This is a genomic window from Mycobacterium sp. NPDC003323 (assembly GCF_053589535.1).
Genome location: NZ_JBSFSB010000002.1, coordinates 403,924 through 516,248 on the forward strand (window position 1 = coordinate 403,924; position 112,325 = coordinate 516,248).

The following is a 112,325-nucleotide window of genomic DNA, read 5'->3' on the forward strand; positions in this document are numbered from 1 at the left end:
CCACCGACGATCTGGGTGCCGGCCTTGAGCATCAGCTTGGTGTGCTTGGTGCCCTCGCCACCGGTGATGCCCTGGACGATGACCTTGGAGTCCTTGTTCAGAAAAATCGACATGTCAAGTGCTCCTTACTTGTTGGCCAGCTCGGCGGCCTTGTCGGCGCCGGAGTCCATGGTTTCGGCCTGTACGACCAGCGGATGGTTGGCCTCGGCCAGGATGCGGCGGCCCTCTTCGACGTTGTTGCCGTCCAGGCGGACGACCAGCGGCTTGTTGGCCTCGTCGCCGAGGATCTCCAGCGCCTTGACGATGCCGTTGGCCACAGCGTCACACGAGGTGATGCCACCGAAGACGTTGACGAACACGCTCTTGACCTGGCTGTCGCCCAGGATGACGTCCAGACCGTTGGCCATCACCTCGGCCGACGCACCACCGCCGATGTCGAGGAAGTTGGCGGGCTTCACGCCGCCGTGCTTCTCACCGGCGTAGGCGACCACGTCCAGGGTCGACATGACCAGGCCGGCGCCGTTGCCGATGATGCCGACCTCACCGTCGAGCTTGACGTAGTTGAGGTCGTTCTCCTTGGCCTTGAGCTCCAGCGGGTCGGTGGCGTCCTTGTCCTCGAACTCGGCGTGGCCGGGCTGACGGAAGTCGGCGTTGGCGTCCAGGGTGACCTTGCCGTCGAGTGCCAGGATCTGGTCATCGGGAGTACGCACCAGCGGGTTGACCTCCACCAGGGTGGCGTCCTCGCCGATGAACACCTCCCACAGCTTCTGGATGGTCACTGCGGCGGCGTCGAGCACCTCGGCGGGCAGGTGACCCTTCTCGGCGATCTCGCGGGCGAACGCCAGGTCGACACCCTTGACGGCGTCGACGGGCACCTTGGCCAGCCGGTCCGGCTTGGTGGCGGCGACCTCTTCGATCTCCATGCCGCCCTCGACCGAGCACATGGCCAGGTAGGTGCGGTTGGAGCGGTCGAGCAGGAAGGAGATGTAGTACTCCTCGGCGATGTCACTGGCCTCGGCAACCAGCAACTTCTTGACGATGTGGCCCTTGATGTCCAGGCCCAGGATGTTCTGGGAATGGGTGAAGGCGTCCTCGGCGGTGGCCGCGTACTTCACGCCGCCGGCCTTGCCGCGGCCGCCGACCTTCACCTGAGCCTTCACCATGACCGGCTTGCCGATCTCCTCGGCGATGGCCTTCGCGTCCTCGGCGGACTCGGTGACCCGGCCCGGCGTGGTCGGCACGTTGTGCTTGGCGAAGAGTTCCTTCGCCTGGTACTCGAACAGATCCATGAGTTTCCTAAAGGGTGTCTGTCTAGGTGACGTTTCGAACTGACTTCACAGGTGTGGGCCGGACTGACCGATGGCCGTGACTGGCTCGCTGGCACTGTATCCACACCCGTGGCGACCGCCCGCACCGCCTGCCGTTCATGTGGTACATCTCACCGGCACCGTCTGGTGATACAGGTCACATTCGGCATGGGAATGGGTTCATAAGTTGCCACCAACATTGGGATTTGGTTAACGTGCCTACTGGTCTTGGTAACGGTCAGGTCACGGCACTAAGGAATTTTCAGGTTGGCTGAGCACAGTTCGTCCAAATCCCCCCGGGGAGCAGCGACGAAAGGGCACGCCACCGCGAACCCTGCCGAGGTCACCGACATCATCCCGTTCAACGAGTTCGGCGATCTGTGCGAGCTGGATTTCCGGGACAGTTCCGCGTTCGACAAGGAGCAGCGCGTCATCGCCGCGCCCGAACTCGACGACATGCACGACACCGATGACCTGGTCCCGCTGCGCCTGGCCATCCCCAGTGAGTTCGCCTCCACGGCCGAACCCTCGGCACACGCCTACCGCGACAGCCACACCGACCTGAGCGACGGCACCGCCCTGACCGACGTCATCGACATGCGTGCGCACCGCAGCGGCGGCGCACACCGCAAGCAGACCGTCGGCGCCGTCAAGAGCCGCCTGATGATCGCGGCCATGGCCGCCGGGGCCACCGCCTCGGGCGCCTACTCGCTGTCGAACACCACCGAAGCCACTCCATCCTCGGACACCGTGCTGGCCGCCGATGGCGCCCTGGTCGAGGGCGCCTCGATCACCGGCTCGTCCGACGGCGTGCAGATCGTCGCGGTGCAGCCGGTCGCCAGTTCGGCCGTGCACGCCGAGGAGATCACCAAGGCCGCCGCCTTCGCCGCCGAACGCGCCGACCGCGAGGCGCGGCTGACCCGCCCGATGTTCGCGATGCCGACCAAGGGCGTGTGGACGTCCGGCTTCGGCTACCGCTGGGGTGTGCTGCACGGCGGGATCGACATCGCCGGTCCGATCGGCACCCCGATCCTGGCGGCCAGCGACGGCGTCGTCGTCGAGGTCGGCCCGACCGCGGGTTACGGCGCGCTGGTCAAGCTCCGGCACTCCGACGGCACCGTCACGCTGTACGGCCACATCAACACCTGGCTGGTCAGCAAGGGCCAGCGCGTCATGGCCGGCGACCAGATCGCCACCATGGGTAACCGCGGCAACTCGACCGGCCCGCATCTGCACTTCGAGGTGCTGATGAACGGTTCGAACCGGATAGACCCGGTGCCGTGGCTGGCGCAACGCGGACTCTCCCCCGGCAGTTACGTCGGGTAACTACCGTGGTGATGTGAACCCCGAGCCATCACCCGATTCACCGCGCATCATCCGTCGGCACCCGACTGGCTCCTTTCCCGCGCTCACACCCGCCTCCGATCCCAGGCTTCCCGAGACCGAATCCGGGCAAACCACCTATATCCCGCGGCCCGTCCCGGTCGCGGTTCCGCGCCGGCCTCCGGTCGGCCCGGCCACGGCCATCGCGGCCGCCACCATGAGCATCCTGAGCGGGTGGGCGACCGCAGTCATCGCCACCGATCTGATCGCCGGCTGGTGGAGCACGGATCTGTTGTTCTGCGTCGCCATCGGGTTCCTCACCGCGATCTCGGCGGCCGCCGGTATCGGTGGGCTCATCGCGCTGTTGCTGCAACGCCGGATGGGGCGCCTGCTCATCATCGTCGGCGCCGCCATCGGGCTGCTCATCTTCGGCAGCCTGTTCCTGGCCGGGGCCAAGCTGCATCCGGTGGTGTATGCCATGCCGGTGCTGCCGGTCTCGGCCACGGTGCTCACCCTGCTGCCCGCGACCCGCAGATGGGCCCGCGGGTGACCGCCACCCCTGACCGCCGGCTGCTGCGGGCGGCCACGGTGTTCGCGCGGCTTGCGCTGGCATCGGCGTTCCTGTCGGCGGTGGCCGACCGGTTCGGACTGTGGGGCCCGGCGGGCACCCCGCATGTTGCGTGGGGGCATTTCGACGCGTTCGTCGACACCGTGGCGGTGTTTGCGCCCTATCTGCCCGACCCGCTGGTTCCTGCCGCCGCGTGGGCGGCGACCATCGTGGAGGTCTTGCTGGCCGTGGCCCTGCTGCTGGGCGTCGCTCTGCGCTGGACCGCCGCGGCGAGCGCGGCGACGCTGATGGTGTTCGGCCTGTCGATGTTGTTCTTCTGGGGCGCCGAAACCCCGTTCAGCGCATCGGTTTTCACCGCTGCGGCAGCGGCCGCACTGCTGGCGGTGGCCCCGGATGACAGCCACGCCCTGCGGCTGGGGCGCTGATCTAGAGTTTGTGCACCGGCGCGTGATTGTGCATCAGCTTGACCCGCCCGGCGCTGCCGAAGTCGATCAGCGACATCGCCGACTCACCCATCCCCGAGACTTCCTCGACGCGGCCCAGCCCGTACTTGTCGTGGGTGACCCGGTCACCGGGTTCCAGCGTGATGACCGCACGGTTGCGCGGCTTGCCGGGTGCCGGGCGCGCATTGGCCGCGAACCGGCCCACGCTGACCGGCGCGCTCATGGCTGACGGGGGCGCCTCGACGCGGCGCCAGTCGATCAGGTCCTCGGGGATCTCGCGCAGGAACCGCGATTCCGGGTTGAGCATCGGTTGGCCCCACGACGAGCGCACCTTGGCCCGGCTCAGGTACAGCCGCTGGCGCGCGCGGGTGATGCCGACATAGGCAAGCCGCCGTTCCTCGCTGAGCTCGGTCGGATCGCCGAGGGCGCGCATGTGCGGGAACATGCCGTCCTCCCAGCCGGTGACGAACACCACCGGGAACTCCAAGCCCTTGGCGGTGTGCAGCGTCATCATGGTGACCACACCGGTGCCGTGTTCGGGGATCTCATCGGCGTCGGCGACCAGCGAGACGCGTTCCAGGAACTGGGCCAGCACCCCGGTGTCGGGCACGTCCTCGTCCTGCTCTTCCTCTTCGGCCAGCGCCCGCCGGTTGGCCAGGTCGATGCTGAATTCGTGTGCGACGCTGACGAGTTCGTTCAGGTTGTCCAGCCGGGCCAGATCCTGCGGATCGCTGGAGGATTCCAGTTCCCGCCGGTACCCGGTGCGCTCCAGCACGGCCTCGACCAGATCACCCAGTTCCCCGTCGAGTTGGCCGCGCAGTTCGTCGAGCATCTGCACGAAAGACGCGATGGCCTTCTCCGAGCGGGTGTTGAGCATCGGCACCCGACCCTCGGCGGCGGCCTGCAGGGCATCGTTGAAGCTGCCGCCGGTGTTCTCCGCGTACACCGCGACACAGGCTTCGGCGCGGTCACCGATACCGCGGCGCGGGGTGTTCAGGATGCGGCGCATGCTGACCGAGTCCCCCGGGTTGTCCAGCACCCGCAGGTAGGCGACGATATCGCGGATCTCCTTGCGCTCGTAGAAGCGCACACCACCGACGACCTTGTAGGGGATCCCGGACCGGATGAAGACCTCCTCCAGGGCGCGCGAGGAGTTGTTGGTGCGGTAGAACACCGCGACGTCGGAATAGTTGATCTCGCCACGGTCAGCCAGTGCGTCGATCTCACCGGCGACGAATCGCGCCTCGTCGTGCTCGTTGTCGGCGACGTAGCCGACGATCAGCTCACCCTCACCCGAATCGGTCCACAGCCGCTTTTCCCGACGGCCGGTGTTGCGTGAGATGACGGCGTTGGCGGCGTTCAGGATGGTCTGCGTGGAGCGGTAATTCTGTTCCAGCAGAATGGTTGTCGCGTTCGGATAGTCGCGCTCGAAATCCTCGATGTTGCGGATGGTGGCGCCGCGGAAGGCGTAGATGGACTGGTCGGCGTCACCCACCACGCACAGCTCGGCGGGCGTCACACCATCCGCTGTGGTCTCGACGCCCACCAGTTCGCGCACCAGTACGTACTGCGCGTGGTTGGTGTCCTGATACTCGTCGACCAGGATGTGCCGGAAGCGGCGCCGGTAGTACTGCGCGATCTGCGGGAAGGCCTGCAGCACGGCGACCGTCTCACCGATCAGGTCATCGAAGTCCAGGGCGTTGGCCGCACGCAACCGGCGCTGATACTCCCCGAACACCGAGGCGACGGTCTTGGACATGTCATCGGAGCTGTCGGTGAGATCGGCGAGCGCCTGATCCGGGTCGATCAGCTCGTTCTTCAGGTTCGAGATTCCGTTGGCCAGCAACCGCGGGGTGTACCGCTTGGTGTCCAGGCCCATGTCCTTGGCGATCATCATCAGCAGCCGCCGCGAGTCGTCGGCGTCGTAGATGGAGAAGTTGGAGTTCAGCCCGGGCAGCAGCGAGGCCTGGTTGCGCAGGATGCGCACACAGGTGGAGTGGAACGTGGACACCCACATGTTGCGGGCGCGCGGACCGATCAGCCCGACGACACGTTCCCGCATCTCGGCGGCGGCCTTGTTGGTGAAGGTGATGGCCAGCACCTGGCCGACGCCGACCTCGCGGGCCGCCAGCAGATAGGCGATGCGCCGGGTCAGCACGGCCGTCTTGCCCGAACCGGCGCCCGCCACGATGAGCAGCGGGGAACCCTCGTGCAGGACAGCCTGACGCTGCTGGGGGTTGAGCCCGTCGAGCAGCTGTTCGGTATCGGACCCCTGTGTCGGCGCGTCGAAGAGAGATGTCATTTCGGTATCGAATCTACCGCCGATCGGTGACATCTCCGGTCGCGGCCCGCGCTGGGAACGGGGACCTTTGCATCGGGTCGACCGGTGGTGGCACACTCGATTCGTGCTCCATCAGCAGCGACGATTTTTTTACGGGTACCGATCCGCGGTGCCCGTGGTCTAGCTGCTTCCCGAGAGCCCCGCGGTCCGCATCCGGATCCGGGGCTCGTCTGTTGCGTGCGGCCCGAACCGGATGAACCAAGATCCCACCAACAGCGAGGAGAACCTCATGAGTGCCGAGACCGAGACGCCCACCGACATCGACGAGTTGCGTCTGGAGATCGACCGCCTGGACGCCGAGATCCTGGCCGCCGTGAAGCGCCGCGCCGAGGTGTCCCGCATCATCGGCAAGACCCGGATGGCCTCCGGCGGCACCCGGCTGGTGCACAGCCGCGAGATGAAGGTCATCGAGCGTTACAGCGAGCTCGGCCCCGAGGGCAAGGACCTGGCCATGCTGCTGCTGCGCCTGGGCAGGGGCCGGCTGGGGCACTGATCCCCCGCGATTTCGGTGAGGAAACGGGCGCTGACCGCGCGTTTCCTCACCGAAATCACTAGGGGGTGAAGGCGATGTACTTGGTCTCCAGGTACTCCTCGATGCCTTCGGAACCGCCCTCGCGGCCGAAGCCGGATTCCTTGATCCCGCCGAACGGGGCGGCCGCATCCGAGATGACACCGCGGTTGACGCCCACCATGCCCGCCTCGACGGACTCGGCGACCCGCAACGCCCGGTCCAGTGACCGGGTGTAGATGTAGGACGCCAGCCCGTAGTCGGTGTCGTTGGCCGCGGCGATGCCCTCCTCCTCGGTGTCGAACCCGGTGATCGGGGCGACGGGACCGAACACCTCCTCCTTGAGGATGCGGGCGTCACCGGGCACATCGGCCAGCACCGTGGCCGGGTAGAAGTGCCCCGGCCCACCGGGCGCCACGCCGCCGACGGCCACCTCGGCACCGCGCGCGACGGCGTCGGAGACCAGGTCGGCGACGATGCCCAGCTGCTTGGCCGAGATCAGCGGGCCCAGCGTCGAGGACTCCTCCAGGCCGTTGCCGAGGGTGTACTCGCTCATCCGCTTGACCAGCTTGTCGGTGAACTCCTCGCGCACGGCATTGGCGACGTGGAACCGGTTGGCCGCGGTGCACGCCTCGCCGCCGTTGCGCATCTTGGCCAGCAGTGCGCCCTCCACGGCCGCGTCGATATCGGCATCGTCGAAGACCACGAACGGGGCGTTGCCGCCGAGCTCCATCGAGGTGCGCAGCAGCTTGTCCGACGACTGCTTCACCAGCGCCTTGCCCACCCCGGTGGACCCGGTGAAGGTCAGTTTGCGCAGGCGGCCGTCGTCGATCAGGGCACCGGTCAGATCGCCGGGTTTGGTGGTCGGCAGCACCGACAGCACACCCTTGGGCAGGCCGGCATCGTCGATCAGCTTGGCCAGCAGCAGCATGGTCAGCGGCGTCTCCTGCGCCGGTTTGACGATCATGGTGCAACCGGCGGCCAGCGCCGGACCGATCTTGCGGGTGCCCATGGCCAGCGGGAAGTTCCACGGGGTGATGGCGTAGCAGGGGCCCACCGGCATCTTGGTCACCAGGATGCGCCCGGTGCCGGCCGGGCTGTGGGTGTAGCGGCCGTCGATGCGCACGGCCTCCTCGGCGAACCAGCGGAAGAACTCGGCGCCGTACTTGACCTCACCGCGGCTCTCGGCGAGCACCTTGCCCATCTCCAGGGTCATCAGGGTGGCGAGGTCTTCACTTCGCGCGGTGAGGGTTTCGAACACCGAGCGCAGCATCTCCCCGCGCTCGCGGGCCGGGGTGGCGGCCCAGTCGGCCTGCACCGCCGCGGCGGCGTCCAGCGCGGCGATACCGTCGGCGGCGGTCGCGTCGGCCACCGAGGTGATCACCTCGTCGGTGGCGGGGTTGAGCACGTCGAACGTGGACGATGCGGCGCGTTCCTCACCACCGATCCACAGCCCGGTGGGGACGGATGAAATCAACTCTTCAATGCGCATACATCCATCATGTACACCTTCGATCGAAGCGCCGCACTAAGGTCAGAAGAATGAGTGCTGACATCACCGCTTCCCCCGCATGGCATTCGCTGCAACGTCATCATGAGGCGGTTGCGCCGAAGAATCTTCGGGAGCTGTTCGCCGAGGATCCGGCCCGCGGCACCGAGCTCACCGTGACCGTCGGCGACCTCTACATCGACTACAGCAAGCACCGGATCACGCGCGAAACCCTGGCTCTGCTCGTGGATCTGGCCTCAGCCGCCGACCTCGAGGGCCGTCGGGACGCCATGTACTCGGGTGCGCACATCAACACCTCCGAGGACCGCGCGGTGCTGCACACCGCGCTGCGGCTGCCCCGTGATGCCGCCCTGACCGTCGACGGCCAGGATGTCGTGGCCGACGTGCACGAGGTGCTCGACGCGATGGGTGCGTTCACCGACCGGTTGCGTTCGGGCGAATGGACCGGCGCGACCGGACAGCGGATCACCTGCGTGGTCAACATCGGCATCGGCGGCTCGGACCTGGGCCCGGTCATGGTCTACGACGCGCTGCGTCACTACGCCGACGCCGGCATCTCCGCCCGCTTCGTGTCCAATGTGGATCCGGCCGATCTGGTCGCGAAGTTGGACGGACTTGACCCGGCCACAACGCTTTTCATCGTGGCGTCCAAGACGTTCTCGACGCTGGAGACGCTGACCAACGCCACCGCGGCGCGGCGGTGGCTGACCGACGCACTCGGTGATGACGCGGTGTCGAAGCATTTCGTCGCGGTGTCGACCAACAGCAAGCTGGTCGATGAGTTCGGCATCGACACCGCCAACATGTTCGGCTTCTGGGACTGGGTCGGCGGGCGCTACTCGGTGGACAGCGCCATCGGCCTGAGCGTCATGGCGGTGATCGGCAAGGAGCGGTTCGCGGAGTTTTTGGCCGGTTTCCATCTGGTCGACGAGCATTTCCGCACCGCACCGCTGGCGCAGAACGCGCCGGCGCTGCTCGGTCTGATCGGCCTCTGGTACAACAACTTCTTCGGTGCGCAGTCGCGCGCGGTGCTGCCCTACTCCAACGATCTGTCCCGGTTCGCGGCGTATCTGCAGCAGTTGACCATGGAATCGAACGGCAAGTCGGTGCAGGCCGATGGGTCCCCCGTGACCACCAGTACCGGTGAGATCTATTGGGGTGAACCGGGAACCAACGGCCAGCACGCGTTCTACCAGTTGCTGCACCAGGGCACCCGGCTGATCCCGGCCGATTTCATCGGGTTCAGCCAGCCCACCGACGACCTGCCGACGGCCGATGGTTCGGGCAGCATGCACGACCTGTTGATGAGCAACTTCTTCGCCCAGACCCAGGTGTTGGCCTTCGGCAAGACCGCCGAGGAGATCGCGGCCGAAGGTACGCCCGCCGACGTGGTGCCGCACAAGGTGATGCCGGGCAACCGGCCCACCACCTCGATCCTGGCTACCAAGCTGACGCCCTCGGTGGTGGGTCAGCTGATCGCGCTGTATGAGCATCAGGTCTTCACCGAGGGTGTGATCTGGGGTATCGACTCGTTCGACCAGTGGGGTGTGGAACTGGGTAAGACGCAGGCCAAGGCGCTGCTGCCGGTGCTGACCGATGACGCGTCACCGGCCGCGCAGTCCGACACCTCGACCGATGCCCTGGTGCGGCGCTACCGAGCGGAGCGAGGTCGACCGGCCTGAGCCGAGCGGAGCGAGGTCGACCGGCCTGACCTCACGCCGAAAAACGCGTACCCGTTGCCAACGTGCGGGATTTGGCAACGGGTACGCGTGTTTCGCGTAGTTATCGATTACGGGGCTGGAATCGAGGCGCACCCGACACCCGGGATGCAACCGCTGGCTCCACCGGGTCCGGCACTACCGCTGATGCCACCCGGGGACACCGATCCGCTGGCTCCACCGGGTCCGGCGGTGCCTGCCGGGCCACCCGGTATCGCGCCGGTGGCGCCGTCGGGGCCTGCCGCGCCGCCCGGACCACCGGGGATCACGCCGCTGGCGCCACCCGGACCGGCTTCACCGCCGGGCCCACCGGGAATCGCGCCGCTGGCGCCACCGGGTCCAGCGGTTCCGACACTGGCGCACGGGGTGCCATCGGGGTTCCAGCACGGCGGCGGAGCGGGCTCTGCTCCGGCGAGGGGCGAGAACGCGATGGCCGCACCGGCGGCGCCTGCGAACAAGAGGGGCGTCATCTTCGTCAGTTTCACCATCATGGACACAGAGTTCCACTGACCAAGCCGGGCTAAACATCACCCGAATCGCAATCACATCGAGATCAAGCGAAGCGCTTGGTGTACTTCGGCGGCAACAGCCGCATGATCTGGGTCAGCGGCGCCCACGGCCAGCGGGGTACGACGGCGCGGCCCTTCTCCTTCTCGATCGCCTCGACCATTGCCCGGACCCCGGTCTCGTTGTCGACCATCAGCAGGGTGTTGGCGGCCTGGGCCGTCATCTCCGACTCGATATAACCGGGTTCGATGACGGTGACCCGGATGGGGCCCTTGTCGTACTCGGCCCGCAGCGATTCGCCGAGTGAGGTCATGCCCGCCTTCGACGCGGCGTAGGCGGCCTTGGTACCGGGCACGCCGGTATTGCCCAGCACCGAGGAGATCAGCACCAGGTGCCCACTGCCCGCCTTCTTGAACATCTGCAGCGCGTACTCGATCTGCACCAGGCCCGAGATCAGGTTGGTGTTCAGGGTCGCGGAATTGTGCCACGGCTTTCCCGCGCCGATCAGATAACCCTTGCCGATGCCGGCATTCACGATCACTCGGTCGATACCGCCGAGTTCTTCGGAAAGCTCCCCGAAAACCCGCGGAATCGCCTCGTGGTCGTCGACGTCGAGCGCGGCGATCGCGATCTTGGCGTAGGGGTGCTTGTCCAGGATCTCGGCGCGCAGCTCTTCCAGCCGCTCCACCCGTCGGGCGCACAGCGCCAGGTCCCGGCCCTTGGCGGCGAACGCGCGGGCCATGCCGGCCCCGAGGCCCGAGCTGGCACCGGTGATGAGGATCTTCTGGCGGGTCATGCGCAGAAGAATAACCGAGTTAGACAGCTGTCAAGAAATGGTGTCTCAGTCCGCGAAATCCAGATCGCTGTCCCGGTGCGGCACCAGATTCCAGATGGCGAAGCCGGTGGTGAACCCCAACGCGATCGACATCATCGACACCAGCATCACCACAATGGCCGTCGCACCTTGGCCGGAGGCCAGTTCGGCGACCCCGATCATGCCGACCGAGCTGGGCACCAGCAGCCAGAAACCCGGCGCCAGCACCACCTGCGCCACCGGCGTCATCGACAACCGGCCGATCGCCAGCGCGCACACCATGAGGATCAGGCCGCCACCGAAGCCGCTGGCATATCCCCCGAACAGCGACGCGGTGACCAACTGGGCGCCGTAGGCGATAAAGAGCACCACCGTCAGCCACGGCATGAATCCCGTCGGTGGGCCCAGGTGCAGCATGATGCCGACGGCGTAGACGGCCACCCCCAACCACGGCGCCCACGCCCCAAGCGTGTTCGTCGGCGTGTCGGCCAGCTCGGACCAGGACAGCCCCAGCAGTTGCACCGCGATCAGGATGCCCAGCGCGAGCTGGGCCAGTCGCATGAAGCCGGCCATCAGCCGCGCCGATCCGGACACCACCTCGCCGGTGAAGGACTCGATTACCGCCAGCGTGATGGCCACCCCGGGTAGGAACAGCGTCAACGGGGCGATCAGCACCCGCAGGCTGTCATGTCCCATGTGCAACATCCGGCCGAGGCTGAAGGCCACATAGGTGACCAGGAAGGCGCACAGCGCGGGCAGCAGGTGCGACAGTCCGGAGTTGCGCCGGGCGAACAGTTCCAGGACGCCGACCAGCAGCCCGAACCCGGTCGCCGCGACCAGTGACACCACGGTGGGTTGCAGGATCAGCGCATACGCCGCGCTCTGCAACCCGTAGCCGATGACACCCACCCATCCCGGGTACCGACGCCCCAGACCGTGGATGCGGTCGAGTTCGGCCAGTCCGTCGGCGGGGTCGAGCCGGCCGCGCTCGGCGCGGTTGACCAGTTCGCCCAGCGGGAAGGTCTGGTCGTAGCGCAGCGGACTGTCGCGGCGCACCACCCGGGTCAGGTGGCGGTCACCGGCCTGCACGAAGTTGGGCAGGACCAGCACGGGACAGTCGATGCCCTGTTGCTGCGCGACGCGTTCCAACGCCCCGCGCACGACGTTGACCGAGTAGTCCGCGCCGAGCATCGCCGTGCCGAGCCGCGCGATGAACTCGACGGCGGCTGCGTCGGCGGTATCGGATCCGGTGCTGTCGTCAGCCACGGGCGGCCTGCGCTCTCGCCGGGGACGGAACCAGGATCAGGGCCACCACGATCGCGACGATCGGCACCGCCATCAGCACCCAGCCGAGGGTGTGGATGGCCTCGAGCATGCTGGCCTGCACGCCGTCGACCACTGTGCGGGCCTGCTGGGGGTCCAGCACATTGGCGCCCGCGGTGGAACCGGCGCCGCCGTGCGCGGTGCGCAGCGCCGCACGCGCCTGATCCTCGCTGATCCCGCTGCCGGCCAGTGTGTCGCGCGCCGAATGCAGGAACAGCGTGGTGCCGATCAGCGCGAACAGCGCCGGGCCCATCGAGTAGGCGGCTTGTCCGACAGCACTTTTCACGGCGGCGACGGTACCGCTGAGCTCCACCGGCGCGGTCCGCAGCATGATGGTGGCCTCGATGGTCTCGACGACCGCGGCGCCGACGGCGTTGAAGGCGACCGCCGCGAACAGCACCCACAGCGAGCTGTGCTCACCGAGTCGGGTGACGGCCAGCAGGCCGACCACCAGCAGCGCCAATCCGCCGACCAGCACCGCGCGTTGCCCGAGCCGAACGGCGGCCCGGCCGGCCAGCGTCGCGGCGACCGCCGACAGCAGCGCCGCAGGCGCCATGAGAAGTCCCAGCGCCGTTGGGGATTCGCCCCGGACGGCGACCAGGTAGAAGGCCAGCAGCACCGTCACGCCGCCGGACAGGAAGTTGAACGCGATCCCGGCCAGCACGGCCGCATCGAACGCGCCCGAGCCGAAGATGCGCAGATCCAGCGCGGGGCTGGGGGTGCGCGACTCGAAGACCACGAAGGCGGTCGCGGCGAGCGCTCCCACGGCCAGCGCACCGAGCGCCACCGCTGTGACACCGTTCTGCAGCCGTGACAACCCGAACACCGTGCCCAGCAGCGCGACGGCCACCAGCAGCAGACCGACAGTGTCGAGGCGGCGATCGGTGCGCGCGGTCTCCGGCACGAACCTCCGGACCAGCACCAGCGCGATCAGGGCCAACACCGGTGCGACGAGAAAACATGTGCGCCAACCGATGTGTTCGACGAGCAGGGTGCCGATCGCCGGCATCGGTACGGCCACGGCAAAGCTGGCACCGAGATGCAGGGAGATGGCCGACGCGCGGCGTTCCGGCGGGAAGACCACGTTGACGATGGCCAGCGACAGTCCGAGTTGCAGCGCGAACGCCAAGCCGAGGCCGGCGCGGGCGATGATGAGCACGCCGGCATCGGGTGCCAGCGCGGCCATCACACCGAAGGCCATGGTGCCCAGCAGCCCGATCGTGTACATGCGCTTCATGCCGTACTTGTCGCCGAGGGCACCGGCGCCGAGCACCCCGGCGGCCAATGCCAGCGTCGCGATGCCCGCCACGAAGCTGGCCGTCCCGGAGGACATCTGCAGCCCGTCGCGCACCGCGGAGATGTTCGCCGACAGGATCACCGGGTCCGACGCGGTGATGCTGGCACCCAATCCGGTCGCGATGATGGTCATCGTGGCGGCGGTACCCGACACCCACTGTGGTTGCGCCACAGCAGCAAACTAACAGCAAACTACTTCAGCAGGCGCGACATTCTGCGGTCGGCGAGCTTCTTGCCTCCGGTCTGACACGTCGGGCAGTACTGGAACGACTTGTCGGCGAAGGACACCTCGGCCACGGTGTCCCCGCAGATCGGGCACGGCAGCCCAGTCCGGGCGTGCACCCGCAACCCGGAGCGTTTCTCCCCCTTGAGGGTGGCGGCCTGCTGCCCCACCGACCGCGTCACCGCATCGGTGAGCACCGAGGTCATCGCATCGTGCAGATCGGCCAACTGGGCGGCAGTCAGTTTCGACGCCGTCGCGAACGGTGACAGCTTGGCGACATGCAGGATCTCGTCGCTGTAGGCGTTGCCGATCCCGGCCATCACCTTCTGGTCGGTGATCACCGTCTTGATCCGGCCGCCCTGAGCGGACAGCACCTGCGCGAGGTCGTCGGGTCCCAATGACAGGGCATCGGGACCCAGCGCGGCGATCTGTGGCACGTCCATCGGGTCACGCACGATCCACACCGCCAGGCGCTTCTGGGTGCCGGCCTCGGTCAGGTCGAAACCCTGGGATTGCCCCAGATGCACCCGCAGCGCGATCGGGCCCTTGCCCGGTTTCAGCGGTGTCGGGGACAGCTTGTCCGACCAGCGCAGCCAACCCGCGCGCGACAGATGGGTGATCAGGTGCATGTCGGCGACCTGCAGACCCAGGTATTTGCCCCAGCGGGCGGCACCGGTGACCTCGTTGCCGTGCAGCGCGGTCACCGGCGGATCGAAGGTCTTGAGCACCGACAGTGCGGAGATGTCGACCCGCTCGACGATCCGGCCGACGGCATGGCGACGCAGGTGATCGGCGAGCGCCTCCACTTCGGGCAGTTCGGGCATGCCCCCAGTGTGTCAGCACCGCACCGATATCGTCTCGCATGTGCCCTCCGTGATCCGCCGCTACCTGGTGATCAACCCCGCGCCGGGCCGGTGGAAGTTCGCGATGCGGGCCGGGATCTGCATGGCGGTGCCGGTGCTGGTGGGCTGGCTGCTCGGTGACACCGGCGCCGGGTTGATCGCGATCATCGGCGGGTTCACCTCGCTGTACGGCAGTGGGCGGCCCTATCGGAACCGGGCCGGTTACCTGGCCGGGGTCGCGGTGTGTTTCAGCGTGGCTGTCGCGCTGGGTGATTGGGCGGCGGCCATTCCGTGGCTGGGTCTGGTGACCATCACCGCGATCGCGATGGTCGCGGTGCTGGTCTGTCATGCGCTCGCCGTCGGCCCGCCCGGCGCGTTCATGTTCGTGCTCGGTTGCGCGGCGGGCACCGCGACGGTGTCGGCGCATCTTCCGCCGTGGCATATCGGTCTGCTGGTGCTGGCCGGCGGTGCGTTCTCCTGGCTGGTGCACATGGTCGGGGCGCTGTGGGACCGACGGGGACCGGAGGCGCGGGCGGTCGCGGCCGCCCGCGCGGCAGTGGAGCGCTATCTGCAGACCCGCGACAACGCCGACCGCCATCAGTCCGCCCGCGCGCTGCATCAGGCGTGGACGACGCTGGTCAACTTTCAGCCCGCGCGCCCCGATCCCTACACCCGCCTCGATCGGCTGCGGGCCCAGACCCTGCACCTGCACCGGGTTTTCGGTGCCGCCGTCGCCGGGCGCGCGGACCTCGACGCCGCCGACGCGCCCGATCCGGCACCGGGCTTGCGGTTGCCGCTGGGCCGGCCGTCCAACACGACGCTGTTGCGGCATGCGCTGAGCCCGGGTTCGGATTCGATGCGGTTGGCGCTACGGGTCGGTGTCGCGGTGGCGCTGTCGGGGGTGGCGGCGCTGGTGTTCGTCGGTGACCACTCCTACTGGGCGATGGCCGCCGCCGTGCTGGTGCTGTATCAGGGTTTCGATTGGGCGCGCACCGTGCAGCGCGGGGCCGAGCGCATGGTCGGCACGTTGATCGGGCTGGGGTTGGCGGCGGCCATCCTGACCTGGCAGCCGCAGGGCTGGTGGTTGGTGGCGGTGATCGCCGCGCTGCAGTTCGTCATCGAGATCTTCGTGGTGCGCAACTACACGATCGCGGTCATCTTCATCACCCCGCTGGCACTGACCATCGCCACCGGCGGGCACCGGGTCGCCGACCTCGGCCACTTCCTGTTCGCCCGCGGCCTGGACAATGTGATCGGTTGCGTGGTGGCCCTTTTCGTCTATTGGGTAGTGCTGCGCAGGCACGGTCACGCACCGCTGAGCGCCGCGCTGCGGGCAACGCAGTCCGCGATCGAGGTCACCGATGTGCATCTGCGCGCCCAGGCGGTGACCAGCGCACCGGCCCGGGCGGCGCGCCGCGACCTACAGCTGCGTGCGATGGCCCTGCTGGATGCCTACCACGCGGCGATCGGAGGCTCGGCCGCCCAGCGCGCCGAGGCCGAACGGGCGTGGCCGACGATCGCGACCACCGAGGATCACGCCTACCGGACGCTGGCCGCGTGCTGGGCGTTCGAGCGCCGCTGAAGCCTTAGCGGGCAGCCTTTTTCAGGTCGCCGGTGATCAGTGACAGCACCCAGCTGACGATGGACAACACGATGGCGGCCCAGATCGCCGTCCACCAGAAGTCGTCGATCTGCAGTCCCCAGTGCGTGGTGTTCTCGGTGATCCACGAGGTGATCCACAGCATCCAGGCGTTGATGACGATGTGAATGAGACCGAGGGTCAAGATGTAGAGCGGGATCGAGATGAACTGCACGATCGGCTTGATCACCGCGTTGACCAGACCGAACACCACGGCGACGACGAAGATGATGCCCGCCCGCTCCAGGGTGCTGTCGCCGCCGACGATGCTGATACCGGACACCAGCAGCGTCACCACCCACAGGGCGACTCCGGTCAGCGCGGCCCGCAGCAGGAAGTTCATGCGGTTGCCTCGCCGGCTCGGCCACCGGGTGTCGTCCGTCTATTCGCTCCGCACGCTGCGCTCATGGGCTCAGTCTGCCGCCCGCAGCAGGTAGATGTCCATGATCCAGCCGTGACGTTCCCTTGCTGCGGCGCGCATTTCGGCAATCTGGTCACCGACCTCACCCAGCGCTCCGGCGACCAGCAGTTCATCGGGCGTGCCGAGGTAGGCGCCCCACCAGATCCGGGTGTCCGGTGCGCAGCCCCGGAATGAGCATTCGCCGTCGAGCATCACCACGGCGGCGCCGCTCAGCCCGTCGGCGCGCAGCCGGCGACCCGTCGTGATGAGCACGGGTTCACCGATGTCGTTGAGCGGGATGCGGTGCCGCGCGGTCAGCGCCTGGATGGCGGTGATGCCGGGGATGACGTCGAACTCGAAATCCACGTGCTCGCCGACGCGATCCAGGATGCGCAGCGTGCTGTCGTAGAGCGACGGGTCCCCCCAGGCCAGAAATGCGCCGACGCCGTCGGGTCCGAGTTCGTTCTCGATGGCCCGGGCCCACAGCCGGGCGCGGGCGGCGTGCCAGTCCGAGACGGCCTGCTCGTAGGGCACATCGGCGGCGCGCTTGGGATCGGGCAGTTCCACGAACCGGTAGCCCGGTTCGCTGATGAACCGCTCGCAGATCAGCCTGCGCAGCGCGACCAGGTCATCCTTGGCGTCGCCCTTGTCCATCGCGAAGAAGACGTCGGTGGCGTTGAGCGCCGAGATGGCCTGCGCCGTCACATAGTCCGGGTCCCCCGCACCGATACCGATCACGTGGATTGTGCGCACCCGCAAAGACTAGTCGATGCAATTACCCGGTACCGCAGGTATTGACTACCGCCGGTATCGGACGTAGCTTCGAGGTCCCGACCCTGAAGAGGAAGTCAACGATGACAGCTTCGGTCAAAGGCCACACCACGCGCGCCGAGTTCGCCGAGCGCCTGCTCAAGGGATCGGTGCGCAAGTCGTACGCGCCGATCGTGGATATCGACTGGGACGCACCGCTGGACCCGGACAAGTTCTATCTGCCACCGAAGGTGGTGTCGCTGTACGGCACCCCCATCTGGGACGCGATGACCCGCGCCGAGCAGATCGAACTGTCCCGCCAGGAATTGGTGAACACCCTTTCGGCAGGTATCTGGTTCGAGAACATCCTCAACCAGTCCCTGCTGCGCAAGATGATGCACCAGGATCCGACCGCGGCCACGACCCATTACGAACTCACCGAACTGGGCGACGAGACCCGGCACATGGTGATGTTCGGCAAGGCCATCGCCAAGGTCGGCGCCAAACCGGTGCAGCCCAAGCTGTACCAGCGGTTGATCATCAACAGCTTGCCGTTCGCCTTCCGCGGGTCGGTGCTCTGGGTGGCGGCGCTGATCGGCGAGGAGATCTTCGACTCGCTGCAACGCCAGATGATGGATGACGACGACCTGCAGCCCATGGTGCAGCGACTGATGCGCATCCACGTCACCGAGGAGGCCCGCCACATCCAGTTCGCCCGCGACGGGCTGCGCAAGCGCACCCCGTCGATGTCGCGCACCAAGCGGTTCTGGGTGGGCAACCTCAACGGTCTGGGCGGTCCGTTCTTCCGCTTCCTGTTCACCAACAAGGTGCAGTACGCACGGGTCGGTCTCGACGCCCGCGCCGCGCGCCGCATGGCGCGCCGGTCGCCGCACCGGGTCGAGGTCCAGATCGCCGGCTTCGCCCCGCTGGCCGCCTTCCTGGAAGAGGTGGGCCTGATGGGCCCGATCGCCCGGCGGATGTGGCGGCGCAGCGGATTTCTGCCCGGCGGTGCGATCCGACCGGCCGGACGATTCGAGATCACCGAGGACGACGACCTCTACGTCGGCGCGGCCACCGTCGACGGCCGCGAGGTCCAGGTACGCCTTGCCGGACACCTGGACCCCATCGACGGTCGGTACCACTGGCGCGGAACGGTTCTGGAGCCGCTGCCCGAGGATGCGCGCAACCCGGTGTCGATCACGATCGGCGAGCAGACCGCGCACGCGCGGTTCACCGAACGCAGCCAGCAGGGTGGCTACGCGATCGCCGGCGTCGGGACCCCGCCCTACCCCCGCTGACCGTTTCGGCCCGCGAAACTAGAACGTGTTCTAGTATCGCTTCATGCGGTTCACCTATGCGGAAGCCATGACCGACCCCAAGTACTACATCCCGTTGGCCAAAGCCGCCGACGAGGCCGGATACCACGCGATGACCATCCCGGACAGCATCGCCTATCCGGAGGTGTCGGACTCCAAATATCCCTACACCGAGGACGGTAACCGGGAGTTCCTCGACGGCAAATCGTTCATCGAGTCGTTCGCGTTGATCGGCGCGCTGTCGGCCGTCACCACCCGGCTGCACTTCAACATCTTCGTGTTGAAGCTGCCGATCCGGCCGCCGGCGCTGGTGGCCAAGCAGGCCGGCTCGCTGGCCGCGATGTTCGACAACCGACTCGGGCTCGGCGTCGGCACCAGCCCGTGGCCCGAGGACTACGAGATCATGGGAGTGCCGTTCGCCCGGCGCGGCAAGCGCATGGACGAGTGCATCGACGTCATCCGCGGCCTGACCTCCGGTGACTATTTCGAGTATCACGGCGAGTTCTACGACATCCCGAGCACCAAGATGACCCCGGCGCCCACCAAGCCGGTGCCCATCCTGGTCGGCGGGCATGCCGATGCCGCGCTGCGCCGCGCCGCCCGCAATGACGGCTGGATGCACGGCGGTGGCGACCCCGCCGAACTCGACCCGTTGCTGGCCAAGCTCGCGAAGTTCCGCGAGGAAGAGGAGCGCATCGGCAAGGCCGAGGAGTTCGAGATCCACGTCATCTCGATCGACGGTTTCACCCTCGACGGCATCAAGCGCCTGGAGGACAAGGGCGTCACCGATGTCATCGTCGGCTTCCGGATCCCCTACATCATGGGCCAGGACACCGAGCCGCTCGACGACAAGATCCGCAACCTGGAGTGGTTCGCCGAGAACGTCATCGCCAAGGCGAACGGCTGACGCCACGCCCGGTGCGCATCTAGCCGAGCATCCGGTCGACGGCGGGGGCGCCGAGGATCTCCTCGAGCACGATGGTGGCGCTGCCGACGGTGGCCGACCGGTCACCGTGGGCGGCGGCGACGACCTCGAGCTCGCGGGTGGCCACCGCGGTGGCATTGCCGTACAAGGCTTCTCGCAGTCCGGCCACGTAGATCTCATAGGCACCGGCCATATCGCCGGCGACCACCAGCACCGCCGGGTTGAGCAGATTGACCGCCGGCGCAATGCCCTCACCGACATGACGTCCGCTGTCGCGAATCATCCGGCGCGCCTCCGGATCACCGTCGTTGGCAAGTTCGGCGACATCGCGCAGGTGCCGCACCGAGCGGCCCTGCTGCTGCAACGCCTGCACTATCGCCCAGCCGCCCGCGACGGTCTCCAGACAACCGGTGTCCCCGCACCGGCACGGCTTACCCGCTGCGACGGCAATCTTGTTGTGGCCGAACTCGCCGGCCGCCTGTGCGGCGCCGCGCTGCAACACCCCGCCGGCGATGATTCCGGCACCGAGGCCACTGGAGGCCTTGAGCACCAGGACGTCGTCGCGGCCGCCGCGTTCGGCCAGCGCGATCGCGTTGGCGTCGTTGTCGAGCACCACCGGGATGTCCGCCACGGCGGGCAGCGCCTCGAAATACGGGCGCAACTCGACACCGTCCCAGCCTCGCAGGATCGGCGAACCACAGCTGCAGCCGCGCACCGGGTCCACGGTGCCGGGCAGGCTGAGCCCGATCCCGTAGACGGTGACGCCGGGAAACTGCTCGTGCAGCACATCGAGACCCTTGACCACATCGGGCACCAGATCGTCGGGGCCGAGTGCGACCTCGGAGTCGATATCGGCCGACGCCAGGATCTCGCCGGCCAGGTCACACACCGCCAACCGGGTGCGGCTGATGCCGATCGCGGCCGACAGCACCACCCCGGCGTCGGTGTTGAAGCTCAGCTGCGTCGCGGGGCGCCCACCGGTGGAGGCGGCCTGCTCGCATTCGCGCACCAGGCCCGAGCCCAACAGCGCGGCCAGCCGCGCGCCGACCGCGGTGCGTGACAGCCCGGTCAACGCCGCGATCTCGGTGCGGGTGATCTCACCGCGCTCCCTGATCAGGGTGAACACCTCGCCGACACTGGCCACCCCTCGATTTCATCACGAAGTACGTAAGCTCCGCCACTTTGGCCTGAAAAATACAAAACTGAGTTGAGGTACAGACGTAAGCCTCCTACGCTTGACCCGTGACCCCAAGCGTCGAACGTCCCACCCGCCCGCAGTCCGTCGTGGCCACCGACCCGACGGTGCGTGCGCTGGCCGTTTTCGCGCTCGCCCTCGGCGGTTTCGGGATCGGCACCACCGAGTTCGTGGCCATGGGCCTGCTGCCCGATATCGCCGCGAGCTTCGGTATCACCGAGCCCACCGCCGGCCACGTCATCTCGGCCTACGCCCTGGGCGTGGTGGTCGGTGCCCCGACCATCGCCGCGCTCACCGCACGCGTACCGCGACGGGCGCTGCTGCTGGGCCTGATGGCGGTTTTCACGCTGGGCAACCTCGCCAGCATGATCGCGCCGTCCTACGCCACCCTGGTCATCGCCCGCTTCGTCGCCGGACTCCCGCACGGCGCCTTCTTCGGTATCGCCGCGCTCGCGGCGGCACACCTGATGGGGCCGCGCAACCGGGCCAAGGCCGTGGCGTACGTGCTGTCCGGCCTGACCGTGGCGACCGTGCTGGGCGTACCGGTGGCCTCCTGGCTGGGTCAGGCGCTGGGCTGGCGCAGCGCCTTCGGACTCGTTGTCGCCATCGGCCTGGTCACCCTCACGGCCCTGTGGTTCTGGCTGCCCGCACAACTGCGCACCATGCACGTGTCGAGTCCGCTGACCGAACTGGGCGCACTGCGCCGGCCGCAGGTATGGCTGGCCGTCATGGTCGGCATGATCGGCTTCGGCGGCATGTTCGCCGTGTACACCTACATCAGCACCACCATGACCGATGTCGCCGGATTGCCGCGGAACCTGGTTCCGTTGGCGCTCATGGTGTTCGGCCTCGGCATGGTCGTCGGCAACCTGGTCGGCGGCCGGCTGGCCGACGCCTCGGTGGTGCGGGCGCTGTACCTGTCGATGGGCACCCTCGGGGTGGTGCTGCTGGTCTTCGTGGCCGCCGCGCACAACCCGTGGACGGCACTGCTGGTGCTGTTCGGCATCGGCGCGGCCGGTTCGGCGGTCGGCCCCGCACTGCAGACCCGGCTGATGGATGTGGCCCAGGACGCGCAGACGCTGGCCGCGGCTCTGAACCATTCCGCGCTGAACATCGGCAACGCGGCCGGCGCCTGGGTCGGCGGGCTGGTCATCGCCGCCGGGTACGGCTACACCGCACCCGCGGCGGCCGGTGCCGGGCTGGCCGTCGGCGGACTCGCGGTGCTGACCGTGTCGGTGCTGCTGAGCCGCGCTACTCGTCGATGACGTGGACGGCGGCCTCCTCGGCGGAGGCCGCCCCACCGTCGATGCCGACATCGCGGCCCAGCAGATCCTTCTCGGTGTCCGCACCGAAACCGGCATCCGGCGCCACCAGACGACCGGCGCGACGGTCGCCCACCTCGTCATCTTCGGCCTGCTCGTCGGGCCGGTAGTTCTCGTCGAACGCCGGGTCGGGCTGCTCGTCGGCCAACCGCTCGTCGAGGGTCTCGTGTTCGCGCGGCTCCTGCCACCGTTCCGGCGGCGAATAGCCTTCGTCCAGCAGGTCGTCGACGCCGCGGTCGAGCAGGCTGTCCTCGGCGGACAGCTGATCCTCTTCCTCCGGGCTGTATCCCTGGCGATCTTCCGGCATCTCTGAAGTCATGCCCTCACGCTACCCACCACAACGATTGAGCGCGTTGGCAATCGCGGGTCGCCGACGGCATCGCAGCCGGGCCTGGTTGCGCCAACCGGTCGCCGAACCGCACACCCGTCAGTAACGTGATGTCATGGCCGAGGGATCGCAATCCCAATCCGATGTCCAGCATCGGCAGCACATGGCCGTGAACCGGGTTGCCGGGCTGTCCGATCCACACCGAAAATCACGTCGGCCGGCACTGCATGAATTCGCCGAAAATGGGTACATCCCCCAGCGATGGCTTCAGACATGCAGGCTGTGACTCGCGCGCGCAGCGATCCCCCACCGTCGTGGCTGGCGTCGTTGCGCGCCCAGGTGCTGGCCGCGGTGTCCGATTTCCTGGACACCCACTGCGCCGGGTCGCTGCACGGCAGCCATGTCGACATCGCCGAGGATGTGCTGCGCGGCATGCTCGCCGAGGGCAAATGCGTGCGCTCCACTTATCTCTATCTGGGATGGCGCTGCGGGGCACCGGCCGATACGGCTGCGGTGCGGGCGGCGGGCAGCCTGGAATTCCTGCACGCCTTCGCGCTCGTCCAGGACGACGTGATGGACGAGTCCCCGATGCGGCGCGGCCGCCCCAGCGCGCACCGGGCGTTCGAGGACTGGCACCGCGAGCGGGGACTGCCCGGCTCATCAGCCCGGTTCGGTGAGTCCGCCGCGGTGCTGCTGGGTGACCTGTGCCTGGTATGGGCCGAACAGATGCTGCGCGAAAGCGGTGTCGACGGACAGGCACTGACCCGCGCCTGGCCCCGCTACGACGGTATGCGCACCGAACTCGCGATCGGACAGTTCGCCGACCTGGTCAACGACAGCGCCGGATTCCCCACCCTCGACGGGGTTCTCGACGTCGCCCGGCGCAAGTCCGGCAACTACACGGTGCGCAGGCCACTGGAGATCGGCGCCGCGCTGGCCGGGTGTGACGACGGCGTGCTGCAGGTGCTCAGCCGCTACGGCGAGAACATCGGCGAGGCCTTCCAGTTGCGCGACGACCTACTGGGGGTGTTCGGCGTCCCGGAGACGACGGGCAAACCGACCGGCACCGATCTGCTGGCCCGCAAGGCGACGACCGTCGTGGTGGCCGCCTACGAACTGGCCACCGGTGCCCAACAACGTCAGTTCAAGGAATTCATGACCGCCGAGCGGCTGGACTCCGCAGACATCACCCGTTGGCAGAACCTGATCTCGGAGGTGGGAACCGTGCAGTGGATAGAAGACCTGATTCACCGCAGATTCACCGCGGCGGTTGCGGCACTGGACAGTCTGGCCGGCGGCCGACTGGACGGTGAGGTGCGCGCGGCACTCGTGGCCACCGCATCGGCGTGCACCGAGCGGACCGCCTGATGCGCACGGTGCCGGGTAAGACCGACCATGTCGTCGTGGTGGGAGCCGGCCTGTCCGGGTTGTCGGCGGCCCTGCACCTGGCCGGGCGTGGGCGCCGGGTCACCGTCGTCGAGCGCGGATCGCATCCGGGTGGCCGGGTCGGGCGCGCCGATCTGTCCGGGTACCGTATCGACACCGGCCCGACGGTGCTCACCATGCCCGACATCATCGACGAAACCTTCGCCGCCGTCGGTGAATCCACCGCCGACCGCGTCGAGTTGCACGCGGTCGATCCCGCCTACCGCGGCTCGTTCGCCGACGGCAGCAGCCTGGACGTGCACAGCGACGCCACCGCGATGGCCGCCGAGATCGAGCGGTTCGCCGGCCGCGCCGAGGCCGACGGTTATCTGCGGCTGCGCGACTGGTTGACCCGGCTCTACGAGTTGGAATTCCAGGGCTTCATCAACTCCAACTTCGATTCGCCGCTGTCCCTGCTGACACCGCAACTGGCCAAGCTGACCGCGATCGGCGGCTTCCGCGGCTGGGAAACCATGGTGCGGCGGTTCATCACCGACGAACGACTGTTGCGGCTGTTCACCTTCCAGGCGCTGTACGTCGGGGTGCCGCCGAGGCGGGCGCTGGCCGCCTACGCCGTCATCGCCTACATGGACACGGTGTCGGGCGTCTACTTTCCGCGCGGAGGGATGCGCGCCCTGCCCGACGGCCTGGCCGCCGCCGCGGCCGATGCCGGGGTCGAATTCCACTACGATGCCGTGGTTTCGGAGCTGGAGCGCTCCGGCGACCGGGTGACCGCGGTCCGCACCGCCGATGGTCGACGCTTCGCCGCCGACGCGGTCATCCTGACCACCGAGCTCCCCGACACCTATCGGATGCTGGGCCGCACGCCGCGCCGATTGGCCAAACTGAGGCCGGCCCCGTCGGCGGTGGTGGCCCATATCGGTTGCCGCGCTGTCGATCCCGGCGCAGACGCCCCGCACCACACCATCGTCTTCGGCAACGAGTGGGACCGCACCTTCGAGGAGATCATCGACCAGGGTGTCCCGATGGTCGATCCGTCGCTGTTGGTCACCCGGCCCACCGCCGGTGATCCCGGCCTGGCGCCGGACGGGCGCGACCTGCTCTACGTGCTGGCCCCCACACCCAATCTGGATGTCGGACAGCGGGACTGGGACGGCCAGCGGGACGGCTACACCGCGCAGATGCTGGACGCCGTCACCGCCAGGTTGCCCTACCTGGGCGCTGATCCCGAGATCCTGCAGGTTGTGACCCCGCAGGACTGGGCCCGCCAGGGCATGATCGCGGGGACGCCGTTTGCGCTCGCGCACACATTCGGCCAGACCGGACCCTTCCGGCCCGGCAACACGGTTCGGGGTATCGACAACGCTGTACTGGCCGGTTCGTCCACCGTGCCCGGTGTCGGCATCCCGACCGCCATCGTGTCGGGCCGGTTGGCCGCGGACCGGGTCACCGGCGTCGCGTCCGCGGTCCGCCCCCGGACGGTGACCCGATGAGGAGGGCCAGATGATGCTCGGTTCGGAGCTGGATGCAGCGGGTGTGCAGGGCCGGGAACTACGCCAGGCCTATCAACGCTGCCGGGCGCTCAACGCCGCCCACGGCAAGACGTTCTTCCTGGCGACGCGATTGCTCTCGCCCGGTCAGCGTCCGGCCGTGCACGCGTTGTACGGGTTCGCCCGGCGCGCCGACGATGTGCTCGACGGGTTCGATGCCCGCACGACGGCCGAGCGCGCCGATGAGCTGCAGGGGCTGTCCGACGCGCTCTACAGCCGATTGGTCGAGAACCGGCTGGCCGGTGACGATCCGGTGCTCGACGCCGTCGTGGACACCGCCCGGCACTACGGGCTGCCGTGGCAGCTGTTCGACGACTTCCTGGCCTCGATGCGGATGGACCTGACCGTCGCCGACTATCCCGACCGGGCGGCACTGGACCGCTACATGTACGGATCGGCAGAGGTGATCGGGCTGCAGCTGCTGCCGGTGCTCGGTACCGTGGTGCCCGCCGCCGAGGCCGCTCCGCATGCCGCCGCGCTGGGTAAGGCGTTCCAGCTCACCAACTTCCTGCGGGATATCGACGAGGATCTCACCCGGGGTCGGGTGTACCTGCCCGCCGACGAACTGGCCGCACACGGTGTCGACCGTGATCTGCTGTTGTGGTGCCAGCGCAACAAGCGCACCGATGCCAAGCTGCGGGCGGCGCTGGTCGAGCAGCATGCGGCCACCCGGCGTATCTACCAGCACGCCGAGCTCGGCATCCCGATGCTGGCGCCGCAATCGCGGCCGTGCATCCAGGCCGCGTTGACGCTGTACTCGGAGATCCTGGACTGCATCGAGACGATGGACTTCGAGGTCTTCCAACAGCGCGCAACGGTGTCGAACGGACGGCGGCTCCAGGTCGCCGCACGCGGATTGACCCGCGCCTGGCGAGCCCGGCTCCGGCAGGCGGCGTGAGCACCTACGACGTCCCCGAAGCCTTCGACGCGGGCGCATCGGCCTATGACGGTCTGGTCGGCGCCAATCCCGGCTACCACGACCATCTGCGGTTGTCGGCCCGGCGGATGCAGCTGCCCGACGGCGGACGCGGGTTACGGCTGCTCGACATCGGATGCGGCACAGGACTGTCCACCGCAGCACTGTTGAGCGCGGCGCCGCATGCCGAGATCATCGGGGTGGACGGGTCGGCGGGCATGCTCGAATGCGCGCGCGCCAAGTCGTGGCCGGCCACGGTGACGTTCGTGCACAGCCGCGCCGAGGATCTCGCACAGGCCGGGGTCACCGGTCCGTTCGACGGCATCCTGGCCGCGTATCTGGTGCGCAACCTGCCCGACCCGGATCCGGTGCTGCGCACCCTCCTGGGCATGCTGAACCCGGGCGGTGTGTTCGCCGCCCACGAGTACTCGGTGCGTGACTCCGCGGCGGCCACCGCGCTGTGGAATCTGGTGTGCGCGACGATCATCATCCCGGTCGGCCGGTTCCGCAGCGGTGACGCCGAGCTGTACAAGTATCTGCGGCGCAGCGTCAACAACTTCGACGGTGCCGCACGCTTTCGGGAACGTCTGCAGCGCAATGGGTTCGTCGATGTCCGTAGTGAGACGGTGCCCGGTTGGCAGCGCGGTATCGTGCACACCTTCCTGGGCAGGGCGGACTCGTGACCGATTCCCGGCGGGTGCGCCACCCGGGTGCGCCGGGACTGCCACATGCGGCCTATCTGCCCGCACGTCCCACGGTCGTCGTCATCGGTGGCGGTATCGCCGGCCTGAGCGCCGCGACCGCCCTGGCCGAGCGCGGGGTGCAGGTCCATCTGCTCGAACGCGAAGATCATCTGGGCGGGCGAGTCGGCGGCTGGACCGACACCATGGCCGACGGCACGCCGGTGGCGATGAACCGCGGCTTCCACGCGTTCTTCCGCCAGTATTACAACCTGCGCAATCTGCTGCGCCGCATCAACCCCGACCTGTCGATGTTCACCGCGCTGGACGACTATCCGCTGGTCGACGCCGAGGGTCACCGCGACACGTTCCGCGGCTTGCCGCGCACCCCGCCGCTGAACGCCATGGCCTTCGCGTTGCGCAGCCCGACGTTCCGGTTACGCGACCTGATCAGGGTGGACGCCAAGGCGGCCGCACCGCTGGCCGCGGTGTCGGTGCCGGAAACCTATTGGCGGCTCGATGATCTGGACGCCGAGACATTCCTGCGCGATATCAACTTCCCGACCGCCGCACAACATCTGGCGTTCGAGGTGTTCTCGCGCAGCTTCTTCACCCGACCGGAGGCCCTGTCGGCCGCCGAACTCGCGACGATGTTCCACATCTACTTCCTCGGTTCCAGTGAGGGCCTGGTCTTCGATGTGGCGTCCGCCAATTTCGATGTAGCGCTGTGGAATCCGTTGGCACGCCACCTCGTGCGCCACGGTGCGACGGTGCGGACCGGCGTCGCGGCGCGCAGTGTGGCGGTCGCCGATGACGGGACGTTCACGGTCACCGACGGCTCCGGTGCCACCATCGACTGTGCCGGCGTGGTGCTGGCCGCGGAGGTCCCCGCACTACAGTGCATCATCGCCGATTCCCCTGAACTCGGGGATGCCGAATGGCGCTACCGGGTGGGCGAACTGGGAACCGCCCCACCGTTCCTGGTGCGCCGACTGTGGTTGGACCGTCCCGTGCAGGCCGACCGCCCCGCGTTTCTGGGCACCGGCGGGTTGCCACCGCTGGACAACATCAGCGTTCTGCAACGCTATGAGAGCGAGGCCGCGGCCTGGGCGCGACAACACGACGGATCCGTGGTGGAACTGCACGCGTACTCGATCACCGAGGACACGCCCGAGGTGCGGAGAGCACTGGACGAACGGTTGCACGAACTGTTCCCGGAGACCGCGACGGCGCGCGTGGTGCACGAGATCACGCTGTGCCGCGGCGACTGCCCGCGACTGGCTCCCGGTGATTTCGCGCACCGACCCGGTGTGGTGACACCGCAGCCTGGTCTGGTGCTGGCCGGGGACGGTATCCGCATCGATCTTCCGGTGGCGTTGATGGAACGCGCGGCGACGACCGGACTGGCGGCGGCCAACGCCCTGCTTGATCGGATGGGCGTGCGGGGCCACGATATGTACACGGTGCCGGTGCGCGGGCGGTCGGCCGTGCTGCGGCGCCTCGCCGACCGCGCGGAAGGGCGGGTGTGGACATGAAGGCCTGGCCGTTCCAACTGCTGCCGCGGACCCGGTGGAGTGGGCAGAAGCCGACCCACCGCCAGGCCGATCCCGCGGTGATCGCCGCCGCGCTGGCGCGGTCTCAGCGCCGGCCCAGCGGTAACTGGTATGTGGTGGGCGCGAGCACCGACGTCACCTCGAAACCGTTCGGCGCCAACGTCGGCGGTGCCGAAATCGTGTGCTGGCGCGGCAGCGACGGCGAGGTGCTGGCCGGGTCCGCGCGCTGCCCACACCTTGGCGCCGATCTGTGCACCGGGGTGGTCGAGCGCGGCAATCTGATCTGCCCGTGGCACGGGTTGCAGTTCACCGGCCGCGCGCGGCCCGACTGGCCTGCGGTGCCCGCATTCGACGACGGTGTGCTGGTGTGGGTGCGGCTGGACCTGCTCGGGGGTGAGAAACCCACCGATGCGCCGGTGCTGCCGGCGCGTCCGGGTACACCGCGGATCTCGGCGGTGACCAGCCTGACGGGCGTCTGCCAACCGGAGGACATCATCGCCAACCGGATGGACCCGTGGCACGGTGCATGGTTTCACCCCTATTCGTTCACCCGGCTGGAGGTGTTGAGCGCTCCCCCGCAGGATCCCGATCTACCCGAAGAGGAGGACCGCTTCCTGGTGGACGTGACATTCCGGTTGGGCCGCCTCGGCATTCCGGTGATCGCGGAGTTCACCAGCCCCGAACCGCGCACGCTGACGATGCGCATCATCGAGGGTGAGGGCAGCGGCAGTGTGGTGGAGACGCATGCCACGCCCTTGGGCCCCGGGCCCGACGGCCGGCCGCGCAGCACCGTGATCGAGGCCGTGATCGCGCACTCGGACCGGCCGCGGTTTTCGTGGGGATTACGGGTCCAGTCGGCCATCACGCCGTTGATGCGGCAGGCCGCGCACCGGCTTTGGCGTGATGACCTGGAGTATGCCGAGCGCCTGCAGGAGGTCCGACGCCAGGACGCCGAAGGTAGCGCGAAGTTGCTCACGCCGCCCGACGTCGAGCCCAGGGCGGCAGATCGGCAGCCTCCAGCAGCGGCACCTGAGTCTGCGCCCATGGGCTGAGTGCCCAGTCGAACTCGGCGGCGCGGCGGACCTCGCTCCAGTCGACCCAGGCCACGTCCATCACCTCGGCCGGGGACACCTCGAGCGGGCCGTCGATCAGTGCGCAGAAGACGGGGCACACCTCGTTCTCGACGGTGCCGTCGGCCGCTCGGGCGTGGTAACGGAACTCGGGCAGGATGCAGTGCACATCGTGCAGGGCGGCGCCCAACTCCTGAAAACCGCGGCGGTGCACGGCATCGACGATCGCCTCACCGGGTGCGGGGTGCCCGCAGAAGGAATTGGTCCACACGCCGGGCCAGGTTCGCTTGCCCAGTGCGCGCCGGGTCAACAGCACGCGGCCGGCGTCGTCGAACAGGTAGCACGAGAAACCGAGATGCAGCGGCGTCTGCGCGTGGTGGACGGTGGCCTTCGCGGCACTGCCGACGGGACTGCCTGCGTCGTCGAGCAGTACGACCCGTTCTTCTTCTGTCACAACGACTCTTCCGTCACAACGAAAGTGATTACCCGTGGGCGGTCCGGCCAAACGTGTCGGTCACCGCAGCTGGTCGGTACAGGTCGAGGTCAGCCCGGAGAAGTGCACGGCGGGTGCACCGTCGACCATCACGAAATCGGTGCCGGGATACCACTCGCTGCCCGGCTGAATCCACGGCGGCACGGTCTCGGGGTAGGCGATGGTCATATCGGTGTAGAACCGGGCGTGGGCCGGGCAGTCCGCGCTCGACGATGGCTGCGGGTTCCAGGCGTGCACCACAACGGGATTGGACAGGCGGGCACCCTCGGCACAGTTCGGTTGGCATTCCACCGAGATGTCGGTGCCGGATCCGCGGGCGCCCTGGGCGTCCCAGCTGGACCACACCATGTCGTGCAGCACGCCGGTGTCATCGCAGTTGTAGTCGAACACCGCGGGTCGCTGCGGCAGCGGGTTGGCGGGATCGAAGCACATGCCGATGGCGTAGACCGCGTCGTGCGGTGCCGGTTGCGCGCCGGCGACGGCGGGAATGAGTGCGGCCGCGACGAGCGGGACGGCGGCCGGGGCCGCGAGCAGGCGGATCACCCCGGCAGACTAACAATCCGATCTGTCCAGGGCATGGCCGAACGGAAAGGGCCCGCGGTGGGTGGCCGGGACCCGCTACCTTGCGTCCACAGTGATATGCGTCGCCTCCGGCCATTATGGCTATGCAGCCGAGTGCCACCGGTGTCACGCTCTAAAGGATGTTCGCGCACGAGGACGACAGCGACCGGGCCCGGCCGGTGACCGGCACCACACGGTTTGCTGCGCGCCTCTGCTGGTATGTGCGTGCCCTGGGCTTCCACCCGCTGATCCGCACCGTCGACCGACTCGAGTCCTTCGCGGTGCTCGGCGTGCTCGTGATCGCGTTGGTGGCGGTGCCCGCGGCTTCCTCGGCCGCCGGCCTCGTCCACGATTCCGGGCTGCAGACCGCACAGGAGCAGACCCGCACCCGCCATTCGGTGCAGGCGACCGTGGTGGCAGGTGTCGGTCTGCCGACCGATATGAACACGCCCGCCTACGTGCGCGCGCAATGGCGCGAGGGCACCCATCTGCGCACCGAATCGGTGGTCAGTCACGCGGCGACCAAGCCGGGCGATCCCATGACGGTCTGGCTGGACACCGACGGCAAGGTGGTCACCGCGCCGATGCAGCCCGCCGACGCCGAGTTACAGGCGCTCGTCGCCGGCCTCGCGGTCTGGACGTTCATCAGCATGGGCGGCGCCCTGCTGGCATGGCTGGTTCGGCTCTTCGCCGACCGGGCGCGCTACCGCGCCTGGGATCGCGAACTACGGCTGCTGGTCTACAACGATGACGGCTGGGCGGACCGCCACAGCTAAACCGACGCGGCGTGGCGATGCCGATTGCCCCCGGCGCGTTTCGCCGCGTACATCGCCGTGTCGGCGGCGCCGACGAGTTTGTCGACGCTGGACCGCACGTGCGCCGGCGTGCGGCCCAGGTGCCGGACCGGCACGCATGCGGTCCCGACGCTGGCGGTGATGGACATCGGCAGATCGGCGATGCCCTCGCACACCCGACGCGCCAATGGAGCCGGGTCATCCGTGGCGTATGCGGCGGCGACGACGAACTCCTCACCACCGCTGCGTGCGATCACGGAGACGGTGTCGGCGACCGCCTGTGCGAGGGCACGGCCGACGGCCACCAGGGCATCGTCGCCCGCCTGATGCCCACGCGTGTCGTTGAGCCGCTTGAAATCGTCGAGATCCACCATCGCCACCACCAGGTGGGAGTCGGGATGGATGTCGATCTCGTCGAGCATCTTGGCGGTGTAGCGCTGAAACGAGCGCCGATTCAGCAGGCCGGTCAGCGGATCTCGGCCCGCGCGTTCCAGATCGACGCCCAACGATCTGATGAGCAGGTGGATCGCCACGGGCATGACGATGTTGATCTGGGTGACCAGGAACAGGTCGACCGCCGCCAGCGCCAGGTGACCCGTTTGCGCGACCCGGATGGCGACGATCACCGCCACCACCGCGGCTACCGCGAAGTTGTAGATCACCAGCGCCGTGGAATGGAAGAAGCCGATATAGGCGGCGGTCGTGGCGAAGGCGATACAACCGAACAGCGCGCCCTGCGGGTTCGGATAGGACAGGCAGGCCAACGCCACCGAGGCGTTCGACACCAGTGCGAAGGCCAGTGACTGCCATCGGGTCGGCCAACGGCATGCCCACAGGACCGTGCCTGCGACACCGCCGGCAAAGGCGGTCCACATCATCGCCGACGGCAGGCCGGGCAGTGGGGCGTCGACGCTGAGCAGCAGCACCAACAGGCAGGTCGCCAGCGACGCGGCGATCGTCGCCATCAAAGCCCGGACCGCTTTGGTGGCACCACGCGCGGTCAGGTAATCGGTGATCCACTCGTAGTGGTTGGTCCTTGCCAACCACCTGCCCGATTGAGCGGCCGCCACCGTATCGCCCCGTTCTCGCGGTCAGCAAATCGATTCGAGGCTACCAACATTGTGACGCCGCCGTCAGGCTAGTGGCACACAAGGCATCGTCGTGCCGACGCCGCCATTTCCAGCAAACCGATCCCCCAGATGGTCAGGGACATCGGTCGGCATGGATGATTCCGGACGTGGGGATCACCATCGACGAGATCGAGGTCGCCGACCCGGTGACCGCCTGGGCGCAGGCAGGGTTCAACGTGGACGCCGACGGCGTCTGCCGTGTCGGCCGGGTACGCATCCGCCTGGCGGGTCGCGACCGAGGCTCCGGCATCATCGGCTGGTCGCTGCGCCATACCGATGCCACCGATATCGACGGCATCCCGACCCGTACCTCGACCACCGACCTCGCGAGCCCGGCCGAGCACCCCAACGGCGTCATCGAGATCGACCACCTCGTGCTGATGTCGGCACACCTGCGACGCACCGTCGACGTGCTCAGCGATGCCGGTCTGGCGCCCCGGCGGGAACGGGACACCGAACTCGGCGGCCGGGCGATCCGTCAGGTCTTCTACCGACTCGGCGAGGTCATCCTGGAGGTCGTCGGTGAACCGGACGGCACCGCCGACGCTCCCTCCAGCCTGTGGGGCATCACCTTCACCGTGGCCGATATCGACGCCACCGCCGGGCTTTTCGGGGATCGGACGTCGCGCGTCAAGGATGCTGTGCAGCCGGGGCGGCGGATCAGCACACTGCGACACCAGGCGTTCGGCATGTCGGTGCGGACAGCGGTCATCTCGGGCGCATAGGCTTCGATGATGAGCGACGCCCCCGTCATCATCCACACCGACGGCGGTTGCCGACCCAACCCCGGACCCGGCGGTTGGGGTGCCGTGTTGCGCCACCGCGAACATGTCCGCGAGATGTGCGGCGGCGAACCCGGCCCGACGAGCAACAATCGGATGGAGTTGACCGCGCCGATCATGGCGTTGGAGGCGTTGACACGGCCGGTCACCGTGCATCTGTACACCGACAGCACCTACGTCCGCAACGGCATCACCAAGTGGGTGCGCGGTTGGGAGCGCAACGGCTGGAAGACTGCGGCCAGGGAGCCGGTCAAGAACGTCGATCTGTGGCAGCGCCTGCAGGCGGCCTGCGCGCGACATGAGGTGGAGTGGTTCTGGGTGAAGGGGCATTCCGGCGTCGCCGACAACGAACTCGCCGACATGCTGGCGACCCGCGGCCTGCAGGAGGCCATCACCGCCGCGGTCGGCTAGCGCTCCAACCGTTCGGCGCAGGACCGAAGCCATTGCGCGAGTTGGGTTTGCGCACCCTCCGGCAGATCCTCGACCATCGCCACGTCGACGGCGAGTACCGCGCGGTGCCCGGCCGCGAGCCGCCGACGCCCCACGGCGGTGAGTTCCAGCGCCACGGCCCGCCCGCCACCCTGTTCGGCGGCGTCGCGCACCAACCCGTCGGCCCGCAGCCCGGCCAGAACGTCCTGCAGTGACTGCCGGGTCACGAAGCACAGTCGGGCCAACTGCGCCGCCGACGCCGATGGATGGTCGGCCAGTGCTCGCAGCACGGCGTACTGCGCCATCGACAGTCCGGTCGGCCGAAGCGCCGCATCACAATTGCGACGCAGCGCCTGCTGCACGCGCTTGACCAGATAGCCCACCGTGAGTTCGGTGCGATCCTCCGCCATGACAGGAACCTTACACACTGGTAGCGTCGACTGAGTAAGGAACCTGACATCGAGGAGGATTTTCCAGATGACCACCATCGCCGCAGCCGCCGGCCACGCGACGCTGATCAACGTCTTCACCGTCACACCGGAACGGGCCGAGGCTCTTGTCCGGGTACTGACCGAGGCCTCCGATCAGGTCATGCGTCACCTGCCCGGCTTCATCTCGGCGAATATCCACCTCAGCGAGGACCGCACCCGCGTGATCAACTACGCACAGTGGGAGTCGACCGCCGCCTACGCCGCCATCTTCGAAGATGCCACGGCCACCGGGCACATGAGCCGCGCCGCGGCGATCGCCGACGGCTTCGAACCCAAGCTCTACACCGTGGAGTCGATCACCGCACAGGAAGCCTGATCAGCCCCTCCTGGGCAATCTGTGCCACCAGCGCGCCGTCGCGGTCGAACAGCCGGCCCCGGGCATAGCCGCGACCGTCACCCGCCCAGGGCGAATCGACATCACACAGCCACCATTCGTCGGCACGCGCCCATCGGTGGAACCAGACGGCATGGTCGATCGTCGCGGGCAACACATCCTCGGCCGCCATGGACCGCGCGCTCGGTCGGGTCACGGGGTCGAGCACCGTCATATCGCTGGCGTACACGATCAGGGCGGTGTGCAGGACGGCGTCATCGCCGATCTCACCGTCGGCGCGCATCCACATCAGCGAGCGGTCGGTCGTCTCCCCGAGGTCGCGTGCGACGCGTGAATGATGACCCACCGAACGCACGTCGAACGGAGCCGGCCTGGTCAGCGAGGGCACCACGTCCGGCAGCGTTCGCAGCACCTGCCAGTCCGGGGTCAGCTCCTCGGGGTCGGGTACCTGCGGCATCGATACCTGATGGCGCAACCCGGGTTCCGGTTCGGCGAAGGAACATGCCATCTCCATGATCGCGCGCCCGTGCTGCATCGCGCTGACCCGGCGGTGGCTGAAAGAGCGCCCGTCACGGGTGATCTCGACACGCAGCTCGATGGGCCTCGTGGGATCACCCGGCCGCAGGAAGTACGCGTGCAGCGAGTGCATCGGTCGGGTCGTCGGCACGGTTCGGCACGCCGCCACCGTCGACTGTGCCGCCACCATGCCGCCGAACACGTGCCCGGTCTCGGCGGCGGCCTTCGTGTGCCGGGCGACGAATTCGGTCTCCCCCACCGCGTCGATGTCGAGCAACTCCACAATCTCGTCGAGCGGGCGGTCTCCGGCAATGGTCACGTCGAACACTTAAGCACGCGGTGTCCTCAGCCCGCCGTGAGCATCGCGATCGCTCACTCCCACACCACCTCATCCGGCGACTTGTCCGGCCGCAGGCCGCGCCAACTCGGTTGGCGCAGGCGGTTGTCCGTGGTGCGCTCGCTGTAGCGCACCTCCCCCACCAGTTCGGGTCGCACATAGGTGACCCCCTTGGCGTCCGGACCGGTCAGCCGCGCGCTGAACGGCGACCCGTCGGTCTCCAACGGTTTGAGGGTGGCGCGCAGGTCCTTGAGCATCTTCTCGGTGAAACCGGTGCCCACCCGGCCGGCGAACTGCAGACCGTCCGGTGCGGGCACGCCGACCAGCAGCGCCCCGATCCCGCTGGTGCGCCCACCCTCACCGGCCCGCCACCCGCCGATGACCACCTCCTGGGTGAGCCACAGCTTGTCCTTGATCCAGGACTGCGACCGGCGGCCGGGCTGATAGGTCGAATCCCACTTCTTGGCGACCACACCCTCATAGCCGTGCTCGCGGACGTACTCCAACGCCTCGGCGCCATCACCGTCGAGCAGGTCCGGCACGATCGGTGCCCCGCCCTGGCTCAGCAGTTCCAGCAACTTGCGCCGGTCGCGATACCTGGCGCGCAGCAACGAACGGCCATCCAGTGCAAGCAGATCGAACGCCCAGAACTCGATGTTGCCGCCCGAGGCGCGATTCTGCATCGCGCCGAAGCTCGGCACCCCGGCGGCATCCAGTGCCACGATCTCCCCGTCGAGGACGACATGGTGATCGGCCAGATCGGCTGCCAGCGCGCGTAATTGGGGGAACTCCGCGGTGACATCGCGGCCGCTGCGCGACCGCAGCATCAGCTGCCCGTGGTCGGCGTCGACCAGCAGCCGGTAGCCGTCCCACTTGCCCTCGAACGCCCAGGTGCCCGGCGTCAGTTTCTGCACCGACCCATGGGTGGCGAGCATCGGTTTGAGATCGGCGGCGGTGGTGACCGGCTGCTCCTTCATCCGGTGGGCCAGCCAGTTCTTGCCCCCGGTCTGGATCAGCGCGTAACGACCGGATACCTTGGCGCCCCGCAGCGTGATGATGACCTCGCCGCCCCTCTCCGGTCCGTCGGGCGGATTGTCGCGGAACTTCTCGGCCTCGTAGGTGCCGGTGTCCCAGATGTAGACCTCACCGCCGCCGTACTCGCCCTTGGGGATCGAACCTTCGAACGTCGCGTATTCCAGCGGATGATCCTCGGTGTGCACGGCGAGGTGGTTGACCGAGGGCGTGTCGGGCAGATTCTTCGGGATCGCCCAGGACACCAGCACACCGTCGCGCTCGAGGCGGAAGTCGTAATGCAACCGGCGCGCACGGTGTTCCTGGATGACGAAGGTGTTGTCGTTGCCCAGCGACGGCGCGGTCTGCGGTACCGGCTCCGGGGTCTTGGCCGCATCGCGCATGCTGCGGTAGGTCGTCAGCTTGTCCGCGCCCGGCAGCGGCTCGTCCAGCCCGGCCAGCAGATCACCGTCGCGTTCGACCCGGTCGAGCACCTCGTCGAATCGCAGGTGCCGCAGGTCCGGATCGCCGATCTCATCCCAGCTGCGTGGCGCCGCGACGGTGGGTTCGGCGCGCCCGCGCATCGAGTACGGCGCGATGGTGGTCTTGGCGGCACTGTTCTGGCTCCAGTCCAGAAAGACCTTTCCGGCGCGCAGGCTGCGGGTCATGGTGGCGGTGACCTGCTTGGGCATGAACTTCTCCAACGCCAGTGCGATCCGTTTGGCCAGCACCGAGGCGCCCTGCGAACTGATCGGCTCGGCCAACGGCACGTACAGGTGCAGCCCCTTGCTGCCGCTGGTCAGCGGATAGGCCGTCAATCCGATGTCCTCGACGTAACCGCGCACCTCATGGGCGACCTCGCACAGCTGCCGAAACGTCACCCCCTCGCCGGGATCCAGGTCGAACACGATGCGGGTGGCCGGGCCGGGGTCACCGGCGGGGTCGAACCGCCACTGCGGCACGTGCACCTCCAGCGACGCCTGCTGGGCGATCCAGGCCAGCCCCTCGGCGCTGTCGATCACCGGATAGGTGGTGGTTCCGGATCGGTGGGTGACCGACGCCCGGTTCAGCCAGTCCGGCGCCGACGAGGCGAGCTGCTTTTCGAAGAAGTCCGGCTGCTCGACGCCGTTGGGCCATCTCTTGCGGGTGACCGGACGCCCCGCGATATGCGGCAGCATGGCCTCGGCGACGGCCAGGTAGTAGTCGAACACCTCGGCCTTGGTGGTGCCGGTGGCCGGATAGAGCACCTTGTCGGGATTGGAGAGTCTGACCCTGCCGAAGCGCTCCACCTCCTGAGTATTATTCGCGCCGGCCACCTGAAGCCAGTACCCGCTGTTACCGTTGCGTATGCGGTCGATCTGGAAAGGCTCGGTCTCCTTCGGTCTGGTCAACGTGCCGGTCAAGGTCTACAGCGCCACCGAAGACCACGACATCAAGTTCCACCAGGTGCACGAGAAGGACAACGGGCGCATCCGCTACAAGCGCGTGTGCGAGGTGTGCGGTGAAGTGGTCGAGTACCGCGATATCGCCCGGGCCTACGAATCAGACGACGGCCAGACGGTGATCATCACCGATGAGGACATCGCCACCCTGCCCGAGGAGCGCAGCCGCGAGATCGAGGTCGTCGAGTTCGTCCCGGCCGATCAGCTCGACCCGATGATGTACGACAAGAGTTACTTCCTGGAGCCGGACTCCAAGTCGACGAAATCCTATGTGCTGCTGGCCAAGACACTCGCCGAGACGGATCGCGTCGCGATCGTGAACTTCGCCCTGCGCAACAAGACCCGGCTGGCGGCGTTGCGCGTCAAGGATTTCAGCAAGCGCGACATCATGGTGATCCACACCCTGCTGTGGCCCGATGAGATCCGCGATCCCGACTTCCCGTCGCTGGACAAGGACGTCGACATCAAACCGGCCGAGTTGAAGATGGCCGGCCAAGTGGTCGAGTCGATGACCGACGACTTCAAACCCGACCAGTTCCGCGACACCTACCAGGATCAATTGCACGAGCTGGTGCAGGCCAAACTGGAAGGCGGCGAGGCGTTCACCGTCGAGGAGCAGCCGACCGACCTGGACGAGAGCGAGGACGTGTCGGACCTGCTGGCCAAGCTGGAGGCCAGCGTGAAGGCCCGCGAATCGGGCTCCTCGGAGAAGAAGGAGCCCGCCAAGAAGGCGGCCGCGAAGAAGGCTCCGGCCAAGAAGGCCGCGGCGAAGAAGGCCCCGGCCAAGAAAGCGCCTGCCAAGAAGGCCGCCGCCAAGAAGTAGCCCGCCGAAATCGCGTGCTCCGGGAGGGAATCGAACCCTCGCCCTGAACCTTATAAGAGTCCTGCTCTCACCACTGAGCTACCGGAGCAAAAGAGCCTTGCAGCCCAGCGGTTTTCGCGTATCGCGTCAGCCGGGGCCGGCGACCGGTATCTCGCGCATGTGGCCAGTAAAAACACTCGGGACGCGCCTGTCAACACCGCCGTCGCGGCAGAACTGACAGCCACCGACAAATTAGAACGTGTTACAGAAACCGCTCACGGCCGCCGCTCGGCCTTGTTACGGTGACGCCGAGCAGAGAAACGAGGCACGCATGATTCTGGACAAATTCCGGCTCGACGACCAGGTGGCCGTGGTGACCGGCGCCGGCCGCGGACTGGGCGCCGCCATCGCGGTCGCCTTCGCCGAAGCCGGTGCGGACGTGCTGATCGCGGCCCGCACCGAGGCACAACTGCAGGAGGTCGCCGCCCAGATCGAGGCCACCGGACGGCGTGCCCACATCGTGGTTGCCGACCTGGCCCACCCCGAGTCCACCGCCGCGCTGGCGGGTCAGGCCGTCGAGGCCTTCGGGAAACTAGACATCGTCGTCAACAACGTCGGCGGGACCATGCCCGGGCCACTGCTGAACACCTCCACCAAGGACCTCAAGGATGCGTTCACCTTCAATGTCGGCACCGCGCACGCGCTGACCACCGCCGCCGTCCCGCTCATGCTGGAACACTCCGGCGGCGGATCGATCATCAACATCACCTCGACCATGGGCCGGTTGGCCGGCCGGGCCTTCGCGGCCTACGGCACCGCCAAGGCGGCGCTGGCGCACTACACCCGACTGTCCGCACTGGATCTGTGCCCGCGCATCCGGGTCAACGCCATCGCCCCGGGCTCCATCCTGACCTCGGCGTTGGACGTGGTGGCCTCCAACGATGCGCTGCGCGACCCGATGGAGCGGGCCACCCCGATGCGCCGGCTCGGCGATCCCAGCGATATCGCCGCCGCCGCAGTGTATTTGGCCTCCCCTGCCGGTAGCTACCTGACCGGCAAGACCCTCGAGGTCGACGGCGGCCTCACCTTCCCCAACCTCGACATGCCCATCCCCGACCTGTAGAGGAACTCCACATGGCTATCACAGTCGCCGCGATCGGCACCGGCAACGTCGGCCGCCACGCCCTGGCCCAGCTGATCCGAGATCCGCAGTACGAACTCACCGGAGTGTGGGTGTCCTCGTCGAGCAAGGCCGGCAAGGATGCCGGTGAGCTTGCCGGCCTCGACGTCTCGACCGGTGTCATCGCCACCGACAACCTCGACGACATCATCGCCGCCAGGCCGGACTGCGCCGTGTACACCGCGATGGCCGACAACCGGCTGCCCGACGCCCTGGAGGACTACCGGCGCCTGCTGGCCGCCGGTATCAACGTCGCCGGCAGCGCCGCGGTGTTCCTGCAGTACCCGTGGCAGGTGCTGCCCGCCGAGATGGTCAGCCCGATCGAAGAAGCAGCCAAAAAGGGATCTTCGACGATCTTCGTCAACGGCATCGATCCCGGCTTCGCCAACGATCTGCTGCCGCTCGCGCTGGCCGGCACCTGCCAGAGCGTCGAGCAGATCCGCTGCATGGAGATCGTCGACTACGCCACCTACGACAGCGCCACCGTGATGTTCGACGTGATGGGCTTCGGCAAGAGCATCGACGATCTGCCCATGCTGCTGCAGCCCGGCGTGTTGAGCCTGGCCTGGGGTTCGGTGGTGCGTCAGCTCGCGGCCGGATTGGGCATCGAGCTCGACGAGGTGACCGAGACGCACACCCGGGTGCCCGCGCCCGAGGACTTCGAGATCGCCGCCGGCCCGATCCCGAAGGGCAGCACGGCGGCCATGCGGTTCGAGGTGCGCGGCATGGTCGGCGGTCACCCCGCCGTCGTGCTCGAACACGTCACCAGGCTGCGCGCCGATCTGTGCCCCGAGTGGCCGCAACCGGCGCAGGAGGGCGGCTCCTACCGCGTCGAGGTCACCGGGGAACCGTCCTACGCCCTGGACCTGTGTTTGAGCAGCCGCAAGGGCGATCACAACCATGCCGGGCTGGTGGCCACCGCCGCCCGCGTGGTCAACGCGATCCCCGCGGTCGTGGCTGCCGCACCCGGCATCACCACCACCCTGGACCTTCCGCTGGTCACCGGTAAGGGGTTGTACGCCGCGCCTTAAGCTGGAGCGGGTGGCCGAGCAGCTGTACTTCGCATACGGGTCCAACCTGTGCGTGGACCAGATGGCGCTGCGCTGCCCGGATGCCGGCGGGCCGATCGCGGCCACGCTGGCCGATCACGACTGGTTGATCAACGAGCGCGGTGTGGCCACGGTGGAGCCGGCCACGGGCGCCGAGGTGCACGGTGTGCTGTGGCGCATCAGCGATGCCGATCTGGGTGTGCTCGACCGCGCCGAGGGGGTTCCGGTGCGGTATCGCCGCGACCGGATGCGTGTGCATACCCGGCGCGGGTCGCATGACGCCTGGATCTACATCGATCACCGCACCGAACCGGGCGCACCACGGCCGGGCTACCTCGAGCGGGTGATCGCCGGTGCCACCCACCACGACCTGCCGCCACGCTGGCTGGATTTCCTTCAGCGCTGGGATCCGGTGAACTGGCCACGGGCGCTGGCCCCCGCCGACACACCCGGTCCGCAGACGCTCACCGAGCTGCTGGCCGACCCCGCCGTCGTCGAATCTTCGGAGCTTCGCGGTCGATTCGGCTTCCTGGCCATCCACGGCGGCGGCCTGGAGAGGATGACCGACGTCATCGCCGAGCGTGCCGCCGCGGCGGCCGGCGCCTCGGTATACGTCGTGCGCCATCCCGCCGGCTACCCGCACCACCTGTCCTCGGCCGCGTATCGACCCGACGAGTCCGCCCGTCTCGCCGAATTCTGCGACCACGTCGAGCATGTTGTGTCGTTGCACGGCTACGGCCGCGTCGGGCGCAGCACCCAGGTTCTGGCCGGCGGCGCGAACCGGGACCTGGCCGAGCACGTCGCCGCGCACCTGTCGATACCGGGACATCAGGTCATCACCGACCTCGACGTGATCCCGCGGGAACTGCGCGGACTGCATCCGGCCAACCCGGTGAACCGGACCCGCGGCGGCGGTGTGCAATTGGAGCTGTCACCGCGGGTGCGCGGTATCAGCCCGCGCAGTGGCATGACGGGCGCCGATGGATTGACCCGTCCGACTTCCGCGCTGATCGCCGGGCTGATCTCGGCGGCCCGCGCCTGGCCGCCGAACTGATCTACTCCTTCAGGTCCAGCACCGGCGTCGGCCGCTGGAATCCGCGCGTGACCACCAGCAGCCAGACGAATCCGACCGCGAGCCAGAGCAGTCCGAGCCGCAGCGCCTCACCCGACAGGCTGGTCCACAACCACACCGTCAACGCGAAGCCGATACCGGGCAGAACCAGGTTGTTCAGCACGTTCTTCTGACCGGCATCGACGAAGTAGTGCTTGATGACGGTCAGGTTGACCGCCGAGAACGCCACCAGCGCACCGAAACTGACGACCGATGCCAGCAGCGCCAGATCGATCACGATCGCCAGCAGCGAGATCACCGAAACCGCCAGGATGGCCCACGTCGGCGTGCTGAACTTCACCGACACGTGGCCGAACACCTTGCGCGGCAGCACACCGTCGCGGCCCATCGCATACAGGATGCGCGCCACCGACGCCTGCGAGGTCAGCGCCGACCCGGTGGCCCCCGCCACGTAGGCCGCGGTGAAGAATGCCGACAGGAAGGCGCCGCCGGCGGCCACCATGACATCCACCGATCCGGTGTCGACGCTTTCGAACGCGTTGGACGGGAACACCAGCTGCGACACGTAGGACAGGATGATGAACAGCACGCCGCAGATCAGGGTCGCCAGCATGATGGCGCGCGGCACGTCGCGGCGGGCGTCCTTGGCCTCCTCGGAAAGCGTTGACACGGCATCGAATCCGAGGAAGGACAGGCACAGGATGGCTGCGCCGGCCAGTACCGGTGCCAGGCCGTCGGCGGTTCCGTCACCGGCGAACGGCGCCATGATGTCGACGGTGCCCGACCCGGAGATCGCGGCGACCGCCATCACCAGGAACACCGCGATGAACACCGCTTGCACCGCGATGATCACGGCGTTGGCGCGGGCCACTGACACGATGCCGACGATGTTGAGCACGGTGACGAGCACGATGGTGACCACCACGATGACCCACTGCGGGATGGAGGGCACCGCCGCGTTGAGGTATAGCCCGATCACCATGTAGTTGAGCATCGGCAGGAACAGGTAGTCCAGCAGCAGCGACCAGCCGGCCAAAAAGCCGATGGGCGCACCGAAGGTCTTCTGCGTGTAGGCATATGCCGAACCCGCCACCGGGTAGGCCGTCGCCATCCGGGCATACGAGCGGGCCGTGAAGATCATTGCGGCCAGCGTCACCACGTAGGCCAGCGGCACCCGTCCACCGGACTCGACGGTGACGATGCCGTAGGTGGTGAACACGGTGAGCGGCACCATGTACACCAGGCCGAAGAGCACCAGCGAGGGCACACCGAGGGCGCGTTTGAGCCTTCCCTCGTGCGGATCGGCCGAGATCCCGACCAACGGCTCCGATGACGACATGTGCCTCCCTCTCTTGCGACTGTTACGCGACGAACGCGGGCTCGCCCCGCAGATAGGTGGCCCGGACGCCGATCCCGGGCAGTTCCAGCGGCGGCGTGGCGCGCGGGTCGCGGTCCAGCCACACCAGATCGGCACTCGCGCCCGGCGACAGCCGGCCCCAGCTGCCTTCGGCGAAAGCCTGATCGGCCACCCCGGCGGTGTAGGCGGCCAGCGCCCGCTCCACGGCCAGGATCTCCTCGGGTGTCCAGCCGCCGGCGGGCTGCCCCTCGGCCGTCTGCCGCGACACCCCGACCGCGATGCCCTCCAGCGGTGCGCCCGAGGACACCGGCCAGTCCGAGCCCAGCGCCAGCGGCGCGCCCGACTCCGCCAGGGACCGCATCCGGTACTGCTTGTCGGCGCGCTCACGGCCCAACCGCGGCACGGTCAGCACGTTCATCAAGGCGTCCTCCTGCGCCCACAGCGGCTGCATGCACGGGATGACACCGAGCGCGGCGAACCGCTCCAGGTCGTGATCGTCGACCAGCTGCACATGCGCGATGACCGGTCGACGGTCACGCGGCCCGTTGCGGATGCTGGCGTATTCGATGGCGTCGAGCGCCTGCCGGACGGCGGCGTCCCCGATCGCGTGGATGTGGATCTGCAGTCCGAGTTCGTCGACGCGGCGCGCAGCCTCGGCCAGCGAATCTCCCTCCCAGACCGTCATACCGTGCGAGTGCAGTCCCGAGCAGTACGGCTGCAGTAGCGCGCCCGTCTCGTTCTCGACCACCCCGTCGGCGAAGAACTTCACCGTCTGCGCCGTCAGCATCGGCGAGCCCAGCTCCTCGACGCGGCGCTTGGCCTCGGCGAAGTGCGCCACCTGCGCGTCGAAGTGCCGCGGATCGGCGTACAGCGCCAGGTTGAACCGGACCCGCAACGCGTCGCGGCGGGCCGCCTCCAGATAGGTCTCGACGTCACCGGGCTCCACCCAGGCGTCCTGCACCCAGGTGACACCGTGGGCCAGGTAATAATCGGCGGCGGTGCCCAGCGCGGCGATCCGCACGTCCTCGTCGCGCGTCGGCATCACGGCGGTGACCAGGTCGACCGCACCCCATTCGCGCAGCGTGCCCAGCACCGATCCGTCGGCGCGGTGCGGGATCTCACCGAGCACCGGATCCGGGGTGGCGGGGGTGATACCGGCCCGCTCCAACGCCGCGGTGTTGCACCACACCGTGTGGTAATCCCACGCCCGCAGCACCACCGGGCGGTCGTGCACCGCGTCGTCGAGCCAGCGCGCGTCGAACAGGCCGCCCTCGGCCAGGCTGCCGTCGTAGGACGCGCCGACGATCCACTCCTGGTCGGGGTTGTCCTCGGCATACCTGCGGACGGCCTCGACGATCTCGTCGACCGAGGTGCAGGGCCGCACCGCGGGCCCGACGAATTCCAGTCCGCCCAACATCGGATGGGCGTGACCATCCCCGAACGACGGCATCAGGAAACCGCCGGCGAGGTCGACGACCTCGGCATCCGCGGGCGCCTGCGTCTCGGCGTCGGCACCCAGCGCGGCGATGCGGCCGCCCACGACCAGCAGCGCATCGTCGAGGGGTTGGTCCGGAATGCCCGTCCACACGGATCCGTTGCGAAACAGCGTCGACACCACGGATTTGCACGATACGCGTGGTTCATCGATTCGCAATCCGAATGCCACCCATCCATTCGACGTACGGCCCCGAATACCGGGTGTGCAACCACGGCAGGGACGGTCGATCGCCGTCATCGGAAGCGGCATCGCCGGCCTGACGGCCGCTTATCTGCTGTCCGAGCGCAACCACGTCGCACTGTTCGAGGCCGACAACCGCCTCGGTGGACACGCGCACACCCACATCGTCGACGACGGCCGCGGCGCGATGGTGGCAATCGACTCGGCGTTTCTGGTGCACAACGACCGCACCAATCCGACGTTGTCCCGACTTTTCGCCGATCTCGGCATCCACACCCACGAGACGGACATGTCGGTGTCGGTGCGCGATGACCGCAGCAGATTGCAATACGCCGGCGGCCTCGGCCTCGGCGGGCTGTTCCCGTCCTGGGCGAACCTGGGGCGACCGCGATATCTACGCATGCTGGCCGAAGTCAAGCGCTTCCACCGGGCCGCCGCCGCGCTACTGGAGACCGGGGACGCCCAGGACACCGGCACGCTCGGCGCATTCCTGGACGTGCACAAGTTCTCCCGGTACTTCGTCGACCATTTCATGACGCCCCTGGTGGCCGCGGTCTGGTCGTGCGCCCCCGGTGAGGCGATGAACTTCCCGGCGCGATATCTGTTCGTGTTCCTGCAGCATCACGGCATGTTGTCGATGCTCGACACTCCGGCCTGGCACACCATCGTCGGCGGGTCGGCGACCTACGTCGACGCCATCGCCGCCCGCGTGCAAGAGATCCGGTTGGGCACCCCGGCAGGGTCCGTACGGCGCACCGAATGTGGCGTCGAAGTCACCGCCGGGCACGGTCCGGCCCGCGAGTTCGACGCCGTCGTCCTCGCCGTTCATCCGCATCAGGCGCTGCTGGCGCTGGCCGAACCGACCGAGGCCGAGCGCGCGATCCTGGGCGCAATCCGCTACTCGGCCAACCACGCCCAGTTGCACACCGACACGTCGCTGCTGCCCACCCACCCACGAGCACAGGCGTCACGGAACTACCTGGCCACCGGAGGGAACGGGCCGGTGCTGGTCACCTACGACATCAGCCGGTTGATGGGACTGGCCGGGCCGCATCGGTTCCTGATGACCCTCGGCGGACGCGGCCGGGTCGATCCCGACCGCGTCATCGCCGAGATGATCTACGATCAGCCGCTCTACACCCCGGAATCGGTTGCCGCACAACGCCTGCTACCGACGCTGGATGACGACCGCGTGGTGTTCGCCGGCGCGTATCACGGCTGGGGCTTCCACGAGGACGGTGCCGCGGCGGGGATGTGCGCGGCCATGCACCTCGGTGCGCAGTGGCCGGCGACGAAAGAAGCTGAGACGGTGTCATGCTGATGCCCGCGCTGTATCGCACCCATGTCACCCATCTGCGCCGCCGTCCCGTGCACAACGAGTTCGGCCACCGCAGCTACGCCTGGTACTTCGACATCGATGCGCCACCCCGGCTGCCGATCTTATTACGGCCCTTCGCCGTCTTCCGCGCCGAAGATCATCTGTCCGCACCGGCCACGGGCGCCGACACCCTGCGTACCCGGGTCGACACCGTACTGGCCGGTCATGACATCGACCTGAGCGGCGGTCGGGTCACCGCGCTGCTGCACGCCAGAGTGCTTGGCTACTCGTCCAATCCGATCAGCATCTTCTGGTGTCACGATTCCGACGGCACGCTGGCGCACGTCATCGTCGAGGTACACAACACCCGCGGCCAACGGCACGCCTACGTGTTGCCGCCGACCGAGGCGGGTCCCGTCGCGGTGTGCAAGGACTTCTTCGCATCCCCGTTCAACGAGGTGGACGGCTACTACCTGGTCTACGTCCCGAAACCCGACCTCACCGCCGAGGTTGCGGTGACCTGGCACCGCGACAACGAACTCGTGTTCAGCGCCACGCTGCACGGAGAGCGCCGAGCAGCCACCACCCGGCAGGTCGCCACCATGCAGGTGCGGGCCCCCTTGGCACCGCTGGTCGCCACGTTTCAGACTCGGCTGCACGCCATTTCGCTGTGGCGCCGCGGCCTGACCGTCGTCGGGCACGGCGACGGTCCCGATTCCGGCCGACGTGCCGGGGCGCCGAGGGGCATCCTCATACCGCCTGCGCTGCAACGGCTTCGCACTCGCCGACAGGAGGTGCGCAGATGAATCGCGGGGTTCCGTGACTGCCCCGGCCACGACCGCTAGGCTACCGTCCGTGACGGCAGACCTCGACGCCTTGCTGCGCCGGGTGGCGCAACGTGACGTCGACGCCTTCGCAGCGTTCTACGATCACACCCGCGCCAGGGTGTTCGGGCTGGTCATGCGCGTGCTGCGCGATCCCGGCTACAGCGAGGAAACCACCCAGGACATCTATCTGCAGGTGTGGCGCAACGCCGGTGACTACAACCCCTCGGTCGGGTCGCCGCTGTCCTGGCTGATGACGCTGGCACACCGGCGCGCCGTCGACCGGGTGCGCTCCGAACAAGCCGGCGCCGACCGCGAATCCCGGTACGGCGCGGCGACTGTCGAACCGCCCGTGGACCAGGTCGCCGAGCGGGTGCTGGAGAACGACGACTACCGGCAGATCACCGACTGTCTGGGCGCGCTGACCGACAAGCAGCGCGAATGCATCGAGCTCGCGTACTACGACGGACTGACCTACGTGCAGGTGTCCGATCGGCTGGCCGCGAACCTGGCCACCGTCAAATCCCGGATGCGCGATGCCATCCGCGGACTGCGCAACTGCCTGGGGGCAGCATGACCAGTCCTTCCGAAGACCTGCTGTTGCTCGCGACGGCGTATGCGCTGGACGCGGTGGACGACGCCGAGCGCGTCGATATCGAACGCCGGCTGCGGTCGGCGCCGCCCGACGTCGCCGAGGAGTTCGACACAGAGGTGCGGCGGGTGCGCGAGACGATGGCCCTGATGTCGGCCTCCCGCGCCGTCGAACCGCCGGCCGAGCTGCGTGACCGGCTGATGTCGGCCGTCGCCGTAGACCCCGTGCGCCAGCTGCGCCAACCGCGCCGCCGGCGCTGGTCGAAGACACTCGCCGCCGCGGCGGCCGCCGTCGTCATCGGTGTCGCCACCTTCGGCGTCGGCTGGTGGCTGCGCCCGCCGCCGCAGGCCACCACCGCCGAACAGATCTTCGCCGCGCCCGACGTGCGAACCGTCTCCGGGGACATCCCGACCGGTGGCACCGCGACGGTCGTGTTCTCCCGCGAACGCAACGCCGGCGTGCTGGTGATGAACAACGTGGCTCCGCCCGCGGACGGCACCGTGTACCAGATGTGGCTGATCGACGACGCGGGACCGCATTCGGCCGGCGTGATGGACGCGCAGGCGATCGCCCCGTCCACCACCGCGGTGCTGCCCGATCTCGGCGACTCGGTCACCCTCGCGTTCACCGTCGAGCCCGGCTCCGGGTCGGCGGAACCGACCGGCACACCGTTCGCGTCCCTGCCACTGACCTGAGTGCCTACCATCGGACCATGTTCCGATTCGGCATGGGCCTGCGTGACACCTCGAGCGCGGCCAAGGTGCGCGACGCCGCCCGCAAGGCCGAGGACCTCGGCTACGACGTGCTGCTGGTGCCCGACCATCTCGGCGCGCCCGCACCGTTCCCGGTGCTGTCCACCGTCGCGGCCGTCACCGAGACCCTGCGCCTGGGCACGTTCGTGCTCAACGCGGGCTTCTACAAGCCGGCGTTGCTGGCCCGCGATGTCGCCGCGCTGCACGACCTGTCGGGCGGACGTTTCGAGGTCGGCCTCGGTGCCGGTTATGTGCGCGAGGAGTTCGAGGCGGCCGAGTTGGCGTTCCCCTCGGCGCGAGCGCGGGTCGAGTATCTGGAGCACGTCGTCGAGTACCTGGCCGAGCATGTCCCCGACGCACCGATCATGATCGCCGGTGGTGGCGACCGGTTGCTGACCGTCGCGGGCCGGTGGGCCGCCATCGTCGGCGTCACCGGCGGAAGCGGCGACGATCCACTGGCCGAACGGATCTCGTTCTTGCGCGAGGTGGCCGGTGACCGCTTCGCCGATATCGAACTGAACGTGGCGATCACCGCCGTGCCCACCGATGGTTCCGGGATGCCCAACTTGGCCATGACGCGGCACTACGCCCCGGATCTCAGTGACGAGCAACTGCTGGCCCTGCCCGGGGTGCTCTCCGGGTCGGTGAGCGAGATGGCCGACAAGGTGCGCCGCCTGCGCGACGACTACGGTGCCGGCTACCTGGTGGTGCAGGCCGGTCACGCCGACGCGTTCGGCAAGGTGATATCCGAACTGCGCTAACCGAACTCCGCGGGCCGCACGGCGGCCCGCCGCCGGTTTTCCGCAATTGACACCGGGGTAACCGGGGTGGGTTGCGGCGGCGGGCGGAGGTGAGCATGAGCACGGCGGCGGCCGAAGACGGTCACAACGACATGGTGGCCCAACCGCACACCGCCGACGAAGGCCCGGTTGCGCGGGCCGAACAACAGGCCGCGGAGATGACGTCACCGGAGCAGCCGCTGGGCCGACCGGGCCGCAAGTTCGACCGGCGCTCCCCCTTCTTCATCGGCCTGGCGGGCTCGGCCGGCGTCGCCGTCACCTACGGCGCGGTACACGTGTTGTCGCTGCTGTCCTCGATCCTCATCGTCATCGGCGTGGCCTTCTTCCTGGCCTTGGGTCTGGAGCCGGTGGTGTCCTGGTGTGTCAACCGGGGGCTGCGGCGGTGGCTGGCCACCGCGCTGGTCTTCGTGGTGTTCGCCGCGGCGATCGGCTCTTTCGTGGCTGCCGCGGTGCCTCCGCTGTTCGCCCAGACCGCCGAGCTGATCGACCGCGCGCCGCAGTATCTGCAGCAGGCGCAGGACAATTCGTCGGTCGTCGGCCGGTTCGTGGAGCGGTTCGGATTGCAGCAGCGGATCACCGCGGTGGTCGACGACATGGACAGCTCGGCCTTCGATCAGGTGATCAGTGCCGGGACCGCGGTGCTCGAGGCGGTCGCGGACACCTTGATCGCCGTGGTGCTGACGCTGTACTTCCTGGCCGATATGCCGCGCATCCGCACCACGTTGTATCGCCTGGTGCCGCACACCCGGCGCCCGCGCGTCATCCTGATCGGGGACGAGGTCTTCGCCAAGGTCGGCGCCTACGTGCTGGGCAACGTGTTGATATCGGTGCTCGCCGGGGCGGCGACGCTGATCTGGTTGACGGCCTTCGACGTCCCCTATGCGCTGTTGCTGGCGATCCTGGTGGCGTTACTGGACCTGGTGCCGGTGGTGGGCGCCACCATCGCCGGGGTGGTGGTGTCGGCGGTGGCGCTGACGGTGTCGCTGCCGCTGTGCATCGCCACCGTCATCTTCTTCGTCGTCTATCAGCTGATCGAGGACTACCTGCTGATCCCGCGGATCATCGGGCGCGCCGTGCAGGTACCCGCGCTGACGACGATCATCGCGGTGCTGATCGGCGCCGCGCTACTGGGGATCGTCGGCGCCCTGGTCGCCATTCCGATCGCCGCTGCTGTGGCGCTCGTCGTGCAGGAGGTGCTCTACCCGCGATTGGACCGGGTGTGAGGGGTCAGCACACCGCGTCCCCGCCGCCGCGCTTGGCCAGATACATGGCGGCATCGGCAGCGGCGATCAACTGCGGCAACGGTTCGGCGCCGGTGCCGGTCACGGCAATACCGATGCTGGCGGTCACCCCCTCGGCCAGGGCCGCGATGCCCGACCGGATTCCGGCGGCGATCGAGCGGGCCGCGCCGGGCTCGGCGAGCGCGATCAGGAACTCCTCGCCGCCGGCCCGACAGATCGCCGATCGGGACGGCGCGTGGCGGCGGATGACCTCGGCCACCGCCAGGATGACACCGTCGCCCGCGGCATGACCGAGCGTGTCGTTGACGCGTTTGAAATCGTCGACGTCGACCATCAGCACCGCAAGTCCTGCCGTCGGGTGTTCCTCGCGGATCCGGCCCACCGCCGCCTCGAAGGCGCGCCGGTTCAGCAGACCGGTCAGCCCGTCCTCGTCGGCGCGGGTGGCGAAGATGCCCATCGCCCGGGACATGCCGCGCACGGCCACCGGCATCGAGATGTTGACGAACCAGACGACCCAGAAGGCCGACACCGCGGTCGCCGCATCGGTTTCGTGGCCCAACCGCACCGCGACCACTGCGGCCATGGCCAGCGCCAGCACGATGTTGATCAGCATGCTGCGGGGACTGTGCAGAAAGGCGAGATAGCTGCCGGTGACGGCCAGGGCCGAGGAGGCCAGCGCAGCGACGCCCGGGTCCGGCTGGACCAGGCTCCACCCGACGATGCAGACAGCCCCGAACAGTGCGACAGCCTCGGACATGCGTCGGCCCGGCCAGCGGTTGCACCAGTAGACGGTCATGGCGATGGTGAACAACGCCGAGATGACGCTCACCGCGACCGCCGCGGCCGTAAGATGCCGATGAATCATCAAGTGCGACAACGGCACCAACGCCGATGACGAGGCCACCATGGCCATGATCAGCTGTGCCGAACGCAGCAACCGTCGCTCTCGCAGAAATGCGGTCATCGAGTCGAATTGATCTGGTGTATTGAACCAGAGCGCAAGCGATTTCAACCCCGTAATAGATGCACCCCGCCATCGCGTCATTCACCAGCTGACCGCCGAGATGACTATAGGTCACCTGGACCGGACCTGGACCCGGGTTCACGCAGCCCGTTGTGGCACACGCCACTGGACATTGCGGGTTTCGGATATCGGCAACGGGGAATTCTTTACTTCGAGACGGTCGGCCCGCCGCGAGGCAGGCCGCGGTGACGTTGAGGACACAGCGCACCATCACGAAACGAGCAAGGAGTCAGCATGGCTGAGAACAGTGGTGCCGCCGAAGGCGTTTCCGGCATTGTCGAAGGTGTGAAGGGCAAGGTGAAGGAAGCTGCGGGCGCCGTGACCGGTAACGACGACCTGCGCCGCGAGGGCGAGGCCCAGCAGGACAAGGCCGACGCGCAGCGCGATGTGGCCAAGAAGGAAGCCGAGGCCGAGAGTGCGCGTGCCGCCGCCGACGCCAACGAGGCCCGCCAGAAGGCCGAGCAGGAGAAGTAAGACTCCAGGCACAAGGGGGACAGTCCGGTCGGACTGTCCCCCTTGTCGTGTCGGCACGCAGTAGGTTGTGTGGCGTGTCGACCCCAGCCACCCGGCCACGCCTGCTCGACCGCGCGGGCCGCCCGGTGCTGGCCGTGGTGATGGCCGCGGTGTTGCTGCCGGCCGGCGTGCAGGCGGTGCGCGCCGACGACACCGCAATCGGCTGGCGGGGGGCGCTTGCGGTCGCCCTGCTGGCTCTGCATATCGGTGTCGCGACCGCCCGCCGGTGGCCATTGAAGTCGTTCGGTGCCGGAGCGATCGCCTGCCTGATCCTGCTGGCCGCACCCGATATCGCGGCGGCCACCGCGGTGGTCGACACCACCGACTACGGCCCGATCCTGCTGCCGAGCAGCCTGTGCATCTTCGCTCTGCTCTACGCCGTGAGTGCGTACACCCGGCGACCGTGGCCGAGCATCGCGCTGGCCGCCGGACTGTTCGGATGCGTGCTGACGCTGATCCGGCTGTGGGGGTTCACCGGCACCCCGATCAACGCGTGGGCGTGGTGGTTGATGTTGAGCACCACCGCCGTCGGCGGCACCCTCGCCGCGTGGGCGCTGGGCCGTTACCGCGCCACCCGCCAGGCCTGGGCCGCTCAACTCGCCGACCGGGCCGCCGCCGATGAGCGCCGGCGGATCGCCCGCGAGATGCACGATGTCGTCGCGCACTCGGTGGCGGTGATGGTCAGTCAGGCCGAAGCGGGTCGCCTGGTGGTGCCCAACGCCCCCGACAAGGCACCCGAGATCCTCACCACCATCGCCGAAGTCGGCCGCGAGGCCCTGGTCGAGATGCGTGGACTGCTCGGTGTGCTGCGTGACGACGATGCCCCCAGCGCACCACAACCGGGCCTGACCGACCTGCCCGCGCTCATCGACCGGATGCGCCGCACCGGAATGGACGCCGAGTTCTCACTCGCCGAGGTACGGGTCGGGCCCGCGGTGGGCCTGACCGCCTACCGCGTGGTTCAGGAGGCGCTGACCAACATCGCCCGACACGCCGGCCCCGCCCCCGTTGTCAGGGTCGACATCGATTCGGCGGCAGACGAAATCGTCGTCACCGTCAGCAACACCGGCCGGGCCGGCGCCGCGGGTCCGGGCCGCGGGCTGACCGGTATGCGCGAACGGGTCGAGGCGCTGGGCGGCACGTTCGAGGCCGGGCCGATCGAGGGCGGTTGGCGGGTACGGGCGAGGATGGCGGCGTGAGCGTCATCCGGGTGGCCGTCATCGACGATCAGGAACTCATGCGGTCCGCCCTGCGGATGATGATCGACAGCCAACCCGATCTGGAGTTCGCCGGTGAGGCACGCGACGGTCATGAGGCGGTGTCGCTGGTGCGGTCTCGACCCGTCGACGTGGTGTTGATGGATCTTCGGATGCCGCGACTGGACGGGATTGCCGCCACCGCATCGATCACCGCCGAGCATCCGGCCTGCCGGGTGATCGCCTTGACGACCTTCGACCTCGACGAGTACGCGTTTCCCGCGATCCGCGCCGGTGCCAGCGGATTCCTGCTCAAGGACGCCCGCAGCGAGGAGATCGTCGACGCCATCCGCACCGTCCACGCCGGGCACGGCGTCATCGCCGCCTCGACCACCCGCCGACTCATCGAATTCGTCGCCGCCGCACCCGAACCCGCGGGAGCCGAGCGCATCAATTCCATGCTCACCGCCCGAGAACTCGACATCTTCCTCGAGATCGCCACCGGCGCAAACAACCGCGAGATCGCCGATCGGCTGCATCTGGCCGAGGCCACCGTCAAGACCCATGTCGGTCACGTGCTCGCCAAGCTCGATCTGCGCGACCGCGTGCAGGCGGTGGTGCTCGCCTATGAGACCGGGCTGGCTCATCCTGGAGGATGAGCCGATCACGACCGCGGAGGGATGCGCGACGGCACCGGCCTCGCCGATAGTCGAAACATGACTGCACTGACTTGGTTCCGAGCCGGAGCGTGGTGCTGGATCGCCACCGGCACCGGCCACCTCCTCGGCGATATCGCCATGCGCACAACGACTTCGGACTCCGAGGCTATCGATGCGCTGATGCGCGCCCACACCCTGGAGCTGTTCGGTGTGCACCGCAGCTACTACCAGTTGATGATGAGTTTCAGCCTGGCCATGGGCCTTGCGCTGGTGTTCGTCGGGATCCTGCTGCTGTATCTGGCCAGGACGGTCGACGACATCCGGCCGGTGGCCGCGCTGGCGTTGGCCATGTCGGTCGTATCGCTGGCCATGAGCGTATGGTTGGACCCACCACCGCCCATAGTGCTGTTCGGCGTGGCCTGCACCGCTTTCGTCGTCTCCTTGCGCACGGGTCGGCTCGCACCGGTGGCCACGTCATGAGACTGCCGATCGGGGCACACACTCAGCGGCCGTGGCGCATCCACCGCATCGCCCCCGATTTCGCTGTCCTGGACGTCTGGTCCTACCGGGCGCCGGGGGCCGGATTCGACGACCTACCCGCGTACCTGGACGCGATCGGCACGGCGCGCGACCCGGCGGCGGTGCGCCTGTTGTTCGCCATCCGCTGGAAACTGGGCCAACTGTTCGGCTGGGATGACCCCGATGTCGCCGGGCCCACCCTGATCGACCGCTTGCCCGCGGATCTGCACAAGCCCGATGCCGGTGATCCGGTGCCCGGTATGCCGTTCACCCGGGTCTATCAGTGCCGCGACGAAGCCGCCATGGAGGTGGCCAACCGCACCGTGCACGGCATCGCGCATTTCGGTTGGGTGCGCACCCGCGGCGGCGAGTACGAACTGCGGCTGGCGGTGCTGGTCAAACCGAACGGCGCGCTGGGCCGGGCGTACCTCGGCGCCATCGCGCCGTTCCGCCATCTGATCGTCTACCCGGCGATGACCCGGCAGTGGGAAGCCGCCTGGCTAAGGCGCGCGGCGGCGGCGGTGAACTAGACTTCTGCTCGCCTGTCTCGACGGGTGCCGCCCCCGTAGCTCAGGGGATAGAGCACGGCTCTCCTAAAGCCGGTGTCGCAGGTTCGAATCCTGCCGGGGGCACCCTACTGGCGAGTATGGACGGCCGTCCCGAATCGGCCAATCCGCGACGAACAAGATCAGTCGAGCACCGTCGGGGGTTGACTTGTGGGTAGGGTCTGAAGAGTTGTCAATTTACGGAAATATCAGCGCGACCGGGGCGAATGCCCCAGGTGGGGGACTCGAACTCTTAATGCCCGCACCGCAACAACCGTTTGCCTCACCCGGCCTCAACGTTGCCGTTGCGGCCGGCGGTCAGAGATTGTCACTGCTCCTCGTCGAAGACGACCGCGGTGACGCATTGCTGGTCGAAGAACTGATCGCCGACTCGGGCGCCGACTTCGAATTCCGCTGGGCCCCGTCCATCGCGGAGGCCGCACAGGTGCTGGACGACCGGCGCCCGGATTGCATCCTGCTGGATCTCAACCTGCCCGACGCCAACGGCATGGACGCCGTGCAGCGGATCAGCGGCCTGGACACCGGGATCCCGATCATCGTGCTGACCGGCCTGTCCGACGAGCACTTCGGCGTCGTCGCGATGTCGTCGGGCGCCCAGGACTACCTGGTCAAGGACCGCGTCGACCCCGAGATGCTGCGCCGCGCCGTGCTCTACGCCATCGAACGCAAACGCGCCGAGACGGCGACCGTCGATTTGCACTCCAGCCAGATGCGGGCCATGGAGAACGCCCGCCTGGAGCGCGGGCTGCTGCCGTCGCCGGTCCTGCTGGACTCCCCCGGCGTCAACATCGTCACCCGGTCCCGACCCAGCCGCCAGGATGCCCTGGTCGGCGGCGACTTCTTCGATGTCGTGCAGACCGAGAACCGCACCGTGCACGTCATGATCGGCGATGTGGCCGGCCACGGTCCCGACGAGGCGGCGCTCGGCGTGGCGTTGCGCATCGGGTGGCGTGCACTGACCTTCGCCGGGCTGCGCGGTAACGAGCGCATGCGCGAACTGGACCGCATCCTGACCACCGAACGGCCGCACAAGGGCATCTTCGCGACGCTTTCCAGCGTGGCACTGGAGCCCGACAGCGGCCGGTACACCGTGGTCCGCGCCGGCCATCCGGGCCTGATGGTCCAGGGTGGGGGCGCAGTGGACTGGTTGGAACCGCGCGCCGGAGCGGCGTTGGGCCTCGGTGCCCGGGAATGGCCGGTCAACCACTACGAACTGCCCGTCGGCCACGGACTGGTGATGCTGACCGACGGCTTGTTCGAGGGTCACTCGGGCCGCGGCGACGAACGCCTCGGTGAGCAGGGCCTGCTGGCCATGGCACAGTCGCTGGCCACGCTGCCGGGCATCGCATTCGTCGAGGGCCTCATCGAACATGCCGAGGCGCGCGCCCACCAGCACGGCGGGCTCACCGACGACATCGCGGTGATCCGGGTGGAGCGCTCGGCTTCATGAAACTGACGGTGCAGGGCTGGCAGAACCTGGTGCTGGCCGTCATCGGGACGGCGGTGCTGGCATGCGCCATCGCGGCGGCGATCCTGGTCAGCCAGGCCGACAAGGTGTCCAATCGGATCCGCGACGGCGTGCAACCCGCACGCATCGCCGCCTATCAGATGCAGGCGGCGCTGCGCGATCAGGAGACCGCTGTCCGGGGCTATCTGATCACCGGCGATGAACGCTTTCTGGACCCGTACAACGACGGCCGGACCGCCGAGGCCGCTGCGGCCGAGGAGGTCCGGCGCAGCCTGGTCCATTACCCGGATCTGCTGGCCGATCTCGATGACATCGAGTCCGCCGCCGAGACCTGGCGCGCGGATTACGCGGACCCACTCCTGACCAACGGCAACCCGACAGAACCGGTGGCGGACGCCACCATCGAGGAGGGCAAGGCCCTCTTCGATCGGCTGCGCACACTCTTCGCGATCCAGAACGACCACCTCAGCCAGGCCCGTGAGGCCGGGCTGGACCAGCTCGACGCAATCCGGGAGTGGCGCGACGCCGCGCTGGTGGCGATGATCCTGGCGTTCGTCACCACCGCGGTACTGCTGGCCGTCGTCATGCGCAATGCGGTCAACCGACCGCTGTCGGCGCTGGCGGAGTCCTGCCGGCGCATCACCCAGGGCAATTTCGACGAACGCATCGTGCCGAGCGGGCCCAAGGACATCCGGGCGATTTCCGCCGATGTCGAGGACATGCGCCAGCGCATAGTCGAAGAACTGGAGACGTCACGCGATGCGAAGGCGGCGCTCGACGAGCAGGCCGACGAATTGCGCCGCTCCAATGCCGAACTGGAGCAGTTCGCCTACGTCGCCTCCCATGACCTGCAGGAGCCGCTGCGCAAGGTGGCCTCGTTCTGCCAGCTGCTGGAAAAGCGGTACGGCGACAAGCTGGATGAAAGAGGAACCGAGTACATCGCGTTCGCCGTCGACGGCGCCAAGCGCATGCAGGTCCTGATCAACGATCTGCTGACCTTCTCGCGGGTGGGCCGACTCAACGCGACGAACGCCGAGGTGGCGCTCGACGACACCATCGATGCGGCAATGAACAACCTGAGCAGTGCACTGGAGGAGTCCGACGCGCAGATCGTCCGCCCGAACGAGCCGCTGCCGACCGTCGACGGCGATCCGACGTTGCTGATCATGGTGTGGCAGAACCTGATCGGCAATGCGGTGAAGTTCCGCCGCGAAGGCCTGGCACCCCGCGTGGTGATCGACTGTCGCGAGGGCAACGGGGAGAATGCCGAATACTGGGTGTTCACCGTCACCGACAACGGCATCGGCATCAGCGCCGAGTTCGTCGACAAGGTGTTCGTCATCTTCCAACGCCTGCACGGCCGGGACGCCTACAGTGGCACCGGTATCGGTCTGGCCCTGTGCAAGAAGATCGTCGAGTATCACGGCGGGACCATTCACATCGACACCGATTTCACCGACGGGACCCGGTTCGTCTTCACCCTGCCGATGACGCCCGTCACCGAGCCCAACCCGGCGCTGACGCCGGACACAACGCTGGAGCCCCAGCTGGAAGGAACCAACGGATGAAGCTGCCCGAAGGCCGAGCGATCGACATCCTGCTCGTCGAGGACGACCCGGGCGATGAGCTGATCACCCGGGAAGCGTTCGAGCACAACAAGATCCAGAACAACCTGCACGTCGCGCACGACGGGCAGGAGGGGTTGGACTTCCTGTACCGGCGCGGCCAGTATGCCGACGCCCCGCGGCCCGACCTGATCCTGCTCGACCTCAATCTGCCCAAGTACGACGGCCGTCAGCTGCTGGAACAAATCAAGAGCGACGACAATCTGTGCCACATCCCGATCGTGGTGCTCACCACGTCCTCGGCCGAAGAGGACATCCTGCGCAGCTACAAGCTGCACGCGAACGCCTATGTCACCAAGCCGGTCGACCTCGACCAGTTCATGAGCGCGGTGCGCCAGATCGACGAGTTCTTCGTCCAGGTGGTGCGGCTACCGCAGTTCTGAGTAATTCGCCGCGATGTGATCCCACTCGAGGCGAACGTTGGTGCCGCCGGCCGTGCTGTCGATGTCGGCACGGTCGCTGAGGGCGTGGATCAGCGGCAGGCCGCGGCCGCGCGCCACGTTTGGCACGCTGCCCTCCTTGGACTGCCAATGCCCCTCGTCGGTGACGGTGACGGTCAGGCTGCCCAGTCCGGGATCGTACTCGGCGCGCATGTGCATCAGGCCGGGCTGCGCGGCTCCGGCATAGGCGAACTCCGCCGCATTCGCCAACGCTTCGTAGACGGCCAGCAGCACGTCACTGGACTTCTCGGGATCGAGCAGGAAGTGCGCGCGCAACCAGACCGCGAACTCCTCCCTGACCTGGGCGGCGAGTTGGGGATCGGCGCGGACGCCGACCTTTACGAAGCTTGCGGAGGCGCCTTGCTCTGTCATATCGACCTGCTGGCTACCCGTTCGCCAGAGTTTCTAACTCTGCAACTCTGCCAACGCCTCATCGAGGGTGGCGAAGAGATCGACGATGTCGGCGATGCCGACCAGTTTCAGCGGTCGGCTGGTCGCCGGCCCGTCCGCCACGACGGCCAGACGCACCGCCGGGGCCAGGTCACCATGGGCGGCGACCAGTACGCCCATGCCCGCCGAGGCGAGGAACTCCACGGCGGTGAAGTCGACGACGACGGCCGCAGGTGAGCTCTTCGCGGCGGCGTTGATGGCCGCCTCCAGCTTCGGTGCCGTCAGCATGTCGACCGTTCCGGCCACAGCAACCACGCTGATATCGCCGACACGACGTTCCTCGACCTCCCCGACAGCCGCTGCACGGCTGGGAGCGGGGTCTGGCTGGCTACTCATCGATACCTCCGACATCTTGACCCACCCGTAGGTGGCAACCGCCAAAGTCTATCCGCACCGCAGGGGCATTCCGCCAACCCGGTGATCGCGTCTAGCTGCGGGTATCGGCCATTGCGCGCATCCCGATCGGTACCACCGTCGTTTTTACAGGTCAACAGCGGTGTAGTCACGCCACGAAGCGGGTACCAGAGCCGGCATGCGGACGCTAGCAGCCATCCTCGCTGCCGTCGCACTCCTTGCCACCCTGTCGTGTTCTGCCGGTCAGCGGGTCGATCTGGGCCAGCACTCGGGCAACCTGATCGCCGGGATCGCCGGTGAACCCGACCAGCTCGATCCGCACAAGACCAGTGCCTACTTCTCCTTCCAGGTCCTGGAGAACGTCTACGACACCCTGGTGGAACCCGACGCCGACCTGACCATGGTGCCGGCGCTGGCGCAATCCTGGCAGACCTCTCCCGACCAGCTGACGTGGACCTTCCGGCTGCGCCCCGGGGTGAGGTTCCACGACGGCAGCCCGTTCACCGCCGACGACGTCGTCTACTCCTACCGGCGGATCATCGACGAGAAGCTGTCCAACGTCGACAAGTTCAGCGCGGTGACCGCCGTGGACGCCATCGACGACCTGACCGTCCGGATCACCCTCGCGCGCCCCACCCCGAACCTGCTGACCAATCTCGGTGGCTTCAAGGGCATGGCCATCGTGTCGCGCCGCAACGTCGAGGACGGCTCGATCGCCACCAACCCGATCGGCACCGGCCCGTTCACCTTCGCCGGCCGGCAGAGCGGTGATTCGATCACCCTCAAGGCCAACCCCGACTACTGGGGGACGCCGCCGCGGATCCCCGGCGTGACGTTCCGGTTCATAAGTGAGTCCTCGACGGCGCTGGCGGCGCTGCAGGCCGGCGAGATCGACTGGACCGACGCCGTGCCCGCCCAGCGGGTCCCGCAGTTGGAGGGCGACGACTCGCTGCGCCTTGCCGTCACCCCGAGCAATGACTACTGGTATCTGGCCTTGAACGCCGCGCGGCCGCCCTGGAACGACGTGCGGGTCCGCCAGGCCATCGCCTACGCCGTCGACCGGCCCTCGATCGTGCAGGCCACCAGTTACGGCACGGCGCAGGCCAACCAACTGGCGATCCCGCAGGGTAACCCGTGGTACACCGGCTACGACCGGTACAGCTATGACATCGACCGGGCCGAGGCGCTGCTCGACGAAGCCGGGGCCGCACCGCAGGCCTTGGACATGCTGGTCACCAGCGAGTACCCGCAGACCGTCACCGCCGCGCAGGTGATCGCCGACAATCTGCAACCACTGGGCATCACCGTCGACATCCGCACCGTCGACTTCGCCACCTGGCTGGACGAGCAGAACAACGGCAACTTCGACATGCTGATGATGGGTTGGCTGGGCAATATCGACCCCGACGATTTCTACTACGCCCAGCACCACACCGACGGCGCCAACAACGCCCAGAAGTTCTCCGACCCGCGGGTGGACGCCGCGCTCGACGCCGGCCGCACCGAGACCGATCCGCAGGCCCGCAAGCAGGACTACGCGACCGCCGCCACACTGATCGCCGACGGCGTCAGCTACATCTTCCTGTACAACCCGGCGGTGATCCAGGCGTGGACGCCCGACCTGACCGGTTATGAGGCCCGCCGAGACAAGGCGATCCGGTTCCGCGATGCCGCGCTGGACGGTGCCGGATGACCATCGTGGCGTTCCTCGCCCGCCGGCTGATCTACTCGCTGGCGGTGCTGATCGGTGTGCTGATCGTGGTGTTCACGCTGGTGCACCTGGTGCCCGGGGACCCGGTGCGCATCGCCCTGGGCACCCGTTACACCCCGCAGGCCTACGAGGCGCTGCGCACCGCGAGCGGTCTGGACCAACCCGTGCTCACCCAGTTCTTCCAGTATCTGGGTCGGGCCGCCACGGGCAATCTGGGGGTGAGCTTCCGCAACGGCGATCCGGTGACGCAGATCCTGCTGGAGCGGCTGCCCGCCACGCTGTCGCTGGCCCTGGTCGGCATCGTGCTGGCATTGCTGATCGCGTTGCCGGCGGGCACCTGGGCGGCGCTGCGCGAGGGCCGCGCCGGCGACGCGATCGTGCGTGTCACAAGCCAATTCGGCGTGTCGGTGCCCGACTTCTGGCTCGGCATCCTGCTGATCTCACTGTTCTCGACCGCCCTGGGCTGGTTACCCACTTCGGGTTACCGCCCGCTGTTCGAGGATCCCGGTGGCTGGCTGCGGCACATCATCCTGCCGGGGTTGACGGTGGGCCTGGTCGCCGCGGCCATCATGACCCGCTACATCCGCTCGGCGGTGCTGGAGGTCGCCGCGATGGGCTATGTCCGCACCGCGCGTTCCAAGGGCCTGCCGCCGCGGACGGTGACGATGCGTCACACCGTGCGCAACGCCATGGTCCCGATCCTGACCATCACCGGAATCCAGTTGGGCACCATCCTCGGCGGCGTCATCGTCGTCGAGGTGGTGTTCGCCTGGCCGGGTCTGGGACGGCTGGTGTACACCGCCGTGGCCGCGCGCGACTACCCCGTCATCCAGGGCGCGGTGCTGTTGATCGCCGCATCGTTCCTGCTGATCAATCTGTTGGTGGACCTGCTGTACGCCATCGTCGATCCAAGGATCAGGCTGTCATGACGCGGGTGAACGCCTGGCGGCTGCTGGCCGGCAACCCGGTGACCGTCCTGAGCGCCCTGGTGCTGGCGGTCGTGGTGGTGATCGCCGTTGCGGCGCAATGGATCGCGCCGTACGGGTTCAACGATGTCGATGTGCCGCAGGCGTTGCAACCGCCCAGCGGCGCGCACTGGCTCGGCACCGACGAGTTGGGCCGCGATGTGTTGTCCCGGGTGATGGTCGCCGTGCAGGCCTCGATGAAGGTCGCGGTGGTCAGCGTCGCGTTCGCGGCGGTGGTCGGCGTGCTCGTCGGCGTGGTGGCCGGCTATGTCGCCGGGCGCCGGGGCGGTTGGTTGGACACCGTGCTGATGCGGGTGGTCGACGTGATGTTCGCCTTCCCGGTGCTGCTGCTGGCACTGGCCATCGTCGCGGTGCTGGGTCCCGGGATCGGCACCACCATGTTGGCCATCGGGGTGGTCTACACGCCGATCTTCGCGCGCGTCGCACGGGCCAGCACGCTGTCGGTGCGCGTGGAACCCTATGTGGCGGTGTCCTACACGATGGGCACCGGCCCGCGCTACATCTTGACCCGGCACATCCTGCCGAACATCAGCGGACCGCTGATCGTGCAGACCTCGCTGTCGTTGGCCTTCGCCATCCTGGCCGAGGCGGCATTGTCGTTCCTGGGGCTCGGGATTCAGCCGCCGCAGCCCTCGCTGGGCCGGATGATCTTCGACGCGCAGGGATTCGTCACCCTGGCCTGGTGGATGGCGGTGTTCCCCGGAGCGGCGATCTTCCTCATCGTGTTGGCGTTCAACCTGCTCGGTGATGGGTTGCGTGATGTGCTCGATCCCAAGCAGCGCACCATGATCGAGGCACGGCGATCGAGATGAGCATTCTGACCATCGACGACCTCGCGGTGCGCATCGGGCGCCGCGAGATCGTGTCGGGCGTGGGTCTGAGCGTCGAGGCCGAGCAGACCGTCGGGATCGTCGGGGAATCCGGTTCGGGCAAGTCGATGACGGTGCTGGCCGCCACCGGCCTGCTGGACGCCCCGGGTGCGGTCGTGACGGGATCCAGTGTGCTTGCCGGAGAACAGGAGATCGTCGGCGCGTCGGCCCGGACCTTGCGTCGTATCCACGGCGGGCGCATCGGGTTCGTGTTCCAGGATCCGGGCACCTCGCTGAATCCGCTGTTGACCATCGAACGCCAGATCACCGAATCGCTGGAGACGCATCGGCACCTGACCCGGCGCGCGGCGCGCGAGCGCGCCCTTCAACTGCTGGACGCCGTCGGGCTGCCGGATCCCTCGCAACGGTTGCCGTCCTATCCGCATCAGCTGTCCGGCGGTCAGCGCCAACGGGTGATGGTGGCGATCGCGCTGGCCTGCGATCCGGAGTTGCTGATCGCCGATGAGCCGACGACTGCGCTCGACGTCACCACGCAGGCCCAGATCATCGCGATGGTGCGGGATCTGCAACGCGATTTCGGCACCGCGGTGGTGTGGATCAGCCATGACCTCGGTGTCATCGGCGAGGTCGCCGACACGGTGACGGTGCTACGGGCGGGCACGGTGGTCGAGCAGGGTGCGGTGGAGGCGATCTTCGACGCGCCGCGCGCGGACTACACCCGCGAACTGCTGGCGGCGCGGCCGCTGCTCGACGGCGCGGGCCCGTCGCCGGCTCCCGCGGATGCCGAGGTGCTGCTGCGGGTCGACGGGCTGGACGTGCGCTACTCCGGTGTGCGCGCGGTGGCCGATCTGTCCTTCGAGATCCGGCGCGGCGCCACGCTGGGGCTGGTCGGTGAATCCGGTTCGGGCAAGTCCACGGTCGCGGCCGCGCTGACCGGACTGGTGCAGCCCGACGGCGGCAGCGCGGTGCTCGACGGTGCCGATGTGCTGGACCGAAAGGCCGACCGGCGGCGCATCGCGATGGTGTTCCAGGATCCGTTCGCCTCGCTGAATCCACGTATGCCGGTGGGTGTTTCGATTGAGGAGCCGCTGGTGGTGCACCGGCTGGCCGACGGCAGGGCGCAGCGCCGGGCCCGGGTGGCCGAACTGTTGGAGATGGTCGGGCTGGAGACCGACTTCGCCACCCGCTACCCGCACGAGCTGTCCGGCGGGCAGCGCCAGCGGGTCAGCATCGCCCGCGCGCTGGCTGTCGAGCCGGATCTGCTGATCCTCGACGAGGCCACCGCCGCGCTGGACGTGTCGGTGCAGGCAAAGGTGCTCGACCTATTGGCCCGGCTGCAGCGCGAACTGAACCTGACCTACCTGTTCATCGGCCACGACCTGGCGGTGATCGAGCGGATGAGCCATGACGTGCTGGTGCTGCAGTCCGGCCGGACCGTCGAGTACCGCGGTGCGGCTGAACTTTTCAGCGCACCCGAGCAGGACTACACCCGAGCTCTGTTGGCGGCAGTTCCCCCGGCACGGCCTCTTCGGTCGTGACCTCGCGGAAGTGGCCCAACTCCGAGGCCAGCAGCGCCACCAGGATCGAGGCGGCCGCCGCGGCCAGCAGCACGGCGAAACCGTACGGCAGGGTGGCCGCGCCGATCAGGGGTGCGATGGAGATGCCGATGTACATCGCGGTCGAGTACCAGGCCAGCGCGACCCCGGCGTAGCGCGAGTCGATGACGGCCAGCCGGTACTGGATCGCCACCGAGGCGGCCGTTCCGGCCACTCCCGAGCAGGCGAACACCGCCGCCGTGGCGGCCATCGAATGGTGCGCGGGGATGAGTGTCAGAAAGGCCGCGCACTGGACGGCCAGGACGGCCTGCAGGGTGTGCCGGCTGCCGAACCTGTCCGAGAGTCGGCCGCCCAGGAAGTTCCCGGCGATACCGGCCATTCCGTAGACCAGCAGCAGCAGGGCCGTCCGTGAGCTGTCACCGCCGGTGGCCTCATGGGTGATGACCGCGCTGAAGATGTAGACCATGTTGAAGGCCAGCATCATCAGCAGCGATGCGGCGACCGCGAACACGATGTGCCGGTTGCGCATCACCGCGGCCCGGTCGCGCAGGCTGACCCCGTCGGCGTTGGGCACGTCCCGCACGACCAGCAGCAGCGCCGGGGCCAGCACGGCGGCCAGCCCCGCCAACAAGGCCAGCGGTAAGCGCCAGTCGCCGAGAGCGGCCAGGGCGGTGCCGATGGGTGATCCGATCGCCATGGCGAGCGTGAAGCCCATGCCCACCAGGGCGATGGCCCGTCCGCGCACCTCGGCGGGGACCAGCACGGGTGCGGCCGCGATCGCCGTCGGCACCAGGGCGGCGCCGCCGAACGCGGCGATCACCCGGCCCGCGGTGAACACCGCGAAGGTGCCGGCGGCCGCGGCCAGGAAGGTGCCGATGGCGATCAGGACGAGACCGCCGGCCATCACGCGCTGTTGCGGCATGCGACCGCAGACCACCGAGACCACCGGCGAGGCCACCGCGACGACGGCCGCGTAGACGGAGATGGCGTAGCCGACCGTGCCGGGTCCGACGCCCAGACCCTGGCCGATCTTGGGCAGCAGACCCGCGATGACGAAGGCGTTGGTGCCGACGATGAAGAGCGCCAGTGCGAGCAGCGTCAGGCGCAGAGTGTTCACTCTGCCCAGGCGCGCCGTCACGGTACCTCAGCGTACCGGGTCATCGGGGTGCACCGTCTCAGGCGGCGTCGTGCAGCACCAGCCCCAGCGTGTGCCGGCGTCCGGACCGCAGCCGGCTCACCCCGTGCCGCACCGGGGTGCGCGTCCATCCCCGCTTCGACGGTGTCGGCCGGTCCCGCGTGGTGAAGATCAGGCCGTGCCCGCGCGGCAACGCGGCGACGGTGCCCTTGGACTGGGCGCGGGGTCGCTGTTCGACGAGCATGAACTCACCGCCGGTGTAGTCGACGTTCGGTTCGTCGAGCCCGATGACGACCTGCAGCGGAAACACCAGCTCGCCGTACAGGTCCCGATGCAGGGCGTTCCAGTCGCCCGGTTCATAGCGCAGCAGCAGCGGCGTCGGTTTGCGCTGACCGGCGGCGTGGCACTGCTCGATCCAGTCGGCGAAGTCGTCGGGCCAGGGTGCCGGGTCACCCAGCCGCGCGGCCCACTCCCGCGCCAGCGGAAGCAGCCGGCGGTAGAACTCGGAGCGCAACCGGACGATCGGTTCGGGCAGCGGGTCGTCGAAATAGCGGTACACGCCCTGGCCGAAGCGATGGCGCGCCATGTCGATCGTCGACCGGAAGCGGCCGTCGTCGTCCCACATGTCCGTGATCGCCGTGCACTCCTGTGCGGTGAGCAACGGGCCCGTCGGCGCGCACCCGCAGCTGTCCAGTTCCGCCAGCCACGCGCTCATGCCGCCTCCAGGTCCAGCAACGTCGCCTTGACCGCCGCCCCGCCGGCGTACTGGCCGATGGACCCGTCGGTGCGCACGACGCGGTGGCACGGGATGACCAGCGGCAACGGGTTGAGCCCACAGGCGGTGCCGACCGCGCGCACGGCCTTGGGGTTGCCGACCGCGGCCGCGACGGCGGCGTAGCTGGCCCGCTGTCCGTAGGCAAGGCGCGGCAGGTATTCGACCACCGTGCGCCGGAACCCGTCGGTCAGTTGCAGGTCCACCGTCAGGTCGAAGGCGGTGCGGGCACCGGTCAGGTACTCCTCGATCTGGGTGGCGGCCGTGTCGAGTCGGGCCGGGGCACGCAGCACCCGGGGGCTGACCTTGGCCGCCAGTGCCGCCAGCTCGGCCTGTTCGTCTGTGACCGCGAGGTAGGCCACCCGCACCAGACCGGCGGGAGTGGCGGCCAGCAGCAACGGACCGACGGCGGTGTCCAGAGTTCGATACGCCACGTCGAGCACCTCGGCGTCCTGCGCGTCGCGGGCCAACCGGTCGTGCAGCCGGTGCAGGGTGGCGTCGTCGGCGGTCAACCGCTCGAAGATCTCGGTCATGGTGCCTCCTTGAGATAGGTGGTGCGCAAGGTCTTGATGCCGTCGGCGGCGGCACGGCGGGCCGCATCGGTGGAACCGCCCAGCAGGGCGGCGATCTCGGCATAGGGCAGGCCGGCCAGGTAGTGGTAGGCCAGCGTGCGGCGTTGCTTGTCCGGCAGCACCTTCAGCGCGGCCCACAGGTCGGGGTCATACCCATCGGTGCGGCCGGCATCGGGCACCGCGGCCACGGGTGCCGGTGCCCGGGAGCGTGCGCGGCCGATGTCGATGGCACGGCGCTGCGCGATGGTCACCAGCCAGGCCTCGACATTGGCCTGCGGGTCCAGATCCGGGTAGGCGCGCATGGCCGATAGAAAGGTTTCCGACCAGGCGTCCTCGGCGTCCGGGCCCGGTCCGAGCACCGCCCGGCAGACCCGCAGCACCATGGCACCGTGGTCGGTCACGATTTCCTCGAACGGTCGCACAGTCACATTGTGTAGACGTCGGCGCGCGCCGGAACGTGAGATCAGCTGGGATGCCGATGTTCAGATCGCGCGATAGCCGACCGGCCGGTGCGCATCACGGGCTTCACGCCGCGCGGCTCCAGGCCACCACCATCGTCATCACCGACAGCACCACCGCCAGCACCGTCACCCCCGCGGCGAGGTACATGCCGTAGCCGACGGTGACCGGCGCATGCACGTACAACCGGTAGTACCACGCGATCAGAGCCGCGATGACCATCGAAACCGACAGTGCCGCAGCCGAAGCCGACCGGGCCGACAACTCGCGGGCGGCCATCGCCGCCGCCACGATCAGCACCGCGGCCAGCAGCACGATCAGCTGCCCGACCCCGAATCCGGGTGGTGGCACATCGATGGTCCCGACCTTGCCGCCGATCCCGTTGACCCGGCCCTCGCCCGTGCTCAGCCACGGCAGCCAGGCACTGACCGCCAGCACCAGTGCGCAGAACGCCACGAGCCAGCCGGGACGCAATCGAGCCATGCGCCTCAGATTATCGGGTGGGCCTGCGTAGGCTGAATTGCCATGACGGAACTACCCGATTGGGCCCGCGGGCTCGACCTCGCACCGCACCCCGAGGGCGGCTGGTTTCGCGAAACCTGGCGCAGCGACCTGACCTTTCCGCAGTCGGCGCTGCCGCCGGACTACACCGGCCCGCGCCAGGCCGGCACCGCGATCCTGTTCCTGCTGATGCCCGGCCAGCAGTCGGCCTGGCACACCGTGCGCAGCGCCGAACTGTGGCTATACCACCGCGGCAGCCCGCTGCTGCTGGAGGTCGGCCGCGAGCAGGACGGCGCCGACACCGTCCTGCTCGGTCCCGACATCACCGCCGGCGAGCAGCCGCAATTCGCGGTGCCGCCGGGACATTGGCAGCGGGCGAAACCCGCCCTGCAGGAACCGACCCTGGTGAGCTGCGTGGTGGTGCCGGGATTCGACTTCGCCGACTTCGCGCTCAGCGCGGGCTGAGCGAGGACAGGTTGAAGGCGGCCCCGGTCGGGTCGGCCACCGCGACCAGCCGGCCGTACGGGGTGTCCTCGGCGGCGCGGATGATGCTGCCGCCGTGGTCGACGATCAGCTGAACCGTCTTGTCGACATCGTCGGCGCCGAGGAAGAAGCACCAGCTCGACGGCTCGTCGGCGGCCATGAACGCGTTGCCGTCCATCACGCCGACGCGCTGCTCACCGTCGAACAGCGCCGTGCTGTAACGGAATTCGTCGGTATCGGACTCGACCTGGGTCTGCCAGCCGAACACCGTGCGGTAGAAGTCCAGCGTCGCGGCGAAATCCCGCGTCGTCACCTGATGCCAGACCGGTGCGCCGGCCACACCGGTTGCCTCGAAGCCGACGTGTCCGGTCGGCTGCCACAGGCCGATCATCCCGCCGGTCGCATCGGACACGACGGCCATCTGGCCCTTGTCGGGGATGTCCGTGGCCCCGCCGCAGCTGAACCCGCCGGCCGCGGTCACCGCGTCCAGCGTGGCGTCGACGTCGGCGGTGTGCAGGTAGGTCGTCCAGCCGTCCGGCATGTTCCACTGCGGGTCATTGGGCATCAGGCCGGCGACCTGCACGCCGTCGACGAAGGCGCTGACATAGCCGCCGTACTCGGGCCCGGCGGACTCGAAGGTCCAGCCGAGGACTGCCCCGTAGAAGCGTTGCGCGCCCTCGATATCCGAGGTGGACAGGTCGATCCAGCAGGGGGCGCCGAGCGGGTGTGAGGTTGTCATGTCCGTACCGACTCGCCCCGGCCCCGAAATTCATCGCCCGTGCATGCCGAAACTCGCGTACCCGGGGTCGACGGGGCCTCCGCAGCCCCGGTTACGCGTGTCTGGAGGGCTATGAGTACACCTTCTTGAACTGCTCGAGCGACTGCTTGATATCGCTCTTGAGCGCACCGGCGACGATCATGCCGATCGGTCCGAACAGCGCGGGACCGCCGAGGTGGATGTCCAGTTGCACCGAGGCCCCCTCGGCGACGGGTTTGACCCGGGCGATCAGTTTGATCTTCACGCCGCCGACACCGTCGCCGTTGAGCGTCATCGACTCCGGCGGCTTGTAGTTCACGATCGTCCAGTTGACCCGGTTGGCCATACCCTTGACCTCGACGATCGACGAGATCCGGGTGCCCTTGTCCAGGGTCTCGGGCAGCGTGGACCGCCACACCCGGTGGATGCTCAGCCACTCGTCGAAGCGGGACAGATCCGAGGCGGCCGCCCAGGCCTGCTCCGGCGACAGCGGGACGTCGACGGAGACCGACAGCTTCGCCATCTACGGCGCAGGCGGGGACGTCGGCGGCTGACCCGACTGCTGGTTCGGCGGCACCTGCGGGGGTTGCTGGGGCTGACCGGCCTGCTCGCGGGCCGCCTTCTTGGCGGCTTCCTGCACCTTGTCGACGTGCTGGGCGTACTTGCCCTGGGTCTTCTTGTCCACCAGGTCACCGGCCTTGTCGATGACGGTGTCGACCTTGTCCGCGTTCTTGGCCACCAGGCCCTTGATCTTGTCCAAGAAACTCATGGTTCAACCCTAGCGCCACAGCTTGCGGGGCTCGCGGGAGAGTTTGCCCTCGATCCACCAGGCCGCCTCGATCAGTGCCGCCGCGATCGCACCGATCGTCAGCCCCATCGAGGTCAGCGCGATATTCGACGGGTCGAGCAGGAACGTCTGCTGGGCCAGCGGTATGCAGAAGATCACCACATAGGCCAGGCCGGACACCGCCACCAGCGCCACCCGCCACCACTCGTAGGGGCGGGCGACGACGGCCAGCACCCACACCGAGGCGACCAGCAGGGTGATCAGCGCGCTGGTCGAGGCCTGGGTCTGTTGCTCGGCCGTGGCCCCGCGTCCCTCATAGGCCAGCAGATACGAGATGAAGGTGGCCGCACCCACGATGACGCCGGCCGGCAGCGCCGATGTCATGACCCGGCGCACGAAGCCGGGCCGGGCCCGTTCGTGGTTGGGCGCCAGCGACAGGATGAAGGCCGGGATGCCGATGGTGAACCAGGCCGCGATGGTGACGTGGATGGGCTGGAACGGGTACAGCAGCGGGTCACCATCGAAGAAGCGGGCGGCCAGCCCGCCGATGCCGACCAGCGCGGCCAGCAGCACCGAGTACACCGTCTTGGTGAGGAACAGGTTGGAGACCCGCTCGATGTTGCCGATCACCCGGCGGCCCTCGGCCACCACATACGGCAGCGTGGCGAACTTGTTGTCCAGCAACACGATCTGGGCGACGGCGCGTGACGCCGAGCTGCCGGATCCCATCGCGACACCGATATCGGCATCCTTGAGTGCCAGCACGTCGTTGACCCCGTCACCGGTCATGGCGACGGTGTGCCCGCGCGACTGCAGCGCATGCACCATGGCCCGCTTCTGATCCGGGCGGACCCGGCCGAAAGTGGTGTAGGTGTCCAGCGCGGTGGCCATCTCATCGGTCTGCTCGGGAAGCCGGCGGGCATCCACGGTGTCACCGTGCAGGCCCAGCGTCCCGGCCACCGCGCCCACCGACTTGGCGTTGTCGCCGGAGATCACCTTGACCGTGACCTGCTGGGAGGCAAAGTATTCCAAGGTGTCGCGGGCGTCGGGCCGGACCCGTTGTTCCAGGATCACCAGGGCGACGGGCGTGACGGTGCCGGGAGCGGCGGCGGCGTCCACGGCACGGTCGCTGGACCCCAGTAGCAGCACCCGCAGTCCCTGCGCGCCGATCCGCTCGGCCTCGGCGGCCTCCGGCGAGGCCGGGTCCAGCAGCACATCGGGTGCCCCGATGACCCAGTTGCCATGCGCGCCGTAGGAGGTGCCGCTCCATTTGGTGGCGGATTTGAACGGGGCGGTGGCGGTCGCCGTCCAGCCGGGCGCGTCGGCGTAGGCCTCGGCGATGGCGGCCATGCTGGCATTGGGCCGGGCGTCGTCGGCGGCCAGCTGGGCCAGCACGGTTGCCGCGTCGACGTCTGTGAAAGTCTTCAGATCGCTGACCCGCATCCCGTTTTCGGTGAGCGTGCCGGTCTTGTCGGCACACACCACGTCCACCCGGGCCAGTCCCTCGATGGCGGGCAGCTCCTGCACCAGGCATTGCCGCTGACCCAGCCGGACGACGCCGACGGCGAAGGCGATCGAGGTCATCAACACCAGGCCCTCGGGGACCATCGGCACCAGCGCGCCGACCATCCGCAGCACCGATTCCTGCCAGCCGGCGTCGGTGGTGAACAGCTGGGTGTAGATGATCAGTGCCCCGGCCGGCCACAGCAAGTAGGTGATGAACTGCAAGATCTTGTTGATACCGCTGCGCAATTCGGATTTCACCAGGGTGAACTTGCTGGCCTCCTCGGCCAGCTGGGCGGCGTACGCTTCGCGGCCCACCTTGGTGGCCCGGTAGGCACCGGTGCCGGCGACGACGAAGCTGCCCGACATCACCTGGTCACCCGGGTCCTTCTGGATCGGGTCGGCCTCTCCGGTCAGCAGCGACTCGTCGACCTCGAGGTTGTTCTCCTCGAGCACCTCACCGTCGACGGTGATCTGATCGCCCGGGCCGACCTCGATGATGTCGTCGAGCACGACCTCGCTCGGTGCGACGGCCCGGGTGCCCGATTCCCGGCGCACCACCGGTCTGGCCTGGCCCACGATGGCGAGCTTGTCCAGGGTCTGCTTGGCGCGCAGTTCCTGGATGATGCCGATGGCGCTGTTGGCGACGATGAGCAGGCCGAACAACCCGTTGATCAGCGAGCCGGTGGCGACCACGATGGCGAACAGCACACCCAGGATCGCGTTGATCCGGGTGAACACGTTGGCGCGCACGATCTCCGAGACGCTGCGCGCGGCGCGGGTCGGCACATCGTTGGTCCTGCCGTCGGCGATCCGCTGGGCGACCTCGGCATCGGAGAGTCCGGTGATCATCGTCGTCACTTGGTGAACACCGCGTCGTCGTAGTACTCCAACGTCAGCCGCGGACCGTCGAAGGTGGCCTTGGAGATGGTTCCCGGCGGCGCGTTCTCGGCGACGAAGGTGAAGGTGAACACGTTGCCGTCCCAGTGCACCAGGTCGACGGTGTCCCCGCGCGGCCCGAGTCCGAGCACCAGCTTGCCGGCGCGTTCGGACACCACCGCGGGCCCCCAGAAGTCGTTGCGGTAGGTGCCGACATAGCTCGGCAGTGGTTGTGCCGGTGCGGGATCGGCGGGCTGTTGCACACCGACCAACGAGCCGACCGGATCGCTCATCGGCAGCAGCTGCGACGAGTACAACTCGTACCACGGCTCGCGGACCTCGCCGAACTGCACCAGATCGGCGAACTGCGCGGTCAGCGCCTCCGGCACACCCGACATCGTGCCGTTGGTCAGGGCGATGATGCCGACCTCCGCCGACGGCAGCATCAGCACGTTGGTGCCCGCGCCGAGTTCGAACGCACCGGAATGGCTCAGTTCGGTGCGCGCCGCCGAGGTGGTGCCCACGTTGAATCCGTAACCGTAGAAACCCGATCGCATGGCCGGTTCACTGCCCGGGCTCGACACGATCTGCGGGGTCAGCGCCGGAAGCAGTGCCTGTCGGTCGATCAGTTGACCGTCACCGTGCTTGCCCTCGGCCAGCACCATCGCCATCCACCGCGTCATGTCGTTGACCGACGAGCTCACCCCGCCCGCGGGTGCCTGCGCGTCGGGTTCGCGCACGTGCAGCGGCTGGTAATCGCCCTCACCCACGCGGATATGCCCGACGGCGCGGTTGGGCCTGGCCTCGTAATCGGCGAACCGATAGCTGGTCGAGGTCATCCCCATCGGACCGAACAGCGAATCCTGCGCCAACTGCTCCCAGGGCTTTCCGGCGGCCGCGGCAACCGCCTCGGCACCGGCGGTCAGCCCGAAGTTGGTGTAGGCGTAGGAGATCCGGAACGGTTTCAGCGGCAGCTGGCGCAGCCGGTCCAGGACGGCGCGGCGGTCATAGCCGATGTCTTCGAGCTGATCACCGGCGTGGTCGGGCAGCCCGGACCGGTGCGAGAACAGGTCACCGACGGTGAGCATCCCGGTGACGGTCGGGTCAAACAGCGCGAACCAGGGCAGCTCGTCGACGATGCGGGTGTCCCACCCGATGATCCGCTCGCCGACCTGCCGGGCCGCGACGGTGGCGCTCACCGGCTTGGACAGCGAGGCCAGCTGGAACACGGTGTCGGGGTCCACCGGCTCCTCGGTGCGCACATCACGGACTCCGAAACCTTTGGCGTAGACCGTTTTTCCCTTGTGCACGACGGCCACCGCCAGGCCAGGGACACCGGAGGTCTGCAACAGTTCGTCGGCGATGCGGTCCAGTTCGCCGACCGCCTTGTCGACCGCGTCGTCGGGCAAGGGCATCGCGGGCACCAGCGGTGGGGGCACCGGCGCCGCGCCCGCAGTCGTCGACGGTGGCGTCGTCGGCTGTGGCGGTTGCGGTGCCGTCCCGCAGCCCGCCAGCAGCAGCGTGACCGCCACGATGCTCAAGATCAGTCTCACGGCGTCAACGCTACGGGTTCAGCCGCGCCACCATGTTTGATTCTCGGGCGATCTGAGCGAGTCCGGGCTCACCAGCTCGCCGGGCCGCGGCGTCGCCACCGCGACTTTCTCGGCCGCGGCCGCGGTGAGCATCCGTTCCATCGGCTCGGACCACGGGTGCGGTGCCAGCCGGAAGGTGGCCCAGTGGATCGGCACCAACAGTCCCTCGTCGCTGACATCGCGGTGGGCGCGCACCGCCTCCTCGGGGTTCATGTGGATATCGGGCCAGCCCGGGTGATACGCCCCGATCGGCATCAGGGTCAGATCGAAAGGCCCGTAGGAGTCCCCGATTCCGGCGAATCCCGTCGTGTAGCCGGTGTCCCCGCCGAAGAAGGCGCGGTGCCGCGGCCCGATCAGCGCCCAGGACGACCACAACGTCACATTGCGGGTCAGGAACCGTCCGGAGAAGTGCCGGGCCGGGGTGCACACGATGGTCAACGAACCCAGTTGCGCGCTTTCGTCCCAGTCCAGCTCTACGATCCGGTCGGCCGGGATGCCCCAGGTCCGCAGGTGCGCGCCGATGCCGAGCGGCACGTAGAACGTGGCACGTTGACTGCGCACCAGCACCTTGACGGTGTCGATGTCGAGGTGGTCGTAATGGTCGTGGCTGATGATGACCGCGTCGATGGCGGGCAGCTCGTCGAGTTCGGCGGGTACCGGATGCAGCCGCTGCGGCCCGATGACCCGCGAGGGTGAGCAGCGTTGGCTCCACACCGGGTCGGCCAGTACCCGGTAGCCGTCGACCTCGATCATCACCGACGAGTGCCCGTACCAGGTGGCGGCCAGGTCCGCGGCAGGTTTGTCTGCGACCGGGCGCACCAGCGGGATCTCCACGGGCGGGCGCTGCTCGCGGCCGCCGGTGAGAATATCGCGCACCAGCGCGAACTGGTCTTCCCGGCTCAGCTGCACCTCCGAGGCCGGCTCGCGGTTGACGAACACCCCGTCGCGCCAGTTCGGCGATCTCTTCGCCGCGGCGCCGATATCGGCGGCGCCCAGCGCGGCGGGCGTGCCCTGCACGGCGCGCAACAGCCACCCGCCGGCGGCGACCGCCGCGGTGCCACCCAGTACACGGACCGCCGGGCCGAGCATCAGGCCCCTTGGAAGTTGGGGGCGCGCTTCTCGATGCGGGCGACCTGCGCCTCGATCACGTCCGGGCTCGCCCAGGCCTTGTCGAAGCCCTCCTTGTGGGCGGGCCAGGGATCCTCATAGGCGCCGTCGTCGTTGAGGACGCGTTTGGAGTGTGCCACCGACAGCGGTGCGTACCCGGCGATCTCGGCGGCCCAGGCCTGCGCGTCGTCCAGCGTGCCGACCCGGTTGACCATGCCGGTCTGCACCGCGGTGTCCAGGTCCAGGCGCTCGGCGGCGATCAGCATGCCGCGGGCCCGGCCGTGCCCGACCAGCGACACCAACCGACGGATGGACCAATTGTCCAAGGCCAGTCCGTACTTGGCGATCGGGAACTGGAAGAAGGTGCCCGGCACGGCGACGCGCAGATCGCAGATCATGGCCAGGATCACCCCGGCCCCGATGGCCGGTCCGTTGAGGGCGGCGATGATGGGCACCGGGCTGGCGTCGATCGCGAGGTTGAGCTCCTTGGCCTTGTCCGGCAGCTCCTTGGCCACGCCCTCGGCGTCGGACAGATCCGCGCCCGCGCTGAACACGGTGCCCTGACCGGTCAGCACGATCGCCCGCGCGTCCGATGCGGATGCCTTCTCGATCTCTTCGCGCAGGCCGTCGACGAGCGCGGCGTTCAGGGCGTTGCGGCGCTCGGGGCGCTGCATCTCCAGGGTGAGGACGTTGCCCTCGCGGGTCACTCCGATCATGGCACCACCCTATTAGCCTTCTGGTGTGAGCAGTGCGCTGGCACTACGTGATGCCGTCCTGGACGAGGGTTCCTTCCGCAGCTGGGACACCACCCCGCTGCAGGTCGCGACCACCGACGAGTACCGGTCCGAGCTGGCGGCCGCCGCCGAGAAGTCCGGGCTCGACGAGTCGGTGCTGACCGGTGAGGGCACCGTATTCGGGCGTCGGGTGGCCGTGCTGGCCTGCGAGTTCGACTTTCTGGCCGGGTCCATCGGGGTGGCCGCCGCCGAGCGGATCACCGCCGCGATCACCCGGGCGACCGCCGAGCGGCTGCCGTTGCTGGCCTCGCCGGCCTCCGGCGGCACCCGCATGCAGGAGGGCACCGTCGCCTTCCTGCAGATGGTGAAGATCGCCGCGGCGGTGCAACTGCACAAGCGCGAGCACCTGCCCTACATCGTCTATCTGCGCCACCCCACCACCGGCGGGGTGTTCGCGTCCTGGGGTTCGCTCGGCCACGTCACCGCCGCCGAGCCCGGGGCGTTGATCGGGTTCCTGGGGCCGCGGGTCTACGAACACCTGTACGGCGAGAAGTTCCCGGCCGGGGTGCAGACCGCGGAGAACCTGTACCGCCACGGCGTCATCGACGGTGTGGTGGCGCTACCGCAGCTGCGCTCCGTGCTCAACCGCACGCTGGCGGTGCTGTGTGATCCGCCTGGACCCGCGCCCGAGGCGCCCGCGCCGGTTCCCGTGCCCGATGTCCCGGCCTGGGATTCGGTGCTGACCTCGCGGCGACCGGACCGCCCGGGCTCGGAGTACGTGTTGCGGCACGGCACCACCGACCCGGTGCAGCTGTCCGGTAACGCGACCCAGATGCTGCTGGCGCTGGCGCGTTTCGGCGGTCAGCCCGCGGTGGTGCTGGGCCAGCGCCGGCTGGGGATGCTGGGGCCCGAGGCACTGCGCGAGGCCCGGCGCGGGATGGCGCTGGCCGCGGGACTGCGGCTGCCGCTGGTGTCGATCATCGACACCGCCGGGCCGGCGCTGTCGGCCGAGGCCGAGCAGGAGGGCCTGGCCGGTGAGATCGCCCGGTGTCTGGCCGAATTGGTGACATTGGAGTCGCCGACGGTGTCGGTGCTGCTGGGTCAGGGCAGCGGCGGGCCGGCGCTGGCGATGGTGCCGGCCGACCGGGTGTTGGCGGCCCAGCACGGCTGGTTGGCACCGCTGCCACCCGAGGGCGCCAGTGCGATCGTCTTCCGAGATACCGAGCACGCCCCCGAATTGTCTGCGGCCCAGGGTATCCGGTCGGCGGATCTGCTGCGCAACGGCATCGTCGACGTCATCGTGGCCGAGCAGTCCGACGCCGCCGACGAGCCGCGGGCCTTCACCGACCGGCTCTCGGCGACCATCGCAGCAGAGCTACACCGGCTGCGGGCGATGTCGGACCTGGAGCGGGTCGGTACCCGACTGCACCGGTACCGGCGGATCGGACTGTAACCGCGGCAGTCGGATCGTGAAACGCGTTGTGCCCGATCCGGACTCGACGACAATCGTGCCGTCGTGGGCTTCGACGATGGATGCCGCGATGGACAATCCCAGCCCGAAGCTGCCCGCCTCGCGGGAGCGCGACTTGTCGGCCCGTACGAACCGTTCGAACAGGTGCGGCAGCAGGTCGGCGTCGATACCCGGGCCGTCGTCGGCCACGCTCAGCTCGACATGGCGGCCGCCGCCGCCTAGCGACGCCGACACGGTGGTGCCCGCCGGCGTGTGCACGCGGGCGTTGCCCAGCAGATTCGACAGCGTCTGGTGCAGCCGGGCCCGGTCGCCGCGCACCCACACCGGGTGATCCGGGACGTCGAGCCGCCAACGGTGTTCGGGCGCGGACACCGCGGCATCGTTGACGGCATCGGCCAACAGTTCGCTGAGATCGACATCGACCATGTCGAGGTCCTGGCCTTCGTCGAGCCGGGCCAGCAGCAGCAGGTCGGCCACCAGTGCGCTCATCCGGCGGGTCTCGGCCTCGATGCGGGCCAGCGAGTACTCGGTCATCTCGGGCAGCACCGCGGCGTCCTGGCGGGTCAGTTCGGCGTAGCCGTGGATGGCGGCCAGCGGGGTGCGCAGCTCGTGGCTGGCATCGGTGATGAACTGCCGCATGCGTCGGTCGGAGGCGGCGACGTCGGCCAGCGCGCCCTCGACGTGGTCCAACAGCCGGTTCAGGGTGTCACCGACCTGGCCGACCTCGGTGCGCGGATCGGTGTCGCCGATGGGCACCCGCGGGGTGATGGCGTGATTGTCGCGGTCCAGCGGCAGTGCGGCGACCTCCGCCGCGGTCGCCGCCACCCGGTGCAGCGGCCGCAGTGCGAACCGCACGATGGCCAGCGTGCTCAGCGCGGTGACGACCAGCGCCAGCACCGTCAGTCCGGAGACGACGGCCGTCTCGCGCACCATCGCCTCCCAGGCCGGGGTCCGCGACACCCCGGTCACCAGCATCTCGCCACCGTCACCGGGCCGGCCGACCATCCGGTACCACCCCAGACCGGGCAGTTCGACGGTGCGGATCTGGCCGTCGCCCCACGATGTCTGCTCGATGGTCGCCAGCGCCTCCGCCGGTGCCGGCGCGGCGGCGTCGGCCAGGAAGTGCGCCGAGTCCACCACCCGCCCGTCCTGGATGAGCGCCACGACATTGCCCTGAGCCTGGCCGATCAGGTTGACCAGCGGTTTCATCTCGCCCGGCCCCGGCAGTCGACCGCCCGGCCCGGGCGTGGAGCGGTACTTCACGACGGAGCTGTCGTAGCCCTGCAGCGCGGCGGCGAGCTGGGTGTCGATGATGCCGAGCACCGAGGACCGCAGGGTCAGGACCGACATGGCGCCGATGGTCGCCACCGCGAGCATGACCATCAGCGAGAGGCCGACGACGAGCTGTCGCAGCAGGGTCCAGCTGCGCCATACCCGCATCACGGGGCGGCCCGCAGCATGTACCCGACACCGCGCACGGTGTGGATCATCGGTTCGCGGTCGGTGTCGATCTTCTTGCGCAGATACGACACGTACAGGTCGACGATGCTCGTCTTGCCGCCGAAGTCGTAGTCCCAGACGCGTTGCAGGATCTCGATGCGGCTCAGCGCCTTTCGCGGATTGCGCATCATGAACCGCAGCAGGTCGAACTCGGTGGAGGTCAGCGCGATCGCGTCACCACCGCGGCGGACCTCGCGGCTGGCGACGTCGAGGGACAGATCACCGACGGTCAGCGATTCGTCCTCGGCCGGGGTCAGATAGGCGGTGCGGCGCAGCAACCCGCGCAGCCGCGCGACGAGCTCCTCCAGGGAGAACGGTTTGGTCATGTAATCGTCGCCGCCGGCGGTCAGGCCGGTGACGCGGTCGGCCACCGAATCGCGGGCGGTGAGGAACAGTGTCGGGGTGTAGGTGCCGGATTCGCGGATCCGGGCGAGTACCCCGAGCCCGTCGGTGTCGGGCAGCATGATGTCCAGCACCAACAGGTCGGGGGTGTGCTCCCGGTACTTGGCGACGGCCTCGGCGGCGTCGTGCGCGACGTCGATCTCCCAGCCCTCATAGGTCAGTGCCATCCGGATCAGATTGGTCAGTGCGCGTTCGTCGTCGACGAGCAGCACCCGGATCGGGGACCCGTCGGCGCGGTACATCCGTGGCAGCTGGCCGAGGATGGCGCGACGCGGCGCGTGGTCGTCGACGGGTGTGGTGCTCACCGCTCCATTGTCGCCGCTGAAGGGCCGTTCAGAACATTTGAATCGTCTATGAGAGTCACGCGCCGGCGCTCGTCACCCAGTTGACTGGGACGCGTGCCGGTCAGGGTTCCGTCAGCGGGGACGGGCCCGTTCACATATCCACCGAAAGGGTCGAGACCTCATGACCACCTCCACGGCAACGATCGATTCGCGCCTCTCGTCGACCACTCCCGTCGTGCTCGGCGTGTTCCGCATCATCGTGGCCCTGATGTTCGCCATGCACGGAACCGCGAAACTGTTCGGTTTCCCCAGCGGATCACCGGTGGCCTTCGGGACCTGGCCGGCATGGTGGGCCGGGGTGCTGGAGATCGCGCTGGGCCTGCTGATCGCGATCGGCCTGTTCACCCGCCCGGCGGCGTTCATCGCATCCGGGATGATGGCCGTCGCCTACTTCTGGATGCATTTCCCGGAAGCGTTCTGGCCCATCGACAATGGCGGCGAGACCGCGGCGCTGTACAGCTTTTTCTTCCTGTTGCTGGTCTTCACCGGCCCAGGCGCACTGGCCGTTCGGCGCTAGGGTGCGCCGCGCGCTCACACCTCGATCGGCGGGTTCAACCGTTCCATCGTGTACTGCCGGTCACGGCGGGCGGCCCATGAGCTGGCCGCCAGCGCCGCGATCAGCAGCCCGCCGAGCACTGCGATGGCGATCCACAGCCTGGAGTCCACCCCGCCGGCGATGGTCTGCCGCAAACCGTTGACGGCATAGGTCATCGGGTCGAACGGGTGCAGGATCTGGAACGGCCTGGCCGTCGTTTCAACCGGGTAGATACCGCCGGCCGAGACGAGTTGCAGCATCAGGAACGCCAGCGTCACCACGCGGCCCACCGACACCCCGAACACGGCGTTGAATGCCTGGATGACCGCCAGGAACGTCGCCCCGATCAGGAACAGGAAGACGACGGTCGCCAGCGGGTACTTGGCCTGCAGCCCGACACCGAAGTGCACCACGACGTACATCACCACGACCTGACAGACGACGATCAGCAGCGCCGGCCAGTAGGAGGCCAGCACCACCCGCAGCGCACCGAGGCCCTGCACGATGGGTCGGGACTGCGTGGGTTTCAACAGCATCCAGATGATCAGCGCGCCGATGAACAGGGCCAGCGGCAGGAAGAACGGCGCGAAGCCGGTCCCGAAGGTCGCGGCCGGATTGTCGGTCTGCAGGTCCAACGCCACCGGTGCCGCCATGGTCCGCGCAATGTCGGTGCGCTGCGCCGGGGTCCAGGACGGCACCTGGGTCGAGCCCTCTCTCAGCTTGCCGGCCAACTCCGCGCTGCCGTCGGCGAGCTTCTGGGTGCCATCGGCGAGCTCGGTTGCGCCGGCCGACAGTTGCCGCCCGCCCGCGGCCAGCTGCACCAGTCCGCTGTTGAGCTGGTGGGCACCGTTGTTCAACTGATCGACGCCGTCGCGCAGCTGCGCCACATCGTCGCGAAGGCCACCGTTGAGTGCGCGGGTGATGAACACCCGCAGCTTGCTGTTCGGATCACCCAGCTCGCCCTCCAGCCGAGAGGCGCTGTCACGCAACCGGTTCAACCCGTCGTCGGTGGCCGGATCGATACCGTTGGCGCGCAGCAGCCGCTGCGCCCCGGACAGCACGTCACCGGCGTGGCGCACCGTCGGGTCCGGATTGGTCTGCAGCATGCCGACGGCCTGGTCGACCAGCGCCGCGGCGTGCACCTGATCGATATTCAGCGCGGCGATGCGGTCGGTGGTGGAGCGCACCGCCGCACTGAGCCGCTGTGCCAGTAGACCTACCTCGTTCGGATCGAGTTGCAGGCCGCCGACGCGATCCAGCATCTCCAACAACGGACCGGTCGCCTCATCGACCTTGGTGGCCAACTGTTGCGTGCCGGCCATCAGTTGGGCCGACCCGTCGCGCGCCGTGACCAGTCCAGCGGTCAATTCACCGGTGCCCGCGGCCAATTGCCGAGCGCCGTCGTTGGCCTGTGCGTTGCCGGTGGCCAGTTGCTGGGCACCGTCGGCGGCCTGCACCAGACCTGCACCGGCATCGGTCAGGCCGGTCAGCACGGTGCCCACGGTCTGCTGCCCGATGCTGGCGTTGACCTGGTTGATGACCTCGCGGGCGGCGTTCTGCCCGATGATCGAGCCCAGATAGTTGTTCGCGTCGTTGAACGCGAAGTCGATCTGCGCCTGCTGCGGTGAACCGCCCGCCGGCGAGGCGATATCGGCGCTGAAGTCCTCGGGCAGGGTGACGGTGAAGTAGTACTTACCGCTGCTCAACCCGTCGGCCGCTTCGGACGCCGAAACCTGATGCAACTGAAGCTGTCCCGAGCTGACCAGGGCGTCGGCAACCTGCTTGCCGGCGTCCAGTGGTTTACCGTCCACCTCGGTCCCGGTGTCCTCGTTGACCAGCGCCACCGGGACCTTGTTCACCGCGTCGAACGGATTCCAGAATGCCCACAGGTACATCGCGCCGTAGAGCAGCGGCATGAGAACCACCGTCACCAGGGCGATCCGCGGCATGGCACCGCGGGAGAAACGCTTGAGGTCGGTGCCGAGCGACATTCCGGCCAGCATGATCACTCACTCACTTTCAGTTGCGCACGGGCTTCGGGTACCGGGTTGGCGGAGGCGGTGACGACGGTCTGCTGCTCACCGAGGGCGGTGAGCCGCTCCAGCACCACGGCGCGGTTGTCGTCATCGGTGATGCCGTCGAGGTCACCGACCACCAGCAGCGGCGGGGTTCTGGTGTTGGCCAGCGCGATCCGCAGCAACACCTGGGCCAGCTCACCGATCTGGTCGAAGTAGGCCGCCAGATCCGGCAACGGCACATCACCGAAGGTAGGTGCGCAGAGGTTGTGCAGGTCGGCGGCGTCGGCCTTGCCGATGAACCGGTACCACGGTGCGTCCCAGCGCATCTGCTCGGTGATCAGGTCACCGACGGTGACCGATTCGGCGATCTTGTCGAGGCGGTCGATATTGGCCAGCGCCGCGACCGCGAAGATCTTGCGGGCATCGGTACGCCCGAACACCGTGATGGTGCCCGCCTCCGAGCGCATCCGGCCGGCCACGGTCAGCAGCAGGGCGGTGCGGCCGGTGCCGGCCGGGTGGATCAGCGCGGTGACCCCGCCGGCGTCGACATCCAGATCGATGGGGCCGTACACCGGCCCCCACGGACCCTTGACGCGGATTCCCCTGGCGACGACGGCCGGTGCAGCATCAGTTGACACCGTCCAATCTCAACACAGCATCAGCTCAGGTGCAGGTACCCGCCGAACATCGCCAGCAATTCGTTTGTCCGCCACCAGCTCAGCACAACGAACAATGCCAACAGCGCACCGGCCACCGCGCCCTGCACCAGATTGCGCTGTGCGCGTGGCGCGTAGACGAAGCCGGCGGCGACCAGGCCGCCGGTGATCAACCCGCCGAGGTGGCCCTGCCAACTGATGGCGCCGGCACCGATCAGCGGGGCGGCGAAGGTGAACACCACATTGAGGACGATCAGGCCGATGACCCATTTCACGTCGAGGTTGAGCCGCCGCGACACCACGAAAATCGCGCCGAACAGGCCGAAGACCGCGCCCGAGGCGCCGGCGGTCGCGGTGTTCAGCGGCGAGATCAGGTAGACCAGGACCGATCCGCCGAGCGCGCTCAGACCGTAGAGCGCACTGAAGCGCACCCGGCCCAGCAGCCGCTCCAGCGACGGGCCGATGACGTAGAGCGCGTACATGTTGAACAGGATGTGGGCGATGCCGTAGTGCAGGAACGCCGATGTCACCAGCCGGTGGTACTGGCCGTCGGCGACCGCGGGCGGCCACAGCGTCAGCTCGTTCTCCAGCCGGCCGGAGGCCATCTGCAGCACGAACATGACGACGTTGATCGCGATCAGCGCGTAGGTGATGACCGGCGTCTCCCCCGCGACCTTCCCGCCGAAGCGGCCCTGCACGGGCCGGATGGTGGCCGCGCCGGCCGACACACACTCCGGGCACTGGTGGCCCACCGCTGCCGACTGCATACAGTCCCCGCAGATATAGCGCCCGCACCGGGTGCACTGGACATAGGACTGGCGGCCGGGATGGCGGTAACAGACCGGGGCCTGCGGTGACGTCATGCCTCCATTCTGGCCGATGACTCAGACCGGCTCGGCGCCACGGCGGCGGGTCAGCACCCACAGCACCGCGGTGGCGGTGACCGCCTCGATCACCGAAACCGTCGTCGCCACCACCATCAGAGCGCTCATCGGCTCAACCGGCAGATCCACCGCACCGTGACTGTGGCTCGGCACCGACCAGTGCACACCGACCATGGCCAGGCTCATCACCGCAACCACACACCAGGTACGCACGGAGCCGCCACGCCACAGTTCGAAGCCGCAGAACAGACAGGTCAGTGCCATCGCGGCGATCGCGGCGGCCAGCAGAACGCTGCCGGCGTGCCCGAGCATGGCCAGGTGCAGGACCGCGGAGATGACCGCGAGCACCGCGCAGACCCGCCGGCCGCAGACTGCCATGTGCCCACTCTTCCCTACAGCCCCAGAATCTGCGCGGTCTCCTCACGCATCTGCACCTTGCGGATCTTGCCGGTGACCGTCATCGGGAACTCGTCGACCAGGTGCACATAGCGCGGGATCTTGTAGTGCGCGAGCTTGCCCTCGGCGAACGCCCGGACCGCGTCGGCGTCCAGGGCATCGGCGCCCGGCTTCATCTTGATCCAGGCGCAGATCTCTTCGCCGTACTTGGCGTCGGGCACCCCGATCACCTGGGCGTCCTCGATGTCGGGATGGGTGTAGAGGAACTCCTCGATCTCGCGGGGGTAGACGTTCTCGCCCCCGCGGATCACCATGTCCTTGATCCGGCCGACGACCGTGCAGTACCCGTCCTCGCGCATGACCGCGAGGTCGCCGGTGTGCATCCAGCCGTCGTGATCGATGGCCTCGTCGGTCTTCTCCGGGTCCTCCCAGTAGCCGAGCATCACCGAGTAGCCGCGCGTGCAGAACTCGCCGGGCTCACCGCGTTCCACCTCAGCGCCGATGTTCGGGTCGATGATCTTCACTTCGACGTGCGGGTGGGCGCGGCCGATGGTCGCGGTGCGCCGCTCCAGATCGTCGTCGTGCAGGGTTTGGCACGACACCGGTGAGGTTTCGGTCATGCCGTAGGCGATCGCCACCTCGGCCATGTGCATGTCGTTGATGCAGCGCTTCATCACCTCGATGGGGCAGACCGCGCCGGCCATGATGCCGGTCCGCAAACTCGACAGGTCCCGGTCACCGAAGGTTGGATGGTTCTGCATCGCGATGAACATCGTCGGCACCCCGTACACGCCGGTACACCGTTCGCGTTCAATGGTTTCCAGCGTGATGCCCGGGTCGAATCCGGGCGCGGGGATGACCATGGTGACACCGTGGGTGGTGCAGCCCAAGTTGCCCATCACCATGCCGAAGCAGTGGTAGAACGGCACCGGGATGCACAGCCGATCACCGGGTGCCAGATTGATGCCCTCGGTGACGAAGAAGCCGTTGTTCAGGATGTTACGGTGCGACAGCGTGGCGCCCTTCGGGAAACCCGTTGTGCCCGAGGTGTACTGGATGTTGATCGGATCGGCGTTGGACAGCGCCCGCTGCCGTTCGGCCAGTTCTTCTGCGTCCACGGCGTCGGCGCGCAGCGCCTCCCAGTCTCCGGTGCCGAGGAAGATCACCTCGCTCAGCGCCGGCGCCTCGTCGCGCACCTCGGCGACCATCACGACGTAGTCGCTGGTCTTGAACTCCGTGGCCGAGATCAGCATCCGCACGCCGGATTGGTTGAGCACATAGGCCAGTTCGTGGGTGCGGTAGGCGGGATTGATGTTGACCAGGATGGCGCCGACCTTGGCGGTCGCGTACTGGACGATGGTCCATTCGGAGCGGTTCGGTGACCAGATGCCCACCCGGTCGCCCTTGGCGATACCGCGACCGAGCAGGCCGCGGGCGACGATGTTCACCTCGTCGTCGAGTTCGCGGTAGGTCCAGCGCTTTCCCTGCGCGACGTCGACGAGCGCCTCGACATCCGGGTGTGCGGCGACGGTGCGCTCGAAGTTCGCGCCGATGGTCTCTTCGATGATGGGCGTCGTGGTCGGCCCGGCGTCATAGCTCTTCATCTGGTCCACCTCATTCCTTCCCGTCGCTTCGCTCGCCCAGCAGATCCTCGTAGCGGTATTCGGTGTCGATCGGCGCGCCCGACCCGTGTGCCTCATCTTCGCGCCTGCGCAGTTCGACGCGCCGGATCTTGCCCGAAATGGTCTTCGGCAGTTCGAAGAACTCGACGCGGCGCACCTTCAGGTACGGCGCCAGGTGATCGCGGGCGTATTCCATGATGCCCCGGGCGGTTTCGGAGTCGGCGGGCCAGCCGTCGGCCAGAGCGACATAGGCCTTGGGGATGGCCAGCCGGGTGTCGTGCGGTTGCGGGACGATCGCCGCCTCGACGACCGCCGGGTGCTCGATGAGCACGCTCTCCAGCTCGAAGGGCGAGACCTTGTAATCGCTGGACTTGAACACGTCGTCGGTGCGGCCGATATAGGTGATGTAGCCGTCGGCGTCGCGGCTGGCGACGTCGCCGGTGTGGTAGTACCCGCCGGACATCACGGCATCGTTGCGCTTCGGGTCGCCGAGGTAGCCGGTCATCAGGTTCACCGGTCGGGTGCTCAGATCCAGGCAGATTTCGCCCTCGTCAGCGAGCTCACCGGTCAGCGGATCGACCAGCACGACCGGCACGCCCGGCATGGGCCGGCCCATCGAGCCGGGTTTGACGGGCTGGCCGGGGGTGTTGCCGACCTGCAGGGTGGTCTCGGTCTGGCCGAACCCGTCGCGGATGGTCAGCCCCCAGGCACGTTCGACGGCGCCGATGACCTCGGGGTTCAGCGGCTCGCCGGCGCCCAGGATCTCGCGCAGCCCTTCGGGTTTGGCACCGAGATCGGACTGGATGAGCATCCGCCACACCGTCGGTGGGGCGCAGAAGGTGTTGATGCCTGCGCGGCGGATCTGGTGCAGCAGATCCGCGGCGTCGAAGCGGCCGTAGTTGTAGACGAAGATGGTGGCCTCGGCGATCCACGGTGCGAAGAAGCAACTCCAGGCGTGCTTGGCCCAGCCCGGTGAGCTGATGGCCAGATGCACGTCACCGGGCGTCACGCCGATCCAAGCCATCGTCGACATGTGGCCGACGGGGTAGGACACCTGGGAATGCTCGACGAGCTTGGGCTTGCTGGTGGTGCCGGAGGTGAAGTAGACCAGCAGCGGGTCGTCGACGGTGGTGACCGTCGGGTGCGTGCCGGGCTCGGCGTCGTAGGCGTCGGCGTAGCAGTGCCAGCCCTCGACATTTCCGATACTGATCCGGACGTAGTCGCCGGGCACCTCGTCGAACTTCGACGCATCAGCGGCGTTGGCGATGACGAACCCGGCGCCGCCGCGGGTGATGCGGTCCTCGAGGTCGGCCGGGCCCAGCGCGCCGGTGGTGGGCATGACGACCGCGCCGAGCTTGGCGATCGCGAGCATGGCCTCCCACAGCTCGACCTGGTTGCCCAGCATGAGGATGACGCGGTCGCCCTTGTCGACGCCGAGACCCTTGAGCCAGGTCGCAACGCGGTCGGAGCGCTGTGCCATCTCGGCGAAGCTGACCTTGGTCTCGGAGCCGTCCTGCTCGACGATCCACAGCGCCGGGCGGTCGTTACCGGCGGCGATGACGTCGAACCAGTCGATGGCCCAGTTGAAGGTGCCGGTGATCTCGGGCCACGAGAAGGTGGCCACGGCCTTGTCATAATCGCTGATCACGGCCACGAGGTGATCGCGGGCGGCGCGATACAGATCGGTGTTGGTGCTCATGACGACTAGGATCTAGGTCACACTTGTCCGCCCGCTACCCCCGAAAGAGGGGAACACCCGTGCAGTCCCTGCTCCGCCCCCGCGATACCGACGCGGTGCGCGCCGAGCTGCGCCGGGTGGCCGCCGAGGGTGACGTGCCGGTGCTGTTCGGCGGCGAGGTGCACGATGACGCGCTGCTGCTGACCGAGTTCGTCGGCACCCGCACCGGCGGACTGCGTGGGCTGGTGGTCCGGTCGAACTCCGGGCTCGGCGGCGCCAGCATGGTGGCCGGCCGGCCGCTGGCGGTGTCGGACTATCGCAACGCCGCGACCATCACCCACGACTACGACACCCCGGTGCTCACCGAGGGCATCCGGTCGGTGCTCGCGGTGCCGGTCGTGGTCGACGGGGTGCCGCGGGCCATGCTGTACGGCGCCTACCGGTCGGGCGCGCCGTTCGGCGGGCTGGCCGCGGATCTGATGGTCGGTTCGGCGCGGCGACTGGCCCACGAGCTGCGGGTGCGCGACGAGGTGGACCGCCGGATGCGGTTGCTCGACGCCCGCGCGACCGGCGCGGCCAATCCGGAGACCGTCCGCGAGGTCTACGCCGGGCTGCGCACGCTGGCCGCCGGCACGGACGCCGACACCGCCGCCGAGTTGCATCGGCTGGCGGATCTGCTGTCGGCGCCCGCCGCGTCGGAGTTCCATCTGACACCCCGTGAACTCGACGTACTGGCGCAGGTGGCGCTGGGCTGCACCAATGCCGAGGCCGCCGAACGACTTTCGTTGAAGACCGAAACCGTCAAAAGCTACCTGCGCAGCGCCGCCGGGAAGCTCGGAACAAAGACCCGGCACGAGGCCGTCTCGAAGGCAAGGCGCGCCGGGCTGGTGCCTTAAGCCAGCGACTCGACCCAAGCCCGATGCAATCCGGCGAACCGTCCCCCGGCGTCGATCAGCTCGCCCGGCGGCCCGTCCTCGATGACCTCGCCGTGCTCGAGCACCAGCACCCGGTCGGCACTGAGCACCGTCGAGAGCCGGTGTGCGATGACCACCGCGGTGCGGTCGGCCAGCACGGTCGTCATGGCGCGCTGCACCATCCGCTCGCTCGGGATGTCCAGCGACGACGTCGCCTCGTCCAGGATCAGCACCGCCGGATCCGCCAGGAACGCGCGGGCGAACGCGATCAGCTGGCGCTGCCCGGCCGACAGCCGCCCGCCGCGCTTGGCGACATCGGTCAAGAACCCGTCGGGCAGCCCGTCGATGAACCGGTCCGCACCGACCGCCACCGCGGCTTCGCGCACCTCGGCATCGGAGGCCGACGGCCGGCCGAACCGGATGTTGTCGGCGATCGTCCCCTCGAACATGAAGTTCTCCTGGGTCACCATCACGACCTGCTTGCGCAACTCGCTCTGCGCGACATCACGCAGGTCGACTCCGTCGAGGGTGACCGCGCCGCTGACCGGGTCGTAGAACCGCGCGAGCAACTTGGCGATCGTGGTCTTACCGGCACCGGTGGTGCCGACCAGCGCGACGGTCTGCCCGGCCGGAATGTCCAGCGTCAGTGACGGCAGCACCGGACGGTCCGGCACATAGGAGAAGTGCACATCGTCGAAAGTGATGTGCCCCTGCACATCGGCCAGCCGCACCGGATGCTCCGGATCCTTGATGCCGGGATCCTGGGCCAGCACCCCGGCGATCTTCTCCAGCGCCGCCGAGGCGGACTGGAAGGTGTTGAAGAACTGCGAGATCTCCTGCATCGGCTCGAAGAAGATTCGCAGATACAGCAGGAACGCCGTCAGCGTCCCCAGCGTCATCTCGTCCTCCAGCACCAGGTAGCCGCCGTACAACAGCACCGCGCCGGTGGTCATATTGCCCGTCAACCGCACCGCGGGCATGAACACCGCCAGCAGCTTGAAGGCCCGCTCGTTGATGTTCTTGTACCGATCGGCGACGTCTTCGAAGATCTGCTGATTGCGCGGCTCGCGACGGTAGGCCTGCACGGCCTTGATGCCGGTCATGGTCTCGACGAACTGCACGATCACCAGCGCGGCGGCCTCGCGGACCTTCAGGTACGTCTTGGACGACTCGTTGCGGAACCACCATGTCAGCAGCACCAGGATCGGGAACGCCGTCAGGCACACCAGCCCGAGCCGCCAGTCCAGCACCACCAGCAGCACGGCGGTGCCGAACATCGTCAGCACCGCGGTGATCAGGCCGTCGAAGCCGGTGGCCAGCATGTCCTGGATGGCGTCGACATCGTTGGTGGAACGCGCCACCACCCGACCCGAGGTGTAGCGGTCGTGAAAGGCCACATCCAGACGCTGGAAATGGCGGAACAGTCTGCGGCGCAGCTCGATCAGGATTTCCTGGCCGATCCGGCCGGAGCGGCGCAGGAAGTACATCCGGCCGGTGCCCTGCACCGTCACGACGCCGCACAGCGCGGCCAGGATCAGGATGAGCTCGCGGGACGAGCCACCGTCGACGATCGGTGGGATGCCGTGGTCGATACCGCGCTGCACCAGCAGCGGCACCGACAGCCGCGCGGCGTTCTCGATCACGACCACGACGGCCAGCACCGCGACGACCTTCTTGTACGGCCGCAGCAGCGAACCCAGCAGCGAGCGGGCTTCGCGCCGGCGCGACACCGACTCGTCGATGGGCAGGTTCTCATCGTCGGCGGAGACCGCTTGGCCCCGCCAGTCCGTGGTCGTCACTGGCCGGCCTCGGCGAGTTCTTCATCGGCGGCCAGCAGGTAGCGGTACTCGGGCGCATCGGCCAGCAGCTCGGCATGCGTGCCTACCCGGGTGACGGTGCCGTCCTCCAACAGCGCGACCCGGTCGGCCAGCAGCACCGTGGACGCGCGGTGGGCCACCACGATGCCGGTGACGTCACGCAGCACCCGGCCCAGCGCCTCGGTGACCTCGGCCTCGGTGTGCACGTCCAGGGCGGACAGGGTGTCGTCGAGCACCAGGATGCGTGGGTCGGCGATGATCGCGCGCGCCAGCGAAAGACGTTGCCGCTGACCACCCGACAGGCTCAGGCCCTGCTCACCGATGCGGGTGTCCAGTCCGAACGGCAGGTCGTAGACGAAGTCGGCCGAAGCCACGTCGATCCCGCGCGCCAGGTCCTCGTCGGTGCCCTCCGGGTTACCCAGGCGCAGATTCTCGGCGACCGACATGGAGAACAGCGTCGGGTCCTCGAACGCAGTGGCCACGGTGTGCCGCAGCGCGGGCAGCGAAAGATCCCGGATGTCGGTGCCGTCGACCAGGATGGCGCCCTCGGTGACGTCGTGTAGCCGCGACAGCAGCGAGGCCAGCACCGATTTGCCGGACCCGGTGGCGCCGACCAGTGCGACCGTCTCCCCCGACTCGACGGTCAGGTTCACATGCCGCAGGGCCCACTCCTGCGAGTCCGGGAACCGAAACCCGACGTCGACCAGTTCCAACCGGCCACCGCGCGGCGACTCGGCGACCTCCCCGTCGGCGATGGTGCGCGGTTCGTCGAAGATCTCGGCGACGCGGTTGGCCGCCGTCATCGACTCCTGCGTCATCGACAGCAGAAAACCCAGCGAGGCGATCGGCCACACGAGCGACAGCATCATCGTGATGAACGCGACCAGGGTGCCCATGGTGACCAGGCCGTGCCCGGCGGCGTACGCGCCGAAGCCCAGCACGATGATCAGCGTGATGTTCGGGATGACCTCCAGCAGCGTCCAGAACTTGGCCGACACCCCGACCTTGCGGATCTCGGTGTCGAACAGGCTCTTGGCGCGTTCGTCGAAGCCGCGGTAGGCGTACTCCTCGCGGCCGAAGGACTTGATGACCCGCAGCCCGAGCGCGGATTCCTCGACGTGGGTGGCGACGTTGCCGGCCTGGTCCTGCGACTGCCGCGACAGCCGGGTGAACTTGCGCTGGAAGTGCAGGATCGTCACGGTGATCGGCACGATCGCCACCATCACCACGACACCCAACGGCCAGTACATGCTCAGCAGGATCGCCGTCACCACGATGATCTGGACGATGTTGAGCATCAAGAACAGCAGCCCGAAGGACAGGAACTGCCGGATCGCGGACAGGTCGTTCATCACCCGCGACAGCAGCTGCCCGGACTGCCAGTTGCCGTGGAACGACATCGGCAGTACCTGCAGCCGCGCGTAGAGGTCCTTGCGGATATCGGCCTCGACACCCATCGTGGCGCGGGCCACCAACCAGCGCCGGACGAACCACAGCACGGCCTCGGTGATCAGCAGCGCCATCGCGGCCAGCCCCAGCGTCCACAGCCCGGCGGAGTCCTTCTCCCGCACCGGCCCGTCGATGACGGCCTTGGTCAGCAGCGGCACCGACACCGTGGCGCCGAGGCTGACGAACGCCGCGATCACCATGGCGATCCAGCGCACCCGGTAGGGCTTCAGGTAGGGCAGCAACCGCAGGATGTCCGAGGAGGCGCGGATGCGCCGGGGCGGCGGCGCGATCGCCGGTACCGAATCAAGCCCTGCCACGTCACCACCTCCTCCCCCCGACTCATCTTCGGTTCTAGCGCACGGCACCGACAACCGGTTTATCCGTCGCCCCGCCAACGTAAAACCTCAACAATGGATGAGGTCAATTGGTTCCCGCGCCGAGCCACCGCTAGCGTCGAGAGACGTGTATGTGCAGAGAACGCTGAACCTGCAGGAGTGGGAGAAGCGCACCGAGTGGCCGCTGGCAGGCGTGGCGCTGATCTTTCTGGCAGCCTACGCCACCGAGGTGCTGGCCCAGCCGCGCGGCTCCGCGTTGGACATCATCGTCTGGGCGGCCTGGCTGATATTCGCCACCGATTACCTGGTGCGCCTGAGCCTGGCCACGGAGCGGTGGAAATGGTTCTATCGCCATCTCTTCGACCTGGCGATCGTCGTACTGCCGCTGCTGCGGCCGCTGCGACTGCTGCGCCTGGTGATCTTGATCAAGGTGCTGCAGCGCGCCGCGGGCAGCGCGATCCGCGGCAAGGTCGTGCTCTACACGGTCTTCGGGGCGGTCCTGTTGGTATTCGTGGCCTCGCTGGCGGTGTTGGATGCCGAACGTGCCGAGCCCGAGGCGCTGATCACCGATTTCGGCGAGGCTCTGTGGTGGTCGATCACGACCATCACCACGGTCGGCTACGGCGACCTGACGCCGGTCACCACAACCGGTCGGGTGGTGGCGGTCTTCCTGATGATCGGCGGGATCACGCTGGTCGGTTCGATCACGGCCACCCTGGCGTCCTGGATCGTCGAGCGCGTGTCCGACGATCGGGCCGCCGACCACGCCGTGACCACCGGTCATATCCAGGAGGTCCTCGACGAGATCGAGCAACTGCGCGCCGAGGTACGGCGGCTGACGCGGGAGCGGGCCGCCGACACCGACGCGTGACGCAGCATCCCCCAGCCGCCGACGGCCATGGGGCAGTATTGGCGGCATGGAAAGTGGCGCCACGACCTCGCCTCGGGTCCTCGTCGTCGATGACGATCCCGACGTACTCGCCTCGTTGGAACGCGGCCTGCGGCTGTCCGGTTTCGAGGTATCCACCGCCGTGGACGGCGCCGAGGCGCTGCGCAGCGCCACCGAGACCCGTCCGGACGCGATCGTCCTGGACATCAACATGCCGGTGCTCGACGGGGTCAGCGTGGTGACTGCGCTGCGCGCCATGGACAACGACGTCCCGGTCTGCGTGCTCTCAGCGCGCACCAGCGTCGATGATCGGGTGGCCGGTCTGGAGGCCGGCGCCGACGACTACCTGGTCAAGCCGTTCGTGCTGCAGGAGCTGGTGGCGCGGGTCAAGGCGCTGTTGCGCCGGCGCGGGTCGACGGCGACGTTCTCCTCGGAGACCATATCGGTGGGCCCGCTGGAGGTCGACATCCCGGGCCGTCGCGCCCGCGTCAACGGCACCGACGTCGACCTGACCAAGCGCGAGTTCGACCTGCTCGCCGTGCTGGCCGAACACAAGACCGCGGTGTTGTCGCGCGCCCAGCTGCTGGAGTTGGTGTGGGGTTATGACTTCGCGGCCGACACCAATGTCGTCGACGTCTTCATCGGCTACCTGCGCCGCAAGCTGGAGGCCGGCGGCGCGCCCCGGCTGCTGCACACCGTGCGCGGTGTGGGCTTCGTGCTGCGGACGCAATAACCCAGGAATACGCCGTGGACCTGTACGACCGGCTCTACAACGCGCTGGGCCTGCCCAAACGCATCCTGTCGCTGCGCACCATCGTCGTGGTCGCCGCACTCGGTGTGGTCGCCGTCGTCATCACCATCGGCACCTGGGTGTGGATCGGCATCACCAACGAGCAATACAGCCAGCTGGATCGGCGGTTGGACTCGATCAGCAGCCTCGGCGACGTCAGCACGCTGATCGGCAGCGCCATGCAGGACGACACCGACGCCCCGGAGGCCGATCCGGATCTGGTGCGCACGGCACGCATCGGTGACTCCACCGTGTCCATCCCGGCCGATATCGTGCTGCCGGAGTTCCCGGACGGTTTCGAGACGACGACCATCAACGGTGTCGAGTACCGGGTGCGCACCTTCACCGCCGGGCAGGCCTCGGTGGCGCTCGGGTCGACGCTGACCGAAACCGAGCGCCAGATCAACTCCCAGCACCGTCGGGTCCTGCTGATCTGCGGGCTGGTCATCGGCGGCACGCTGGTGGTCGGCTGGGTGATCTCGGCGGTGATGATCACGCCGTTCCGGCGGTTGGCCCAGCAGGCCCGCGCCATCAACGCCCAGTCCAACCCCGACGAGGTGCAGGTGCGCGGCGTGTGGGAGGCCAGCGAGATCGGTGAGGCCGTGGAGGGCATGTTGGCCCGCATCGGCGACGAACAGCAGCGCACCAAGGCCGCGCTGGAATCGGCCCGCGATTTCGCCGCCGTCGCCTCGCACGAACTGCGCACCCCGCTGACGGCCATGCGGACCAATCTCGAGGTGCTGGCCACCCTCGACATGCCCGAGGAACAACGCACCGAGGTCCTCGGTGATGTCATCCGCACCCAGTCGCGCATCGAAGCGACGCTGTCGGCGCTGGAGCGTCTGGCCCAGGGCCAGCTGTCCACCTCCGACGACCATGCTCCGGTCGACCTCACCGAGCTGCTCGACCGCGCCGCGCATGACGCCATGCGCGTCTACCCCGAGCTGGACGTATCGCTGGTGCCCGCACCGACGGTGCTGATCCTCGGTCTGGCCGCCGGCCTGCGGCTGGCCGTCGACAATGCGATCGCCAACGCCGTGAAACACGGTGACGCGACCCGGGTTCAGCTGTCGGCGGTCAGTTCCCGCGAAGGCGTCGAGATCGCCATCGACGATGACGGGTGCGGTATCCCCGAGGAGGAACGCACCAAGGTCTTCGAGCGCTTCTCCCGCGGGTCCACCGCCTCGCATTCGGGATCCGGGTTGGGCCTGGCGCTGGTCGCCCAGCAGGCCGAACTGCACGGCGGCACAGCGTCATTGGAGGCCAGCCCACTGGGCGGCACCCGGCTGCTGCTGCGGCTACCCGGCCCGCACTAACCCAGCCGGCGCAAGCTGAAGGCCAGCGTGCACACCACGCCGGCCACGAACGACAACATCAACAGCGCGGCGTTCACGGGCGGTCCCCGTCCCCACGTGGCTGCGGTTTGACCGTCAGCACCAGCACCGCCCATGTCAGCGCCGAACCCAGCACGAACGCCAGCAGATACCCGAACCACTGCATCACGAAATGCACTCGTACCCCCTCACCTCGGCGCCGGCGGGACAACGGGAGGCGCCGAGAGCACCGCGATGTCGTTCAGCACCTCGAGATCCGGCCATGCGGCGCGCACCGCCTCCTCAAGCTCCAGCTTGGCTGCGTCCGTTTGCGCGGTGCCGAACAGCACCACCTCGCCGCCCTCGATGCTGAAGCCGAAGTCGGACAACGGCGCACCGGCGGCCAGCACCGCGTCCAGCCCGGTCAGATCGGCGGCGGTGACGCCCGCGATCGGGGTCAGCATGTCGAGCACCGTGGTGCCCGGCAACTGCGTCCTGGCCAGGTCCAGAGCAAACGCCACCGAGGCCTGGTCGGGCAGCTGGCCGGACAGGACGACGTCATCGGCCTTGCGCCGCAACGAGAACGGCGCCAGCATCTCGTCGGGTGCGGCCAGGTCCGCCGGTGTCAGGGTGACGGACGCATTGGGCAGCGCCTGCTCAGGACCCGCCGACTCGGCGCCCGTCCACCCGATCACGCCGATCCCCAACGGCACGACGATCAGTGCCGCCAGCCAGCCGGCTCCCGGCGGGCGCCGGTACCAACGCGTCGCAGGAGCCGCCATAGCCACTGCTCAGCGGGCGCCGAGCAGGTCGATGACGAAGATGAGCGTCTTGCCCGAGAGCCGATGCCCGCCACCGGCCGGACCGTAGGCCTGCTCGGGCGGGATGGTGAGCTTGCGTCGGCCGCCGACCTTCATCCCGGGGATGCCGTCCTGCCAGCCCTGGATCAGGCCACGCAGCGGGAATTCGATTGACTCACCGCGATTCCAGGAACTGTCGAACTCCTCACCGCTGTCGTACTCGACACCCACGTAGTGCACCTCGACGGTCCCGCCGGGCACCGCCTCGGCACCCTCGCCGACGGTGATGTCCTCGATGGTCAGCTCGGTCGGTGCCGGGCCGTCCGGAAATTCGATCTCAGGTTTCGTTGCCACGGTTTCCCACCGTAGTCGGGCACACTGCACTTGTGGCCATGAAAGCGGACACAGATCTGGACATCGTCATTGTCGGCGGTGGGCACAACGGGTTGGTCGCGGCCGGATATCTGGCCCAGGCGGGCCGGCGCGTCCGGGTCCTCGAGCGGCTCGACCACGTCGGCGGTGCGGCGGTGTCGGCGCACGCCTTCGACGGCGTCGACGCCCGGCTGTCGCGGTACTCCTATCTGGTGAGCCTGCTGCCCCGCCGGATCATCGACGATCTGGGGGCCCGGTTCCGGCTGGCCAAACGCCGCTACTCGTTCTATACGCCCGACCCGACGACCGGGGGTTCGACGGGCCTGCTGATCGGACGGGAGAACACCTTCGCCGCCGTCGGCGCCGCCGATGACGAGGTCCGGTTCGCCGAGTTCTACCGCCGGGCACGGATCGTCACCGGCGCGCTGTGGCCGACGCTGTTGTCTCCGCTGCTGACGCGCTCGGCGGCGCGGGAACGGGTGCTGGCCGGCGGGGATCCGACGGCCGCGGCCGCCTGGCACGAGTTCCTGGAACAGCCCGTCGGCCAGACGATCGGCGCCGCGGTGCGCAGCGACCTGGTCCGCGGTGTGATGGCCACCGACGCCCTGATCGGCACCTTCGCCGCCACCGACGATCCGTCGCTGATCCAGAACGTGTGCTTGCTGTATCACCTGCTCGGCGGGGGCACCGGCGACTGGGATGTGCCCGTCGGCGGGATGGGCGCGGTGACCGGGGCCCTGACCGCCGCCGCCTGCGGGTACGGCGCGGAGATCACCACCGGGGCCGAGGTGTACGCGATCAGCCCCGATGGCGAAGTGCGTTACCGCACAGCCGATGCCGAGCACAGCGTGCGCGCCCGGCACGTGCTGGCCGGGGTGGCGCCGGCGGTGCTGGCCCGGCTGCTGGGCGAACCCGAGCCTCCGGTGGCACCGGGCGCGCAGATCAAGGTCAACCTGATGCTCACCCGACTGCCTCGGCTGCGGGACACCACCGTGTCACCCGAGCAGGCCTTCGGTGGCACGTTCCACATCAACGAGACGCTGCGGCAGCTCGATTCCGCCTATGTTGCAGCGCGTTCCGGAGTCGTACCGGAGCCGCTGCCGTGCGAGATCTACTGTCATTCGCTGACCGATCCGAGCATTCTGTCCGAACCGCTGCGCCAGGCGGGTGCGCATACGCTGACGGTGTTCGGTCTGCACACCCCGCACCGCCTGCTGGACGAGCTGGACCCCGACACCGCTCGAGTCAAGCTGGCCGCAGCAGCTCTGCATTCACTGAATTCGGTGCTTGCCGAACCGATTCAGGATGTGGTGATGACCGATCGGCATGGCCGGCCGTGCGTGGAGGCCAAAACCACCACCGATCTGCAGGACGCACTGGGCATGCCGGCGGGCAACATCTTCCACGGCGCGCTGGGCTGGCCGTTCGCCGAGGACGACGAGGACCTGAGTACCCCGGCTCGGCGCTGGGGTGTGGCCACCGGGCACGACGCGATCCTGCTGTGCGGCGCCGGGACCCGTCGCGGTGGTGCGGTGTCCGGGATCGGCGGGCACAATGCCGCGATGGCGGTCCTGAAGGGTTAGTCCGGGCGTACCTTGGCCAGGATCGACTGCAGCACAGCCAGATCGGTGGAGCTCAGCGCGCGCAGCGGCGGCGGCGCCGGGTCCTCGACGGATTCGATGATTCCCAGCAGTTTGCGTCCGGCCGGCGTCAGCGACACCGTCTTGGAGCGGCGGTTGGCCGGGTCGGTCTCACGCACCACCAGGCCGCGTTCGGTCAGATCGTTCACCGCGACGGTGGCCGCGGGGGCGTCGATGGTGGCCGCCGCGGCGATCTGCTTGACCGACAGCGGCCCCTTGCCCAGCCGGCTGAGAATGCGAATGCGGCTGAACGGCAGGCCGGTCCGTTCCACCACGGCACGCTTCCAGCTGTCGTGGTTGTTGATCACCAGAGGGGCCATCAGTCGCCACACCTCGTCGGCGGGGTCATCGGACATCGGCGTGCGCCTTCGGTCCCTCGATCAGCGGCGCGAGTCGTCGCGCAGACTCCAGCGCGCGCGACGAGGTCGACACCACGCCGAGCACGATGATCACCACACCCAGCCCCACGCACATCAGCCACAGCGGCCGCGCCGCGACCGCGAAGTCAGCGGTTCCCGCCAGCGCGGCACCGGCGATCGAACCGCACAGCGCCACACCGATACTCACCCCGATCTGGCGGCTGGTGCTGGTGACCGCCGACGCGGCACCCGCCCGGTCCAGCGGCATGCCGCTCACGGCGGCGTTGGTGATGGGCGCGTTGACCATCGAGAACCCGATGCCGAACAGCCCGAAGACCAGCAGCAGCGCCCAGACCGGTGCGTCACCCGGCAGCACCACCAGCACCGTCGAGGCGAGCGCGATCAGCACCCCGGAGGTCAGCAGCGACGGACGCGCGCCGTAGCGACCCACCAGGCGTCCCGACAACGGCGAGAACACCAACGCGCCGACCGCGATGGGCAGGTAGATCAGGCCGGTCTGCATGGCCGAGAAGCCCCGGGCGCCTTGCAGATACACCGACATCATGAACAGCAGCGCGCCCCAGGAGGCGAACGCGCAGATGGCCGTCACGGTGGCCGCGGTGAACGGCACACTGCGGAAGAACCGCAGATCGATGAACGGGTCGGTGCGGCGTGACTCGTAGCGCAGGAAGGTGACGAAGGCCAGCACCGCGGCGACTCCTACGGCGATGACGCGGGGGTCGTCCCAACCCAGCGCGGGTCCCTCGATCAAGGTGAAGACCGTGCCGAACAGGAACAGCACCGCCAGCAGCTGGCCGATCGGATCGACATTGCGCATGGTCGAGGATTTGGTCTCGGGCACGAAGATCGCCGTCAGCACGATGGCGGCCAGACAGATCGGCAGGTTGATCCAGAACACCGCCCGCCAGCTGATCACGTGGATGAGCAGCCCGCCCACGGTCGGCCCGAGCGCCATCGAGATGCCGACGACCGCACCCCAGATGCCAAGGGCGCGAGCGCGTTCGACCGGGCCGGTGAAGATCTGGGAGATGATGGACAGCGCCACCGGGTTGAGCATCGAGCCTCCGATGCCCTGCAGGAAGCGGGCACCGATCAGGGCCTCGATACCGGGTGCCAGGCTGCACAGCAACGAGCCCAGCGCGAACACCGTCAGCCCGATCTGGAACACCCGGCGGCGTCCGAAGCGGTCGCCCATGGCGCCGGAGAGCATCAGCAGCGAGGCCAGCACCAGGGTGTAGACGTCGATCACCCATTGCAGCGCCGATGCCGACGCGCCGAGGTCCTGCCGGATCGAGGGGATGGCGACGTTGACGATGGTGGCGTCCATCGACACGATCAGCAGGCTGAGGCAGCAGGACGCCAGGATGATGGCCTTGCGCCGCGGCGTCAGCGTGCTGATAGTTGTATTCACACAAATATTGTGTAACTACAACTGTTCAGCGGTCAAGCCAACCTTGCGCCGAGATCGACGCAATGGCGAAGATCACTCGCACTTTCCCGCCCGTTTGTTCGGTTGGGCGGGAAGTGGTCAGCGGTTGCCGAGGTCGGTGTAGTTGCGCTCGGTGTAACCGGTGTAGATCTGGCGCGGACGGCCGATCTTGCCCGGCTCGGAGTGCATCTCACGCCAGTGCGCGATCCAGCCCGGCAGCCGGCCCAGGGCGAACAGCACGGTGAACATCCGGGTCGGGAAGCCCATCGCGCGGTAGATCACGCCGGTGTAGTAGTCGACGTTCGGGTAGAGCTTGCGCTCGACGAAGAAGTCGTCGGTGAGCGCGATCTCCTCGAGCTCCTTGGCGATGCCCAGCAGCGGGTCCTCCACGCCGAGTTTGCCGAGGATCTTGTCTGCCTGCTCCTTGACGATGCGGGCGCGCGGGTCGTAGTTCTTGTAGACGCGGTGTCCGAAGCCCATGAGCTTCACACCGTCCTCGCGGTTCTTCACCTTCTTGACGAAGGTCTGTACATCGTCGCCGCCGTCGTGGATCTTGGCCAGCATCTCCAGCACCGCCTGGTTGGCGCCGCCGTGCAACGGGCCCCACAGCGCGTTGATGCCGCCGGAGATCGAGGTGAACAGGTTGGCCTGCGACGAGCCGACCAGCCGCACCGTCGAGGTGGAGCAGTTCTGCTCGTGATCGGCGTGCAGGATCAGCAGCATGTCCAGAGCGCGGACGATCTCCGGATCGACCTCATACGGCTCGGCCGGGAAGCCGAACGTCATCCGCAGGAAGTTCTCCACCAGCGTCAGCGAGTTGTCCGGGTAGAGGAACGGCTGACCCTCGGACTTCTTGTAGGCGTAGGCGGCGATGGTCGGCAGCTTGGCCAGCAGCCGGATGGTGGACAGCTCGACCTGCTTGTTGTCCAGCGGGTCCAGCGAATCCTGGTAGTAGGCGCTCAACGCGTTGACCGCGGAGCTCAGCACCGGCATCGGGTGCGCGTTGCGGGGGAAACCGTCGAAGAAGCGCTTGAGGTCCTCGTGCAGCAGGGTGTGCCGCTGGATCTGGTTGGTGAACTTCTCCAGCTGCTCGGTGGTCGGCAGCTCACCGTAGATCAGCAGGTAGCTGACCTCGATGAAGGTCGACTGCTCGGCGAGCTGCTCGATCGGGTAGCCGCGGTAGCGCAGGATTCCGGCGTCACCGTCGATGTAGGTGATGGCGCTCTTGGTCGACGAGGTGTTGACGAAACCGCCGTCGAACGTGGTGTAACCGGTCTTGGCGAGCAGTGATCCGAGGGCAATGCCGTCCGATCCCTCGGTCGCGTGCACGATGTCGAGGTCGATCTGACCGCCCGGATACGACAGCGTCGCTGTCTGGTCAGGGCTGGAGTTTTCGGCCACTGGAACCCCTTCTGCGGTGTGGGCTGCGCGTCACTACTGGACGGTAGTCGCTAACGTTACGTCGCGCCCGCGGGGGGTTCACCGCCGGGTATGGCCTCTTCCGGGGCGGGCGTGGTCCACGGCCGCCAGGTGCGGACCAGCAGGTCATAGGCGGCTTGGATGCGTTCGGCGACGATCTCGGGCTCGATCGGCGGGAACCCGGGGGTGCCGAGACCGTGGCACGCTGTGTTCATCACCACAGTCCAGGTCTCCAGAACCAGGTACACCGCGTCGTGGTCGGTGGACAGACCCATCCGTCGCGCGACCGCGAGCACGGTCGGGAACCGGTCCTTCTGCGCCCGGAACGGGATCGCGGTCACGCCCAGGCTCGCCGAGGAGTTGACGATCTGGATCAGCGCCGCCATCCGCTTGAAGATTGCCGTCTGCTCACCGCCGGGCCCGCGTCGCAGGGCGAGCAGATGCGCCCGCAGCATGGCCTCGTACTCGGTGATGTCGCGCGGCAGGCTGTCGAGTTCCTTGGCGACGTAGGCCGCGGTGTCCTCGACGATGGCGATGACGACCGCATCCTTGGTCGGGAAGTAGCGGCTGAACGTGCGTGGTGACACCTCGGCGGCGGCCGCGATCTGCTCGACGGTGGTGTTGTCGTAACCCTGCCGCTGGCACAGGTCGGCCGCGGTGGAGATCAACGTCGCCCGGGTCCGTAACTTCTTACGTACTCGCAGCCCCTCGGGGCGTTCAGACATTGGCCGGGACATCGGTGTCGGCCGGCGCCACAAGCGGTGCCTCGGCGGTCAGCGGCACCGCAGCGGGGTCGGTGCCGAACAGTTCGCCGGCAAATCCGGCGACGTGCTCGCAGGCGCGGTTGAGCCGCTCCACCATGACCATCGGCCCCAGCGTGATGCCGTCGCCGTCGGCGACCAGGTCACCGCAGGCGGCGATGATGATGGCCGAGAACAGCGAAACCCCCAGCAGCATCCGGCGATCGTCCGGGGCGACATTCATCTGCTCGGCCAGCGCGGCGATGACACTGTCGTTGCGGAATTCGAATGCGCCCTGCCGCAACGCATCCGCCCCGTTGATGATGCGCAGGATCAACACCACACGCTCACTGGTCAGCCGGCCGGCGCCACCGGTCGCCGTGCGGGTCAGCACCGCCACATGCGCGGCACGCAAAGCCTCGACGGGGCCGACGTTGCGCGGCAACCGGCGTAGTTCCAGCGCGATCTCCTCCGACAGCTCCTCCAGCAGCGTGAGGAAGACGGCTTCCTTGGTGGCGAAGTACCGGCTGTAGGTTCGCGGGGACACATCGGCCAGCGCGGCGATCTGGTCGACCGTGGTCAATTCGTAGCCTTGGCGCAGGCACAGTTCCAGCGCGGCGTCGATCAACGTCGCCCGGGTCCGCTGCTTCTTACGTTCGCGCAAACCGAGATCGGTTTCCCTGTTCGCCGCAGCCACGACAGGATGGTAACCCGCGCCGCTGTGAGACGAGGGCAGGTTTGCCCGTCGCCTGCGTCACTCGGACGGCACCTAGGGCTGCAACCGTTCGATGCGGGCGCCGCCATCGGTGACGCGAATCCTGTTATGCACGCGGTTTTCCCGCCCCTGCCAGAACTCGACGACCTCGGGTGCGATCAGGTATCCGCCCCAGTTCGGTGGCACCGGGACCGCGTCGAACTCGGCGAAACGTGCGGTGACATCGGCCAGTTGGTCCAGTAGCACGGCCCGCGACGCGATCGGCTGGGACTGATGCGACGCCCACGCTCCCAACTGTGATCCGCGCGGTCGCTTGGTCCAGTAGTCGGCGGTCTCAGCCTGCGACACCTTGACCACCGGACCGCGCACGTGGATCTGGCGTCCCAGCGCGTACCAGGGGAACGTTGCGCAGGCATACGGTTGTATTGCCAGCTGCTCGCCCTTGTCCGATTCATAGTTGGTGAAGAACGTGATGCCGTCCTGGGTCGCGCTCTTGCACAACACCGTGCGCGTCATCGGCCGGCCCTGGGCGTCGACGGTGCCGACCACCATCGCGTTGGGTTCGGACAACCCGGCCGCCCGGGCATCGGCCAGCCAGTGATGGAACAGGGCCAACCACCCCTGCGCCAACCAGTCGGCGTCCAGGTCCGCGCTGCCGTCCTTTTCCACCGATCCGTACTCGGCACGCATCCGTGCCAGCTCATCCGGTTCCATTCGCAAAACGGTACGCCCACGGCGCCTGCGACTCGATGGTGCGAGAATTCTCATCATGACGGCGGTCACCTTTGTCGCAGCGGCGCGTTCCTTCGAGACGCTGGTGCGATCGCTTCCCGATTCCAACTGGGACGGGCCGGGTTTGGGTGACTGGGATCTGCGGGCGCTGGTCGGGCACACCTCGCGGTCGCTGGTCACGGTGATCGACTACCTGCAGCAGCCCGCGCCGGCCGGTGAGCTCGTCGACGCCGCCGGCTACTACCTCGCCGTACGCGATTTCAGCGCCGCCGCCGGTGCCGATGCCGTCAATGAGCGGGGCAGACAGGCCGGCCGGGATCTGGGTGCGGACCCGGCCGCCGCGGTCTCGGCCCTGGTATCCCGGGCACTGGCCGACGTGGACGCGGCCGGCGATCCGGCGATCGCGGTCATCGCCGGTATCGGTATCCGGCTGTCGGATTATCTGCTGACCCGTGTCTTCGAGCTCGTCGTGCACGGGCTGGACATCGCGCGCGCGACCGGTGTGCCCTACGTGCCGCCGGCCGATGCGCTGGAGGCCGCTGCCGTGCTGGCGGCCCGGGTCGCGGCGCGCTCGGGTCAGGGCGCGCAGCTGCTGGCGGCGATGACGGGGCGGGCCACGTTGCCCGTCGGATACTCGATGGTCTGACGCCGCCACGACACCTCAGCCGGCACGGTGGCGCCGGCCACCAGTGTGAACGGTGTCGCCATCGGGAACTGGGATGCCAACGAACGTATTTCGGTGCCGCGCACGATGGTTGCCAGCGCCAACGTGGCCTCGAGCATGGCGAAATGGTCGCCGATGCACGAGCGCGGGCCGGCACCGAACGGCAGGTACTGCCACCGATCGATCTTGCGGCCGCCGGCCCGAACCGGTCCGGATCGAATATCAGCGGACGGTCCCACAATGCCGGATCACGCTGTACGGCATAGATTCCGAACAGCACGGTGGTGCCCGCCCGGACACGGTGACCGTCGATCACCAGGTCTTGCAGCGCCGTGCGGGCGGTTCCGGGGGCGGGTGGGCACAGCCGTAACGCCTCATGCAGCACCTGCACGGTGTAGCCCAACGCGCCGACGTCATCCGGGGTCAGCTGCCGGTCACCGAGTTCGGCGACCTCCGCACGGACCCGCTCCTGGATGCGCCGATGACGGCCCAGCTGCCAGAGCGCGTAGGTCAACGTGGTCGCCGTCGTGTCATGCCCGGCAGCGATGAATACGATCAGCTCGTCACGAATCTCGGCGTCGGTCAATCCCTTTCCGGTCTGCGGGTCCTGCGCGGCCAGCAGGGCGCGCACCAGCGGAGCGTCCAGCTGCGGGTCGGCGCGGCAGGCGCGCAACACATCGTCGGCGAGCTCGTGCAGGACGGCGCTGGCCGCCCGGGCTCGTGCCCGCGCCGGGGTGGGCAACCAACGCGGACAGCGGATCGGCGAGGAGGCCCGGTCGGCGATATAGGTCAGCACGGCGCGCATCGGCGCGTCGATGGCCTCGGCGCGCCGGTCCAGTTCGATACCGAGCACCGAACGTCCCAGCGCGCGCATGGTCAACCGCCGGCACTCCACGTCCAGGTCCAAACGCTGCCCCTCGGTCCAGGCATCCGCCACCGACTGTGCCGCCTGCGTCATGTGCCCACCGAAACTGCGCACCTGCTTCTTGGTGAACAGCGGCTGCAGTGCTCGGCGACGCGGCAGCCATTCGTCGTGCACGACGTCGAACAGGCTCCTGCCCAGTACGTAGCGCATCTCGCGATGCATGACGGTCCGGTCCGCGAACTCCGCCGTCTGCCCCAGGATGTCGTGGCCGGCCTGCGGTGAGGTAGCGGTGAAGCTGCGCAGCGCCTTGATCTGCCGGCGCAGCGGCATCGGGTTACGTGGCACCGGCGGCTGTCGTTCGTCCATGCCCTCAGCGTCACGCCGATGTTGTCAGAGCCATAGCGTAGGTATCTACCTGTATTCCCCGCCCGCGATGAATTTCCGACAGCGCCCCGGTCTACAGATCGTCACGTTCCCCAGCGAAGGAGAAATCATGGCCATCGAAGTCACCCCCGCCGTCATGCCGCATCTCGTCGTCGACGACGGTGCCGCCGCCATCGACTTCTATGTGAAGGCATTCGGTGCTACCGAACTGGGCCGGATGCCCGGCCCGGACGGCCGCCTGGTGCACGCCGCCGTGCAGATCAACGGTTCCACCGTGATGCTGAACGACGACTACCCCGAGTACTGCGACGGACAGTCGGAGACCCCGAAGTCACTCGGCGGGACGCCGGTCACCATCCATCTCGCCGTCGCCGATGTCGATGCCGTGTTCGCCCAGGCCGTCGCGGCCGGCGCCGAGGTCGTGATGGGCGTCGAGGACATGTTCTGGGGCGACCGGTACGGCGTGGTACGCGACCCGTTCGGCCACAAGTGGTCGATGGGGCAGCCGGTGCGTGAGGTCAGCGACGAGGAGCTGCAGAAGGCCGTTCAAGAATTCCCGTGACCGGCCGATCCCCCGTGGCTAACGCCGCAGCCCCGCCAGCAGCCGCTTGCCCAGCGTCGGCCGCGGCGCCGTGGCCGCCGCGTCGAGCATGTCGGACACCGCGGTGAACTTGTCACGCGGCCGCGTGCTGCCGCCGCGCGCGATCTCGGCCGCATCGATGGCACGCCAGCCCGCGGCGTCAACAACCGCGGGCTGGCGGCTTCGGACGAGCTTGTCCAGCGCCGCCGGCCTGTGATCCGGGTCGCCGAGCCGTCCTCGGTTGTAGTCCTCCACCAGGGTGCGCACGGTCTCGGCCGCGCACGACTTGTTGGTGCCGATGAATCCGGACGGGCCACGCTTGATCCAGCCCGCCACATACGCTCCGGCCGAACCGTCCACCCGGCCACCCTGATTGGGCACCACGGCGGCCGCCTCGTCGAACGGCAGATCCGCAATCGCCTTGCCGCGGTAGCCGATGGAGGTGAGCACCATCCCGGCTTCGATCACGGTGCCGCCGGCGAATTCGATGCCGGTGACCCGGCCCTCGCCGAGCACACGCTGCGGCGTGACGTTGTAGGCCAACCGGATTCGTGGCCGACGGATCGGCGCGGACGCGTCACCCAGCTTGGCCAGGATCTCCAGCTTGTTGCGGGTCAGCGGATCGGTCACGGCGGCCAGATCCGCGATCACCCGTTGGTGATCGGCCGCGTCGAGCACCACATCGCAACTGGCCGTCAGCCCGATCAACTCGGGCAGGGTGAAGGCGGAGAAGGCCGGTCCGCGGCGGGCCGCAATGACGACCTCCTGCACGTTCGATGAGCGCAGCGCCGCCAGTGCGTGGTCGGCGATATCGGTGCGCGCCAGCACATCCGGGTCGGTGCTGAGTATGCGCGCCACATCGAGAGCGACGTTGCCGTTGCCGACGATCACGACGCGCTCATGGCTGAGGTCCACGGCCAGTTCGGTGAAGTCGGGATGGGCATTGAACCAGGCGACGACCTCGGTCGCGGTGGCGGTGCCCGGCAGGTCCATCCCGTCGATGTCGAGGCGGCGATCGTTTGGCGCGCCGACCGCGTAGAGCACGGCATGGTGATGGGCCAGCAGGTCGGCATGCGAGAGATGCTTGCCCACTTCGACATTGAGGAAGAGTCGCAATCCGGCCGCCTCGGTCATCCGGTCGAACAGCCGGGTGACCCGCTTGGTGCTCTGATGATCGGGCGCCACACCGGCCCGGACCAGGCCATACGGCGTCGGCAGTTTCTCGAACATGTTCACCCGGACCCCTCGCTGGGTGAGCAGTTCGTCTGCGGCGTACATGGCGGCCGGCCCGGAGCCGACGATCGCGACGGTCAGCGGGCCCTTGCGTGGCTCGATCCGCGGCGCCTCCAGCACCGGCGCCAGCTTGGACGTCGGCGGGACCCTGCCCTCACGCTTGGGATAGAACGCGGCGTTCAGCTCGATGAACGGCAGTTGATTCTCGGTCAGCTTGCTGTCCGGCGAGATGGCGCCGACCGGGCAGGCGCTCACACAGGCTCCGCAGTCGACGCACGCCTGCGGATCGATGTAGAGCATCTCGGCGGTGGCGAAGCCCGGCTCATCCGGTGAGGGATGGATGCAGTTGACCGGGCAAGCGTAGACACAGGACCCGTCGCTGCAACACGACTGGGTGATGACGTGCGGCATGTCCCGGACTAGGCCACGCTGACCAGGTGCTCGCGTGCGGGCTCGCTACGGTAGCGCGCCGGCGGACCGTCGATCTTGCACAGCTTCCAGACCAGCTTGGCGATCGGGTTCATCAGGCCGGTGTCGTGGCAGAGCATGCGCACATCGGAGAACATGTTGCGCAGGAACATCCGCGATTCCGGTGCCTTGAAGAAGATCTCCTTGCGCACCGAGCGCGGGATGTCGAATTCCTTCCAGAACTCCCGCGGCGGCACCACGATCGCCGAGCACAGGATGCGCATGGTCAGCGGCACGAAGATCGACAGCATCCAGCGCTGCTTGCGACGCAGCTCGGGCACCCGCTTGTGCAGGTACTGGTGCGCGAAGGAGATGTGGCGCGCCTCCTCGGCGACGTGAATCGCCATGACGCGCTCCATGATCGGATGCAGCGCCTTGCCCTCACGCAGGACGTTCTTCTGGGTGTGGTCGATGGGCTCCTCACCGGCGAGCACGCCGAAGAAGAACGGGATGGGGAACGGGCCGGCGGCCAGCGGGATCGCCGGCTGCACCCACTTGAGCAGCTTGGGCATACCGGGAACGTCCACGCCCATCCGGTTGACCATCTCCTGGAACATCAGGGTGTGGTTGCACTCCTCGACCGATTCGTGCAGGCAGTACCGGTACTCCGGGGAGCCGTTGGGCACCCAGAACGAGTACTCCATGAGACCGCGGATGAGGATGTTCTCGAAGTGCAGGCCGACCTTGGCGACGTTGGCCTGACGCCACATCCCGATCTCGATCTGCCGCTCGACGGGCTGCGCCTGATACCAGGGATGACCACCGATCGGGTCGGTCGCGGGGAGGATCCAACGCTCGTCATTGGGGATCACGGCAAACTCGGGCGAGTCCCATTCGATGTCGTTGAACGGGTTGAAGCTGCGCCGCACCGAACCCTCGGACAGCGTCTCCAGCATCTCCACGTACTCGGTGTCATCGCGGACGTCCATGTTCTTGCGCCACCGCCGGATCACACGCGTCCTGGCTTCTTTGACAGCCATGTCGAGGCCTCCCTGCCCTACCGTGGTGTTTACATTCGATCGCTCGGTGTCTAAGGACAGTACCCGCGGTCCCAGTAATTAAACAGGGGCTTCCCGGAGGTGTGCCGCAGCCGGGTTATCCACATCACATGTGACTGCGGTCACCTTTCACGGTCGCGCCAGCAGACCGTGCTCCACCACGTCGACGGCCACCCGCAGCAGCTCGCGCAGCTCATCGTGGTCGCGCCGCAGCGCGTCGGGCCGCCACGCCAGACTGATGATCCCGTTCCACGCAGCCCACAGCGCAGTCGCCGTCTGTTCGGCGTCGACGGGCCGCAGGTCGCCTGCAGCAACGCCGGCGCGGATGGCCGCCACCAACCGATCGTTCTGTTCTCCGACGCGCTGCGCGAGCACCTGCGCGGTGCGCTGACCGGCGGGGTAGCGGCCTGGGTCCGGCGGGAATGCCAACATTCGGAAGTGCTCGGGCTGCTCGAGGGCGAATGCCATGTACTCCATTGCTGCCGAACGGATTTGATCGACCGGCGGACGCCCGTCCACATAGGCGCGGTCCATGTGCTCGCGGTCGACGGTCAGCGCGCGTTCCACCAGGGCGGCGTGCAGACCGGCCTTGGAACCGAAGTGGTTGTAGATCGATCCCACCGCCACCCCCGCCGCCGCGGCGATCTCCTCGACCGTGACATCACCCAGAGACCGTTCGGCGAACGCCCGCTCGGCGGCGTCGAGCAGGGCGTCCACGGTGCGCTTGGCTCTCGGATCCATCTTGCAAGCATTGCAAAAACTGCCGACCGAAGTTAGTTTCACTTCTTGCAACGGTTACAAGAAAGGCCTCACATGACTGCGACACCAGTTTCTCCACTCCTTCGGCCACCCGACGCAGCGGCGTTCGTCGCCACCGCGGAGCGCCTGACCAACAGTCATGACGCCGTCGGCACGGCGGCCGTCTACGCGCCCGACGCCACCCTGGAACTCGTCACCGACGGCGCCGTCGAGCTGCACCGGGGCGTCCACGAGATCGCCGCGGCGTGGTCCGCCGTCCTGGGCGCCGGAGCAAAACAAGGATTCACGGTCCGAAAGAGCGTCGTCGCCGCCGATGCCGACACGATCGTCAACCGGTGGGAGGGCACCTTCGGTTCGCATCGGCGCTGTCGCGGCATCGAATCGTGGCGCTTCGGCGACGACGGCCTGGTCGTCGAGCACCGCGCCGAGACCTTCCTGACCGTGCGATCAGCTGACGAACTGCGGGCCAAGCTGCGCCTGCTGCTGGGCGCACCGCGCGTGACCATCGCACTGGCCCGGGCACGTCGGGGCTGACATGGCGATCTCCACCGAACTGGGCACCGAGCACACCGTCGAGTTGCCACAGGGCCCCGTGGTCTACCGCGAACGCGGGGACGGGATGCCGGTGTTGTTCGTACACGGCGGTCTGGTCAACGCCGATCTGTGGCGCAATGTCGTACCCGTACTGGCAGCAACCGGCGGATACCGGCTGATCGCCCCCGATCTGCCGATGGGATCGCACACCCTGCCGATGAACGCCGGCACCGACGTCACCCCGCCCGGCGTCGTTGCGATCATCGTGGCGTTCCTCGATGCACTGGGCCTGGACCGGGTGGTCGTAGTGGCCAACGACGCCGGCGGCGCGATCAGCCAGATGCTGGCCGCGGACCATCCCGAACGGATCGCCGCGCTGGTGCTCACCTCCTGTGATCAGTACCTGCAGTTTCCGCCGCGCTACCTGAAGCCGGTGCGCTGGCTGGCCGCCATCCCCGGACTCGACAACCAGATCGCCTTGGCATTCCGATGGCGCGCGGTACACGGACCGTTCTTCTGGTCGGTGGCGCGCACTGCGCTGCCGGCACCGATCCGCGACTCATACCTGCGCCCGATGCTGACCGATGCCCGGATTCGTCGTCAGCTCATCCAGTTCTTCCGAGGCACCCGACCCAAGCACACCCTGCGCGCCGCCCGTCGGCTACGAAACTTTGTCCGCCCCACCCTGATTCTGTGGGGTGCGTCCGATCCGTGGTTCTCTCGCCGCGGTGGACGCCGTCTGGCGGCCACCATCCCCGGCGCCCGATTCGAGATGCTGGACGGCGCCCGCACATTCGTGCCGGAGGATGCGCCGAGGGAACTGGCCGAACGCATTCACGGCTTCCTCACCGCTGAAGCGGCAAAAGTGTCACAGTTGTAGCTAAGATTCGCCCGTCATTGTCGGCGGACGGGGATGCTCATGAATACGAAGAAGCGCGTCGATATCAGCGGCACGACTTCCCGGGTAGGCGGCAAGAAGAAATTCGTGCTGATCGCGGTGGGCCTCATCGTCCTCGTCATCGGCGCGATCATCCTGTCCTCGTGCGCCACCCAGATCGGGCCGGGACAGACCGCGGTCAAGGTCGACGATTACGTCCTGATCCCCACCGATCCCAAGGTCGAGGGTTGTATCGAGCCCGAGACCTCGGAGTTCAACCCGCCCGGGGGCTTCAAGGCCTACCGCTACCCGTCGCGGCAGATCAGCTGGGACGCCACCGGCAGCCCGGATTCCGAGGCCGACCCGACCATCGTGGTGTCCAATGCGACGGCACCGGCCGAACTGCGGGTGCCAGTCGTCATCACCTTCGACCTGACCACCGACTGCACCATGCTGATGGACTTCCACCGCGATTTCGGCACCAAGTACCAGGGCTGGCTCGACGACGAGGGCCTGGTCACCACCGGGTGGGTGAATCTGCTGCGCTACGCCATCGGCCAACCCGCCGAGCAGGTGCTGATCAGCGTCGCGCAGAAGTACACGTGGCGCGAGATCTGGAACGACGAGAAGGTCCGCATCGAATTCCAGAACGCGCTGCGCGATGCGCTGCCGGGGGCCTCCCGGTCGCGCACCGACGGCAAGGAGTTCTTCACCAACTTCCAGGTGACCGTCATGAAGCCGGATCCGGTGGACCAGGGACTCAAGGACGCGATCATCGCCGAGCAGAAGGCCATCGCCGACGCGCGCGCCGCCGAGGCCAAGGGCGTGGCCGACGCCAACGCCGCCCGGGCCAAGGCCGAGGCGGACCGGGCCGCCGCGCAGGCCCAGACCGAACTGGCCCGTCAGGTAGCCCTGCAGAAGCAGGCCGAGATCGCCGGCTATCCCAATGTGGAGGCATACCTGCGCGCGCTGGCCATCGAGAACGGCCAGAACCCCTACCAGCCGACGTACGTGGTGCCCCAGGCTCAGGGCTGAGCCGGGTGGGCCGATAATCTTGGCGCCATGGCCGAGCTGACGATTCCTGCCGATATCAAGCCGAAAGACGGACGGTTCGGCTGCGGCCCCTCCAAGGTCCGCCCCGAGCAGCTGGCCGCACTGGCCGCCGCTGGTGACCTGTTCGGCACCTCGCACCGGCAGGCCCCGGTCAAGAACCTGGTCGGCCGGGTGCGCGATGGGCTGCGTCAGCTGTTCTCGCTGCCCGACGGCTACGAGGTCATCTTGGGCAACGGCGGCTCGACGGCGTTCTGGGACGCCGCGGCATTCGGGCTGGTCGACAAGCGCTCGCTGCACCTGACCTACGGCGAGTTCAGCTCGAAGTTCGCCTCCTGCGTGGCCAAGAACCCGTTCGTCGGCGACCCGATCGTCATCAAGGCCGATGCCGGCAGCGCCCCCGAGCCGGTGTCCGATCCGTCGGTGGACGTGGTGGCCTGGGCACACAACGAGACCTCCACCGGCGTCGCGGTTCCGGTGCAGCGCCCCGAGGGCGATGCCCTGGTGCTCATCGACGCCACCTCGGCGGCCGGCGGGTTGCCGGTCGACATCACCGACACCGACGCCTACTACTTCGCGCCGCAGAAGAACTTCGCCGGTGACGGTGGCCTGTGGATCGCGGTGCTCTCACCGGCCGCGCTGGCCCGCATCGAGGCGATCGCCGGGAGCGGACGCTGGGTGCCGGACTTCCTGTCGCTGCCGATCGCGGTCGAGAACAGCCTGAAGAACCAGACCTACAACACCCCGGCGATCGGCA

General features: G+C 68.2%; 113 protein-coding genes, 2 tRNA genes and 2 pseudogenes (2 of these 117 only partly in view). 56 read left to right on the forward strand and 61 right to left on the reverse strand.

The genetic code is table 11. The features are described from left to right. Positions 1 to 113 carry the 5' portion of a succinate--CoA ligase subunit alpha gene (gene sucD / locus ACWDUN_RS08715; RefSeq protein ID WP_449927380.1) on the reverse strand. 790 nt of this gene lie to the left of the window's left edge, so the window shows 113 of its 903 coding nt (coding positions 1-113); the start codon lies at positions 111 to 113; its stop codon lies off the left edge, out of view. A 12-nt stretch (positions 114 to 125) separates the two neighbouring features. After that, on the reverse strand, positions 126 to 1,289 hold the full coding sequence (sucC, locus tag ACWDUN_RS08720) for an ADP-forming succinate--CoA ligase subunit beta (protein ID WP_449927382.1): 1,164 nt from the start codon (positions 1,287 to 1,289) through the stop codon (positions 126 to 128). 285 nt (positions 1,290 to 1,574) lie between these two features. On the opposite strand from sucC, the gene ACWDUN_RS08725 reads away from it, so the two are divergent. Genes ACWDUN_RS08725 through ACWDUN_RS08735 form a run of 3 tightly spaced genes read left to right on the forward strand, consistent with a single transcriptional unit; the run spans position 1,575 to position 3,623 of the window. Then, complete coding sequence (locus ACWDUN_RS08725; RefSeq protein WP_449927385.1) at positions 1,575 to 2,633, forward strand: M23 family metallopeptidase; 1,059 nt, start codon at positions 1,575 to 1,577, stop codon at positions 2,631 to 2,633. A 13-nt stretch (positions 2,634 to 2,646) separates the two neighbouring features. Then, entirely contained in the window at positions 2,647 to 3,180 is a 534-nt protein-coding gene (locus ACWDUN_RS08730; protein WP_449927388.1) for a hypothetical protein, read from the forward strand. Next, complete coding sequence (locus tag ACWDUN_RS08735; RefSeq protein WP_449927391.1) at positions 3,177 to 3,623, forward strand: DoxX family membrane protein; 447 nt, start codon at positions 3,177 to 3,179, stop codon at positions 3,621 to 3,623. The genes ACWDUN_RS08730 and ACWDUN_RS08735 overlap by 4 nt, the downstream gene beginning before the upstream one ends. Before the next feature lies 1 nt (position 3,624). On the opposite strand, the gene pcrA is transcribed toward ACWDUN_RS08735, so the two are convergent. Beyond that, positions 3,625 to 5,943, reverse strand: a complete 2,319-nt coding sequence (gene pcrA / locus ACWDUN_RS08740; protein ID WP_449927394.1) for a DNA helicase PcrA — start codon at positions 5,941 to 5,943, stop codon at positions 3,625 to 3,627. Positions 5,944 to 6,175: 232 nt separating this feature from the next. Here pcrA and ACWDUN_RS08745 point away from each other — a divergent pair, with 232 nt between their 5' ends. Further along, positions 6,176 to 6,475, forward strand: a complete 300-nt coding sequence (locus tag ACWDUN_RS08745; RefSeq protein ID WP_449927397.1) for a chorismate mutase — start codon at positions 6,176 to 6,178, stop codon at positions 6,473 to 6,475. Between the two features lie 58 nt (positions 6,476 to 6,533). Here the strand turns inward: ACWDUN_RS08745 and ACWDUN_RS08750 are convergent, their stop codons facing one another. Continuing rightward, positions 6,534 to 7,982, reverse strand: a complete 1,449-nt coding sequence (locus ACWDUN_RS08750; protein ID WP_449927400.1) for an NAD-dependent succinate-semialdehyde dehydrogenase — start codon at positions 7,980 to 7,982, stop codon at positions 6,534 to 6,536. A gap of 50 nt (positions 7,983 to 8,032) precedes the next feature. On the opposite strand from ACWDUN_RS08750, the gene pgi reads away from it, so the two are divergent. Beyond that, positions 8,033 to 9,682 carry a glucose-6-phosphate isomerase gene (pgi, locus tag ACWDUN_RS08755; RefSeq protein WP_449927403.1) on the forward strand — a complete coding sequence of 550 codons (1,650 nt, stop codon included), beginning with the start codon at positions 8,033 to 8,035 and terminating at the stop codon, positions 9,680 to 9,682. 107 nt (positions 9,683 to 9,789) lie between these two features. Here pgi and ACWDUN_RS08760 read toward each other — a convergent pair whose 3' ends face one another. The 6 genes and pseudogenes from ACWDUN_RS08760 to ACWDUN_RS08785 all read right to left on the reverse strand — a co-directional run. Continuing rightward, positions 9,790 to 10,188 carry a hypothetical protein gene (locus ACWDUN_RS08760; RefSeq protein ID WP_449927405.1) on the reverse strand — a complete coding sequence of 133 codons (399 nt, stop codon included), beginning with the start codon at positions 10,186 to 10,188 and terminating at the stop codon, positions 9,790 to 9,792. Positions 10,189 to 10,271: 83 nt separating this feature from the next. Beyond that, positions 10,272 to 11,021 (reverse strand): SDR family oxidoreductase, encoded by a 750-nt coding sequence (locus ACWDUN_RS08765; RefSeq protein WP_449927407.1) that lies wholly within the window; start codon positions 11,019 to 11,021, stop codon positions 10,272 to 10,274. A 45-nt stretch (positions 11,022 to 11,066) separates the two neighbouring features. Then, positions 11,067 to 12,305: a threonine/serine ThrE exporter family protein gene (locus ACWDUN_RS08770; protein WP_449927410.1), complete on the reverse strand. Its 1,239-nt coding sequence runs from the start codon at positions 12,303 to 12,305 to the stop codon at positions 11,067 to 11,069. After that, entirely contained in the window at positions 12,298 to 13,830 is a 1,533-nt protein-coding gene (locus tag ACWDUN_RS08775) for an MFS transporter (RefSeq protein ID WP_449927413.1), read from the reverse strand. The genes ACWDUN_RS08770 and ACWDUN_RS08775 overlap by 8 nt, the downstream gene beginning before the upstream one ends. Positions 13,831 to 13,850: 20 nt before the next feature. After that, positions 13,851 to 14,324 carry a zinc finger domain-containing protein gene (locus ACWDUN_RS08780; RefSeq protein WP_449927795.1) on the reverse strand — a complete coding sequence of 158 codons (474 nt, stop codon included), beginning with the start codon at positions 14,322 to 14,324 and terminating at the stop codon, positions 13,851 to 13,853. 135 nt (positions 14,325 to 14,459) lie between these two features. Beyond that, positions 14,460 to 14,705: pseudogene (locus tag ACWDUN_RS08785) on the reverse strand (DNA-formamidopyrimidine glycosylase family protein); the annotation flags it as partial. Between the two features lie 40 nt (positions 14,706 to 14,745). Here ACWDUN_RS08785 and ACWDUN_RS08790 point away from each other — a divergent pair. After that, positions 14,746 to 16,305 (forward strand): FUSC family protein, encoded by a 1,560-nt coding sequence (locus ACWDUN_RS08790; protein ID WP_449927416.1) that lies wholly within the window; start codon positions 14,746 to 14,748, stop codon positions 16,303 to 16,305. Between the two features lie 4 nt (positions 16,306 to 16,309). On the opposite strand, the gene ACWDUN_RS08795 is transcribed toward ACWDUN_RS08790, so the two are convergent. Both ACWDUN_RS08795 and cobF read right to left on the reverse strand, forming a co-directional pair. Continuing rightward, complete coding sequence (locus ACWDUN_RS08795) at positions 16,310 to 16,705, reverse strand: phage holin family protein (protein WP_449927419.1); 396 nt, start codon at positions 16,703 to 16,705, stop codon at positions 16,310 to 16,312. Positions 16,706 to 16,774: 69 nt separating this feature from the next. Beyond that, positions 16,775 to 17,515 (reverse strand): precorrin-6A synthase (deacetylating), encoded by a 741-nt coding sequence (gene cobF, locus ACWDUN_RS08800; RefSeq protein WP_449927422.1) that lies wholly within the window; start codon positions 17,513 to 17,515, stop codon positions 16,775 to 16,777. 101 nt (positions 17,516 to 17,616) lie between these two features. Between cobF and ACWDUN_RS08805 the strand changes: the two genes are divergently transcribed. Both ACWDUN_RS08805 and ACWDUN_RS08810 read left to right on the forward strand, forming a co-directional pair. Then, complete coding sequence (locus ACWDUN_RS08805) at positions 17,617 to 18,810, forward strand: diiron oxygenase (protein ID WP_449927425.1); 1,194 nt, start codon at positions 17,617 to 17,619, stop codon at positions 18,808 to 18,810. 43 nt (positions 18,811 to 18,853) lie between these two features. Continuing rightward, positions 18,854 to 19,735: an LLM class flavin-dependent oxidoreductase gene (locus tag ACWDUN_RS08810; RefSeq protein WP_449927427.1), complete on the forward strand. Its 882-nt coding sequence runs from the start codon at positions 18,854 to 18,856 to the stop codon at positions 19,733 to 19,735. Positions 19,736 to 19,754: 19 nt separating this feature from the next. Here ACWDUN_RS08810 and ACWDUN_RS08815 read toward each other — a convergent pair whose 3' ends face one another. Beyond that, a complete protein-coding gene (locus tag ACWDUN_RS08815) occupies positions 19,755 to 20,897 on the reverse strand; it encodes an ROK family protein (protein ID WP_449927430.1) in 1,143 nt (380 codons plus the stop codon). Positions 20,898 to 20,995: 98 nt separating this feature from the next. Between ACWDUN_RS08815 and ACWDUN_RS08820 the strand changes: the two genes are divergently transcribed. Further along, positions 20,996 to 22,213 carry an MFS transporter gene (locus ACWDUN_RS08820; RefSeq protein WP_449927433.1) on the forward strand — a complete coding sequence of 406 codons (1,218 nt, stop codon included), beginning with the start codon at positions 20,996 to 20,998 and terminating at the stop codon, positions 22,211 to 22,213. Here ACWDUN_RS08820 and ACWDUN_RS08825 read toward each other — a convergent pair. After that, positions 22,200 to 22,589: a DUF5709 domain-containing protein gene (locus tag ACWDUN_RS08825; RefSeq protein WP_449927436.1), complete on the reverse strand. Its 390-nt coding sequence runs from the start codon at positions 22,587 to 22,589 to the stop codon at positions 22,200 to 22,202. The genes ACWDUN_RS08820 and ACWDUN_RS08825 overlap by 14 nt on opposite strands. Positions 22,590 to 22,871: 282 nt before the next feature. On the opposite strand from ACWDUN_RS08825, the gene ACWDUN_RS08830 reads away from it, so the two are divergent. The 6 genes from ACWDUN_RS08830 to ACWDUN_RS08855 are packed head-to-tail and all read left to right on the forward strand — an operon-like array spanning position 22,872 to position 29,735. Continuing rightward, positions 22,872 to 23,966: a polyprenyl synthetase family protein gene (locus tag ACWDUN_RS08830; RefSeq protein WP_449927439.1), complete on the forward strand. Its 1,095-nt coding sequence runs from the start codon at positions 22,872 to 22,874 to the stop codon at positions 23,964 to 23,966. Continuing rightward, complete coding sequence (crtI, locus tag ACWDUN_RS08835) at positions 23,966 to 25,477, forward strand: phytoene desaturase family protein (protein ID WP_449927442.1); 1,512 nt, start codon at positions 23,966 to 23,968, stop codon at positions 25,475 to 25,477. Before ACWDUN_RS08830 ends, crtI begins: the two co-directional genes overlap by 1 nt. Before the next feature lie 13 nt (positions 25,478 to 25,490). Then, positions 25,491 to 26,432: a phytoene/squalene synthase family protein gene (locus tag ACWDUN_RS08840; protein WP_449927797.1), complete on the forward strand. Its 942-nt coding sequence runs from the start codon at positions 25,491 to 25,493 to the stop codon at positions 26,430 to 26,432. Continuing rightward, on the forward strand, positions 26,429 to 27,133 hold the full coding sequence (locus tag ACWDUN_RS08845; protein ID WP_449927445.1) for a class I SAM-dependent methyltransferase: 705 nt from the start codon (positions 26,429 to 26,431) through the stop codon (positions 27,131 to 27,133). Before ACWDUN_RS08840 ends, ACWDUN_RS08845 begins: the two co-directional genes overlap by 4 nt. Continuing rightward, a complete protein-coding gene (locus ACWDUN_RS08850; protein ID WP_449927448.1) occupies positions 27,130 to 28,665 on the forward strand; it encodes an FAD-dependent oxidoreductase in 1,536 nt (511 codons plus the stop codon). The genes ACWDUN_RS08845 and ACWDUN_RS08850 overlap by 4 nt, the downstream gene beginning before the upstream one ends. Beyond that, positions 28,662 to 29,735 (forward strand): DUF5914 domain-containing protein, encoded by a 1,074-nt coding sequence (locus ACWDUN_RS08855; protein WP_449927451.1) that lies wholly within the window; start codon positions 28,662 to 28,664, stop codon positions 29,733 to 29,735. The genes ACWDUN_RS08850 and ACWDUN_RS08855 overlap by 4 nt, the downstream gene beginning before the upstream one ends. Here ACWDUN_RS08855 and idi read toward each other — a convergent pair. Together idi and ACWDUN_RS08865 are read right to left on the reverse strand one after the other, a co-directional pair. Continuing rightward, the gene (gene idi / locus ACWDUN_RS08860) at positions 29,656 to 30,207 is read right to left on the reverse strand and encodes an isopentenyl-diphosphate Delta-isomerase (RefSeq protein WP_449927454.1); all 552 of its coding nucleotides are present in this window, start codon (positions 30,205 to 30,207) and stop codon (positions 29,656 to 29,658) included. The two genes, ACWDUN_RS08855 and idi, sit on opposite strands and share 80 nt — an antisense overlap. A 60-nt stretch (positions 30,208 to 30,267) precedes the next feature. Continuing rightward, the gene (locus ACWDUN_RS08865) at positions 30,268 to 30,789 is read right to left on the reverse strand and encodes a hypothetical protein (RefSeq protein ID WP_449927457.1); all 522 of its coding nucleotides are present in this window, start codon (positions 30,787 to 30,789) and stop codon (positions 30,268 to 30,270) included. 158 nt (positions 30,790 to 30,947) lie between these two features. Between ACWDUN_RS08865 and ACWDUN_RS08870 the strand changes: the two genes are divergently transcribed. Continuing rightward, entirely contained in the window at positions 30,948 to 31,583 is a 636-nt protein-coding gene (locus tag ACWDUN_RS08870; protein ID WP_449927459.1) for an Rv1733c family protein, read from the forward strand. On the opposite strand, the gene ACWDUN_RS08875 is transcribed toward ACWDUN_RS08870, so the two are convergent. Beyond that, positions 31,580 to 32,644, reverse strand: a complete 1,065-nt coding sequence (locus tag ACWDUN_RS08875; protein ID WP_449927462.1) for a GGDEF domain-containing protein — start codon at positions 32,642 to 32,644, stop codon at positions 31,580 to 31,582. The genes ACWDUN_RS08870 and ACWDUN_RS08875 overlap by 4 nt on opposite strands. 194 nt (positions 32,645 to 32,838) lie before the next feature. Between ACWDUN_RS08875 and ACWDUN_RS08880 the strand changes: the two genes are divergently transcribed. Continuing rightward, positions 32,839 to 33,456: a VOC family protein gene (locus ACWDUN_RS08880; protein WP_449927799.1), complete on the forward strand. Its 618-nt coding sequence runs from the start codon at positions 32,839 to 32,841 to the stop codon at positions 33,454 to 33,456. Between the two features lie 9 nt (positions 33,457 to 33,465). Continuing rightward, positions 33,466 to 33,924 carry a ribonuclease HI gene (gene rnhA, locus ACWDUN_RS08885; RefSeq protein ID WP_449927465.1) on the forward strand — a complete coding sequence of 153 codons (459 nt, stop codon included), beginning with the start codon at positions 33,466 to 33,468 and terminating at the stop codon, positions 33,922 to 33,924. Here the strand turns inward: rnhA and ACWDUN_RS08890 are convergent. After that, a complete protein-coding gene (locus tag ACWDUN_RS08890; protein WP_449927468.1) occupies positions 33,921 to 34,352 on the reverse strand; it encodes a MarR family winged helix-turn-helix transcriptional regulator in 432 nt (143 codons plus the stop codon). The two genes, rnhA and ACWDUN_RS08890, sit on opposite strands and share 4 nt — an antisense overlap. Before the next feature lie 67 nt (positions 34,353 to 34,419). On the opposite strand from ACWDUN_RS08890, the gene ACWDUN_RS08895 reads away from it, so the two are divergent. Then, a complete protein-coding gene (locus ACWDUN_RS08895) occupies positions 34,420 to 34,749 on the forward strand; it encodes an antibiotic biosynthesis monooxygenase family protein (protein ID WP_449927471.1) in 330 nt (109 codons plus the stop codon). On the opposite strand, the gene ACWDUN_RS08900 is transcribed toward ACWDUN_RS08895, so the two are convergent. Both ACWDUN_RS08900 and ACWDUN_RS08905 read right to left on the reverse strand, forming a co-directional pair. Then, positions 34,730 to 35,602: an acyl-CoA thioesterase gene (locus ACWDUN_RS08900; protein ID WP_449927474.1), complete on the reverse strand. Its 873-nt coding sequence runs from the start codon at positions 35,600 to 35,602 to the stop codon at positions 34,730 to 34,732. The genes ACWDUN_RS08895 and ACWDUN_RS08900 overlap by 20 nt on opposite strands. Positions 35,603 to 35,655: 53 nt before the next feature. Further along, positions 35,656 to 37,920 (reverse strand): ATP-dependent DNA ligase, encoded by a 2,265-nt coding sequence (locus tag ACWDUN_RS08905; protein WP_449927477.1) that lies wholly within the window; start codon positions 37,918 to 37,920, stop codon positions 35,656 to 35,658. A 58-nt stretch (positions 37,921 to 37,978) separates the two neighbouring features. On the opposite strand from ACWDUN_RS08905, the gene ku reads away from it, so the two are divergent. Next, positions 37,979 to 38,896 (forward strand): non-homologous end joining protein Ku, encoded by a 918-nt coding sequence (ku, locus tag ACWDUN_RS08910; protein WP_449927479.1) that lies wholly within the window; start codon positions 37,979 to 37,981, stop codon positions 38,894 to 38,896. 15 nt (positions 38,897 to 38,911) lie between these two features. Here ku and ACWDUN_RS08915 read toward each other — a convergent pair. Further along, positions 38,912 to 38,984, reverse strand: a tRNA-Ile gene (locus ACWDUN_RS08915). 222 nt (positions 38,985 to 39,206) lie between these two features. Between ACWDUN_RS08915 and ACWDUN_RS08920 the strand changes: the two genes are divergently transcribed. The 3 genes from ACWDUN_RS08920 to ACWDUN_RS08930 are packed head-to-tail and all read left to right on the forward strand — an operon-like array spanning position 39,207 to position 42,158. Then, positions 39,207 to 39,998 carry an SDR family oxidoreductase gene (locus ACWDUN_RS08920; RefSeq protein WP_449927482.1) on the forward strand — a complete coding sequence of 264 codons (792 nt, stop codon included), beginning with the start codon at positions 39,207 to 39,209 and terminating at the stop codon, positions 39,996 to 39,998. A gap of 11 nt (positions 39,999 to 40,009) precedes the next feature. Further along, entirely contained in the window at positions 40,010 to 41,086 is a 1,077-nt protein-coding gene (locus ACWDUN_RS08925) for an NAD(P)H-dependent amine dehydrogenase family protein (RefSeq protein ID WP_449927484.1), read from the forward strand. A gap of 10 nt (positions 41,087 to 41,096) precedes the next feature. Beyond that, on the forward strand, positions 41,097 to 42,158 hold the full coding sequence (locus tag ACWDUN_RS08930) for a poly-gamma-glutamate hydrolase family protein (RefSeq protein WP_449927487.1): 1,062 nt from the start codon (positions 41,097 to 41,099) through the stop codon (positions 42,156 to 42,158). Position 42,159: 1 nt separating this feature from the next. On the opposite strand, the gene ACWDUN_RS08935 is transcribed toward ACWDUN_RS08930, so the two are convergent. Together ACWDUN_RS08935 and ACWDUN_RS08940 are read right to left on the reverse strand one after the other, a co-directional pair. Further along, positions 42,160 to 43,515 carry an APC family permease gene (locus ACWDUN_RS08935; RefSeq protein WP_449927490.1) on the reverse strand — a complete coding sequence of 452 codons (1,356 nt, stop codon included), beginning with the start codon at positions 43,513 to 43,515 and terminating at the stop codon, positions 42,160 to 42,162. 22 nt (positions 43,516 to 43,537) lie between these two features. Beyond that, positions 43,538 to 45,151 (reverse strand): amidohydrolase, encoded by a 1,614-nt coding sequence (locus ACWDUN_RS08940; protein ID WP_449927493.1) that lies wholly within the window; start codon positions 45,149 to 45,151, stop codon positions 43,538 to 43,540. Positions 45,152 to 45,233: 82 nt separating this feature from the next. Here ACWDUN_RS08940 and ACWDUN_RS08945 point away from each other — a divergent pair, with 82 nt between their 5' ends. The 6 genes from ACWDUN_RS08945 (at position 45,234) to ACWDUN_RS08970 (ending at position 50,720) form a co-directional block, all read left to right on the forward strand. Next, positions 45,234 to 46,532, forward strand: a complete 1,299-nt coding sequence (locus ACWDUN_RS08945; protein WP_449927496.1) for an NAD(P)/FAD-dependent oxidoreductase — start codon at positions 45,234 to 45,236, stop codon at positions 46,530 to 46,532. Beyond that, the gene (locus ACWDUN_RS08950; RefSeq protein ID WP_449927499.1) at positions 46,526 to 47,335 is read left to right on the forward strand and encodes a DUF1365 domain-containing protein; all 810 of its coding nucleotides are present in this window, start codon (positions 46,526 to 46,528) and stop codon (positions 47,333 to 47,335) included. Before ACWDUN_RS08945 ends, ACWDUN_RS08950 begins: the two co-directional genes overlap by 7 nt. A gap of 13 nt (positions 47,336 to 47,348) precedes the next feature. Then, complete coding sequence (locus ACWDUN_RS08955; protein WP_449927501.1) at positions 47,349 to 47,930, forward strand: sigma-70 family RNA polymerase sigma factor; 582 nt, start codon at positions 47,349 to 47,351, stop codon at positions 47,928 to 47,930. Further along, on the forward strand, positions 47,927 to 48,640 hold the full coding sequence (locus tag ACWDUN_RS08960) for an anti-sigma factor (RefSeq protein WP_449927504.1): 714 nt from the start codon (positions 47,927 to 47,929) through the stop codon (positions 48,638 to 48,640). Before ACWDUN_RS08955 ends, ACWDUN_RS08960 begins: the two co-directional genes overlap by 4 nt. 17 nt (positions 48,641 to 48,657) lie before the next feature. Beyond that, complete coding sequence (locus tag ACWDUN_RS08965) at positions 48,658 to 49,458, forward strand: TIGR03621 family F420-dependent LLM class oxidoreductase (protein ID WP_449927507.1); 801 nt, start codon at positions 48,658 to 48,660, stop codon at positions 49,456 to 49,458. A 95-nt stretch (positions 49,459 to 49,553) separates the two neighbouring features. Further along, on the forward strand, positions 49,554 to 50,720 hold the full coding sequence (locus ACWDUN_RS08970; RefSeq protein WP_449927510.1) for an AI-2E family transporter: 1,167 nt from the start codon (positions 49,554 to 49,556) through the stop codon (positions 50,718 to 50,720). Positions 50,721 to 50,724: 4 nt separating this feature from the next. Here ACWDUN_RS08970 and ACWDUN_RS08975 read toward each other — a convergent pair whose 3' ends face one another. Beyond that, positions 50,725 to 51,702, reverse strand: coding sequence for a diguanylate cyclase domain-containing protein (locus ACWDUN_RS08975; RefSeq protein WP_449927513.1), 978 nt, complete (start codon positions 51,700 to 51,702; stop codon positions 50,725 to 50,727). A 294-nt stretch (positions 51,703 to 51,996) separates the two neighbouring features. Here ACWDUN_RS08975 and mbp1 point away from each other — a divergent pair, with 294 nt between their 5' ends. From mbp1 to ACWDUN_RS09020, 9 genes are all read left to right on the forward strand, one after another. Then, positions 51,997 to 52,236, forward strand: coding sequence for a microaggregate-binding protein 1 (mbp1, locus tag ACWDUN_RS08980; RefSeq protein ID WP_449927516.1), 240 nt, complete (start codon positions 51,997 to 51,999; stop codon positions 52,234 to 52,236). A 74-nt stretch (positions 52,237 to 52,310) separates the two neighbouring features. Beyond that, positions 52,311 to 53,474, forward strand: a complete 1,164-nt coding sequence (locus ACWDUN_RS08985; RefSeq protein ID WP_449927518.1) for a sensor histidine kinase — start codon at positions 52,311 to 52,313, stop codon at positions 53,472 to 53,474. Continuing rightward, a complete protein-coding gene (locus ACWDUN_RS08990) occupies positions 53,471 to 54,130 on the forward strand; it encodes a response regulator transcription factor (protein WP_449927520.1) in 660 nt (219 codons plus the stop codon). The genes ACWDUN_RS08985 and ACWDUN_RS08990 overlap by 4 nt, the downstream gene beginning before the upstream one ends. Before the next feature lie 57 nt (positions 54,131 to 54,187). Continuing rightward, positions 54,188 to 54,610: an LIC_13387 family protein gene (locus ACWDUN_RS08995; RefSeq protein WP_449927523.1), complete on the forward strand. Its 423-nt coding sequence runs from the start codon at positions 54,188 to 54,190 to the stop codon at positions 54,608 to 54,610. Continuing rightward, entirely contained in the window at positions 54,607 to 55,179 is a 573-nt protein-coding gene (locus ACWDUN_RS09000; RefSeq protein WP_449927525.1) for a DUF2867 domain-containing protein, read from the forward strand. The genes ACWDUN_RS08995 and ACWDUN_RS09000 overlap by 4 nt, the downstream gene beginning before the upstream one ends. A gap of 29 nt (positions 55,180 to 55,208) precedes the next feature. Next, positions 55,209 to 55,281 (forward strand) — tRNA-Arg (locus tag ACWDUN_RS09005). Between the two features lie 169 nt (positions 55,282 to 55,450). Then, positions 55,451 to 56,665 (forward strand): PP2C family protein-serine/threonine phosphatase, encoded by a 1,215-nt coding sequence (locus tag ACWDUN_RS09010; RefSeq protein ID WP_449927528.1) that lies wholly within the window; start codon positions 55,451 to 55,453, stop codon positions 56,663 to 56,665. Then, positions 56,662 to 58,251, forward strand: coding sequence for a sensor histidine kinase (locus tag ACWDUN_RS09015; protein WP_449927531.1), 1,590 nt, complete (start codon positions 56,662 to 56,664; stop codon positions 58,249 to 58,251). Before ACWDUN_RS09010 ends, ACWDUN_RS09015 begins: the two co-directional genes overlap by 4 nt. Continuing rightward, positions 58,248 to 58,691, forward strand: a complete 444-nt coding sequence (locus ACWDUN_RS09020) for a response regulator (protein ID WP_449927534.1) — start codon at positions 58,248 to 58,250, stop codon at positions 58,689 to 58,691. Before ACWDUN_RS09015 ends, ACWDUN_RS09020 begins: the two co-directional genes overlap by 4 nt. On the opposite strand, the gene ACWDUN_RS09025 is transcribed toward ACWDUN_RS09020, so the two are convergent. Together ACWDUN_RS09025 and ACWDUN_RS09030 are read right to left on the reverse strand one after the other, a co-directional pair. Next, the gene (locus tag ACWDUN_RS09025; protein ID WP_449927536.1) at positions 58,677 to 59,120 is read right to left on the reverse strand and encodes an ATP-binding protein; all 444 of its coding nucleotides are present in this window, start codon (positions 59,118 to 59,120) and stop codon (positions 58,677 to 58,679) included. The genes ACWDUN_RS09020 and ACWDUN_RS09025 overlap by 15 nt on opposite strands. Before the next feature lie 33 nt (positions 59,121 to 59,153). Further along, entirely contained in the window at positions 59,154 to 59,534 is a 381-nt protein-coding gene (locus tag ACWDUN_RS09030) for an STAS domain-containing protein (RefSeq protein WP_449927539.1), read from the reverse strand. Positions 59,535 to 59,730: 196 nt separating this feature from the next. On the opposite strand from ACWDUN_RS09030, the gene ACWDUN_RS09035 reads away from it, so the two are divergent. Genes ACWDUN_RS09035 through ACWDUN_RS09050 form a run of 4 tightly spaced genes read left to right on the forward strand, consistent with a single transcriptional unit; the run spans position 59,731 to position 64,617 of the window. Then, on the forward strand, positions 59,731 to 61,245 hold the full coding sequence (locus ACWDUN_RS09035; RefSeq protein WP_449927542.1) for an ABC transporter substrate-binding protein: 1,515 nt from the start codon (positions 59,731 to 59,733) through the stop codon (positions 61,243 to 61,245). Next, positions 61,242 to 62,192, forward strand: a complete 951-nt coding sequence (locus tag ACWDUN_RS09040) for an ABC transporter permease (protein ID WP_449927545.1) — start codon at positions 61,242 to 61,244, stop codon at positions 62,190 to 62,192. The genes ACWDUN_RS09035 and ACWDUN_RS09040 overlap by 4 nt, the downstream gene beginning before the upstream one ends. Further along, positions 62,189 to 63,061 carry an ABC transporter permease gene (locus ACWDUN_RS09045; RefSeq protein WP_449927548.1) on the forward strand — a complete coding sequence of 291 codons (873 nt, stop codon included), beginning with the start codon at positions 62,189 to 62,191 and terminating at the stop codon, positions 63,059 to 63,061. The genes ACWDUN_RS09040 and ACWDUN_RS09045 overlap by 4 nt, the downstream gene beginning before the upstream one ends. Further along, positions 63,058 to 64,617 carry a dipeptide ABC transporter ATP-binding protein gene (locus tag ACWDUN_RS09050; protein ID WP_449927551.1) on the forward strand — a complete coding sequence of 520 codons (1,560 nt, stop codon included), beginning with the start codon at positions 63,058 to 63,060 and terminating at the stop codon, positions 64,615 to 64,617. Before ACWDUN_RS09045 ends, ACWDUN_RS09050 begins: the two co-directional genes overlap by 4 nt. On the opposite strand, the gene ACWDUN_RS09055 is transcribed toward ACWDUN_RS09050, so the two are convergent. From ACWDUN_RS09055 to ACWDUN_RS09075, 5 genes are all read right to left on the reverse strand, one after another. Further along, positions 64,544 to 65,773 carry an MFS transporter gene (locus ACWDUN_RS09055; protein WP_449927554.1) on the reverse strand — a complete coding sequence of 410 codons (1,230 nt, stop codon included), beginning with the start codon at positions 65,771 to 65,773 and terminating at the stop codon, positions 64,544 to 64,546. The two genes, ACWDUN_RS09050 and ACWDUN_RS09055, sit on opposite strands and share 74 nt — an antisense overlap. A gap of 37 nt (positions 65,774 to 65,810) precedes the next feature. After that, complete coding sequence (locus tag ACWDUN_RS09060) at positions 65,811 to 66,485, reverse strand: 2OG-Fe(II) oxygenase (RefSeq protein WP_449927557.1); 675 nt, start codon at positions 66,483 to 66,485, stop codon at positions 65,811 to 65,813. Further along, positions 66,482 to 67,075: a methylated-DNA--[protein]-cysteine S-methyltransferase gene (locus ACWDUN_RS09065; RefSeq protein WP_449927559.1), complete on the reverse strand. Its 594-nt coding sequence runs from the start codon at positions 67,073 to 67,075 to the stop codon at positions 66,482 to 66,484. The genes ACWDUN_RS09060 and ACWDUN_RS09065 overlap by 4 nt, the downstream gene beginning before the upstream one ends. Further along, positions 67,072 to 67,542, reverse strand: coding sequence for an RNA polymerase sigma factor (locus ACWDUN_RS09070; RefSeq protein WP_449927562.1), 471 nt, complete (start codon positions 67,540 to 67,542; stop codon positions 67,072 to 67,074). Before ACWDUN_RS09070 ends, ACWDUN_RS09065 begins: the two co-directional genes overlap by 4 nt. A gap of 97 nt (positions 67,543 to 67,639) precedes the next feature. After that, positions 67,640 to 68,056, reverse strand: coding sequence for a hypothetical protein (locus ACWDUN_RS09075; protein WP_449927565.1), 417 nt, complete (start codon positions 68,054 to 68,056; stop codon positions 67,640 to 67,642). A 42-nt stretch (positions 68,057 to 68,098) separates the two neighbouring features. On the opposite strand from ACWDUN_RS09075, the gene ACWDUN_RS09080 reads away from it, so the two are divergent. Beyond that, positions 68,099 to 68,539, forward strand: coding sequence for a cupin domain-containing protein (locus ACWDUN_RS09080; protein ID WP_449927568.1), 441 nt, complete (start codon positions 68,099 to 68,101; stop codon positions 68,537 to 68,539). On the opposite strand, the gene ACWDUN_RS09085 is transcribed toward ACWDUN_RS09080, so the two are convergent. From ACWDUN_RS09085 to ACWDUN_RS09115, 7 genes are all read right to left on the reverse strand, one after another. Beyond that, positions 68,526 to 69,296 carry a VOC family protein gene (locus ACWDUN_RS09085; protein WP_449927571.1) on the reverse strand — a complete coding sequence of 257 codons (771 nt, stop codon included), beginning with the start codon at positions 69,294 to 69,296 and terminating at the stop codon, positions 68,526 to 68,528. The two genes, ACWDUN_RS09080 and ACWDUN_RS09085, sit on opposite strands and share 14 nt — an antisense overlap. Before the next feature lie 109 nt (positions 69,297 to 69,405). Beyond that, the gene (locus ACWDUN_RS09090) at positions 69,406 to 69,837 is read right to left on the reverse strand and encodes a type II toxin-antitoxin system Rv0910 family toxin (RefSeq protein ID WP_449927574.1); all 432 of its coding nucleotides are present in this window, start codon (positions 69,835 to 69,837) and stop codon (positions 69,406 to 69,408) included. Continuing rightward, positions 69,838 to 70,083: an antitoxin gene (locus tag ACWDUN_RS09095; protein WP_449927577.1), complete on the reverse strand. Its 246-nt coding sequence runs from the start codon at positions 70,081 to 70,083 to the stop codon at positions 69,838 to 69,840. A gap of 9 nt (positions 70,084 to 70,092) precedes the next feature. After that, the gene (locus ACWDUN_RS09100) at positions 70,093 to 72,456 is read right to left on the reverse strand and encodes a cation-translocating P-type ATPase (protein WP_449927801.1); all 2,364 of its coding nucleotides are present in this window, start codon (positions 72,454 to 72,456) and stop codon (positions 70,093 to 70,095) included. Positions 72,457 to 72,461: 5 nt separating this feature from the next. After that, the gene (locus tag ACWDUN_RS09105; RefSeq protein ID WP_449927580.1) at positions 72,462 to 74,036 is read right to left on the reverse strand and encodes a serine hydrolase; all 1,575 of its coding nucleotides are present in this window, start codon (positions 74,034 to 74,036) and stop codon (positions 72,462 to 72,464) included. Between the two features lie 18 nt (positions 74,037 to 74,054). Then, complete coding sequence (locus ACWDUN_RS09110) at positions 74,055 to 75,164, reverse strand: MBL fold metallo-hydrolase (RefSeq protein WP_449927583.1); 1,110 nt, start codon at positions 75,162 to 75,164, stop codon at positions 74,055 to 74,057. After that, on the reverse strand, positions 75,164 to 75,898 hold the full coding sequence (locus ACWDUN_RS09115; protein WP_449927586.1) for an enoyl-CoA hydratase: 735 nt from the start codon (positions 75,896 to 75,898) through the stop codon (positions 75,164 to 75,166). Before ACWDUN_RS09115 ends, ACWDUN_RS09110 begins: the two co-directional genes overlap by 1 nt. A gap of 25 nt (positions 75,899 to 75,923) precedes the next feature. Here ACWDUN_RS09115 and ACWDUN_RS09120 point away from each other — a divergent pair, with 25 nt between their 5' ends. After that, entirely contained in the window at positions 75,924 to 77,369 is a 1,446-nt protein-coding gene (locus ACWDUN_RS09120) for a carboxyl transferase domain-containing protein (protein WP_449927589.1), read from the forward strand. On the opposite strand, the gene ACWDUN_RS09125 is transcribed toward ACWDUN_RS09120, so the two are convergent. Together ACWDUN_RS09125 and ACWDUN_RS09130 are read right to left on the reverse strand one after the other, a co-directional pair. Beyond that, complete coding sequence (locus ACWDUN_RS09125; RefSeq protein WP_449927803.1) at positions 77,292 to 78,827, reverse strand: sensor histidine kinase; 1,536 nt, start codon at positions 78,825 to 78,827, stop codon at positions 77,292 to 77,294. The two genes, ACWDUN_RS09120 and ACWDUN_RS09125, sit on opposite strands and share 78 nt — an antisense overlap. Continuing rightward, positions 78,827 to 79,531 (reverse strand): response regulator transcription factor, encoded by a 705-nt coding sequence (locus ACWDUN_RS09130; RefSeq protein WP_449927805.1) that lies wholly within the window; start codon positions 79,529 to 79,531, stop codon positions 78,827 to 78,829. The genes ACWDUN_RS09125 and ACWDUN_RS09130 overlap by 1 nt, the downstream gene beginning before the upstream one ends. 223 nt (positions 79,532 to 79,754) lie before the next feature. On the opposite strand from ACWDUN_RS09130, the gene ACWDUN_RS09135 reads away from it, so the two are divergent. Next, a complete protein-coding gene (locus ACWDUN_RS09135) occupies positions 79,755 to 80,150 on the forward strand; it encodes a DoxX family protein (protein WP_449927592.1) in 396 nt (131 codons plus the stop codon). A 14-nt stretch (positions 80,151 to 80,164) separates the two neighbouring features. Here ACWDUN_RS09135 and ACWDUN_RS09140 read toward each other — a convergent pair whose 3' ends face one another. Genes ACWDUN_RS09140 through ACWDUN_RS09165 form a run of 6 tightly spaced genes read right to left on the reverse strand, consistent with a single transcriptional unit; the run spans position 80,165 to position 87,443 of the window. Further along, complete coding sequence (locus ACWDUN_RS09140) at positions 80,165 to 82,171, reverse strand: YhgE/Pip family protein (RefSeq protein ID WP_449927807.1); 2,007 nt, start codon at positions 82,169 to 82,171, stop codon at positions 80,165 to 80,167. Between the two features lie 2 nt (positions 82,172 to 82,173). Further along, positions 82,174 to 82,824: a hypothetical protein gene (locus ACWDUN_RS09145; protein ID WP_449927595.1), complete on the reverse strand. Its 651-nt coding sequence runs from the start codon at positions 82,822 to 82,824 to the stop codon at positions 82,174 to 82,176. A 20-nt stretch (positions 82,825 to 82,844) separates the two neighbouring features. Next, the gene (locus ACWDUN_RS09150; RefSeq protein WP_449927597.1) at positions 82,845 to 83,705 is read right to left on the reverse strand and encodes a rhomboid family intramembrane serine protease; all 861 of its coding nucleotides are present in this window, start codon (positions 83,703 to 83,705) and stop codon (positions 82,845 to 82,847) included. Between the two features lie 21 nt (positions 83,706 to 83,726). Then, positions 83,727 to 84,104, reverse strand: a complete 378-nt coding sequence (locus ACWDUN_RS09155) for a hypothetical protein (RefSeq protein ID WP_449927600.1) — start codon at positions 84,102 to 84,104, stop codon at positions 83,727 to 83,729. A gap of 14 nt (positions 84,105 to 84,118) precedes the next feature. After that, positions 84,119 to 85,726, reverse strand: a complete 1,608-nt coding sequence (locus tag ACWDUN_RS09160; protein ID WP_449927603.1) for an AMP-binding protein — start codon at positions 85,724 to 85,726, stop codon at positions 84,119 to 84,121. A gap of 10 nt (positions 85,727 to 85,736) precedes the next feature. After that, the gene (locus ACWDUN_RS09165) at positions 85,737 to 87,443 is read right to left on the reverse strand and encodes an AMP-binding protein (protein WP_449927606.1); all 1,707 of its coding nucleotides are present in this window, start codon (positions 87,441 to 87,443) and stop codon (positions 85,737 to 85,739) included. A gap of 59 nt (positions 87,444 to 87,502) precedes the next feature. On the opposite strand from ACWDUN_RS09165, the gene ACWDUN_RS09170 reads away from it, so the two are divergent. Further along, a complete protein-coding gene (locus tag ACWDUN_RS09170) occupies positions 87,503 to 88,318 on the forward strand; it encodes a response regulator transcription factor (protein ID WP_449927608.1) in 816 nt (271 codons plus the stop codon). Here the strand turns inward: ACWDUN_RS09170 and ACWDUN_RS09175 are convergent. Together ACWDUN_RS09175 and ACWDUN_RS09180 are read right to left on the reverse strand one after the other, a co-directional pair. After that, positions 88,315 to 90,135, reverse strand: a complete 1,821-nt coding sequence (locus tag ACWDUN_RS09175; protein WP_449927611.1) for an ABC transporter ATP-binding protein — start codon at positions 90,133 to 90,135, stop codon at positions 88,315 to 88,317. The genes ACWDUN_RS09170 and ACWDUN_RS09175 overlap by 4 nt on opposite strands. Then, complete coding sequence (locus ACWDUN_RS09180; protein ID WP_449927614.1) at positions 90,132 to 91,919, reverse strand: ABC transporter ATP-binding protein; 1,788 nt, start codon at positions 91,917 to 91,919, stop codon at positions 90,132 to 90,134. The genes ACWDUN_RS09175 and ACWDUN_RS09180 overlap by 4 nt, the downstream gene beginning before the upstream one ends. 145 nt (positions 91,920 to 92,064) lie before the next feature. Here ACWDUN_RS09180 and ACWDUN_RS09185 point away from each other — a divergent pair, with 145 nt between their 5' ends. From ACWDUN_RS09185 to ACWDUN_RS09195, 3 genes are read left to right on the forward strand one after another with little or no spacing between them, the layout of a single operon-like run. After that, positions 92,065 to 92,808 carry a potassium channel family protein gene (locus ACWDUN_RS09185; protein ID WP_449927617.1) on the forward strand — a complete coding sequence of 248 codons (744 nt, stop codon included), beginning with the start codon at positions 92,065 to 92,067 and terminating at the stop codon, positions 92,806 to 92,808. A gap of 37 nt (positions 92,809 to 92,845) precedes the next feature. Further along, on the forward strand, positions 92,846 to 93,559 hold the full coding sequence (gene prrA, locus ACWDUN_RS09190) for a two-component system response regulator PrrA (protein ID WP_449927809.1): 714 nt from the start codon (positions 92,846 to 92,848) through the stop codon (positions 93,557 to 93,559). Between the two features lie 14 nt (positions 93,560 to 93,573). Beyond that, a complete protein-coding gene (locus ACWDUN_RS09195; RefSeq protein WP_449927620.1) occupies positions 93,574 to 94,932 on the forward strand; it encodes a sensor histidine kinase in 1,359 nt (452 codons plus the stop codon). Positions 94,933 to 95,005: 73 nt separating this feature from the next. On the opposite strand, the gene arfB is transcribed toward ACWDUN_RS09195, so the two are convergent. The 3 genes from arfB to ACWDUN_RS09210 are packed head-to-tail and all read right to left on the reverse strand — an operon-like array spanning position 95,006 to position 96,083. Then, the gene (gene arfB, locus ACWDUN_RS09200) at positions 95,006 to 95,128 is read right to left on the reverse strand and encodes a channel accessory protein ArfB (protein WP_449927623.1); all 123 of its coding nucleotides are present in this window, start codon (positions 95,126 to 95,128) and stop codon (positions 95,006 to 95,008) included. 10 nt (positions 95,129 to 95,138) lie between these two features. Further along, positions 95,139 to 95,711: a channel-forming protein ArfA/OmpATb gene (arfA, locus tag ACWDUN_RS09205; RefSeq protein WP_449927626.1), complete on the reverse strand. Its 573-nt coding sequence runs from the start codon at positions 95,709 to 95,711 to the stop codon at positions 95,139 to 95,141. 9 nt (positions 95,712 to 95,720) lie between these two features. Further along, positions 95,721 to 96,083, reverse strand: coding sequence for an FKBP-type peptidyl-prolyl cis-trans isomerase (locus ACWDUN_RS09210; RefSeq protein ID WP_449927629.1), 363 nt, complete (start codon positions 96,081 to 96,083; stop codon positions 95,721 to 95,723). A gap of 38 nt (positions 96,084 to 96,121) precedes the next feature. Here ACWDUN_RS09210 and ACWDUN_RS09215 point away from each other — a divergent pair, with 38 nt between their 5' ends. After that, on the forward strand, positions 96,122 to 97,684 hold the full coding sequence (locus ACWDUN_RS09215; protein WP_449927632.1) for a phytoene desaturase family protein: 1,563 nt from the start codon (positions 96,122 to 96,124) through the stop codon (positions 97,682 to 97,684). Here the strand turns inward: ACWDUN_RS09215 and ACWDUN_RS09220 are convergent. The 6 genes from ACWDUN_RS09220 to pdxH form a co-directional block, all read right to left on the reverse strand. After that, entirely contained in the window at positions 97,681 to 98,097 is a 417-nt protein-coding gene (locus tag ACWDUN_RS09220; protein WP_449927635.1) for a MarR family winged helix-turn-helix transcriptional regulator, read from the reverse strand. The genes ACWDUN_RS09215 and ACWDUN_RS09220 overlap by 4 nt on opposite strands. Beyond that, positions 98,087 to 99,511 carry a DHA2 family efflux MFS transporter permease subunit gene (locus tag ACWDUN_RS09225; protein WP_449927811.1) on the reverse strand — a complete coding sequence of 475 codons (1,425 nt, stop codon included), beginning with the start codon at positions 99,509 to 99,511 and terminating at the stop codon, positions 98,087 to 98,089. The genes ACWDUN_RS09220 and ACWDUN_RS09225 overlap by 11 nt, the downstream gene beginning before the upstream one ends. A 138-nt stretch (positions 99,512 to 99,649) precedes the next feature. Continuing rightward, positions 99,650 to 100,951, reverse strand: a complete 1,302-nt coding sequence (locus ACWDUN_RS09230) for a citrate synthase (protein ID WP_449927638.1) — start codon at positions 100,949 to 100,951, stop codon at positions 99,650 to 99,652. 56 nt (positions 100,952 to 101,007) lie between these two features. After that, positions 101,008 to 101,694 carry a TetR family transcriptional regulator gene (locus ACWDUN_RS09235; protein WP_449927640.1) on the reverse strand — a complete coding sequence of 229 codons (687 nt, stop codon included), beginning with the start codon at positions 101,692 to 101,694 and terminating at the stop codon, positions 101,008 to 101,010. Next, the gene (locus ACWDUN_RS09240) at positions 101,687 to 102,406 is read right to left on the reverse strand and encodes a TetR/AcrR family transcriptional regulator (protein ID WP_449927643.1); all 720 of its coding nucleotides are present in this window, start codon (positions 102,404 to 102,406) and stop codon (positions 101,687 to 101,689) included. Before ACWDUN_RS09240 ends, ACWDUN_RS09235 begins: the two co-directional genes overlap by 8 nt. Before the next feature lie 72 nt (positions 102,407 to 102,478). Continuing rightward, a complete protein-coding gene (pdxH, locus tag ACWDUN_RS09245) occupies positions 102,479 to 103,138 on the reverse strand; it encodes a pyridoxamine 5'-phosphate oxidase (protein WP_449927646.1) in 660 nt (219 codons plus the stop codon). Between the two features lie 55 nt (positions 103,139 to 103,193). Between pdxH and ACWDUN_RS09250 the strand changes: the two genes are divergently transcribed. Continuing rightward, positions 103,194 to 103,802, forward strand: coding sequence for a maleylpyruvate isomerase family mycothiol-dependent enzyme (locus ACWDUN_RS09250; RefSeq protein ID WP_449927649.1), 609 nt, complete (start codon positions 103,194 to 103,196; stop codon positions 103,800 to 103,802). Here the strand turns inward: ACWDUN_RS09250 and ACWDUN_RS09255 are convergent. Beyond that, positions 103,733 to 105,051, reverse strand: a pseudogene (locus ACWDUN_RS09255) (cytochrome P450). The gene ACWDUN_RS09250 and the pseudogene ACWDUN_RS09255 overlap by 70 nt on opposite strands. A 127-nt stretch (positions 105,052 to 105,178) precedes the next feature. Here ACWDUN_RS09255 and ACWDUN_RS09260 point away from each other — a divergent pair. Further along, entirely contained in the window at positions 105,179 to 105,631 is a 453-nt protein-coding gene (locus ACWDUN_RS09260; RefSeq protein ID WP_449927652.1) for a VOC family protein, read from the forward strand. An 18-nt stretch (positions 105,632 to 105,649) separates the two neighbouring features. Here the strand turns inward: ACWDUN_RS09260 and ACWDUN_RS09265 are convergent, their stop codons facing one another. From ACWDUN_RS09265 to ACWDUN_RS09275, 3 genes are all read right to left on the reverse strand, one after another. Continuing rightward, complete coding sequence (locus ACWDUN_RS09265) at positions 105,650 to 107,293, reverse strand: FAD-dependent oxidoreductase (protein ID WP_449927655.1); 1,644 nt, start codon at positions 107,291 to 107,293, stop codon at positions 105,650 to 105,652. Positions 107,294 to 107,301: 8 nt separating this feature from the next. Continuing rightward, positions 107,302 to 108,330, reverse strand: a complete 1,029-nt coding sequence (locus tag ACWDUN_RS09270; protein WP_449927658.1) for an AurF N-oxygenase family protein — start codon at positions 108,328 to 108,330, stop codon at positions 107,302 to 107,304. A gap of 147 nt (positions 108,331 to 108,477) precedes the next feature. Continuing rightward, entirely contained in the window at positions 108,478 to 109,089 is a 612-nt protein-coding gene (locus ACWDUN_RS09275) for a TetR/AcrR family transcriptional regulator (protein WP_449927661.1), read from the reverse strand. Between the two features lie 72 nt (positions 109,090 to 109,161). On the opposite strand from ACWDUN_RS09275, the gene ACWDUN_RS09280 reads away from it, so the two are divergent. The 4 genes in view from ACWDUN_RS09280 to serC are tightly spaced (at most 39 nt apart) and all read left to right on the forward strand, a layout consistent with a single transcriptional unit that may run on beyond the window. Then, positions 109,162 to 109,641: a nuclear transport factor 2 family protein gene (locus ACWDUN_RS09280; protein WP_449927664.1), complete on the forward strand. Its 480-nt coding sequence runs from the start codon at positions 109,162 to 109,164 to the stop codon at positions 109,639 to 109,641. Position 109,642: 1 nt separating this feature from the next. Further along, positions 109,643 to 110,521 carry an alpha/beta fold hydrolase gene (locus ACWDUN_RS09285; protein WP_449927667.1) on the forward strand — a complete coding sequence of 293 codons (879 nt, stop codon included), beginning with the start codon at positions 109,643 to 109,645 and terminating at the stop codon, positions 110,519 to 110,521. Positions 110,522 to 110,560: 39 nt separating this feature from the next. After that, on the forward strand, positions 110,561 to 111,553 hold the full coding sequence (locus ACWDUN_RS09290) for a membrane protease subunit, stomatin/prohibitin (protein ID WP_449927670.1): 993 nt from the start codon (positions 110,561 to 110,563) through the stop codon (positions 111,551 to 111,553). Between the two features lie 27 nt (positions 111,554 to 111,580). Then, positions 111,581 to 112,325, forward strand: the 5' portion of a protein-coding gene (gene serC, locus ACWDUN_RS09295; protein WP_449927673.1) for a phosphoserine transaminase. 362 nt of this gene lie beyond the right edge of the window; the window shows 745 of its 1,107 coding nt (coding positions 1-745); the start codon lies at positions 111,581 to 111,583; its stop codon lies beyond the right edge, outside the window.

Coding starts and splice junctions, on each gene's coding strand:
- sucC (WP_449927382.1), bottom strand. CDS start 1,289: ATGGATCTGTTCGAGTACCAGGCGAAGGAACTCTTCGCCAAGCACAAC.
- pcrA (WP_449927394.1), bottom strand. CDS start 5,943: ATGACATCTCTCTTCGACGCGCCGACACAGGGGTCCGATACCGAACAG.
- ACWDUN_RS08745 (WP_449927397.1), top strand. CDS start 6,176: ATGAACCAAGATCCCACCAACAGCGAGGAGAACCTCATGAGTGCCGAG.
- ACWDUN_RS08750 (WP_449927400.1), bottom strand. CDS start 7,982: ATGCGCATTGAAGAGTTGATTTCATCCGTCCCCACCGGGCTGTGGATC.
- pgi (WP_449927403.1), top strand. CDS start 8,033: ATGAGTGCTGACATCACCGCTTCCCCCGCATGGCATTCGCTGCAACGT.
- ACWDUN_RS08760 (WP_449927405.1), bottom strand. CDS start 10,188: ATGACGCCCCTCTTGTTCGCAGGCGCCGCCGGTGCGGCCATCGCGTTC.
- ACWDUN_RS08765 (WP_449927407.1), bottom strand. CDS start 11,021: ATGACCCGCCAGAAGATCCTCATCACCGGTGCCAGCTCGGGCCTCGGG.
- ACWDUN_RS08780 (WP_449927795.1), bottom strand. CDS start 14,324: ATGGACGTGCCACAGATCGCCGCGCTGGGTCCCGATGCCCTGTCATTG.
- ACWDUN_RS08795 (WP_449927419.1), bottom strand. CDS start 16,705: ATGAACTTCCTGCTGCGGGCCGCGCTGACCGGAGTCGCCCTGTGGGTG.
- ACWDUN_RS08805 (WP_449927425.1), top strand. CDS start 17,617: ATGACAGCTTCGGTCAAAGGCCACACCACGCGCGCCGAGTTCGCCGAG.
- ACWDUN_RS08810 (WP_449927427.1), top strand. CDS start 18,854: ATGCGGTTCACCTATGCGGAAGCCATGACCGACCCCAAGTACTACATC.
- ACWDUN_RS08825 (WP_449927436.1), bottom strand. CDS start 22,589: ATGACTTCAGAGATGCCGGAAGATCGCCAGGGATACAGCCCGGAGGAA.
- ACWDUN_RS08830 (WP_449927439.1), top strand. CDS start 22,872: ATGCAGGCTGTGACTCGCGCGCGCAGCGATCCCCCACCGTCGTGGCTG.
- crtI (WP_449927442.1), top strand. CDS start 23,966: ATGCGCACGGTGCCGGGTAAGACCGACCATGTCGTCGTGGTGGGAGCC.
- ACWDUN_RS08840 (WP_449927797.1), top strand. CDS start 25,491: ATGCTCGGTTCGGAGCTGGATGCAGCGGGTGTGCAGGGCCGGGAACTA.
- ACWDUN_RS08855 (WP_449927451.1), top strand. CDS start 28,662: ATGAAGGCCTGGCCGTTCCAACTGCTGCCGCGGACCCGGTGGAGTGGG.
- ACWDUN_RS08870 (WP_449927459.1), top strand. CDS start 30,948: ATGTTCGCGCACGAGGACGACAGCGACCGGGCCCGGCCGGTGACCGGC.
- rnhA (WP_449927465.1), top strand. CDS start 33,466: ATGAGCGACGCCCCCGTCATCATCCACACCGACGGCGGTTGCCGACCC.
- ACWDUN_RS08890 (WP_449927468.1), bottom strand. CDS start 34,352: ATGGCGGAGGATCGCACCGAACTCACGGTGGGCTATCTGGTCAAGCGC.
- ACWDUN_RS08895 (WP_449927471.1), top strand. CDS start 34,420: ATGACCACCATCGCCGCAGCCGCCGGCCACGCGACGCTGATCAACGTC.
- ku (WP_449927479.1), top strand. CDS start 37,979: ATGCGGTCGATCTGGAAAGGCTCGGTCTCCTTCGGTCTGGTCAACGTG.
- ACWDUN_RS08920 (WP_449927482.1), top strand. CDS start 39,207: ATGATTCTGGACAAATTCCGGCTCGACGACCAGGTGGCCGTGGTGACC.
- ACWDUN_RS08925 (WP_449927484.1), top strand. CDS start 40,010: ATGGCTATCACAGTCGCCGCGATCGGCACCGGCAACGTCGGCCGCCAC.
- ACWDUN_RS08935 (WP_449927490.1), bottom strand. CDS start 43,515: ATGTCGTCATCGGAGCCGTTGGTCGGGATCTCGGCCGATCCGCACGAG.
- ACWDUN_RS08950 (WP_449927499.1), top strand. CDS start 46,526: ATGCTGATGCCCGCGCTGTATCGCACCCATGTCACCCATCTGCGCCGC.
- ACWDUN_RS08960 (WP_449927504.1), top strand. CDS start 47,927: ATGACCAGTCCTTCCGAAGACCTGCTGTTGCTCGCGACGGCGTATGCG.
- ACWDUN_RS08965 (WP_449927507.1), top strand. CDS start 48,658: ATGTTCCGATTCGGCATGGGCCTGCGTGACACCTCGAGCGCGGCCAAG.
- ACWDUN_RS08970 (WP_449927510.1), top strand. CDS start 49,554: ATGAGCACGGCGGCGGCCGAAGACGGTCACAACGACATGGTGGCCCAA.
- ACWDUN_RS08975 (WP_449927513.1), bottom strand. CDS start 51,702: ATGACCGCATTTCTGCGAGAGCGACGGTTGCTGCGTTCGGCACAGCTG.
- mbp1 (WP_449927516.1), top strand. CDS start 51,997: ATGGCTGAGAACAGTGGTGCCGCCGAAGGCGTTTCCGGCATTGTCGAA.
- ACWDUN_RS08995 (WP_449927523.1), top strand. CDS start 54,188: ATGACTGCACTGACTTGGTTCCGAGCCGGAGCGTGGTGCTGGATCGCC.
- ACWDUN_RS09000 (WP_449927525.1), top strand. CDS start 54,607: ATGAGACTGCCGATCGGGGCACACACTCAGCGGCCGTGGCGCATCCAC.
- ACWDUN_RS09010 (WP_449927528.1), top strand. CDS start 55,451: ATGCCCGCACCGCAACAACCGTTTGCCTCACCCGGCCTCAACGTTGCC.
- ACWDUN_RS09015 (WP_449927531.1), top strand. CDS start 56,662: ATGAAACTGACGGTGCAGGGCTGGCAGAACCTGGTGCTGGCCGTCATC.
- ACWDUN_RS09020 (WP_449927534.1), top strand. CDS start 58,248: ATGAAGCTGCCCGAAGGCCGAGCGATCGACATCCTGCTCGTCGAGGAC.
- ACWDUN_RS09025 (WP_449927536.1), bottom strand. CDS start 59,120: ATGACAGAGCAAGGCGCCTCCGCAAGCTTCGTAAAGGTCGGCGTCCGC.
- ACWDUN_RS09030 (WP_449927539.1), bottom strand. CDS start 59,534: ATGAGTAGCCAGCCAGACCCCGCTCCCAGCCGTGCAGCGGCTGTCGGG.
- ACWDUN_RS09035 (WP_449927542.1), top strand. CDS start 59,731: ATGCGGACGCTAGCAGCCATCCTCGCTGCCGTCGCACTCCTTGCCACC.
- ACWDUN_RS09040 (WP_449927545.1), top strand. CDS start 61,242: ATGACCATCGTGGCGTTCCTCGCCCGCCGGCTGATCTACTCGCTGGCG.
- ACWDUN_RS09045 (WP_449927548.1), top strand. CDS start 62,189: ATGACGCGGGTGAACGCCTGGCGGCTGCTGGCCGGCAACCCGGTGACC.
- ACWDUN_RS09050 (WP_449927551.1), top strand. CDS start 63,058: ATGAGCATTCTGACCATCGACGACCTCGCGGTGCGCATCGGGCGCCGC.
- ACWDUN_RS09060 (WP_449927557.1), bottom strand. CDS start 66,485: ATGAGCGCGTGGCTGGCGGAACTGGACAGCTGCGGGTGCGCGCCGACG.
- ACWDUN_RS09065 (WP_449927559.1), bottom strand. CDS start 67,075: ATGACCGAGATCTTCGAGCGGTTGACCGCCGACGACGCCACCCTGCAC.
- ACWDUN_RS09075 (WP_449927565.1), bottom strand. CDS start 68,056: ATGGCTCGATTGCGTCCCGGCTGGCTCGTGGCGTTCTGCGCACTGGTG.
- ACWDUN_RS09080 (WP_449927568.1), top strand. CDS start 68,099: ATGACGGAACTACCCGATTGGGCCCGCGGGCTCGACCTCGCACCGCAC.
- ACWDUN_RS09085 (WP_449927571.1), bottom strand. CDS start 69,296: ATGACAACCTCACACCCGCTCGGCGCCCCCTGCTGGATCGACCTGTCC.
- ACWDUN_RS09090 (WP_449927574.1), bottom strand. CDS start 69,837: ATGGCGAAGCTGTCGGTCTCCGTCGACGTCCCGCTGTCGCCGGAGCAG.
- ACWDUN_RS09095 (WP_449927577.1), bottom strand. CDS start 70,083: ATGAGTTTCTTGGACAAGATCAAGGGCCTGGTGGCCAAGAACGCGGAC.
- ACWDUN_RS09100 (WP_449927801.1), bottom strand. CDS start 72,456: ATGATCACCGGACTCTCCGATGCCGAGGTCGCCCAGCGGATCGCCGAC.
- ACWDUN_RS09110 (WP_449927583.1), bottom strand. CDS start 75,164: ATGCTCGGCCCGGCGGTCCGTGTACTGGGTGGCACCGCGGCGGTCGCC.
- ACWDUN_RS09115 (WP_449927586.1), bottom strand. CDS start 75,898: ATGATCGGAGTGACCCGCGAGGGCAACGTCCTCACCCTGGAGATGCAG.
- ACWDUN_RS09125 (WP_449927803.1), bottom strand. CDS start 78,827: ATGCGGGTATGGCGCAGCTGGACCCTGCTGCGACAGCTCGTCGTCGGC.
- ACWDUN_RS09130 (WP_449927805.1), bottom strand. CDS start 79,531: ATGTACCGCGCCGACGGGTCCCCGATCCGGGTGCTGCTCGTCGACGAC.
- ACWDUN_RS09135 (WP_449927592.1), top strand. CDS start 79,755: ATGACCACCTCCACGGCAACGATCGATTCGCGCCTCTCGTCGACCACT.
- ACWDUN_RS09140 (WP_449927807.1), bottom strand. CDS start 82,171: ATGCTGGCCGGAATGTCGCTCGGCACCGACCTCAAGCGTTTCTCCCGC.
- ACWDUN_RS09150 (WP_449927597.1), bottom strand. CDS start 83,705: ATGACGTCACCGCAGGCCCCGGTCTGTTACCGCCATCCCGGCCGCCAG.
- ACWDUN_RS09155 (WP_449927600.1), bottom strand. CDS start 84,104: ATGGCAGTCTGCGGCCGGCGGGTCTGCGCGGTGCTCGCGGTCATCTCC.
- ACWDUN_RS09160 (WP_449927603.1), bottom strand. CDS start 85,726: ATGAAGAGCTATGACGCCGGGCCGACCACGACGCCCATCATCGAAGAG.
- ACWDUN_RS09165 (WP_449927606.1), bottom strand. CDS start 87,443: ATGAGCACCAACACCGATCTGTATCGCGCCGCCCGCGATCACCTCGTG.
- arfA (WP_449927626.1), bottom strand. CDS start 95,711: ATGGCGGCTCCTGCGACGCGTTGGTACCGGCGCCCGCCGGGAGCCGGC.
- ACWDUN_RS09215 (WP_449927632.1), top strand. CDS start 96,122: ATGAAAGCGGACACAGATCTGGACATCGTCATTGTCGGCGGTGGGCAC.
- ACWDUN_RS09220 (WP_449927635.1), bottom strand. CDS start 98,097: ATGTCCGATGACCCCGCCGACGAGGTGTGGCGACTGATGGCCCCTCTG.
- ACWDUN_RS09235 (WP_449927640.1), bottom strand. CDS start 101,694: ATGTCTGAACGCCCCGAGGGGCTGCGAGTACGTAAGAAGTTACGGACC.
- pdxH (WP_449927646.1), bottom strand. CDS start 103,138: ATGGAACCGGATGAGCTGGCACGGATGCGTGCCGAGTACGGATCGGTG.
- ACWDUN_RS09250 (WP_449927649.1), top strand. CDS start 103,194: ATGACGGCGGTCACCTTTGTCGCAGCGGCGCGTTCCTTCGAGACGCTG.
- ACWDUN_RS09260 (WP_449927652.1), top strand. CDS start 105,179: ATGGCCATCGAAGTCACCCCCGCCGTCATGCCGCATCTCGTCGTCGAC.
- ACWDUN_RS09265 (WP_449927655.1), bottom strand. CDS start 107,293: ATGCCGCACGTCATCACCCAGTCGTGTTGCAGCGACGGGTCCTGTGTC.
- ACWDUN_RS09270 (WP_449927658.1), bottom strand. CDS start 108,330: ATGGCTGTCAAAGAAGCCAGGACGCGTGTGATCCGGCGGTGGCGCAAG.
- ACWDUN_RS09275 (WP_449927661.1), bottom strand. CDS start 109,089: ATGGATCCGAGAGCCAAGCGCACCGTGGACGCCCTGCTCGACGCCGCC.
- ACWDUN_RS09280 (WP_449927664.1), top strand. CDS start 109,162: ATGACTGCGACACCAGTTTCTCCACTCCTTCGGCCACCCGACGCAGCG.
- ACWDUN_RS09285 (WP_449927667.1), top strand. CDS start 109,643: ATGGCGATCTCCACCGAACTGGGCACCGAGCACACCGTCGAGTTGCCA.
- ACWDUN_RS09290 (WP_449927670.1), top strand. CDS start 110,561: ATGAATACGAAGAAGCGCGTCGATATCAGCGGCACGACTTCCCGGGTA.